This window comes from Cryobacterium sp. TMT1-62 (genome assembly GCF_004403145.1).
In the GTDB taxonomy this organism is placed as follows: Bacteria; Actinomycetota; Actinomycetes; order Actinomycetales; family Microbacteriaceae; genus Cryobacterium; species Cryobacterium sandaracinum.
Window position 1 is genome coordinate 1 of the sequence record NZ_SOGZ01000022.1, and the last position, 111,543, is coordinate 111,543.

A 111,543-nucleotide genomic window follows, 5' to 3' on the forward strand; every position below is an offset into this window, starting at 1 on the left:
CGCGCGCAGTGGCTCGCGGGGATCTACCGTCTGGCGCCGCTGCGGGCGGCCGCGCACCGGCTCGGCGCCGACGCCCACGGCGCCAGCATGCGCGGACTGCTGGCCCCGCTCGAGCTGCGGGGCGTCCGCGACCAGAACGGCGAGGGGAGCGACGTGGACACATGGCAGGATGTGGAGAGGAGTTCCGCACTGCTGACCAGCACCCCACCGTGGAGCAATCCGACCGCGGAGCAATCCGACCGCGGAGCAATCCGATGAGGAGTGATACCCAATGAGCGCCTCGACCCCGCTTCCCCCTGAGGCTCTCGACGAGTGGCTGGTGGCCCTCGCCGCCGCACTCGGCCTGGATCCGGCCGACATCCCCGTGGGCACGCTGCTCGACGTGGCCCGCGACGTGGCCCACAACGTGGCCCGGCCCGCCGCCCCGCTGAGCACGTTCCTGGTCGGTCTGGCCGCCGCCCGGAACGGCGGCACACCCACCGCCATCGAGGCCGCCAGTGCGCTGGCCACCCGGCTCGCCCTCACCTGGCCGCCGGACCAGCCGGAGGTGACACGCTGATGGCGACCATCCGTTTCTTCGCCGCGGCAGCCGAATCCGCCGCCGCCGACGCGGCCGCGATCGATGCCGCCACCATCGGCGACTTGCGCGCCCAGCTCACCAGCCTCTACGGCGACGAGTTCGAGCGCATCCTCGGCCGGTGCTCCCTGCTCGTGAACGGCACGCGGGCGACGGATGACACGGTGCCGCTCTCCGGGAGCGACACCGTCGACGTGCTGCCGCCCTTCGCCGGCGGCTGACGCCCGCCGATTTCGGTTCTGTACGACCGAATCATTTTTCACGGCGTTCACGCGTTGTCGCATTTCCGCTGTACCGCGAGGGTGGAAGCTACGCGGGCCTGGTGCCCGGCAGCAACCAGCCGAGGAAGTCCATGTCAGTCGCAACGTCCCCGCAGTTCGCCTCGAAACTCAAACCGGATCTGTCCAACTGGGACCCGGAGAATGACGAGACCTGGGATCCGGGGCTCGCCTGGCGCACCCTGTGGATCACCACCTTCAGCCTGACTCTGAGCTTCGCGGCCTGGTACCTCGTCAGCGCGATCGCCCCGCGTCTGAACGACATCGGCTACTCCCTCGCACCCAGCCAGCTGTACTGGCTCGTCGCCCTCCCCGGGCTCGCCGGCGGCCTGCTGCGCCTGGTCTTCATGTTCCTGCCGCCGATGATGGGCACCCGCAACCTCGTCGCCATGTCGTCGGCCCTGCTCATGATCCCGATGCTCGGCTGGACCCTCGCCGCCCGGGACACGTCGACGCCGTACTGGGTGCTGCTCTCCCTGGCGTTCGCGGCCGGCATCGGCGGCGGAACCTTCTCCGGTTTCATGGCATCGACCAGCTACTTCTTCCCCAAACGCCTCGCCGGTACGGCTCTGGGCCTGCAGGCAGGCCTCGGCAACTTCGGCATCGGCCTGATGCAGCTGATCCTGCCCTGGGTCGTCGGATTCGGTCTGCTCGGCACCGCCGCCCTCACCCCCCAGAGCAGTGCCGACGGTGACCTCGTCTGGCTGCACAACGGTGGGCTGGTGCTCATCCCCTGGGCTCTGCTTGCCATCGTCCTGGCGGTGATGTACCTGCGCCGGGTGCCGATCACGGCGAACTTCCGCCAGCAGATGGACATCTTCCAGGTCAAGCACACCTGGATCATGACCGCCATCTACCTGATGAGCTTCGGCGCCTACAGTGGCCTCGCCGCCCAGATGGGCCTGATCATCCTCAACGTCTACGGCGACTTCCCGGATGCCCCGAACCCGCTGGCCTTCGCATTCATCGGCCCCGTCCTCGGCGCCCTGGTGCGGGGGGCGAGCGGCCCGTTCTGCGACAGGTGGGGCGGCGCGATCTTCACGTTCATCGGTGGCCTCGGCATGGTGGCGGGAACTGCCCTCACCGCCTTCTTCCTCACGCCGACCAGCGTGGACGAGTTCTGGGGCTTCCTCACCGGCATGTTGATCATCTTCTTCTTCGCCGGGCTGGCCAACGCCGGCACGTTCAAGCAGATGCCGATGATCTTCCCGAAGCGTCAGGCCGGCGGAGCCATCGCCTGGACCTCCGCCATCGCGGCCTTCGGACCGTTCGTCGTGGGCATCTCGCTCACCATGATCAGCCCGACCGCGTTCTTCGCCGGCTGCGCCGTGTTCTGCGTGTTCTGCACCTGGCTCGCCTGGTTCTACTACGCCCGAAAGGGTGCTCCCTTCCCCAGCTGATCGATCTGCCGGAGCGGAGTACGATCCCCGCATGGAACAGCTGCACTTCACGATTCGGATCGACGCTCCGGTACACGCCGTCTGGAGCACGATGCTGGACGCGTCGACCTACCGGGACTGGACCCGGGCGTTCCATGAGGGTTCCCACTACGTCGGAAGCTGGGCGGAGGGCAGCACGATCCGCTTCCTTGCCCCCGGCGAGGATGCTTCCCACAGCGGGCTGGTGGCCACGGTCGTCGAAAACCGGCTGGACGAGTTCATCTCCCTGGAAATCCACGGTGCTGTCTCCCGGGGCATCGACGACACCACGAGCGCTCACGCGCGGCGGTTCGCGGGCGCGCACGAGGACTACTCCTTCAGCGAGTCCGACGGGGTGACCACACTCGTGGTGGCCGTCGACACCGACGAGGAATTCACGGCCATGTTCGCTGCGGATTGGCCCCGCGCCCTGGCGCGGCTCGCGGAGCTCGCCGAGGAACGGGCCGCCACCGCCGACTAGCTGCCCGAATCCTGCCAGCCGTGGGCGATGAAGGGGTCGGACTGGGAGTTCCGCGCCCCGAACGGAGCGGAGCGGGTGGTCGACGCCCGATCCGCACCAGCGCTGCTGCCCATCCGGCTGGGGCTGTGGCCAACTCAGGAGATCCGTCCGGCCGGGCCGAACATCCACACTGGTTCCGCACTGATCCGTGGCGGCCGGTGCATGCCGGCAACGGATGTCCTGAGTTGGCCACACACACACACACACACACACACACACACACACNCACACACACACACACACACACACGCTCGCGCGACCGGGCCTAACCCGCGGAAGAGTCAGGGGAGCCAGAATCTCCGCCGAGTGGACCCGCGAGGTTGCCGCCGGCGTGGGCGCCGACAGCTCCGTGACCGACTGAGTTCAGGCCGGCTCAGTCGTCGTCTTCGCCCCCGGCGGGCGCCGGTGCTCCCCCGGCCTCGGACCAGACGGCCGCCGCCCCGCTGTGACCGATGCGCACGGCCTGCACGATGGTTCCCATGGCGGCGCCCAGCGCGGCCACGGCCAGCACGATGGCCACCCACTTCGGGGTGCGGGCGACGGATGTCCGGCCGCCGACCTCCCGGTAGTTCCACCAGAGCAGAACGGCAGCGACCACGACCAGGGCGGCAACCCAGGGCAGCAGCCCGTCGGCCAGCTCGGAATGGGTCTCGACCAGCGCGGTCTCGGTGACCCGCTCTCTCAGCGCCTCCCCGGATTCGCGCGCCAGCGGCACGAGAACGAGTGCGGCCAATGCGAGGATCAGCGGCAGGAACTTCGCCCACCGGCGAAACCGGGGCCAGAGGGCCGCGACGACGACGACGAGGGCGCCGTGGGAACGACGACCGCGGTCGCGTGCACCACGAGGGGGTGCACAGGCAAACCGAAGATGGTGTCGAGCAGCGCATCGAACATGTGTCTCCTTCTGGGGCATCCTCAGGCACGAAATTGGACCCACACCGGCAATGCTAGGCACCGGAGCGGAACCCCGCCATACAGCGCAGGCTTCGCTTACCAGCCCGAGTGCGGCGGGATCAAGACGCCCTCGATCGCCTGCAGGCGGCCTGGCGTGCGCGCGGGCTAGCCCTTCGGGCAGCCCAGGTGCCGGCGGCCTGCATCATCCGTTACCCCTGCGCGACCCGCTCCCCCGGCTGCATATGGCGGCTGCGGGTCGCGCACCGGCGTCGACGTCCCTGGGATCTTCGGCTAGCGGCGGCCGCCCACCTTTTCGCGGGTGTCCCTCGGTAGTTCGCTCTTCTCCCAGCCACGGCGGGCCTTCTGGGAGCCCGCACCGCGGTGGCCGTCCCGCGAGCGGTAGACGATGTAGGGACGCACGAAGTAGCCGAGCGGCGCCGAGAATACATGTACCAGTCGGGTGAAGGGCCACAGCAGGAAGAGCATCGTGGCGGAGAGCACGTGCAGTTGGAAGAAGAACGGCACGTCGCTCATCAGCGCCGGGTCCGGCTGAAAGGCGTACAGGCTGCGGATCCACGGCGAGATCGACCCACGGTAGTCGTAGCCGGCGCCGAGCACCTGGTAGAGCACGGTCGCCGTCGTGCCGAAGGCGATGGTGCCGGCGAGGAACAGGTACATGACCTTGTCCATCACGGTCGTGACCAGCTTGACCCGGGCGACCAGGCGGCGACGGATCAGCAGGATGGCGAGGCCGGCGATGGTCAGCACCGCGGCGACGCTGCCCAGCCAGGTGGCCCCGAGGTGGTAGATGTGCTCGGTGACGCCGAAGAACTCGAGCCACGGTTTGGGGATGAAGAGTCCGACAATGTGACCGCCGAAGACCATCAGGATGCCGTAGTGGAACATGGGCGAGCCCCAGCGGAGCCACTTGTTCTCGTAGGTCTGGCTCGACCGTGAGGTCCAGCCGAACTGGTCGAACCGGTAGCGCAGAAGGTGGCCGACGATGAAGACCCCGGCGGCGGCATAGGGGAACGCCACCCAAAGCAGAATGTCGAGCGGATTCATACCCGTACTTCCTCGCTGTTCGCGCCGGACGGCGAGAACGGTTTGAGATTGCCCAGGAAGGTCATGCCGACCGTCTCGGTCGGCGGACCCTCGTTCACCAGGTTGAGGTAACGCTGACGCGTCTCCTCGTCGATCTTCGGGAGAGACAGGGAGACCGCCTCCACAATGTGCGCGTAGGGGCTCGGCACGGCCTCGAGTGCCATGCGGAGCACCTCAATCCCGTCGCGGTGCGCGGCGAGCAGTTCTTGGGCGATCGGCGAGTCGCTCCGCGCGGAGAATTCGAGCACCATCGGCAGGTAGTCGGGCAGTTCGTCGGCGGCGACCTCCCAGCCCGCGGCACGGTAGGCCTCGACGAAGCGCACGAGCGCCATGCCGCGGCGACGGGTGTCCCCCGCCGCAAAGTAGCTCAGGTACGGGCAGCACTTGCGCTTGAGGTCGAAAGTGGCCGTGAAGTGGATCTCCAACTCCTGCTGCGTCATCGCATCCGCTTTCGTCAGGAACGCCTCGAAGGCGTGGCGGAGCGGATCCGGCAGCAACGCCACCGACGCGGCGACAGCACCGAAACGGGCCCGTCGCTCCTGGCTGGGGTAATCCAGCAGAATTGATGCCGCCATGTGCGCCATCCGGCCGTCCTCCACGGACAGAGGCAGCGCCGTGACCTTGCGGGTCGGGAGCTTCGGCAGCCTCATGCGGGACTCCCGGAGGCCTTCGGCGGGAACATGCCCTCCGGCACGCCGCCGCCGGTCCAGTTGAGCAGGTTGACCCGGCCGGGCGTGGTGGGCTTCGTGCGTTCGGAGCCCTTGCCGACCATCTCGTTGTAGTTGTCGACGGTCGCGTTCAGCGGCATCCCGGGGGTCTTGCCATAGGGGCCGGCCGCCGTGGCGACGCTGGGGCCACCCATACCGGGGCCGCCGTCGGTGTCGAGCGAGCAGGCGAGTTCCTCAAGCTCACGCGCCGTCTCGACGTGCGCCTTGGGGATGACGTAGCGATCCTCGTATTTGGCGATGGCCAGCAGGCGGTACATGGCCTCGATCTCGGGACCGGTCATGCCGACCGCTTCCGGGATCGACTCGTCGCGGTCGCGGCCCAGGTTGATGTCGCGCATGTACGACCTCATGGCGGCGAGCTTCCGCAGCGAGGACTCGACGGGAACGACGTCTCCGGCCGAGAACAGCCCGGCGAGGTATTCCACCGGGATGCGGAGCTTGTCGATGGCGGCGAACAGGGTGCGGGCATCCTCACCGTCGTTGTTGGTGGTCGAGATGACGTCGACCACCGGGGACAGCGGAGGGATGTACCAGACCATCGGCATGGTGCGGTACTCCGGATGCAGCGGCAGAGCCACCTTGTACTCGGAGATGAGCTTGTAGATCGGGCTGTTCTGGGCCGCGAGGATCCAGTCGTCCTCCATGCCTTCGGCCTTCGCCGCGGCGATGACCTCAGGGTCGAACGGGTCGAGGAAGCAGGCGCGCTGGGCATCCAGCAGGTCGTGCTCGTTCTCGACCGAGGCCTGCGCGAGGACCGCGTCGGCGTCGTAGAGCATCAGGCCGAGGTAACGCAGCCGGCCGACGCAGGTCTCCGAGCAGATCGTGGGCTTGCCCTGCTCGATCAACGGGTAGCAGAGCGTGCACTTCTCGGCCTTACCCGTCTTGTGGTTGAAGTAGACCTTCTTGTACGGGCAGGCGGAGACGCACATGCGCCAGCCGCGGCATCCGTCTTCGTCGACGAGGACGATACCGTCCTCCTCGCGCTTGTACATGGCGCCCGAGGGGCAGGCCGCGACGCAGGCGGGGTTCAGGCAGTGCTCGCAGATGCGCGGCAGGTAGAACATGAAGGTGTTCTCGAACTCCATCTTCACGTGCTCGCTCATGGTGGCGAGGATGGGGTCGTCTGCCGCGGTCTCCTGCGAGCCGCCGAGGTCGTCGTCCCAGTTGCCGGACCACTTGATGTCCATGTTCTGGCCGGTGAGCAGCGACTTGGGCCGGGCGACGGGGCTTTCCGTGCTCAGCGGAGCCTTGGTCAGCATGTCGTAGTCGTAGGTCCACGGCTCGTAGTAGTCGTCGATCACCGGGAGGTCGGGGTTGTTGAAGATGGTGGCGAGGCGCTTGATGCGGCCACCGGAGCGCAGTTTCAGGCGTCCGCGCTTGTTGCGCTGCCAGCCGCCCTTCCACTTGTCCTGGTCTTCGTAGCGGCGCGGGTAGCCGACGCCGGGCTTGGTCTCCACGTTGTTGAACCAGACGTATTCGACGCCGGTGCGGTTGGTCCACACCTGCTTACAGGTGACCGAACAGGTGTGGCACCCGATGCACTTGTCGAGATTCATGATCATCGACATCTGAGCCATTACGCGCATTTAGTACTCAACCTCCTGGCTGCGTCGACGGATCACGGTGACCTCATCGCGTTGGTTCCCGGTCGGGCCGAGGTAATTGAAAGCGAAGGACAGCTGGGCGTAGCCACCGATCAGGTGACTCGGTTTCAGCAGGATCCGGGTGAGCGAGTTGTTCGTGCCACCGCGCATGCCGCTCGTCTCGGCGATCGGCACGTTGATGGTGCGGTCCTTCGCGTGGTACATGTACACGGTGCCCTCGGGCATCCGGTGCGAGACGACCGCACGGGCCACGACGACGCCGTTGCGGTTGTAGGACTCGATCCACTCGTTGTCGCGCACGCCGATCTTGTCGGCGTCCTGCGGTGACATCCAGATGGTGGGCCCGCCGCGGGACAGCGACAGCATCATCAGGTTGTCCTGGTACTCGGAGTGGATCGACCACTTGGAGTGCGGGGTGAGGTAGCGCACGGCCACCTCGGCCCGGCCCTTCGAGCCGGTCGCGCCGGTGGACGAGGTCGACCCGACGATGGAATCATCGAACAGGCGGTGCATGTCCAGCGGCGGCCGGAAGATCGGCATGGTCTCCCCCAGCTCGATCATCCAGTCGTGGTCGAGGTAGAAGTGTTGCCTCCCGGTGAGGGTGTGCCAGGGCTTGAGGTGCTCCACGTTGATCGTGAACGCGCTGTAGCGTCGGCCGCCGTGCTCGCTGCCGGACCATTCCGGGGAGGTGAGTACCGGGACCGGGGCACCCTGCACATCCGGGTAGGAGAAGCGACGGCCCTCGTTGTCGCTGGCCAGGTGCGCCAACTTCTGGCCGGTGCGCTCCTCCATCCTGCGGAAGCCTTGCGTACCGAGCCGTCCGTTGGTGGTGCCGGAGAGCGCGAGCACCATTTCGCAGGCCTGGATGGCGGTCTTCAGCTGCGGCCGTCCGGCGGCGGGGCCGCTCTCGACGAGCCCGTTCTTCTTCGCCAGGTAGGCCACCTCGACGTCGGGGTTGAACTTGACGCCCTTGGTCATCATGCCGAGCTTCTCGGTCAGCGGGCCGAGGGCACCGAGCCGCGCGGCGAAGGCCGGGTAGTCGCGTTCGACCACGACCAGTTTGGGCATGGTCACGCCGGGCACCAGCACCTGGTCGTATTCGACGATGCCGTGCGGGGCGCTCATCGCATCCGGGGTGTCGTGCAGCAGCGGAACGGCGACCAGGTCCTTCCGCACCCCGAGGTGTTCCACGGACATCTCGGAGATCTTCTCCGCGAGGATGTGGAAGATGTCGAAGTCGGTCTTCGCCTGCCACGGCGGGGCGATCGCCGGGTTGAACGAGTGGATGAAGGGGTGCATGTCGGTGGTCGACAGGTCATTCTTCTCGTACCAGGTGGCCGGCGGCAGCACCACGTCGCTGAAGATGGTGGTGCTCGTCATGCGGAAGTCGCTGGTGACCATCAGGTCAAGCTTGCCCTCGGGGGCGGTCTCGTGCCACTTCATGGTCTTCGGGCGCTTCTCGGGCGGCGATTCGGGGGCGCGAACGGCGTTCTTGGTGCCCAGCAGGTGCTTCAGGAAGTACTCGTTGCCCTTGCCCGACGAGCCGATCACGTTGGCCCGCCAGACGTCGAGGATGCGCGGGAAGTTCTCCGGCGCATCCGGGTCCTCGATGGCGTACTCGAGGGTGCCGTCGCCGAGGGACTCGACCACGTACTGGGCCGGGTCGACGCCCGCCCGGACCGCGTCGTCGACGAGGTCGAGCGAGTTGCGGTTGAAGGTGGGGTAGCCGGGCATCCAGCCGCGCTTGGTCGACTCGACCAGGCAGTCCGCGGTGGTGCGGCCGGCGAAGGTGCCTGCGCCGAGCGGGCTGGACAGGGTGTCGGCGGCGAGGCCGTCGTAGCGCCACTGGTCGGTGGCGAGGTAGAAGAAGCCCGTGCCGATCATCTGGCGGGGCGGGCGCACCCAGTCCAGGCCGAACGCGTACTGGCCGTAGCCGGTGAGCGGGCGCACCTTCTCCTGGCCGACGTAGTGAGCCCAGCCGCCACCGTTGACGCCCTGGCAGCCGGTCATGGTGGTCAGTGCCAGGAAGGCCCGGTAGATGGTGTCGGAATGGAACCAGTGGTTGGTTCCGGCACCCATCAGGATCATCGAGCGTCCATTGGAGTCTTCGGCGTTCTGCGCGAACTCGCGACCGATGCGTTCGGCGGCCTGCATCGGCACCGAGGTGATGCCCTCCTGCCAGGCAGGGGTACCGGGTGAGGTGGCGTCGTCGTAGCCGGTCGGCCAGACACCGGGCAGGCCTGGCCGGCCGACGCCGTACTGCGCGAGCAGTAGGTCGAACACGGTGGTGACCAGCTGGCCGGCCACCATCCGCACGGGGACGCCGCGACGGATGATGCCCGCACCGCCCGCGTGCTGCTCTCCGATCTCGTCGGTCTCCGGAGCAACGTCGAACCGGGGCATGTCGATGGCGACGGACGCCTGGTCGTAGTCGGGCGCGTCGGCGATGGACAGGAGCGGGTCGACACCCTCGAGGTCGAGGTTCCACTTGCCGACGTCGGTCTCGGAGAAACGGTGCCCGATCGAACCGTTGGGCACGACGACCTCGCCGTCGTGGCCCAGAAGCACCGGCTTGAACGCGGCGCTGGCGACCGTCGGGGCCAGGCCGGGCAGGGCATCCGCGGTCACGAACTTGCCGGGCACGTACGCGTCGCCGCGCCTGGTGAGGCTGATCAGGTAGGCGGAGTCGCTGTAACGCTTCATGTAGTCGACGAAGCGGGGCGTGCGGCGGTCGACCAGGAATTCCTTGAGCACGACGTGGCCCATGGCCAGCGCGAGCGCGCCGTCGGTGCCGGGGTGCACGGCCAGCCACTCGTCGGCGAACTTGGAGTTGTCGGCGTAGTCGGGCGAGACGGTGATGACCTTCTGGCCCTTGTAGCGGGCCTCGACCATGAAGTGCGCGTCGGGCGTGCGGGTGACCGGCACATTGGAGCCCCACATGATCAGGTAGGAGGAGTTCCACCAGTCTGCCGATTCCGGCACGTCGGTCTGGTCGCCGAACACCTGCGGGGACGCCACGGGCAGGTCGGCGTACCAGTCGTAGAACGAGAGCATGGTGCCACCGAGCATGGAGATGAACCGGTTGCCCACCCCCTGCGAGACGATCGACATGGCGGGGATCGGCGAGAAGCCGGCGATGCGGTCGGGGCCGTACTTCTTGATGGTGTGCACGTGGGCGGCGGCGACGATCTCGGACGCCTCGTCCCAGCTGGTGCGCACCAGGCCGCCCTTGCCGCGGGCGCTCTTGTAGGCGCGGGCGCTCTCGGGGTCGCCGGTGACCTCGGCCCAGGCGAGCACCGGGTCGCCGGTGCGGGCCTTCGCCGCACGGAACAGGTCGAGCAGCACGCCGCGCACGTAGGGGTACTTGACCCGGGTCGGCGAGTAGGTGTACCAGCTGAAGGCGGCGCCGCGGGGGCAGCCGCGGGGCTCGTATTCGGGCGAGTCGGGGCCGACGGAGGGATAGTCGGTCTGCTGGGTCTCCCAGGTGATGATGCCGTCCTTGACGTACACCTTCCAGGAGCAGGAGCCGGTGCAGTTCACACCGTGGGTGGACCGCACCTCTTTGTCGTGGGTCCAGCGGTCGCGGTAGAACGAGTCGGCGTCGCGGCCGCCCGTAAGGAACACGGAACGCAGGTCGGGTGAGGCCTTGCCTCGACGCAGGAACCGCCCGAGCTTCAGGATCGTGTCGTCGATGGGGCCGTCGATGCCGGGCTTGGCCGGCCGGGTCTTAGCCGGCTTCGAGAAAGCCGAATTCTTGAGTGTTTTCACAACGTACCCCTTGCACTGCCCGGGGTCACCATGGTCGGCAACCACCCTCGGACTCCAGTCTCAGGGGTGGCGAAATTCGCTACAAGCCGGAAACGCCGTGATAAATGATTGCCGGCTTGAGCCGTTCCGGGGCGGTGGGTGCGGCGCCTGTTTCGACACCTGGGTCGGCGTCGGAACGGTGCAGGTCGAGGGTGCAGGTGTTCAGTTCGACCAGCGGGTGCAGCGCGTCGGCGCTCAGGGGTCCCTCGGTCCTTTCGAGCAGGGTTTTCAGCAGCCCGAAGTGCACCCGGCAGACCTCGGGGTGCGCCTTGACCATCTCGCTGTACGGGCATTCGTGCAGGTGCACTCGGTTGCCGTCGGCACCGTCGATCTCGAGCCGCGCGTCGAAGCCGGACTCGTCGAGGTGGTCGTCGAGGGCGTCCAGCTGCCGCTGCAGCGGCGAGTGGATGACGGCCTCGACCCGCAGCATCCGTCGCACCTGGTCACCGTGGCGATCGGCGGCTTCGGCCTTCGCGGCCCGGATGGAGCCGTCGACGTGGTTCGGGCCGGCGGCGGCGCTGTACAACATCCGAGGCCGGCCCTTGGAGTCTTTATTTTCCGGGTGACAGGTGACGAAACCGTCCCCGATCAGGCGCTGCAGGTGCTCCCGGGCCGTGTTGTGGTGCAGACCGGTGGCCTCGGCCAGGTCGCCCACCGTCATCGTTCCGCGCTGCTGCAGGAAGTACAGAAGCTGAATCCTGCTGAAGGACGCGAGCGTGCGGTAGCTCGACGAGGGGGAGGACGGCGTCACCTCCTAATCATCTCCTTATTTTCTGAATTCTCTGACTTTTTCGGGGACTGGACATGCAATTCGGACGAAATCCGACGCCGTACTCTGCGTTCCGCGCGCTGCCCGGACCGGCGCAGCAGGCGCATCGCATTCACAATCACGATCAGTACGGATGCCTCATGCACGAGCATGCCGCCGAACATCGTCACGCCGCCGAACAGCACACCGGCCAGCAACAGCACCACCGTGACCAGCGCGAGGGCCACGTTCTGGTGCATGACGCGCACCGTGCGGCGGGCCAGGTCGATGGCGGCGGGGAGCATCAGCAGGTTGTCACCCATCAGCGCGATGTCGGCGGTCTCGACCGCGACGGCCGAACCGGCCGCCGCCATCGCGATGCCGATGTCCGCCGTGGCGAGGGCCGGGGCGTCGTTGACGCCGTCTCCCACCATCGCCACGACGTGGCCGTCCCGCCGGAGCCCGGTGACGACGTCGAGCTTGTCCTCCGGCAGCAGCGACGACCGGATCTCGTCGATGCCGACGTGGGCACCCACGGCCTGCGCCACGAGCGGCCCGTCGCCGGTGAGCATGACGACCCGAACAATCCCCGCCGCGTGCAGCGCGTCCACCATGTCGGCGGCGTCGGGACGCACCTCGTCGGCCACGGCGAGGACACCGGCGACGACGCCGTCGAGCACGACGATCAGCGGCGTGCGCCCGTGGGCGGCGAGTTTCTCGGCCAGCGTCGTGGCGGCATCCGTGCCCGCGATCCGGTGGGCGCGGAGCAGGGCCGGATTGCCGATCAGCACGGTGCGGCCGGCCACCGCGGCGACGATGCCCTGCCCGGGCACCGACGTGATGTGTTCCGGCAGGCCGGTCACCTGGGCGCCCTGCGCGGCTTCGCGTGCGGCCTCCCGCGCGGCGGCCTGCACGATCGCTCCGGCCAGCGGATGCTCGGAGCCGGCCTCCGCCCGTGAAGCCCAGTCGAGCACCTCGGCACGGGTCAGGGCGGGGTTCAGCACCACGACATCCGTCAGGACCGGACGGCCCCGGGTGAGGGTGCCCGTCTTGTCGACCGCGACGACCGTGATCTTCGCGGCGGTCTCGAGGAACTCGCCGCCCTTGATCAGGATTCCGAGCTGCGCGGCGCGGCCGATCCCGGCGACGATCGCGACCGGGATGGAGATGACCAGGGCGCCGGGACACCCGATCACGAGCAGGGTCAGCGCCAGGAATACGTCGCCGGTCACCACGCCGACGATGATCGCGAGCACCAGGATGCCGGGGGTGTACCAGGCCGAGAACCGGTCCATGAAGACCTGGGTCGGGGCCGTGGCCTCCTGCGCCTCCTCGACCCGGTGCACGATGTGGGCCAGGGTGGTAGCCGCGCCGACCTCGGTGGCCAGCACCTGCAAGAAGCCGCCGGTCGAGACCGTGCCGGCGAAGACGCGGTCGCCGGCGCGCTTCTCGGCCGGGGAGGACTCGCCCGTGATGGAGGCCTCGTCGATCGTGCCCGTGCCCTGCTGCACGGTGCCGTCGACGGGCACTCGCGCGCCGTTCTTGACCAGGACGGTCTCCCCGGTCCGCACGGACCCGGCCAGGACCTCGAGCTGCTCGCCGTTCCGCAGCACGAGGGCGACGTCCGGGGCCAGGGCCACGAGCGCGGTCAGGGCGGAGCGGGTGCGGTTGAGGGTGGCCGATTCGAGGGCATGCCCGATCGCGAACAGGAAGGTCACGGCGGCGGCCTCCCAGTATTCGCCGAGCACGATGGCGCCGACGGAGGCGACCGTGACAAGCAGGTCGATGCCCACGACCCGGGCGAGCAGCGCTCGCCCGGCGGTCCGCATGATCGGGAACCCGGCCACGACCGCGGCCGCCACCATCGCCGCGTCGGAGACAAGCGGCGGCACCGGCAGGAGGCCGAGCAGCCAGGCGGCGCCGATCAACGCGCCGGAAATGAGGGGAATCAGGTGGCGGCGCACGATGGTCATGTCACCCCCCTGTCCGCCGGTCAGAACGCGGCCAGGCGGGCGGTGTAGCCGGCCTTGCCGACGGCGGCGATGAGGGCATCCGTGCTGACGACGGCCGGGTCGTGGTCGATCTCGATCCGGGCGGTGGCGAAGAACACGGTCACGGCGCTGACTCCGGCGAGGCGGCCGATCTGCTTCTCGATCTTGGCGACACAGGACGGGCAGGAAAAGCCGTCGGCCCGCAGGATGGTGTGGACGGTGGCCGGGGTGGATGTCGGGGTGGATGTCGGAGTGGATGTCGGAGTGGATGTTGTGGTGGGGATGATTGTGGTCATGACTGCGACGTTACGAACCCGAGGCGGCGGCAACCATGACGGCCGTCACTTTGCCGCAACCAGACCGGAACGGTCGAGCACGGCGGTCCACCGTCGTCCGGAATCGATCAGCCCGTCCCGGCGCAGGCCGCTCATGGCGCGGGACACCGACTCGGCGCTCGTGCCGGTCATGGCGGCCAGGTCGGCGCGGGTCAGAGGCAGCTGGATCAGGGTGGTACCGGCGCCGTCCCCCGGCACGCCGAAGGTGTCGGCGAGGCGCAGCAGGGTCGCTGCCACCCGCGTTGTGACGGTAACGGAGGCCTGCTCGGCCTCCCTCGACCGCGCCCGATGAAGGCGGTCGACGACGACATCCAGCACGCGCAGCGCCACCGGCGGATGCGCGAGCAACATCTGCCGGAAGGCGCCGGATTCGAGGCGCAGGGCGCAGGTGGTCACGAGGGCAACGGCCGTCTCGGGGTACCGACCCGCGTCCAGCGCGGTCAGGCTTCCCAGCACCGCTCCCGGGCCGAGGAAGTCGAGGCTCGTGAACTGCCCGGTCGAGGTCGATCGGAACACCTTCGCCTGGCCGGCCGCGAGTACAAACACGTGCTCGGACGGCTCGCCGGCGGTGAACAGCGTGTCTCCGGGACCCCAGGCGAGCGACAGCATCCGTTCGGCCAGGTCGGCGAGCTCGCCGGCCGACAGGTCCTGGAAGATCGGGATCTGGCCGAGAATGCTGTTCCGCATGGCGGAGGAGCACGGATGCGGCCGCGCACAGGTGCTGCGCAGCGGTGTGCGCCGGGCCACGCTCACGGCTTCGTCTCCGGGATCTCGAGGTGGGCGAGGCAGACGCCCGGGCGGGCGAACGGCTCGAGGGTGACGCCGACTCCGGGTGTGTGCAGGCGCTCGAGGGCGCCCTCCATCAGGCCGCGGTGCACCGCGCACACGACGTCGCTGTGCTCCTTGGCCACATCGAGGAACGGGCAGCGGTGCAGCTCGATCACGACGTCGACCGGAGCGGCGGCGCCGCCGAAAGCGACGTCATCGGCAGCACCGGCATCCCCGAGGCGCGGCTCGAAGCCGACCTCGTCAAGGATCTGAACGATACGCCCGACCGATGCTCCGTGGGCCGCCCCCGACTGCGCGTCGGAGAGTCCGGTATCCGTCTCGGCCATCTCCCTGCCCCAGCGCCGCCCGGCCTCCGCGGCCGCGGCCGCGCCTGCCCCCGAGGAAACATCCCTGCCCAGGCCGCCGGCCAGGAGACCGGCAAGAAGCCGGTAGGACTCGGCGGGGACCTCGGCGGCGGGTGACGTGGCGCGAAAGAAAAGCCGGGGCCGCCCGGGACGCACGCGCGCCTCGACGGTCTCGGCAACCAGGCCCACCTCGACCAGCCGGTCGAGGTGGGACCGAACCGTGTTCGCGTGCAGCCCCACCGCTTGGGCGATGGCCGGCACATCCATCGCCGCGTCGGCATCGCGCAGGAGTTCGAGAATGGCGACCCGACTGATGCCGGAGAGCACGCGGTGGGTGCGGGCGTCAAGGGGTTCGATAGGCACCAGACTAGTTTTCCCTATATCTATGGTAAAAACAACTGAGGGCCGAAATTCGGCGCTGAGCTAGGACTTGCCCCATGACCGACACGCACGTGCGCCCCATCCGGGTGCTGCACCACGACACCGCCGAACGGCCCTTCATCGTCATCTGGGAGGTGACGCGCGCCTGTCAACTGGTCTGCACCCACTGCCGGGCCGACGCCATCCGCACTCGCAATCCGTTCGAGCTGAGCACGGACCAGGGTCGCAAATTGTTGGACGACCTCGCCGCCTTCGGCACACCGCGCCCGCTGGTCGTGCTCACCGGCGGGGACCCGTTCGAGCGCCCCGACCTGCCGGAGCTCGTCGCCCACGGTACCAGCCTCGGCCTGAGCATGGCCCTCTCCCCCTCGGTCACCCCGCGCCTCACCCGTGAGGTCCTGGTCGAGCTCCACGACGCCGGGGCCAAGGCGGTCTCGCTCTCGCTGGACGGCGCCTCAGCGGCCACCCACGACGCCTTCCGCGGTGTCGACGGCGTCTTCGACGACACCATGATCGCCGCCCGAATGGTGCGCGAGGTCGGCTACCGGCTGCAGATCAACACGACCGTCACCCGCGACACCGTGCACGAGCTGCCCGGCATCCTGAAGACCGTCCTCGATCTCGGCACCACCCTGTGGAGTGTCTTCTTCCTCGTGCCCACCGGCCGCGGCAAGCTCCTGAACGCTCTGACCGCGGCCGAGGAGGAGGAGGTACTGCACTGGCTGCACGACGTCTCCGACCTGGTCGCCATCAAGACCACCGAGGCACCCCACTACCGACGCATCGCGCTTCAGCGGGCCGGCGTGGACGACGGGGTTGACCTCGACACCGCGTTCCCAGTCGGCCCACTGAGAGCCTCGCTGCGGGAGGCCACGGAGCGGTTGCTCACCGGTGACGAGCCGAGGCGGCGGCGTCCGCGGGCCCCCCTCGACGTCAATTCCGGGCGCGGGTTCGCCTTCGTCGACCATGTCGGTCTCGTTTACCCCAGCGGGTTCCTGCCCGTGTCCGTGGGGTCGGTGCACAAGCAGCCCTTCTCCGAGATCTACCGGGAGGCGCAGCTGCTCCAGGAGCTGCGCACCCCGGATCTCTTCGGCGGCCGGTGTGGTCACTGCGAATTTCGCACGGTCTGCGGCGGCTCCCGCTCGCACGCCTACGCGGTGACCGGGGACCCGCTCGCCGAGGACCCCAGCTGCGGCTACCAGCCCAGCACCGACTGAGCAGCCCGGAACGCTGATCGGTTTACAGCAGCTCACCGCACGCAGAAGCGCCCGGCCGAGTAATCGGCCGGGCGCTTCTGCGTGCGGTGGTGCGCGGCAGGTCAGTCCAGGTGGTGCCCGCCCTTGACCCAGCGCAGGGCGCCAAGAATACCGATGGCCACGCCGAACATCCCGACGATCATGCCCACGAAGAGCCAGACGAAGAGCGGTTCCAGGCCGCCGACCGTCTGGTCGACTCCGACGATCGTGCCGCCGAGGAACCCAGCGATGGGTGCGATGATGCCGGCGAAGGCTCCGATCAGCATCAGACGGATGCTGAGGGCGCGGTCGCGTGAAACGATGTCGGCCATTAGGAAGAAACCTCCGTTGTCTGTGCTGCGGCAGCCGCAACGGCGGTCGCAACGGCGGCGGCGAAGGCCGCGGCGGCCCCCGCCGGGTCCGGCAGGGGAACCGTGTCCGCACCGGGGGGCGCGGCGCTCGGCTGGGCCACCTGCTGGGTGACCTTGCCGTTGAGGAACGGACCGAGAATGTCCATCGGAAGCGGGAAGACCACAGTCGATTTCTGGTCGGCGCCCAGCTCGAGCAGGGTCTGCAGGTAGCGCAGCTGAAGCGACGCGGGATTGCGGCTCAGGATTTCCGCCGCCTGGCCCAGCTCCTCCGACGCCTGCAGTTCACCGTGGGCGTTGATGATCTTCGCCCGGCGGTCCCGCTCGGCTTCGGCTTCACGGGCCATGGCACGCTGCATCGCCTGCGGAATCTCGACATCCTTGATTTCGACGACCTTCACCTGCACGCCCCAGGGTTCGGTTTGCGCATTGATGTTGCGGGCGAGGTCTTCGTTCAGGTCGGCCCGGTGGGCGAGCAGGGTGTCGAGGTCGGCGCGGCCCACGACCGAGCGCAGCGTTGTTTGCGACATCTGGGAGGTGGCGATGGCGTGGTTCTCGACCGCCATCACCGAACGGACCGGGTCGGTGACCTGGAATAGGACGACGGCGTTGACCCGGGCCGGAACGTTGTCCTTGGTGATGACGTCCTGCGGCGGGATCGTGAGGGTCACGATCCGGAGGTCGACCCGCACCATCTTGTCCAGTCCGGGGAACACCATCTGCACACCCGGGTCCCGCACCGGGCCCAGCCGGCCGAATCGGAACGCCACGCCGCGCTCGTATTCCTGCAGCACCTTGAAGGAAGCTGCCAGCCAGACGAGCAGCAGCGCCACCACGATCAGGGCCGCGATCTGCCAGGCCATCACGAGTTGCCCCTCCGGCTCCAGCCCACGGCGGGGCCGGAACGACCCGGGTCGGCCTCCGTCTCCAGTTCAGCCCAACGGGCTGAGAATGAGGCGCTCACTGTGTTTCCTTTCATCGTTTCCGGATCGGCGTCGGTTTGCTCCGACGCCCGGGCGCTCGCGTACGGTTCGATTTGAACCGGCCGCGGGCCCGTTTTTCTGATGCTGCCGTAGCCGCTGCGCCGCTGCGCCTCGACCGCCGCCGTGGCGGCGCGGGCCGCGACGCTTTCGTCGAGCCCTACGACCTTGAGATGCTCGGGAAAGCGAGCGGGCGTGCGACGCAGGTGCGACCACAACGGCCAACTGCCGGCGGCGATGACGGCCGAGGCTGACCCCAGGATCAGCAATTCCACGCCCGTGCGGTTCTGGAACATGGACGCCAGCGGCCAGATGAGCCCGAGCACGACGACGGAGCAGGCGATCCCGCGATGGAACCGTTCTGCCTCCGAACTGGGCCAGGGGTCGATGTTTCGCGCGAGCTGCCGGCCCGCATCCGAGGTGGTGCAGGTGTCCTTGACCGGGCAGGGGTTGCAGACCGTGGGGCTGGCCTGGTATCGCGTCACCCGGTTATCCGGATCGAAGGAGATCGGCCAGAGCCACTGGTCCTCCTGGCACTTCCAGGCGTCGTGGTTTTCGTGGTACTCGAACCCGCTCGAACTCATGGCGGTGGTTTTCGCCCCGGTGCGTCTCGCCAGGAGGTCCAGCACGTGTGCTACGGCCAGCAGGAAGCCGCCGTAGACAAGCGCGAACCAGACCTCCGGATTGATGGACGCCATCACACGCCGCCGCCCGGGCGGTCCCCACCGAGCTCTCCGGTGCCGGTGGAGCGGTAGTCCGAGGAATATCCGGATGTCGGCTCCGCGCCGCCGGTGACCGTCGCGCCGGTGGGGACCGCCTCGACGAACAAAGCCTCCATCGGCACGTCGTGGGTGGTTGCCTTGATGCGGTAGCGAACCCCGAGCCAGGTGATCCAGACGAACGGCATCACGCCTCCGACGATGAAGACGATGTCACCGGGCATCCGCAGCCATTCGAGAACGGCGTTGCCGGGCTCGTTGATGAAGTTGAGGCTGCGGGCTTCGAAGTAACCGTCGTTGATGGAGTGCCAGAGCTGAATGACGCCGAGCGGCAGCAACGTTGCGAACGTCATCCAGGCCAGGCCGATGTTGAGGCACCAGAACGAGATCTTGGCGAGCTTGTCCGGCCAGCGCTCGGCCGGGATCAGGTAGCGCAGGGCGAAGAGCGACAGACCGACGCCCATCATTCCGTACACGCCCATCATCGCCGCGTGGGCGTGGTTGGCCGTCAGCGCGGTACCGATCTCGTAGTACGAGACGATCGGCAGGTTGATCAGGAATCCGAAGACGCCGGCACCCAGGAAGTTCCAGAAGCCGACCGCGACAAGGAACATCACGGCCCAGCGGTGCGGGAACGGAGCCGAACTGCGCGACTCCTGCCGGGCACCGAGTTGGAGGAAGCTCCAGGCCTCGATCGTCAGGAAGGTCAACGGGATGACTTCCAGGGCGGAGAAGAAGGCTCCCAGCGCCATGTGCTCGACGGGGGTTCCGGAGAAGTACAGGTGGTGCATGGTGCCGAGGATGCCACCGGCGGAATACAGGATGACGTCGAGCAGGATGATCTGCATCGCGATCTTGCGGTGCACAACCCCGAGCATGACGAAGATGTAGGCCACCATCACGGTCGTGAACAGTTCCAGGAAGTCCTCAACCCAGAGGTGCACCACCCAGAAGCGCCAGAACTCGGCGACGCTCAGGTGAACCTCGGTGCCGGCGAGCATTCCGACGGCGTAGAACGCGGGGATCGCGAGACCGGCGTAGAAGAAGAGCCACGGCAGGTTGAAGCGGTGCTCAGACTTCAGACGCGCCCGGATGCCGCGGTAGATGATCGCGATCCAGAGGAAGAGTCCGACGACGAGCATGCCCTGCCACACCTTGGGCAGGTCGATGTACTCCCACTGCATGTCCCAGAACGGCGAGCCCTTCGCGGCCTCGACGCCGAAGATGCTCAAGGCTTCACCCACGAACGATCCGACGATAACCAGGGCGAGGGCGCCGAGCAAGCCGTAGGCCAACCAGTGCTGACGTTTGGGTTCACGCCCGGAGATATACGGGGCGAGGAAGATGCCTGCGGCCAGGAACGAAGTGGCCGTCCACAACAGCGAGAGCTGCACATGCCAGGTTCGGGCGAGGTTGAACGGCAGCAGCTGAGCCAGGTCGACCCCGAAGAAGCTCGACAGGTCGACCCGGTAGTGCTCGATGGCGGCACCCAGGAAGGCCTGGGCCAGGAACATCAAAGCCACCACGAAGAAGAACCAGGCCGTGGCGGTCTGGGCTGGTGTCACCGCCACCTCCCCCGGCTGTCGGAAGGACAGTGCCGGGGTTTCTTCCCCGTGCTGCCAGCCCATCCTCTTGCTCCACCGGCCGTAGAGGCCGAAGAGGGCGCCGAGGGCGACCATCAGGGCCACGAGCGAGAGGCCGCTCCACACGATGATGTCGGCGGTCGGAACGTTATCCACGAGCGGCTCGGCCGGCCAGTTGTTCGTGTACGAGTAGTTGTGACCGGGCCGCTCAGCAGAGGCTGCCCAGGACGTCCAGGCGAAGAAGGCGGTCAGGTCGTGGATGTCCGCCGAGTCCGTGATGGCATTCGGGATCAGACCGTATTGGGTGGTCGGGGAACCGAAGAAATCGGCGTAGTGCTGCTTGAGCGTGTCGAAGGCCTCGATCTGCAGATCGGTGAATTCGAGGTCGCCGGTGGCCTTGTCGTAGCGGTTGGTCCGCATCATCTCGACGAGGGCACCCTGTGGGTCCTGCACACCGGACGCGGTCAAAGCCTCGAGCACCTCGGTCGAGGAGCGCCGCAGGTAGTCGGCCGTATAGTCCGGTCCGAGGTAGCCGCCGTGACCCAGGATCGAGCCATACTGCTGCAGGCCGCGCCGCACGAAGGTCTGCTGGCCCGCGGTGATGTCGGCCGTCGTGAAGACAACCTCACCCTGCGAGTCGACGACCTGCTTGGGCTGGGGCATCGAGTCCGTATAGGTCCTCAAGGCCAGGAAGCCCATCACGGCGAAACCGAAGACCATTACCAGGGCTACGCCCTGCAACCATCCTTTGGAAACCATCAACTCCGATCGCAGTTTTCCTGCACCGGCTCTCAATCGGACCACGGTGGGCCCCTTTCCATGTTGCGTGATTCAAGGGCGCGGAAGCAGGTGCTGCCACCTGTCACGGTTCCTCCCCCGGATAGGTCACGCGGGGTGGTTGAAAGCTACCACAGGATTAAAAGTATGAGTGACATTTCTAATCACTTCACCAAACTCGCAGTGTCGATATTCCACAATAAAAACCCTGTCCAACGGTGTAATACCCTCACACAGCAGACTGAGGCGACGGGCCGCCCATTTCTTCCACCTGACCGGCGACACGCCGCACACAATCATTTTTGGGGAAACTCGGACAAAGATCACGGACTGACCAGGACGACGCCGCGGGCGCCTTTCTCGGCATCAGACATGATGTGGCTGACGAAGGGGTAGCTGCCGGCCTCCGGGAAGGTCAACTCGACGAAGCCACCCTGGGCCACGGCCAGGTCGAGCACCTGGGAGCCGCCCGTGCCGGTGCTGCCGCCATCACGCAGCAGGTAGTCGCCCTCCTTGAAAACGGTGTCGAACTGGCCGCCCACGACGTGGAAGGAGCTGCCCACGTTGGGGCCCGCGTCCAGCACCCAGATGCGCACCTTCTCGCCAGCCTTCGCCGTCAGCGGGCGGGCACCGTACTGGTTGGCGATGCCGTTGAAGACCACCAGGTCGGGGAACTGCGCCGCCACCTTGTCGGCGTCGGCCTCCCCGCCCTGCGCACCGAGGTAGAGCTCGGACTGCACCAGGACGTATTCCCGATCGACCGCTGAAAGCCCGGGTGGATCAATGATCACGGCGCCGAACATGCCGTTCGCCATGTGCACCGACATGGGCATCGTGCCGCAGTGGTAGAGCCAGATCCCCGAGCGGGTCGCGGTGAAACGATAGGTCAGGCTCTCCCCCGGATTGATGCTGCGCATGGGCCGATCGGGTGCGAGGGCACCCGCGTGGAAGTCGATGGAGTGCTCGATCGACCCGTCGTTGACGAAGGTGATGTCGAAGACGTCGCCGACCTTGCCGTGCAGGGTCGGGCCGGGGGCTGTGCCGTTGAACGTCCACAGGGTCTGGGTGACGCCGGGAGACACCTCGGTCTCCACGTCTTCCACCCGCATGGTCAACGTGTGCACGGTCTCCGCCTCCGCCGCCCCCAGCGCCGGGTCGCGGGCGACGAAATCGGCGTCGGGCTCACGCATCAAATCGAGATCGTCTGCCGCGCTGGACGCGCCGCCGGCGGGCGCAGAGCCGTGGTCCATCGCTGGGGAGTCGTCGCCGGACTGAGGCTCGGCTCCGACGGCCACGACCGTGAGCACCATGCCCAGGACCTTGTGGCCGGCGATGGAGCACCAGCCCTCGACGTCGGCGCCCACGATGCCGGCGTCGACCTGCCGGCTGGTGCCGGGAGCGACGGAACCGGAGACCACGCCGGTGGCGAGCACGAGGTTGTGCACCATCTCGTCGTCGTTGGTCAGGTTGATCACCAGGGTGTCGCCGACGGGCACCTCGACGGTGTCCGGGCTGAAGCGCGTGTTCTTCATGACGACGTCGACCGTGGTCGTGTGGCCGGTCGACACCCCGTCGGCGGATGCCCCGCCGCTCGCGATTCCGGCGGCGGCCGGGTCCATGGCGATCCCCAGGGATACGGCCAGAAGCAGGGCGCCGACGGCCGTGATGGTCGCACCTGTGCGGCGCGGCGGGGTCGCGGCAATCTGCGGGGCGGGCGGGGCCGTCGCATCCGTCGCCTGGCGGAGCCGGCGGTTCTGCCGCAGCGCCCGCGGCATCAGGACCAGGAAGGAGGCGAGCGTGCCGACGACGAGCAGCGAGACCGTGACCTTCACCAGGCTGGGCACCGGCATCAGATAGAGGACCAGGCCGACGTTGACGACGATGACCCGGAACAGGGCACCACGATCGAGCAGGGCGGCCGTGGCCTTCGAGACCGAGGGTCCGCCGCCGAGCACGACCGGCACCAGGTAGCTGAGGGCTCCGAGCAGGATCTGCGCGGCGAAACCGACCGCGAACACGGGCACGAGCTGCCCGAGCCGGTCGGTCGCGGCTACCCAGCTCGGTGCGAACGTCACGATCAGGCCGAACCCGAGCACGCAGGCGAAGAACCAGGTGAGGGCGGCACCGATGCTCCAACCGGCGAAGGTGACGGCCGGGGACTGCCTGGCCAGGCGCAGGGCCTCAACCAGCACCAGGCCGAGGCTGACCAGGTAGAGCAGAACACCCGCGGCGGCGACCAGGCGCTGGTCGATCAGCAGGCCGATCCCGAGCACCGCGAGGCCGGCCAGGAACAGAGGCAGGGTTCCGCGGGCCGAGGCGCGCGTCGTCTGCACCCGGGCGTGCAGCACAGTCGGCCAGAGCAGGGCCACCGTGCTAATCACGGTCAGGCCGACCCAGCCGAGCAGGTTGAACCCGATATGGGCGATGTACATCCGCTCCGCGGACTCACCATCGATATCGGTTCGGGCCATCAGCACGCCCAGGGTCACACCGATGGCCAACGCGATTCCGGCCGCAATGTAGTAGCGCACGAGCGGTGCGAACCGTCCCGGCAGCGCTCCCCGCGACTGCCGGAACAGCAGCAGGGCGTGGGCGAGGGCATTCGTGCCGACCAGGATGCCGCCGGCAAGCACGACCGGCCACCAGCCGCCGACAATGCCGGTGATCACGAGCACCGCTCCGAGGGTGTGCGCGCCGAGCCTCGCCCCGAGCGAGACGCGGCCGCCGGGGGCCGGATGCCGGAGCAGGGTGTCGGCGAAGTGCTGGCTCCAGACCAGGATCGCGGTGCTCACGGCGCCCAGGAACAGGAGGTGCACCATGAGCCACGGCGCGACAGGGATGAAGCGGTGGATGAGTACGGCGATGAGAGTGAGAAGGAGCCACGCCGGAGTCAGAAGCCCGGTGATGAGGTGCCACAGTCGACGGTTCATGGTGTGACTTTCAGTTTGGTGTTTGGCTGGCGCCGCGGCACGCCGCGCACCACCGAGATCACGGCCAGCAGCACGAACAGGAGCACGGCCACGATGTTGGCCACGCCGCCCCACTGCACCAGTGCCGGCAGGTCGCGCGCGTCACCGAGCAGGATGCGCACCAGCAGGGAGACATGCAGCAGCAGCACCGGCAGGTAGAGCACCGGCCGGTACGGCAGCGGCCGGCGCAGCACGGCCGGCAGGATGGTCGGGGCGTGCGCCATGATCATCGACATCACGAACCCGAGGAAGACGGCGTGCAGCACGGCGTCATAGCCGGGACCGGAGAAGCTCGGGCCGACGATGATCCAGCTGGCGCCCACCACGAGCAGCCAGCCGTAGCCGGCCAGCAGGCACGCGGCCATGTACCGGGGCAGGCCGGTGCTGCGGATGAGCCGGGTCGCCACGTCGTGCCGGAACAGCCAGGCGACGAGACCGAGCAGCCCGAGCCCGAGAACCGGATAGCCTACCCCGGGCCAGACGAGAGCGACGACCGTGCCGAGGGTCAGGAACAGGCCGGCGGCCAGCATCCGCATTTCGGCCCGGTGGTCGACGGAGGGCGAGATGCGCGCGAGTTCGAGCCGCTCACCGGCGATCGTGAGCACCAGGTAGAGCGTCATCGCGGGCACCAGGACAGGCACGGGCACGCCGCCGAGCCACAGCACGGTTGCCGTGAGACCGAGCAGGGCACCGAGTGCCTGCACCGCGGCGGACGTCGACGGCTGCCGGAGCCAGATCGCCCGGTAGATGGCCAGCAACACGGCCGACCCGGCCACGAGGGCAAGCTGGCCGACCACCAGGGGAAGCGGCGACACGAGTGACAGGCCGCCGAGGCCCAGCAGCCCCGGCGACAGGTAGGCCCAGTTCCGGCGCACGGCGACGGCCCGCTCGAGCACGACGACGGTGCCCACGAACCCGAAGACCATCAGGGGTCCGTGCACATCCGCCAGGCGTGCGGTCACGACCGGCGCCGGGAAACCCAACAGGAGCAGCGCACCGTCGAGCCCGGCCAGCAGAGAGAGGCCGCCGAGCAGCAGAAACGCCAGTCGCCCGTTGCCGTGCACGGTGGTGTCGAATCTCGGGAGACTAGGCGGCGCGGGTGAAGCGGATGCGCCAAGCGTCCGGGCCACGCTCCACGTACGACACGGTGAACGCTCCCGGGCGTGCCTGCTCGAGCTGCGCCAGCAGGGGCAGCGGGTCGTGCGGGGCGATCAGGTCCAGCGAGAAGCCGAGCTGGATGGCCTCCAGGGCGCCGAAAATGGCCGCGTGGCGAACCGCGTGCGGGATGGTGCGACCGTCGAGCACAATGGTCTCGGCGTCGTCATGGTTGCAGTTGCAGGTGTGTGCGCTGCTCAGGGTGATGGGTTCGGCGGTCATAGGATGAATCCTCCTCGGTGGAACGACCGAGCCGGCCGCTAATAAACAGGATACACGTCCGGTTAATTATTCCAGAATCAGACCAGGTCGGATCACGTCAGGTCACGTCGGGTCCGGTCAGGTCAGGCCCACCCAGGCGGTGGACCCGTCGACCTCGTACTGCTTCTTCCAGATCGGCACCTCGAGCTTGACGGTCTCCACCAGGCGTTCGCAGGCTTCGAATGCGACGGCGCGGTGGGCGCTTGCCGCGGCCGCGACCAGGGCCAGGTCACCGACGTCGAGGTGGCCGATGCGGTGGCTGACCGACAGGTTCACCTGCGGGTACTCGCGGGAGTACCGGGCGACGATCTCGGACAGGATGCGACCGGCATCCGGATGCGCGCTGTAATCGAGGCCGGTCACCTGCCCGGCGGCGTCGGGGTCGTGGTCGCGCACCTGGCCGATGAAGGTCACGACGGCCCCGCAGGATCCGGTCGACACGGCAGCAACGTGCGCGGCCAGGTCGAGCGGCGCCGTGGCCACCTGGTTGACGGCACCCTCGCCAGGGTTCGCGTCGTTCTCATTCACGCCGCTTCGGTCAGTCGTTCCTGCTGAATTCACACATTCAGATTACGCGCGGAAGCGGAACGAGAAACGTACTCCACTGTTCCCGGAGCATCGAGGGCTAAAAAGATCTGAGGCCGAGGCCCGCTGAGCAGCCTCGGAGTCCCGTTCGGCACCTCTCGCGGGTCGTATTCTCGTGGTGGCTGCCAGGGGTCTCGAGCTGATCCACCGCACACGCTGCCTGGCCTGCCTGTCCACGGGCTCTTGCGACCTCGACCGAGGGTCATCCCCGTTCTGCGGCGCCCGGCGGGCCCGGCGAGCGACACCACCGAACGGTTACGGCCCACTCAGCTAACCGACGATCTCTGCCACAGTCGGGCAGGCCGCCTCGGCAGCCAGTTCGGTTCGGGTCTGCGCAACCGTCCAGGGCAGCGCAACCGACGGTTCGTTCCCGCGTCCAGCCGGCGCCTCGGCGATGATGGCGGCCAGCTGACGGGCCAGTGTCAGGGCGAACTGGTCACCCGCGCTCGAGTTGTTCAGCATGACCACCACGGTCATGGTCTGGTCCGGATCCGCCAGGGTCGCCGAGATGAATCCGGGGATCGATCCGGTGCGCCCGCGGAGGGGCCCGACCTGCTCCGCGCCGAGGCCGTAGCGCTGCCACGACGGCGTCGTCACGTCTTCGTTCACGGTGTCCCACTGGGCGCTCGCCGACGACTCGGACAAGAGACCACCCGCGGCGAGAGCGCCTGCCCAGGTCCTCATGTCGGCCAGCGTCGAAACGACACCGCCCGCCACGCCGCTCATCGAATTGGAGAGCAGGGTGTTGTCGGTGATGGCCGTGCACACCGGACCGTCGGCGCCCACCGCGGCGGCGTAGCCGTGCGAGTGTGGTGCGGGGAGGTCCACATCGCCGGCGTGAGGATATGAGGTGTCGTGCAGACCGAGCGGATGGAAGATGTACTCATCGTAGAGCGCCGCCCACTGCCGGCCCGTGGCCCGCTCGAGCGCCATCCCGAGCAGCACAATTCCGGTGTTTGAGGGACCCCACACGCTGCCCGGAGCACCGGTTCGGGGCGTGGCCAGCCCCTGGGAGACGAGTTCCATCGCCGGCCAGGTGCGCAGGGGGTTGTGCACGAACTCCCCGGCCAGAACGGGACTGTAGGACCCAAGCCCCGAAGTGCCCTGGCAGAGCTGGCCGAGCGTCACGCCCGCCACACCGACGAGGCGGGGCAGGTAGGTGGAGACCGGGTCGTCGAGCGTCACGGTTCCCTCGTCGACCAACCGGAGCAGCACCGTGCAGGTCATGGCCGTGGTGTTGGTGCCGATGCGGAAGTGCATCCCGCCGGTCATCGGGGCGGAACCGCCGATTTCCGTCGTGCCGTGCGCGACGGTCCATTCGCCGGCGGCGGACCAGACCCCGACCAGAGCGCCGGAGGAACCCGATAGCGCCATCGCCTCGCCCACGGCCGCGTCCAGCTGCCCGGCGATGTCCGCCGCGATCGGCGTGCTGTTCTGGTCGACGCTGTTCCGGCCCGCGGTGCAGCCGCTCAGCACGACGGCTGCGGCGACGCCGAGTGCGAGCAGCGCACGACGACGGGTGGTGGGCTTGGTGATGGCATCCCCCAATGCTCTCCACCAGCTTGCCCTATCGGGGCCCGGGCGCCTAACCCGTGCGCGAGACAGGCTCCCTACACCCGCTCGAAGATGGCGGCGAGCCCCTGGCCGCTGGCGTTTCCGGCGGTGACGGCGGCGTCGGCGTCCGTCTCCAGCAGGATCGGGCGGAGGCCGGCCAGAGCCGTCAGGCTGCTGTCGACCCGCGGAGTTTCGTCGGCGGAGTTTCGTCGGCGGAGACCACGACCGGGCCCGTGCGGCCCGGCACCGTGACCGGCACGATCTCGTCGTCGAACCGGCCCTCGGCCACGGCGACGCATGCCCGCGCCTGCGACCGGAGAGCCAGGTCGTCCTGTTCGGTGCGGCCCATGCCGTACTCGCGGCGCAGATTCTCGGCGGTTTCGAGCATGCCGCCGGGTACCGGGTAGCGGCGCCGCCGCCCACACCGAAGCGGGAGTCGACGGTGTGGAACGGGGCCTGGCTCATCGATTCGACCCCGCCGGCGACGACGACGTCGCTGACACCGGTCTGCACCTGCATGGCCGCGTCGAGGATGGCCTGTAGCCCTGAGCCGCATCGCCGGTCCACCTGCACGCCGCCGACCGTCACGGGCAGGCCGGCGTTCAGTGCGGCGACGCGCGCCACGGAGGCGGCCTCCACGGTGGGATAGCCCTGGCCGAGGATCACGTCGTCGACCACGGCCCCGTCGATTCCGGTGCGTTCGATCAGCGCCGTGATCACGGCCGCGTCAGGTTGGCCGGCGCGACCGCCCTGAAGACGCCGCCGAACCGGCCGATCGGGGTGCGTAGCGGTTCGTAGATGACGACGTCTCTCACGATGCGGCCACCGTGTTCGGAGCGGAGAGGAGCGTGTGGATGACGGTCGGCGTCCCCGGCACGAGCAGCGGCACCTCGGTGGCGGCCTGCACCTCGGCCACGGTGAGTCCCGGCGCGATCTCGCGCAGCAGAAGACCCTCCGGCGTCACGTCGATCACGGCCAGGTCGGTGATGATGCGGGTCACGACGCGCTTGCCGGTCAGCGGCAGGCCGCACTCGTTCACAATCTTGAAGTCGCCGTTCTTCGCAGTGTGCTCCATCACGACGATCACGGTGTCGGCGCCGTGCACGAGATCCATCGCACCGCCCATACCCTTGATCATCTTGCCGGGCACGGCCCAGTTGGCGATGTCGCCGGTGGCGGAGACCTGCATCGCGCCAAGCACGGCCACATCGATCATTCCGCCGCGGATCATGCCGAAGCTCTGCGCGGAGTCGAAGTAGCTGGCACCGGGGTTGACCGTGATGGTCTCCTTGCCGGCGTTGATCAGCTTCGGGTCCTCCTCGCCCTCCCACGGGTACGGTCCCACCCCGAGCACCCCGTTCTCGGAATGCAGGATGACTTCCACCCCCTCCGGCAGGAAGTTGGGGATCAGCGTGGGCAGCCCGATCCCGAGGTTGACATAGCTGTCGGGGGTGAGCTCCTGCGCGGCGCGCGCGGCCATTTCATTGCGGGTCAACGGCATGATCAGCTGTCCTTTGCGACGGATGCGACGGATGCGACGGGCCGCGGCCGGGTGGTGGTCTTCTCGATCGGCAGGTCGGCGGACTCGGCGCCGGAGAGCGCCACGATGCGGTGCACGTAGATACCGGCGAGGTGGATGGCATCCGGATCGAGCTCCCCCGGCTCGACCAGCTCGTCGACCTCGGCGATGGTGATGCGGCCGGCCATGCCGGCGACCGGGTTGAAATTGCGGGCCGACTTCTCGAACACGAGGTTGCCGTGCCGGTCGCCCTTCGCCGCGCGAACGAGGGCGAAGTCGGTGACGATGGCCTCCTCGAGCACGTACTCCTTCTCCCCACCGCGGAGCGACGCGAAGGTGCGGGTCTCCTTGGGCGGCGACGACACCGTCACCGACCCATCCGGCCCGTAGCGCCAGGGCAGCCCGCCCTCGGCGACCATGGTGCCGACGCCGCTGGCGGTGTAGAAGGCGGGGATTCCGCTGCCCCCGGCCCGGAGCCGCTCGGCCAGGGTGCCCTGCGGGGTCAGTTCCACCTCGATGTCACCGCCGAGATAGCGGCGGGCGAAGTCCTTGTTCTCGCCGATGTAGGAGGCGATCACCCGACTGATCCGCCCTTCCCGCAGCAGTTCGCCGAGCCCCCAGCCGTCGACGCCGCAGTTGTTGGATGCGACCCGGAGGTCGGTGCTGCCCTGGGCCAGGAGCGCCCGGATCAGCAGGATCGGGACGCCGACCAGGCCGAAGCCGCCGACGGCGAGAGAGGCCCCATCCGGGATGTCGGCGACGGCAGCCGCGGCGGAGGAGTACGTCTTGTCCATGGAGTGGTCCTTCAGCTTCAGTTCGTGGTGCCGATGTCGATCGTCTTGAAGGTATCGCGTGCCACCGCCAGAGCGGAATTCGCCGCCGGCACCCCCCGCGTAGATCGCGGTGTGCAGGATGGCCTCGCTGATCTCCGCGCGGGTCAGCCCATGGGTCAGGGCCGCGCCCACGTGCATGCCCAGTTCATGTTCGTGGCCGCCGGTCACCAGGCAGGCCAGGGTCAGGAAGCTGCGGGTGCGCCGATCGCGGCCGGGCCTGGTCCAGATCTCCCCCCAGGCATAGCGGGTGATGAAGTCCTGGAAATCCGCCGTCTGCGGGGTGGTGCAGGGCCAGTTCGAGTCCGACAGCGCCGCCGAACGACACCCCGGCGTAGTGGAAGGCTCCCCCGCCGACCAAGTCGACCAGGGTGATCACAACGTCGGCGACCTCAGCGACGGTAACCGGTTGCCGGGCGGCGGGGCTGAGGCCGGTGCCGGCGTGACCGTGCCGCGGATAATGGGCTGGGTCATAGTGAGGTCCCCTTGCTCGCGGTGGATTCGAGGTACCGGGCGAGCACCCGGTCGATTCCGGCGTCCGTCTGCCTGAGGCTGAGGTCGTCATCGAACGCGGACCAGGCCCGCGATCGGAGCTCCTCGGGATGTCCCCGGCGGTGATCAGGGCGGAGAGCACCACCCGCAGCGGGCGGTTGGTGCGGTAGCACTCCTCCGACGCGCGCTGCACGAGGGCGAACGCGGCGGCCTTGCCGAGGACCTCCGCGAGCAGGGTGGTCACCCGTTCGCTGAACACCAGGCCGTCGGTGAAGTCGAGGTTGCTGCGCATCCGTTCCAGGTCCACGTCGAGCCGGGCCGGCGCGCCACGGGGACCGTCACCGACGCCGAATTCGACGCCAACAAGGCGGAGCAGCTCGCCCGCTTCTGAGTCGCTGCGGAGTCGCTTCCGAACGATCTGAGTCTGTGCCGGTAGCGTGGGGTCCATGCTCGAGCTCATGGATGACCGGCCGGACATTCTGCTGCGCCGCGACGGGCGGCTCGCCCAGATCATCCTGAACCGCCCGGCGGCACTGAACGCCCTGACCCACGCGATGATCCGACGGATGTCCGCGGTGCTGACCGACTGGGCCGTCGACGGTCAGGTCGAGACCGTTCTGCTGACCGGTAGCGGCGACCGGGGCCTCTGCGCCGGGGGCGACATCGTGGCGATCTACCGCAGTGCGGACGCGGGCGCGGACGATCGAGCGGACGCTGACGCCGAGGCCGCCCGGTTCTTCGCCGACGAGTACCATCTGAACGCGCAGATCCACCGGTTCGCCAAACCGTACCTGGCCGTGATGGACGGCGTCGTGCTCGGCGGCGGGGTCGGCGTCTCCGGCCATGCGAACACCCGGATCGTGACCGAGCGCACGCGGCTGGGGATGCCGGAGACCGCGATCGGCTTCGTACCCGACGTCGGCGGAAGCTGGCTGTTGTCCCATGCCCCCGGTGAGCTCGGCACCCACCTCGCCCTGACCGCCGCCCTGGTCTCCGGGTCCGACGCCATCGCACTGGGCCTGGCCGACCACTTCGTGCCGAGCGACCGGCTCCCTGCCCTGGTCCGCACCCTGGCCGAGACCGACGCGGCCGAGGCGGTGCGCGCCCTGGCCGAGACTCCCCCGCCCTCCGTCCTCCTCGCCCAGCGGCACTGGATCGACGAGTGCTACGCGTCCGATGACGTGGGCGAGATCGTCGCCGCCCTGCGGCGTTCCCCGGTGGAAGCCGCCCGCGACGCCGCCGCCCTCATCCTCACGAGGTCGCCGACCGCACTCGCGGTCACCCTGGCCTCGCTGCGCCGGGCCCGGCGGCTCCCGAGCCTCGACGAGGCGCTCGATCAGGAGTACCGGGTGACGCTCCGTTTCCTGCAGCGGAGCGAGCTGCAGGAGGGCATCCGGGCCCAGGTGATCGACAAGGACCGCAGCCCCCGGTGGTCGCCGGCCGGCCTCGGCGAGGTGACGGAGGCATCCGTCGCCGCGTTCTTCGCGCCGCTCGGCGAGCAGGAGCTGGGGCTCGGAATGGGGCCCGGGCTGGGCGAGGTGCCCTACGTCGACGCCGACCTGATCTTCGTCACCGATCTGCTCACCCCGGGTGAGCGCGCGCGGCTGGCCGCGGCGCGATCGTTCTATCAGGCCGAGGTGCGCCCTCTCGCCGTGGACTACTGGAACCGCGCCGCGTTCCCGTTCGAGCTGCTGCCCCGCCTCGCCGCGCAGAACCTCGCCGCGACCGGTGCTGCCGCGACCAGCCATCTGCTCACCGGGCTGCTGCAGATGGAGCTGACCCGGGCCGACACCTCGATCTCCACGTTCTACGGCGTGCACCACGAGCTGTTCGCCGCCGCCATCGACGAGCTCGGCTCACCCGAGCAGCGGGAACGTCTGCTGCCGGGCCTCCTGGCCCTGGATAAGATCGGGGCCTTCGCCCTGACGGAACCGGAACACGGCTCGGACATCTCCCGCATGATGGAGACCACGGCCACCCGCAGCGGCGACGAGTGGGTGCTCAACGGCACCAAACGCTGGATCGGCAACGGCGCCATGGCCGACTACGTGCTGGTCTGGGCCCGGGACACCGCGGACGGGCAGATCAAGGGATTCATCGTCGAGACGGAGCGGCCCGGGTTCACGGCCACCCCGATCGAGAACAAGATCGCGGTGCGGATCGTGCAGAACGCCGACATCACCCTCACGGAGGTGCGGATCCCGTACACGAACTGGCTGCCGGGCAGCCGGAGCTTTCAGGACACGAACGTGCTGCTCCGGAACTCGCGGATCTGGGTGTCGTGGCAGGCGGTCGGCCAGCAGCTCGCCGCCTTCGACGTGGCCCGCGCCTATGCGCTGGAGCGGCGCCAGTTCGGCATGCCCATCGCATCCTTCCAGCTGGTGCAGGAGCAGCTCTCCCGCATGATCGGCAACGCCACCTTGTCGCTGTCGCTGATGGTGCAGATGGCGCGACTGCAGGAGAGCGGGCGGCTCACGATGGACCAGGCGGCCCTCGCGAAGGCGACCTGCACGACCCGGATGCGCGAAACGGTGGCCCTGGGCCGCGGTCTGCTCGGCGGCAACGGCATCAGCACCCGGTACGAGATGGCCAAGATCTTCGCCGACGCCGAGGCGATCTACTCCTACGAGGGCAGCTACGAGATCAACGCGCTGTTGGTCGGCCGGGCCGTGACCGGCATCTCCGCCTTCAGCTGATCACCGCTCGCCCGAACGAATTCGACGGAGATTCTGCCCGAATCGGCCCTGAAAACTCCGAAAAGGCAGTTGTGAACGAGAATCTCCGTCGAATTGGTTCAACACCGAACCTGGCGCGCATCGGCTAGGGTGTCGCGCCGGCCGCCCCGAGCGGCGGGGCAGGCGGGGCCGATTCAACCGGCGCGACCGGAACTGGCGGCGTGGGAGCGTTCCAGGCCTTGATGACGGCCCAGCCCACGGCGGCGATCGGCACCGAGATGACCGCGCCGACGATGCCGCCCAGGATCGTGCCGGCCGTCAGTGCCAGCAGGATCACCAGGCCGTGCAGGCGCAGTGACTTGCCGAGCACCACCGGGGACAGGAAGTTGCCCTCGAGCTGGTTGACTGCGACCACGATCGTGACCACGATGATGGCGGTGGTCAGGTCGTTCGTGACGAGGGCCACCAGTGCGGCCAGGATGCCGGCGGCCGTCGCCCCGACGATGGGGATGAACGCGCCGACGAAGACGATGACGGCGAGCGGCAGCGCCAGCGGAACCTGCAGGATCCACAGTCCGATCCCGATGAACAGGGCGTCGACGAACGCGACGATCGCCGTGCCGCGCACGTAGTTGCCGAATACCTCGACGCTGCTCACGCCGACGCGTACGGCCCGCTCGTGCCGCTTGCCGGCGAGCGGCTGGATGAGGAAGCTCCAAATGCGGGGGCCGTCCTTCAGGAAATAGAAGAGCACGACGAGGCCGAGCACCACGCCGGCCACGATCTCGGCGGCCACGGAGACCCCGACCAGGGCCCCGGACCCGAACTGGCTGCTGGTGGCGAAGTCGATGACCGATTCGCGCACCGAATCGATCTGAGCGGAATCGATCGGCAGCGTGCCGCTGGTGAGCAGTTCCTGCAGGCTGTCGAGCCCCTCGCTGGCCGAGGTGAAGAGGGTGTCCCACTCGCCGCGGATGCCGAACACCACGAGGGTGACGACGCCACCGAAGACCGCGACGCTCAAGATCAGGGTGATCGCCGCAGCAAGGGATTCGTTCGCCCCGCGGGCCAGCAGGAACCGCATGAAGGGGCGCAGCGCCGACGCCACGATCAGGGCGATCAGGAGCGGGGTGAAGACCAGCTTGAGCTGCGTGATCCCGTAGATGGCCACCACCAGCAGGGCGAGGACCAGCAGGGCCTGACCGGAGCGGATGGCGGCCCGGCCGAGATAGTCCGTCCAGGACGAAGTGGGCGTGGTCATGGGGATCTCCAAACGAGGCGAACGACGGCTGAGCCACCAAGCCTAGCCAGACTGCCGGTAGCGCGTGTCGGCCGTGTGACGTACACTCCCTACATCGAACATTTGTTCTATCTATCACCCGTCGACCTGCCCGCCAGAGGAGTACACACATGTTCGCACACCTCCACGTCGCGAGCGCCTACTCCACGCACTTCGGGGTCACACTCCCCCAGGCGCTGGTGGAGCAGACGCAGGCGCAGAACGGCTCCTTCCTGGCCCTCACCGACCGGGACGGTCTCTACGGCGCGGTCAAGCACGTGCGCGCCTGCGCGGCCGCGGGTATCCGGCCGGGGCTGGGCGCCGACCTCGCGGTGCACGACGACGACGGGCATCCGTTGGGCCGGATCGTGGTGCTCGCCCATGGTGATATGAACGGTCGTGGCTATGCGGCCCTCTGCCGCGCGGTCAGCGCCGCCCACAACAGCGCCGCGCACAGCGCGTCGGGGCGCCCCAGCATCGCCCGCTCGCACCTCGCCGAGCTGGCCGGACTGCGCTGCCTCACCGTGCTGCTCGGCCCTACCTCCGATGTGGGCCAATCGGTCGAGCGCCGCGACACCGACGCGGCCGGCGCCTGCCTCACCGCGTGGCTGCGCGCCCTGCCGCCGCAGTCGGTGGTGGGTGAAATCGTCTGCCATCTGGCGGCGCCGGGGACTCCCGGCAGCGTGACGCCGGCCACCCGCATGCTCGCCCTCTTCGAGCACGCCGCGCTGCCCGCCGTGCTCACCAACGCCGTGCGCTACGGCACCCCCGACGAGGCCGTCACCGCCGACCTGGCCGACGCGGCCCGCACCCTGACGGCGCTGGCGAACCTGGAGCAGCTGCAGACCAACGGCCAGGCCTGGCTGAAACCCGAAGTCGCCATGAGGCAGGTGGCGCGCATGGTCGTCGACGCCGGGCTGCACGACGACGGCGCCGTCGACCGACTGTTCCGCGACACCGAGCAGCTTGCCGAGCGGTGCAGCCTCGACCCGGACTCCGACATCGGCCTGGGTCGCCCGCGCATGCCGGAGGCACGCATCATCGGCGTCAGCGGCGACCCGCTGACCGAGCTGCACGCCCGGGCCCGGGCCGGCATCGACGACCGCTACCCCGTCACGTCGCCGGCGGGCCGGTCGCTGGCGGATGCTGCGCACGCACGTCTCGTGCATGAGCTGAAGACGGTGGAGCACCTCGGTTTCGCCGGCTACTTCCTCACCGTCGCCCGGGTGGCGGACATCATCCGGGAGATGGGCATCCGCATCCAGGCGCGCGGGTCCGGGGTGGGCTCGGTGCTCAACTACGCCCTGCACACCTCCTCCGTCGAGCCCATCTCCAACGGGCTGCTCTGGGAGCGATTCCTCTCCCCCGAGCGGCAGACCCTGCCCGACATCGACCTCGACGTCGAGTCCGCCAGAAGGCACGACGTCTATCGCACGCTCTTCGACACCTTCGGCAGCGATCGGGTGTCGCTGATGTCCATGACGAACGCCTACCGCGGCCGCGGGGCCGTGCGCGACGCCGGCCTGGCCCTCGGCATGAATCACGAGCAGGTGGCCGCGGTGGCCAAGCAGATGTGGCGCTTCAACGCGCGCGACTTCCGCCGCGCCCTGGCCGAGAAGCCCGAGCTCGAGCCGTTGGCCGCCGAGGTGCGCGCCTCCTCGCAGCTCGACCTGCTGGTCGACCTGACCGCCAAACTCGACCGGCTTCCCCGGCACATCTCCGTGCACCCCTGCGGCGTCATCCTCTCCGACGCCTCCCTGCTCGACCGCACCCCGGTGCAGGCGTCCGGCATGGGGCTGCCCATGTCCCAGTTCGACAAGCACGACATGGACCCGATGGGCCTGATCAAGCTGGACATCCTCGGTGTGCGCATGCAGTCGGCCATGGCCCACGCCGTCGAGGAACATCACCGATTGTCGGGCGAGACCATTGACCTCGACCGAATCCCACTGAACGACCCGGACACCTTCGAACTGATCCGCTCCACTCGCACCCTCGGCATCTTCCAGATCGAATCTCCCGGCCAGATGGAGCTGGTCGGCAAGCTGCAGCCCGAGGTGTTCAACGACCTCACCGTGGAGATCTCCCTGTTCCGGCCCGGGCCGATGCAGAACAACATGCCCCTGAAATACCTTCAGGCCCGGCATGGGGAGGTGATGCCCGACTACATCCACCCTCGGTTCGAGCCGTTCCTCCGGGAGACCCAGGGTGTGGTGATCTTCCACGAGCAGGTGATGCGACTGTTCGACGAACTCACCGGCTGCGGGCTCGGCCGAGCGGATGTCTTCCGCCGCCACCTTGGCAAACCGGAGCAGCTTGCCCGGATCGAGGAGTACGTGCGGATGCGTGCCCTCGAGCGCGGGTTCACCCCCGCCGTGATCGACCGCGCCTGGAGGGTGCTCGCCGGGTTCGGTAGTTTCGGTTTCGCCAAGGCGCACGGGGCGGCGTTCGCCCTGCCCACCTACCAGTCCGCCTGGCTCAAGACCCACCACCCCGCGGTGTTCCTGGCCGGACTCCTCACCCACGCCCCCGGTATGTGGCCGAAAGACCTGATCGTGGCCGAGGCTCGGCTGCTCGGCGTGCCGGTACTGGGCCTGGACGTGCAACACAGCGCCCTCGACTACCGGGTGGAGCAGATCGACGGCGAGCAGTCCGACGGCGGCCGGCGCGGCATCCGTCTCGCCCTGCCGGAACTCTCCGGCTGCACGGCCGCCGAACGCGCCCGCATCGTGCGCCACCAGCCGTTCACCTCGCTGCAGGACTTCCGGGACCGGGTGCGCCCGCGGCGCAGCACGTTCGAGGCGCTCGCCCGGGTGGGAGCGCTCGACAGCTTCATCGGGTACGACCGCACCCGTCGGCACGAGCTGCTCGCCCACATCCAGTCTCTCCGCGGCACAGCGGTCACCATCCACGACGACCAGCTCGCCTTCGACGTGCCTCTGCCGGTGCTCGAATACGAGGGGTCCCGGTTCAACGCGGTGACCTCGCTCGAGCTGCGCGGCCGCAGCCAGACCGACCTCGAACTCAGGGATCTGGGCCTGGCGGTGTCCGGGCACCAGATGGCCCGGTTCTACCCGCTGTTCACGGAGCTGGGCGTTACGCCGGCCTCCGAGCTGATCAACCTGCCCGGCGGCACCGAGGTGCTCCTGGCCGGGGTGCGCCGAGCCACGAACACGCCGCCGATGCGAAACGGGCGCCGGGTGGTCTTCGTCAGCCTCGACGACGGCACCGGACCGGTCTCGAACGTCGTGTTCTTCCACGACGCCCAGGAGCGCATCGGCGGCCCGGTGTTCCACACCGGCCAACTGCTGGTGCGCGGCCGCACCCGTCGGTCCGGCGCGAAGGGCGTCTCCGTCACGGGCGAGAACCTGTGGGATCTCACGGATGTCGCCCGCCGGGTCAAGCTGCGTCACGCGGGCGAGGCGGCCGCCCGGAACGCCGACCGCGCCCACGACCTGGCCGACGAACTGGCCGAGGACCTGGCGGCCATGGCGACCACGAATGTGCACCATCTATGGCCCCGACGCACCGCCTGACCCGCGCTTACACTGGTGTCCATGACCGAGAAACAGCGCTACGACGTGCTTCGTCAGTACGCCGACTTCGAACTGCGTCACTATCCCCGCACCGTGCAGGTGCAGGTGGAGGTGGCCGGGGACTTCTCCGCGGCCGGCAACCGCGGCTTCGGGCCGCTCTTCCAATACATCAGCGGCAACAACCAGACCTCGACACGCCTCGCGATGACCGCGCCCGTGATCCAGGAGACCACGACCCCGCAGAGCCACACCGTCAGCTTCGTCCTCCCCGACGGGATGCCGCCCGCGGAGGTGCCCGTGCCCCGCGACGCGCAGGTCAGCACGAAGGAGGTCCCCGAGCGCACGGTCGCCGCCCGCCGCTTCAACGGCGGCTGGAGCGAGGAAAGGATCGCGCAGAACGGCACCCTCCTCGTCGACGCGGTGAGCCGCGAGGGTCTCCTGCTCGCAGGCCGACCCTATTTCGCCCGCTTCGACCCACCCTGGAAGCCGGGCTTCCTCAGGCACAACGAAGCGCTCATCGCCGTCACCGTCACCGGTTCCGGTTTCGGAATCTCCTAGTCGTCGGAATTGTCCGTCGAGCTGCCGTGTTGTCGGTCATCACCCGACGCGTCGCGTAGACCATGCCCGCGAAGGCACCGGCCATGGTCAGCGGAGCCACCTCATTCGTTCCGATCACGGCCGCCGCGGTCTGCACGAGCGGGCTGCCGTCGGCGCGATGCACTCCGAAAGCCGCGGCCGTCTGAAGGATGCCGCACAGGTCCAGTTTCTTCGCCATCCCGATGAAGCCCGTATTGATCGAGCCGAGGGTGGATTCGAGCGCGCTGGAGTTTCCGCCGCTCTCCCCGGCGTCGTTTCTCGGGTTCCAGATCTGAAAATCATAGTTCTGCGGCCCCCGACAACTGTCGTTGAACGTGCCCTGGATGGCCGGTTGAACCGGTGTGGCCACGGCAGCCTGGAATTCCGCTGCGGTGATCTTCTCGTGCTCGACCATCTCGCGCAGGATGTAGTCCCGGCGTGCCTTGTTGACTGGGTAGCCGTTGGTCTCACTGCCGGGATTGTCGAGGCGGAACTTGGCCGGGTTGTCCACGATCTCCACCAGGCTTGCGGCCTGCGGCAGGGTGAGCTCTGCGGCCGTCGTGCCGAAGTAGTAGTTCGCCGCGGCCTCGTTGCCGTAGACGGTGCCGCCGAAACCGGTGATGTTGAGGTACTGGCGCAGGATGTCGTTCTGGGGGAATTTCTTCTCCGCCCCGATTGCGAGGCGCATTTTCTTGATCTCGCGGGCGGGGGTGGCGGCGATGACGGCATCCCGGGCGTAGGGGCTGATCTCGTCCCAGTCGACCTCGATGCGGTTCTGATCGTAGAAAGAGGCCAGCAGCACGGAGGTGCCGTCGTTCTGGGCGGCGTAGGTGTTGCTCTTCTGGGAAAGCGGTTCGATGTCCGGGTAGCCCGGCAGACTCTCGAACACGGTGATCGAAACCACGAGGCCCAGCCCTCCGATGAGCAGAAATGCGAGTCCGCCACCGAGCCCGCAAATGCCGATCAGTCGAACCACTCCGGCTTTTCTGCGGTTGGCAGGAGGCATCCTCTGGCTTACTGCGCAGAAAAGGCGTGGCACCGCTAGAGATGCCACGCCTCGTCTGGTTCGAGTGTGATTCGCGTCTAGAAGACCGTCAAGCCCCGCGCCTCGAACTGGGCCCTCACCCGCACCAGCAGTGCCTCATCCGGAGGATGAGAGCCGTGCAGCGGGTATGGAATGTTCAGCCGGTCCCATTTGTCCTCCCCCATCTGGTGGAAGGGCAGAACCTCGACGCGCTGCACGTTCGGCCAGCGCGACACGATCTCGGCGACGGCGTCGACGTTGTCGACGGCGTCGGTCAGACCCGGGACGAGAACGAAACGCGCCCAGACGGGAATGTTCCGCTCGCTCAGGCGGTCACCGAATGCGATCGTCGGAGCGAGGTCTCGGCCGGTCACCTCTTTATACGTCTCGGGGATGCCGGACTTGACGTCGAGCAGCACGAGGTCGAGGTTGTCCAGCAGCGTGTCCGACGCGCTCTTGCCCAAAAACCCGGAGGTGTCCAGGGTGGTGTGCACGCCGAGCTTGTGGCACTCCTCGAAGAGTCGAGTCACAAAGGCAGGCTGCATGAGCGGTTCGCCACCGGAGATGGTCAGCCCTCCGCCGGTCGAGTCGAAGACGCCCTTATAGCGCTTGACCCTGGCGACGAGGTCGTCCAGCGTGGTGAGCAACCCATCCTTCATCTTCCAGGTGTCCGGGTTGTGGCAGTACTGGCAGCGCAGCAGACACCCGGAAAGGAAGAGTGTCATTCGCGTGCCGGGACCGTCAACGGCGGTGACCAGTTCCCACGAGTGGACACTGGCGACCGATCCGTTGTGAATCGCCTCCATTTCGAGGTGGTGGAGTTCAGCCAGTTCGGCTTGTTCACTGCTCACGGATGAACCGTCCACCAGGGCGATCGCCGCGCCGGCGCTGGGCAGACCGAGGTTTACTGCTGGCATTGTCTCGTCCTACTCAGCGTCGCCGCGTTGATATCAGTGATCAGTGCGAGTGGAACGTGCGGCTGATGACATCCATCTGCTGCTCGCGGGTCAGGCGGACGAAGTTCACCGCGTAGCCGGACACGCGAATCGTCAGCTGCGGGTAGTTCTCCGGGTGCGCCATGGCGTCTTCGAGAGTGTCGCGGTTGAGCACGTTCACGTTGATGTGGTAACCGGTTGCCGACGTGAACGCGTCGATGAGGCCGACCAGGCTGGTGATCTGCTCTTCCTTGGTGTGGCCGAGACCACTGGGAACCACCGTGTTGGTCAGCGAGATGCCGTCCTGCGCTTCACTGTAGGGGAGCTTGGCGACGCTGAGCGCCGACGCGAGCATCCCGTGGGTGTCGCGGCCGTTCATCGGGTTGGCACCCGGAGCGAACGACTCGCCCTTGCGGCGACCATCCGGCGTGTTGCCGGTGGCCTTGCCGTAGACCACGTTGGACGTGATCGTCAGGATCGACTGGGTGTGGATGGCGTCGCGGTAGGTCGGGTGCTTGCGGATCATTTTCATGAACCGCTCCATCACGTCGACGGCGATGGTGTCGACGCGGTCGTCATCGTTGCCGAACTGGGGGAACTCGCCCTCGATCGTGTAGTCGACGACCAGGCCGGTCTCGTCGCGCACCGGGCGGACCGTGGCGTACTTGATGGCCGACAGGGAGTCGGCGACCACACTCAGGCCGGCGATTCCGCAAGCCATCGTGCGGATGATCTCCTTGTCGTGCAGCGCCATTTCGAGACGCTCGTAGGCATACTTGTCGTGCATGTAGTGAATACAGTTTAAAGCCGTGACGTAGGTCTCGGCGAGCCACTCGAGCGTTTCCAGGTAGGCCGGGAAGACGGTGTCGTAGGAAAGCACCTCGTCGGCGTTCGGCGTGGTGGCCGGGGCAACCTGCTTGCCGGACACCTCGTCTTTTCCACCGTTGATCGAGTACAGCAACGCCTTGACGGCGTTGACGCGTGCACCGAAGAACTGCATCTGCTTGCCGACGCGCATGGGAGAGACGCAGCAGGCGATCGCGGCGTCGTCACCCATCTCGGCGCGGATGATCTCGTCGGACTCGAACTGGATGGCCGAGGTGTCGATCGACACCTGCGCACAGAAACGCTTGAAGCCCTCGGGCAGGGCGTCGCTCCAGAGAACGGTGAGGTTCGGCTCGGGCGCTGCGCCGATGTTGTAAAGCGTCTGCAGGAAACGGAACGTGGTCTTGGTGACGAGCGGGCGGCCGTCTTCACCGATGCCGGCGAGCGACTCGGTGACCCAGGTCGGGTCGCCGGCGAAAATCTCGTCGTATTCGGGGGTGCGCAGGAAGCGCACGATGCGCAGCTTGATGACGAGGTCGTCGATCAGCTCCTGGGCGCCCTCTTCGGTCAGGGTGCCGGCGACGAGTTCGCGCTCGATGTAGGTGTCGAGGAAGGCCGCGTTGCGGCCGAACGACATTGCAGCACCGTTTTGTTCCTTGACGGCGCCGAGGTAGGCGAAGTAGAGCCATTGCACGGCTTCGCGCGCGGTGGTGGCCGGCTTGGAGATGTCGGAGCCGTAGGAGGCCGCCATCTGGATGAGTTCCTTGAGGGCCCGGATCTGCTCCGAGTTTTCCTCGCGGGCGCGAATGATGTCCTCGGTCGAGGGCTCCATGTCGAGCTCGGCGCGGTCGTTCTTCTTGCCCGAGATGAGGGCATCGACGCCGTAGAGGGCGACACGGCGGTAGTCGCCGATGATACGGCCGCGGCCGTAGGCGTCGGGCAGTCCGGTGATCAGGTGGCTGTTTCGTGCACGACGGACCCCGGGAGGGTAGACGTCGAAGACGGCGGTGTTGTGGGTCTTGCGGTAATCGGTAAAGACTTTTTCAAGTTCGGGAGACACGGGGTAGCCGTAGGTCTCGAGCGAGGTGGCAACCATGCGCCACCCGCCGAAAGGCATAATGGCACGCTTGAGCGGAGCATCCGTCTGCAGTCCGACGATTACCTCGTTTGCCTGGTCGATGTAGCCCGGAGCGTGGGCCGTAATGGACGACGGCGTGGTGGCGTCGACGTCGTAGACGCCTTTACGGCGTTCCTCGGGGAACATCTCGGACAGCTTGGCCCAGATCCCCGTGGTGCGTGCGGTCGCTCCGACAAGGAAGCTCGAGTCGCCCAGGTAGGGGGTGTAATTGCGCTGGATGAAGTCGCGCAGATCGATCGAATCCTGCCAGGGGCCGGAGGCGAAGTCAGTCCGACCGGCATCATCCGTTCCGCTGCGAACACCTTCAGTGATTGTCATGTAGATTGCTCTCCTCGTGGGATCGAGACACCCTCCGCGAAAGTGTCTCTCCCGCAGTCGGGCCGAGAGAGCAGGACCACGAGGCTCCGGCTAATGCAACGATGCACCGTGTGACTTGCCCTCTTTTCCAACACTACTCCCGTCAGACCCACCCGAACGCGAAATTTATAAGATTGCATCCATTGATGCATTTATAGATAGGTGCATGTGTGACTAAGGTTGAGGCATGAGCTTCCTCCCGATGTCCCGCGGAGCCGCCAGGCCCCCCGCCGCGGCCCCCTCCGCCGTCGACCGGATCTACACGAGCGTCGCCGACGCCATCATCTCCGGCACCTTGGCCGCAAGCTCGCTGATCACCGAGGGCGAAATTGCCGAGGCCCTCTCCACCAGCCGCACCCCCGTGCGGGAGGCCTTCCTCGAACTCCAGGCTCACGGGCTCCTGACGCTCTTCCCCAAGAAGGGCGCGGTCGTCACAGCCCTGGGCGACACGGAGACGGCCGAGCTGCTACAGGTGCGCGTCATGCTGGAGAACACGGCGGTGACCCTGCTCAGCGAGCGGCCGGACGACATCCCGGGCGTCGACGCCGAGTTGCAGGACCTTATTCGGGTCCAGTCCGACGCCGCCCTGGCCGGCGACCTGCTCACGTTCGCCCGGGCCGACCACCGGTTCCATGCCCGCATCGTCGACGAGACGCATAACCGGGTCATCGACGGGATCTACACCCGGCTCGGCCCCAGGCTTGAGCGCCTCGTGCACCGGGCAGCCCTGCGCGACCCGCGCAACCTCGACCGTCTGGTGGCCGAACACCGAATCCTTGCCCACCACCTGCGCGGCGGCGACACCCTCGCCTACGAGGTCGCTCTGCGCCAGCACGTCGAAGACGGTCATCACGCGCAGCTGGCGCCCTGAGCGTCCCCCACCTTCCCGCACCTGCTTTTCAGAAAAGACCCATGACTTTCCGCCGTACCGTTCCCGCCTGGCAGCTCGCCGCTCCTGCCCTGTTCGTCATGGCTTGGGGTGGGAACCACTTCACGCCCCTCCTGCACATGTACGAATCGCTCGGCCACTATTCCGTCGTCATGACCGACCTCTTCCTCGGCTTCTACGTGGTGGGCCTGGTCCCCGGGCTGCTGCTCGCCGGCGCACTCTCGGACCGCTACGGGCGCAAACCCTTGACCCTGGCAGGCGTCGTCCTGGGAATTCTCGCCAGCATCCTGCTGGGTCTGGGATTCTCAAGCGGGATCATGCTCTCCGCCGGGCGCCTGCTGGCGGGGCTGAGCGTCGCCGTGGCGATGGCGGTGGGAACCGCGTGGCTCAAGGAACTGTCCAGCCCGCCGTTCGACAACCAGGCCGGCCGCACGGCAGGGGCACGGCGGCCTTCACTCACCCTCACGGTCGGGTTCGGGCTCGGGGCCGGGGTGGCCGGAGTGCTCGCGCAGTGGGGGCCGATGCCGACCCTCTCCCCTTATGTCGTGCACATCGTGCTTAGCCTGCTTGTGCTCCCCCGCCTGCTGAGGGCCCCGGAGACCGTGCCGCGCTACCGGGCACACCGGCCCTTCTGGCAGGACCTGGCGGTTCCGCTGGCCGGACACCGCCGCTTCGTGCGCGTGATCATTCCGTCAGCTCCCTGGGTCTTCGGCGCCGCCGGCATCGCCTACGCGATCATGCCCACTCTGGTCCAGGACCAACTCGGCAGCCTCAACCTCGCCTACGCGACCCTGCTCACGGTTGTGACCCTCGGCACCGGCGCGCTCGCGCAACCGCAGGTGGCTCGGATCAACCGGGTCACCGATGGGCGTGCACTCATGGTCGGGATGTCCGTGATGCTGCTGGGAGTGGGTCTCAGCGTGGTCACGGCGATCGTGCTGTCCCCGGTGCTCGCGTTCCTCACGGCCGTCGTGCTCGGCGCCGCCTACGGTGTGAGCATCGTGGCCGGGCTCGTGGAGATCCAGAAGATCTCCACGGCGGCCGACCTGGCGGGTATCACCGGGGTCTACTACAGCCTCACCTACATCGGCTTCCTGCTGCCGGTCGCCTTCGCCTGGCTCAATGCCGTGGCCGGTTACCCGGTGCTTCTGAGCATTCTGTTCGTGGTCTGCGCGCTCTGCCTGGCCCTGGTGGCGAACGGGATGCGCCGGCGCGTCACCGAGTAGGCGGCACCTGGATTATCGTCATCCCATGCCCTATTCGCTCCGCCATCTCCTTCCCGCCGACGCCGCACCGGTGCTCGGACTCAACAACGCCGCTGTGCCTGCCGTCAACGCCCATGACGAGGCGAGCCTCTCCGCCCTGCTCGCGGCCAGCAGCCACGCCCTCGCGGTCGTGCACGACGACGCGCCGGGAGAGGTGCTCGGCTTCGCCGTGCTGTTCGGGGCCGACGCCGACTACGCGAGCGAGAACTACCGATGGTTCTCCGCCCGGTCGGAGTCCTTCCTCTACGTGGACCGCATCGTGGTGTCGGACCAGGCCCGCAACCAGGGTCTCGGCGCCCTGCTCTACACCGCGATTTTCGCGGCGGCCCGCGCGGCCGAGGTCGGCCAGGTCTTCTGCGAAGTGAACATCGCACCTCCGAACCCTCGGTCGCTGGCGTTCCACTCCCGGCTCGGCTTCGAGCCGATCGGCGAGCAGTCGACGAAGGGTGGCACCGTCGTGGTGTCCCTGCTGTCGGCTCCCGTCGGCGCGGGCGTACGCTGAGGCCATGACTGTCGACGGTCGCGCAATCCCACTTCCGGATTACCTCAACCACTGGGTGGCGACGCAGCGATGGTTCGCCGACAAGGGCCGTGTGCCGAGACTGGTCAGCATCGGGCGCTGGGTGCTTCCGAGCGAGGAAGCCGAGGTGGACATCCGCACTGAGCTCGTCTTCGATGCCGCAGCCCCGACCCGCACCCTCTACCAGTTGCCCCTGACCCAGCGGACCACTCCCCTCCCCGCAGGCGGGCAGGGCCTCATCGTCACCCTCGCCGACGGCAGCGCGGTCTACGACGGCACCGCCGACCCGGCCTACGGGCGCGCTCTGCTGGGTTTCATCCTGCGCCAGGCCTCCTCACCTGAGCCCGAAAACCTCGGCGTGCGGGCTCGCGGCGAACTCCACTCGAGCGCAGATCCCGCCGAACGGCCGGCCCGGGTTGTCGCCGGCCGCCTGCTGCGCGGAGAACAGTCGAACACCTCGATCATCCTGGACTGCGTCGACGCCGCCGGGCGCCCGGCTCGTCCCGTCATCTGCAAGGTGTTCCGGATGCTGCATCCCGGCGAGAATCCGGACGTGTCCGTGCAATCGGCCCTGGCCCGGGCCGGCTCACACTTCGTGCCGGAACCGGTGGGCTGCGTGGTCGGCGAGTGGACCGAGCCGGAGCAACCGCGGGTCACCCTCACGGGCCATCTCGTCTTCGCCCAGGAGTTCCTGCCGGGCGCCCCGGATGCCTGGCGGGCCGCCCTGGCCTCGGCCGGGGCCGGGGAGGACTTCAGCGAACAGGCGCGGGCGCTGGGCGTGGCGACGGCAGCCGTGCACGCCGACCTGGCCGCCGTGATGCCCACTCACGACGCCACCCCCGCGGTCATCGCCGCCGAACTTGGCCGGATGCGCGAGCGCTACCGCAGCGCCGCCGCCGAGGTGCCCGCCCTGACCGGCTACGATACGGCCGTCGAGGCGATCTTCGAGCGGGCGGAGAGGGCTTGCTGGCCCCGGCTGCAGCGCATCCACGGCGATTTCCACCTCGGCCAGGCCCTCGAGGTCCCCGGCCGCGGCTGGGTGCTGGTGGATTTCGAGGGCGAACCGCTGCGCCCCCTCGACGATCGCACCCAGCCGGATGTGCCGTTGAAGGACATCGCCGGGATGCTGCGGTCCTTCTCCTATGTGGCCGGCACGGTGGAGCGGTCCTCGCCCGGCGACCAGACGGCGTCGGCCGAAGCGTGGGCCGCGGCGTGCCAGCACGCGTTCCTCGACGGCTACACGCTGCGATCCGGCCAGAGCCTGGCCGGTCAGGAGCCCCTGCTCGACGCGTTCGAGCTGGACAAGGCCCTCTACGAGGCCGTCTACGAGACCCGCAACCGACCCTCCTGGCTGCCGATCCCGCTCGCGGCCATCCGCGGCCTCGTCCTGGAGGTCTCCGCCGGATTGCCGTGAGCGGCCGGAACGGCCGGTCAGCGCTTGAGCTCGGGGAATTGGTCGTCGCGCCACTCACCGGGGAGCCGGGTGTTCTCGGCGGCCGCGGCATCCTCGCGCATGCGCAGTTCCACCCGGCGGATCTTGCCGGAACTGGTCTTGGGCAGCTCGTAGAACTCGACCCGCCGCACCCGCATGTACGGGGGCAGACCGGTGCGGGCGTGGCGCAGCACCGAGAGCGCCGTTTCGCCGTTGGACTCCCAGCCCGCCGCCAGGGCGATGTAGGCCTTGGCGATGTTCAGCCGGGTGTCGTCGGGCGCGGGCACGACGGCCGCCTCGGCCACGGCCGGGTGCTCCAGCAGCACGCTCTCGACCTCGAACGGGGAGACCTTGTAGTCGGAGGACTTGAAGATGTCGTCGGTGCGGCCGATGAACGTGATGTAGCCTTCGGCGTCGCGGCTGGCGACATCACCGGTGTGGAAGTAACCGTCCCGCACGGCCTCCCGCGTGCGTTCGGGATCCCCGTGGTAGCCGGCCATCAGGTTGACCGCGGTGCGGGACAGGTCGAGGCAGATCTCGCCCTCGTCGCTCTCCTCACCGGTGATGGGATCGAGCAGCGTGATCGCAACGCCCGGCAGGGGCATCCCCATCGAACCGGGCAGAAGTGCGGAACCCGGGGCGTTGCCCACGATCGCCGTGGTCTCGGTCTGGCCGTAGCCATCCCGGATGGTGAGTCCCCAGGAACGCTGGATCTGGTGGATGACCTCCGGGTTGAGCGGCTCGCCGGCCGAGATGATCTCGCGCAGGCCTACCGGCTTGGCGCCGACGTCGGATTGGATCAGCATGCGCCACACGGTCGGCGGGGCGCAGAAGGTGGTCACTTTCGCGCGGTGCAGCTGGTCGGCGAGGGCGAACGGGTCGAACCGGGCGTAGTTGTAGACGAAGACGGTGGCCTCGGCGATCCACGGGGCGAAGAAGCTGCTCCAGGCGTGCTTGCCCCAGCCGGGCGAGCTGATGGCCAGGTGCACGTCGTCCGGGCGGAGTCCGATCCAGTACATGGTGGTCAGGTGCCCCACGGGATAGGACGTCTGGGTGTGCACCACCATCTTCGGCTTGCTGGTGGTGCCCGAGGTGAAGTAGATCAGGGACGCGTCGTCGGAGGACACGACCACGGCGGGCTTCTCGGCCGCGACGAGCGCGGCATCCGCGTAGTCGGCCCAGCCGGGGGTGGCCGCACCGACGCAGACGCGCGAGAAGTCGCCGGGCACCGCGTCGAACTTGGCGGCGTCGCCGGCGTTGGCGATGACGTGCTGCACACCGCCGCGCAGAACCCGGTCGGCCAGGTCGCCGGTCGCAAGCACCGTGGACGTGGGCAGGATGACCGCGCCCACTTTCATGATGGCGAGCATCAGCTCCCAGAGCTCGACCTGGTTGCCCAGCATCAGCATGACGTGGTCGCCGTGCCCGACGCCCCGGGAGATCAGCCAGGTGGCCACCTGGTCGGAGCGCGCCGACATCTCACTGAAGGTCACCGTCAGTTCGCGGCCATCTTCCTCCACGATCCACAGGGCGGTCTTGTCGTTGCCAGCGGCGATGACGTCGAACCAGTCGACGGCCCAGTTGAAGTTCGCCCCCACATCCGGCCACTCGAACTCGGCCTGGGCGCGCGCATGATCGTCTCGCAGCTGCAGAAGGTGGTCGCGCGCGCCTCGAAGGGCGGTAGTGCTCTGGGGGGTGGTCATCCGTCCCATCTTCCTCGGTTCAAATGCCCAAAACGGAATACGACACCCGGCCGCGGGGCCGGCAGGTCCCGCAGGTTCCGCAGCTCGGCGCCGTTCGGGCCGACAGCGCGAAGATCTTCCTCGGCGTGATGAAGCGCTTCAGGGAGTGGCGCGGATCGCGTCCACCAGGGCGGCGAAGCGGGCGTTGCCGGGCAGGTCGTCGATGAGCACGGACTTTCCGTCGGGGCCGGCCAGCGGGATGCGCCAGTTCGGGTACTCGTTCGAGGTCCCGGGCTGGTTCTGGGTCCGGCGCTCGCCGACCGCATCCACCAGAGCCACGCCAAGGAGCGACGAGGGCGTCATCGCGGTGTACGCGTAGAGCGCCTCAACCGTCTCCTGCACGGTCGGGGCTGGCTCGGTGCCGAGCGGCGGCAGCAGGCCGCGTTCGCGAAGCGCGGCCAGCATGGCGGACTGCTCGGCAAGGTCCGCGGTGCGCTCTTCCTCGACCGATCGCCCGAGCAGACCGAGCGATTCGCGCAGGGCCACGTGGTCGCCGGCGAGATAGCCGGCCGTCGGAGGCAGATCGTGGGTGTTCACACTGGTCAGGCAGGCCTGGCGGTACCGTTCGGGGGCCAGCGGCACGCCGTTGTCTCGTTCGAACCAGAGGATCGAGGTTCCGAAGATGCCGCGTTCGGCGAGGTAGTCGCGCACCCAGGGCTCGAAGACGCCGAGGTCTTCGCCGATCACCACGGCGCCGGCGCGCTGGGCCTCGAGGGCCAGGATGCCGATGAGTGCCTCGTGGTCGTAGTGCACGTAGGTGCCCTCTCCCGGTCCGGCGCCGACCGGGATCCACCACAGGCGGAACAGACCCAGAATGTGGTCCACCCGGATGCCGCCGGCGTGGTGCAGGATGCTGCGGAGCATGTCCCGGTAGGCGACGTAGCCCGACTCGGCCAGCCGGCCGGGGTGCCACGGCGGCTGCGACCAGTTCTGGCCCTGCTGGTTGAACATGTCCGGCGGGGCGCCCACGGTCATGCCCGGGGCGAGAACGCCCTGCAGGGTCCAGGCGTCGGACCCGGTGAACTGCACCCCGACCGCGAGGTCGTGCACGATGCCGATGGCCATCCCGGCATCCGTCGCCGCGCGTTGAGCGGTCTCCAACTGCTGGTCGCAGAGCCACTGGAGCCAGCTGTGGAATTCTATGCGGTCCGCGAGCTGCTTCCGGTGCTCGGCGGCGAAGGGACCGCGGGGGCCGCGCGGCTCGATCGACCATTCCGGCGCATCCGCCGGGAACAACTCGGCCAGGGCGCACCAGAGCGCGAAGTCGACCAGACCCTGACCCTGCTCGGCGCAGAATTCCTCGAACCGGTGGGCACGGGAGGGGCTCGGCCGCACCTTGTGCACGGCTTCCAGCGCGGTCAGTTTGGCGGCATAGGCGCAGTCGCGGTCGAGGTGGTCCGCCTCCAGGTTGGCCGAGTGCTGCCGGTCAGCGAGGGACTCGACAACGGCTCGTGCCGCCGGGGCGAGGTAGGCGTATTCGGGCACGTCCTCGACCCGAATGTACAGCGGGTGGAAAAAGCGCCGGCTCGACGGCAGGTAGGGGGAGGGCTCGACCGGCGGGGCGGGCTCGGACGCGTGCAGCGGATTGACCAGGACGAAGTCGGCTCCGTACTGGGAGCCGGAGATGGCGGCCAGGTCGGCAAGGTCGGCGAAGTCGCCGATCCCCCAGCTCCGGGAGGAGCGCGCCGAGTAGAGCTGGGCCATCAAACCCCAGTCGCGATGCCCGGCCAGGTTGCGGGTGGTCTCGAGCCGGGGCGGGGTCACGACGAGGCCGCAGCGCGCCGTGTGGTCTCCGCTCTCTGCGTGCAGGGTATGCCAGCCCAGAGGCAGGCCGGCCGGAATTTGGAACATCGCCCGGCTCGTCGGCCGACCGTCGACGGTGCGGGGTTTCTCCCAGAGCCCGGTCTGCAACACCTCGTGCCGGGTGCCGTCCTCGGCGACGATCCAGACGAGGGCCGTCGAACCTGCGCCGGCGTGCACGGGCACCTCGGCCTCGCCGCCCGCGCGGAGCACCACGACGGGAGGCAGGAGCCGGCGCCAGGGCGCGAGGCTCTGCTCGGTCAGGGCCGCATCAACCTCGGCAGGCGTGCCGGCGGGAACGCCGAGGGCACCCAGGACCTTACGCAGGGTGCCGAAGTCGACCGCCCGTGAAGCACCGTCCCAGCCGGTGAAAGAGGTGTCAACCCCGAGTGATCGTGCCAGTTCCAGCAGCGCCGCCGCAGAACGGTCGGTTGGTTCGAGTTCCATGGGACCACTCTAGATCCGGGACCGGTTCCGGACCCGCGCCGGACCCCGCCGGCTCTACCTGCCGAAGCGCGAGACGAAGGCCTTCATCAGCTTGGCCGGCTCGGTGACGATGGATGCGTCGATCGCCGCGATGACGTCGTCCAGGGCGTCGGGATCGAAGTAGCCGGACTCGCGGTAGATGCGGATGCGGGTCAGGATGCCGGCATTGGTCAGTTCCGGATGGAATTGCGTCGCGTAGACGTTGTTGCCGACCCGGAACGCCTGCACGGGACAGTTCTGCCCGGTCGCCAGCAGGACGGCGCCGGGCGGCAGCTCTGAACAGGCCTCCTTGTGCCCGACGAAAGCCTGGAAGGTGGGCACGAGCGCGGCGAACAGCTGGTCGGCTGCGCCTGCCTCGGTGAGGGAGATCCAGGTCGGCCCGGCCTCCTCGGACCAGGTGCGGTCCAGCCTGCCGCTCAGATGGCTGGTGAGCAGTCCGACACCGTAGCAGGCACCGAGGAAGGGGAAGTCCCGGGCCAGCACCTGGTCGAGGAGGGCGGCCAACTCGGCCTCGACGCGGCGTTGCACGGACGACTTGATCTCGGCGGAATCGCTCGCGTTGAAGGGGCTGCCGCCCACGATGATGCCCGAGTATCCGTTCAGGTCGATCGGCGGCATCGGCGCAGCCTCGAGCCGCACCCGGTGGAGCTGGTCGGGTTCCAGATCGCCGGCCGCGAGGAAGCCGGCGTACTCGTCATCGGCGGCTTCGTCCTCAGAACGGGTGGCGAGCAGCAGGAAGGGCTTCACAGCATCATCGTAGTGGCGGGCCTCGGTAGACGCGGCTCCGGCTTCGACCTGGCTGTGAGCGCGTCGAAGACCTGGTCTCCCCCTGCACCAGGAGCTGCTGCATCTGCGCGGCGTCGAATGCGAACCCCCCACCACCGACCTATGCGGGTGCGCCGGCGATGTTGACCATCCAGCTCACGCCGAATCTATCGACGCACATGCCGAAGCTGTCGCCCCACGGCGACGGCTCGAGCGGCATGACGACGGTGCCCCCGGCCGCGAGCTTGTCCCAGTAGCCGCGCAGCACCGGTTCGTCGTCGCCGCTGAGCGACACGGAATAGTTGGTGCCCGGACGGTACTCCATCCGGTTCGGAGTGTCGGAAGCCATCAGCACCAGGCCGTCGTCGGTGGTCAGCATGGCGTGCATAATCTTGTCCTGCTCAGCCTTGTCGTCGCTCGCCTCGAACTCGGCGAACGTGCTCAGCGTCAGCTCGCCGCCGAACACCGTCCGGTAGAACTCCATCGCTTCCCGGGTCGTATCCCGGAACCCCAGGTAGGGATTGAGTTGGGTCGTCATGGTGGAGCCTCTTTCTGTCATGGGGCGAATGCTCCGATTATCGGCTCAACCCCGCGCCAGCACGAGGCGTGCGGGGAAGTCTCCTACGCTGGAACCATGGACTCCCCCAGGGCCGCCCTGCTGCGGCCGATTCTCACCCTCACCATCAACCCCGCTCTCGACGTGAGCACGTCAACCGAGCACGTGGTCAGCGAGCACAAGATGCGCTGCGGCCGGTCCCGCCTCGACCCGGGCGGCGGCGGCGTGAACGTGGCTCGGGTAGTGCAACGTCTCGGCGGGCAGGCCCTGGCCGTGTACACCGCGGGCGGCCCTACCGGGGAGGCCTTCCGCCAGCTGATCGAAGCCGAACGCATCCCGACCATCGCGGTGCCGATCCATGGCAGCACCCGCGAGAGCTTCACCGTCGACGAGACTGGCACCGGCAAGCAGTTCCGTTTCGTGCTGGAAGGCCCCGAGCTCAGTGAAACCGAGTGGCGGGCCTGTCTCGCGGTCGTCGGAGAGTCGATTCCGGTCGGCGGCTATTTGGTCGCCAGCGGCAGCCTGCCGCCGGGAGTCCCGGATGATTTCTACGCCCGGGTCACCCGTCTGGCGCACGGGCACGACGCCCGCTGCATCGTGGACACGTCCGGTCCCGCTCTCGCGGCCGCGCTCGACGAGGGGGTCTACCTGGTCAAACCGAGCGGGCGTGAGCTGGGAGAGCTCGTCGGCGCAACCCTCGACACCGAACAGAGCAAGATCGACGCGGCCGCCGAGCTCGTCGCCCGCGGGTCCGCGGAAGTCGTCGCGCTGACGCTCGGCGGAGCGGGAGCCGTGCTCGCCTCGGCGAGCGGGATCATCCGTCTGGGGGTGCCGCAGGTCACGGTGCAGAGCACCGTCGGGGCCGGCGACAGCTTTCTCGGTGCGTTCGTGCTGCGGATCGCGCAGGGGTTCCCGGTGGACCGGGCGTTCCGGGCCGCCGTCGCCGCCGGCAGCGCCACCGCGATGACACCGGCCACGGAACTCTGCCACCGGGTCGATGTGGAACGCCTGGAGGCCGAACTGGTGGCACTAACGTGAAGCTCACCGACATTGACCCGCCCAGCCGTAGCTTTTCCCGGTGGCTCACCGACGAAGAGGTGGGGCAGGTGCTCGCCTCCAGCCGCGGCTGGAGGCTTGCGCCGGACGGCGGCGTGATGGCCGGCAAGATTCGCAAGACCCGGATCGCGCCGTCTCTGACCGCGCTCGGCGCCACCGCGGCCGCCGAGCGTTGGATCAGCCGCGCGGCGGCGCCCGGCAGGGACGGCAGCGGTCCGACGCACATCATGTGGGGTATCTTCAACGCCCGAACGGACGCCGAGATCGCGGCTAAAGTCGATTCATGACCGCTGACCCTGCCACCGGCACCCGCACCCCCCGCACCTCGATCCCCCGCTTGATCGGCCGATTGGCTCTGGGGGCATTCCTGCTCTTCGCCGGGATCAGCCACCTCGCCTGGAACCGCGAGGCGTTCCTCGCCCAGGTGCCCACCTGGTTGCCGCTCGAGGGTGATTTCGTCGTGGTTGCGTCGGGCCTGGTCGAGATCGCTCTGGGCCTGTCGCTGCTGCTGCTGGCCAGGCGCAAGGTGCAGGTGGGTTGGGTCGTGGCCCTGTTCTTCCTGGCAATCTTCCCCGGCAACATCTCCCAGTTCGTCACGGCCACCGATTCGTTCGGCCTGGATTCGGACCTGTCCCGTGGCATCCGCCTGCTCTTCCAGCCGGTGCTCGTGGCGTGGGCGCTGTGGTCGACCGGTGCGTGGCGCGCCTGGCGGGCACGCCGTGCAGCATAAGTGATACCCCATGGGGTATGTTGGGCGGACGAGTTCAACGAAAGGGTTCAACGGATGTGCCGTCAAGTCACGTGTAAGAAGTGTGGAAAAACGACCTGGGCCGGGTGCGGCCAGCACGTCGACCAGGTGATGCGAGGCGTTCCGGGTGCACAGCGGTGCCGCGGACACGAGAAAGACGCCCCGACCCCCGGCTTCTTCGCGCGGCTCTTCACCCGCAACTGAGTCCGGAGTCAGTAGTCGCTGGCGGACAGGTCGGACGCGGCGTCGTGCTTGAGCTTCAAAAGGGCGAGGTCGATGTGCAGAAACACCTCGGTGCGGGCCTCCCGCCGTGCCTCGTAATCGGGGTCATGCCAGTCGATGTTCAGCCTGATCAGGCGTGACGACACCGCGTCACTGACCTCGTCGCTGGCGGCCCGCTGGGCCCGCCGCACGAGACGCGCGACCTTGTCGTCGTCGGCGGCCACGGCCTCGAGGGCCTCGGCGAGCTTCTCATGCACGCGTCGGCGCAGTTTGAGCTGAATGATGTCGTGGTGCTGGTCTTCCGTGAGATCGGAGGTCCACCGTGACCTGGTCAGCTCTGTGCGCAGGTCCTTGACCCGGCGGGCGTACTGCTCGTTCTGCCGGGTGAGCAGGTGCAGCTCGTGCCGGGCGGTCGCCGCGTAGCGTTCCGGATCGTAGTCGGCGTGATCACCGAGAGCGCCCACGATGATGTCGTTCTTCACCGCCATTCGGACGGCGGAAAGCGCGATCTTGAGCCCCTCGTCGACGATCACCTTAATTGCGGCCACGCTACAAAATCTTACTGTGCAGGCCTGCCGAAATCAGGGCTCCCCCTGTCGCGGTAGGGTCCTGCGCGGAGCTTAATGCGAGCGCACCGGCGACGAGAGCGGCGTGATGTAGGAGAACCCGGTGCTGTTGTTCTTGGTCATCGAGAGCACCAGCTCCATGTGCGGCTCAAGCGCGGTGACCTTGTCGAGCGGGGAACCGATGATGAGCTGGAAGCCCAGCCCCTTCCACGCCGACACGGCACGGCCGGCGAACTCGGAGTCCGATTTCACGAAGCCCTCATCGAGGAAGACCGGCGCGAAACGCGGGCGGGTGCGACTCTCGTCGCCGAGCTGGAACCGCAGGGCGGCTCCCACGACGAACGCCACCAGTTCCTGGGACTCGCCACCGCTCTTGCCGCCGAGCGACGAGTAGGTGCTGACTTCCACGCCCTCCGGGGTGGTGCGCACGGCGGTGATCTCCACGTGCCGGCGCACGTCGAGCAGCAGATCGCGCTGGGATTCCTGGCGCGGACCGTCGGCGGACTTGCGGATCAGGTTCATGAACGCCTGCAACCGGGTGAACCGGCTTTCGGTCTGCTCGTCGGTGAAGGCATCCGTGGATCCGGAGGACAGCACCTTGAGTTCCGTGCGAAACGCGGTGGCGTCATCGCGGTGGAGGCGACGCAACGCGATCTTGAGGCGGTCGCGCCCGGCTCCGAACGGCAGTGTGGTGAGGATCTCGTTGATGGGACGGAGACGATCTTCGATTTCCTCGATGGAGGAGGTGAATGCCCCGACCAGGGGAACCAGGTCCTGGCCGCTCCAGAGCGCGAGGCGGCGCTTCCACTCCTGGCGCCGATCGTGCAAGCCGAGTGTGTAGACGGCGTCAAGGATGTCCCGGTAGCTCGGGTAGGAATCGAGCGAGACGCCGATGTTCGGGTCGGGCCAGCGGCTCTGAAAGGTCTCGAAGATGCCGATCAGGGTGTTGCGGGCGCCCGCGGCGCTGTCCCGGTCCTGACTGGACTGCTCGGTGAGGCGCTCGCGCAGCCGCCTGATGGCCCCGTCGAACGCGTCGAGGTCGTGCTGGTCGGCGACAGCCGCGAACTGGGCGTCGAGGTGGGTGGCGTGTTCCTCCGACAGGGACAGCGCGGCTTCCGGATCACCGTCGATGCGGTCGAGGCGGCTGCTCACCGCATCCTGCCGGTCCACGAAGCGGCCCTGCTCGGCGACGAGGGCCTGCAGGGCAACCTCCGTGGCGTGCTTCAGCTTCTGGGCTGTTTCCAGTTCGGCGGCCAGACGCTCTTCCTCGTCTTTCAGGGCGCGCAGCACGTCACTGTCGGCGAGCACGCGCTCGCGCTCGGCCCGCTTGTCAGTGATGCGGACATCCGCGGCTTGCACGTCGATGGCCGGCCAGGCCGCGTCGACGATGAACTGGTGTGCGGCCCTGCGGGCCCGGAGGTCGGCGAGGCTCGCCCCGTGCGCAAAGGCTTCACGCGCCAGGCTGTCGGCCTCCAGCCGCAGGCGGGCCAGCTCCTCGTCGATGTCGTGCAGGCGGGTGCGGCTGGAGAAGCCGATGATCGACTTCTGGTCGCTGTTCCAGCCATGGGCGCCGCGGGAACCGTTGCGGGTCTGCCCACTCGGGGTGACCCTCGGGCCGTCCCCGACGAGGTCGGCGGCCGTGGCGACGCACTCCGCGTCGAGGTTCGCGGCCTGTACCCGGTCCCGCACCCAGCCACTGAAGGGCGAGTCCTTGAAGACGAGCTTTCCCGACACGAAGCGCGGGTCACCGTCGATCTGCTCGTGCGAGCGCAGCGGCACCCCGTCGAAGTGGATGCGCACGGGGATGCGGAGCGGGTCGATGGCCAGGCTGAGCGCGCGCAGACGAGTCTCGTCGACGAGCAGGACGCGCACGACGGAGGCCAAGGTGACCTCGGCCGCCTGGCGCCAGGCGTCCTCGCCGGGGGCCAGATCGATCAGTTCGGCGACAAAGGGCAGCTCCTCGGCGGGGATGCCCGACGCCTCGGCGATCAGCAGGCGTGCGCTGTGCAGGTGCTGGGGAACCAGACTCGCCCGCCCGGACAGGAACTGGTGCTCCTGCCCCAGGGTGCGGAGGTTCTCCTCGACCGGATAGGCCGTGCGTTGCAGCGCGCTTCTCTTGTTCTCGAGGTCGATTTCGGCAGTGGGAAAGCCGGACAGGAACCCGTCGGCCGCGGCGCGGGCCCGATCGAAGTCGTCGCCGGAGTCGATGGAGAGGCCGAGAGGCCGGATGCGCTCGTCGAACTTGGAGCGCTCGGCGGCCACGTCGTCGCGTTTGTCGGTGAGCTGGCCAAGCTCGTTCTGCAGGCTGACGAGCACGTCGCCGCCGTTGTCACGCTGCTGGCGCTGCAGGTCGGCGACACGCGCTTTCAACGCGGTCTCGGCATCCCGGGCCGTCGTGGAGCGAAGCTGGGTGTCGCGCCGCTGCACCCGGTTGACGTCGGCGGCTTCCTCGAGCAGGCTCTGCTCCGTGCGGAGCTGCCACAGCACGAACGGCGTGTCGCCGGAGCGGTGCACGCCGAAGGTGTCGATCAGGTCGGCCTTATCGGTCGCCGTCTCGTAGACGCGGTGCAGGACGGGCAGGCGTTCCAGCACCTTGGCCTTCTGCGCCTCGGCGACCATGGCGCCGTAGGACCGTTCGAGGTCTTCGAAGTGGGCAACGGCCTTGTCGGCGGCCCCGTAGGTGGACGGTTCCTCAAGCACCATCGACTTGTAGAGCCCGTCGACCGTCTTGACCTGCTGGCCGGCCTGGATGCGTGCGAGCAGCCTGAGCGCCTTGCCGCCCTCGCCGTTGGCGCCGATGCCCAGGCGGGTGTACAGGGTCTGGGCGAACGCCGCATAGGTGTCGAAGACATCCAGTTCGGGGAACCGGGATTTGAGGGCGCGCTTGTCGAACCGGGACTCGGTCACGTCGGCCAGGTCGCGCAGGTCGAGGTATCCGTCGATCGTGGCCATCTTCATGGTGATGTCGGCGAACCGGGTGGCGCCACGGGGCACGAAGTAGGCCCGTAACACTGTGAAACGGCGCTGGTTGTCGTCGATGAAGGTCATCGACACGGCACCCCAGGTGGACTCGTGGGCACCGCGGAGCACCTGGTCCTGCAGCTCCCCCGTGCCGGCCTCCCGGTTGGCGTCGGTCTTGCCCTTGAGGTAGGTCATCAGGCTGCGCTGGTCGGCGCTGCGCGCCCGCCCGGAGCCGGCGTCGTTGGAGGCGCCGTTGAAGGGGGTGTCCGACGGCATCATCAGGGCGAGGTAGGCGTCGAGCAGGCTGCTCTTGCCGGTTCCGGACGCGCCGGACACCAGGGTGGCGCTGGGCGCGAACGCAACCTCGTGGTGGCCCTGAAAGCCGCCCCAGTTCACCATCTGGAACGACTCGGCGCGCCACTGCGTGGTGCCTTCGGTGAGGCCGTCGACATAGAAGAGCGGGGAATCGTTCATGACAGGGCCTCCGGCAGGGCTTCGGACAGGAGAGGCAGATCGTCAAGATCGGTGGCATCCGGGCCGGGATCAGCGTTCTGGGTGACCAGCCACTCCAGCAGTTCGCTCAGCCGTTCCACCGGCAGCAGCACCTCGATCACGGCGGAGATGCGGAATCGGTCGGGGTCGCTGGTCTTCAGCAGCACCCGCGCCTTCGCGAGGCTGTCGACGGCGGCCGTGGCCTTTCGGGCGTCGCCCCACCGGTCGGTGGCGTGTTCGGGCCGGAAATGGCCGACGTTCTCCACCAGGTTGTCGCGGTCCACGATAACGATGTCGTGGCCGTTGGCACGCTCGCTGCGGAACCGCTGCCGCAGCAGCACGAGCAGAATGGTCTCCTCCCGCGTGTAGGACACGTCGTGCAGCAGGGTCGGGAACCGGTCTCCGCCCTCGGCGACCGCCTGCCGTTTGAATGCCACCTCGTAGTGCAGGTCGACGTGCAGATCGAGGAACATGTCGTTCAGGCGCGATTTGAGCAGGCTCTGGGAGCGCAGCAGCGTCTGCCATTCGGCCGGCTGCAGCGCGGCGGAGATGTAGCGGTGCTTCAGCAGCAGCACCAGGGTGCGACGCTGCTCCACGGTGAGTCCTCCCTCGTCGCCCTCGAAAAGGGAAAAGCTGGGCATATCGATGTCGGGGTGCTCGGCGGTGGGCTCGTCAGTCATTGTCGGATCCGTAGTTCAGGGCGGACAGCGCCGCAGTTTCGTCGTCGCTGAGCATGATTCGGGGCACCTCGAAGCTGCGGGTGGAGCCGTCGGGTCGCACGGTTTCGAATCGTTCGAGCGTCTGGGACCGGCTGACCGCATCGATCTGGGTGGCGATCTGAAGCATCCCCAGAATCTCGACCGGGCGGCGCAGGGTGACGTCGAGATCGTTGAAGGCGTCACCGACGGATGCGGCGTCGCCGTGGTTGAAGGCCGTCACGATCGCGTCGCGCAGCTCCCCCAGCAGCGGGCCGCCCTGCGTGCGCATCTCGTCGAGACTCGGTGGCGGCGGGGCGTCGTCGGAGACATCCTGCAGCTCGGGCGGCGCGCGGTGGGCGCCCGGGTCGTAGAAGCGTTCGCGGAGGTGCGGGGCGTCGAGGGTTCCCGGCATGAGTTCGGCGGTGACCGTGGAGCGGGGCCCGGCGGTCTGCATCCAGGTCGCGAGTTCCTTGTTGATCTCGCGCAGCAGGCGTTCGAGTTCGCGGTCCTTGACCACGTCGTGGTTGACGATGTGCTCGCGCAGGGTGGTCGTCAGCCCGTTGCGCTGGGTGAGCACGTCGTCGATGCCCTTGCGGATCAGGCGCACGGTGCCCATGAAGCTGCGGCGGTCGGTGGCGCTGAGTTCGAGGGCGAACGGATGCAGCAGGATCGTCTCCAGGTCGTCCCCCAGCTCCCGCAGCAGGTCGTCGTTGCGCAGCAGGGTGAAGGCCCCCTCGAAGGCGCGACCTTCCGGGGTCGAGGTCATCAGGGCATCCGTTTTGGCGAGGTACTCGTCGAGTACCTCGCTGATCGGGCGTTCCTCACCGCGGAAATCGTTGACGATCTGCCGGTGCATGGCGGCGACGGATTCCTCGACGCGTTTGAAATCGCTGGGCAGCTGGCCGATCAGGTCGACCAGGTCGGCGTAGCCCTCACGCATCTGCTCGTTCGAGACGGGCGCGATCTCGCCGCCGGCTGCGAGGCGGTCGCGCTCGGCGGCGTTCTCGGCGATCGCCCGGTCGAGGCGACGGATGCGCTCCTCCCGATCAGGGTTGGCCTGCGTGGCGCGGTGACGCACCGTGTCGACGATCGTGGTGAGACGGGATTCGCTGATCAAAGCCCGATCGCGGGACAGACTCTCGACCAGGAGCAGCGCCTCGAGTGCGTGCGAGGTGAGCGAGTAGTGTTCTTCGTCGCCCTCCCCCGTTTCGCGGTAGAGCCACTGGTCGTTCATCCACTGCACGCAGAGGGCCCGACCGGTCTTGCCCGGCACATCGCTGCCGACCGAGCGCAGGTCGGCAAGGTAGGCGTCGACCTGAATGTGCAGCAGATCGGCCCGCACGCTGCGCCGGTCGCGGCTGAAGGAGGACTTGAACACGAAGAGCACGAACGGCGCCCACTTGCGGTCCAGCAGGCGCAGGGTGGGTTTGTCGAAGGCTTCGCGCACCCGCGCCAGTTCACCCGCAAGCTCGCTCATATAGAAGTTCCTTCCCGGGCCTCCTCAAGGGTAACGGTCCTCGCGTGCGGGCCGACACGCGGGCAGGCGCTCGTGGCGCGTGTGAGACTGTCAGGACAAGCTGAAGGAGCGACACGTGACCGACCCGCGCGCGAATATGGAGGGCAACAACCTGCTCAATCTCGGTGCGCCCCACCTGGACTGGTCGAAGACGCCCGGCCGGGTGCCGGGTTTCTGGATGTCGGTCGTCAGCGTCGTCCTCGCGGTGCTGCTGCCGTTTCCCGCGCTGTTCGTTGCCCTGATCGGGCTTTCCCTTTCATTGCGGGCTTTCAGTGTGATCCCGGCCGGCGCCCGAGGGCGAGGGCTGGTGCTCGCGTCGCTGGCCCTGTCGGGAGTCGCGATTCTGGCTGTCGTCGTGCGGCTGGTTCTGGTCTTCGTCTAGCCGTCGTGTTTCAGCCGTCGTGTTTCAGCCGTCGTGTTCCAGCCGTCGTTTTCCAGCCGTCGTGTTCCAGCCGACGTGTTCCTCTCCGCGTCCTGAACGAATTCGACGGAGAATCTGGCCGAAATGTCTCAAAACCCGGCCGAAAAGCACTTGTGCTCCAAAATCTCCGTCGAATTGGTTCACCACGTCACGGCTTCAGCCGGCCCATCCCGGGGAGGAAGCGGCCGGCGCGGGCGCCGTAAGCGGCGTAGTCCGGGTGCTCGGCGACGAGCATCCGCTCTTCCCAGCGTGCCTTGCCCGCCAGCAGCAGAACGAGGGCGAGCCAGGCTACGAGATGCCAGACCGATGCACCGAGCAGCACGAGCCCAAGGCCGCAGATCATCAGACCGGTGTAGATGGGGCTGCGCACAAGACCGTAGACACCAGTGGTGACCAGAGGCGCGTGTTCCCGCGGAATCGGGCTCGCGGTGAGGGCCGGTCCGAGGCCGAGCATGCCGAGCACGGCGAAGACCGCGCCGGCGACAGCAAGCACGATCGCGCCAAAGACAACGGCGAGGTGCACCGGCCACAGTGTGCCGTGGGGCAGGAGGGCCAGGGCCAGGAGCAGCAGGAACTGGGCCGACACCAGGGCAATTGCGAGCGCACGCTTCATGGCTTGAGGCTACGCCCTGACCTGCCTCGGCTTGCACGTATTCGCGACCCCGGAGGAGATCGCGGATGTCACGAACACTGCGGCCGTTACGATCCCGGCCAGCTTCTTGTCCTCCTCGTAGCCGGCCAATGCCCAGCCGCCCTTGTCGGTCTGGGCTCCCGCGAGCACGAGAGGGAGCTTCAGCAGACATTGTGACCCTGGACGCCGGCCCTAGAAGGGCGGTGGGTCGTCGACGGCGCCCGGAGGCTCGAAGGGTATTGCCGGATCGGACCTGTAGTGGAGACCGCTGGGCGCGGTCCAGTGGAGCTCGCCGCGCGGCGACTGGGTCACCGTCCAGTTGGTTTGGGTCTTCAACCGGTGGTCGGGCGCGCAGAGGCTGGCGAGGTTGTCGTACCGAGTGATGCCGTCTTCTTGCCATTCGTGGCTGTGGTCCATCTCGGCGCGGGCCGCCGGTCGGTTGCAGCCGGCGAATCGACAGGTTTCGTCTCGAATCACAAGGAGCCGCCGGAGGTCCTTCGGCACCCGGTACTGATCTCGGCCGACCGACAGCATCACGCCGGTCTCGGGATGGACCAGGATGCGAGTAAAGCTCGGCGCTCCGGCCGCCAGTTCCCGGGCCGTCTCGGGGTCGATCGGCCCGCACCCCTCAAGGTGACCCGGCTCGTCGCTGCGGCCGAGGAGGGTGAGCACCGGCACCGTCACGTTCACGGTGGCGCGGATGCCCCGGCCGAGCCCCGCGGGGGTGACGCCGTCGACCACCAGTGCCGCGAAGGCATCCGCTCGGAGCTGGGCCAGGGTGCGGTGCTCGTCGGGGCCCTGCAGACTGGCCGCCATGTCGTTGACTCGGTGGAAAATCGCCTGGGCAACCGGCAGCTGCTGGTAGCTGTGCAGCCACCCCATGCCGTCTGCGGCCGGCTCGAACATGAGGGTGCGGTCGGCCTGGCTCTTGCTGCGGCGCACGGTAATCGACTCCGGATGCGACTTCTCCCGCAGGCGGCGGGCCGTGCGGTCGAACTGGGGCACGGTGAGCCGTTTCGCCTGGGGCAGCATCTCGGCCTCGAAGGCGGCGCGGGCCGCCGTCGGAAGAGAATTGGCGTGCTCGATCAGGACCCGCACGTGCGCGTAACTGATCTGGCCGGCCGCGAGGGCATTGCGGCTGGCGGTGAACGTGCCGGTGAGCGCCTCGCTCTGCGCCATCAGATTGGAGGCCGAAGCCTGGGAGATGTGCAACGCACAGGCGAGTTCGGAGATCGCGGTGCGGTAGGCGATCTCAAGGGCGTTCCACCGGGAACCGGCCACGCCGGCCGAAACCGAACCGCTGTCGACCGCGCTGTCGGCCGCGCTGTCGGCAGGCGGCGTGAGCCCCTGTTCGACGGCCTCGGCCCGAGCCGTCCGGCGGGCGCGATCACGTTCGACGGCAAGCTCATTGGACAGGCACCAGGCCCGCACCTCGTCGACCGCCTCGGCCCGCGCCGCCGACGCCGCGGCGAGCAGTCGGTCGGCGGCCGCGGCCGCGGAGACCAGCTCGGCCAGGACACTCATTCTGCGATCGAGGGAAGCCGCATCACCGGACGTTTCGGCCGTCACGACGCCGAGCGCGCCGCCGTCGTCAAGCTCTTCGATGTCGAAGTTCTCGATGTCGCTGAGATCGGCCAGGTTTTCCATACCCTGATTTTAGCACTGATGGAATCTCAGTTCTAGAAATACGCAGAAAATCTACATGACTTTTCGAAGATGTTGACCATCAGTACCAGCCCGAGGCCACCGACTTGTACCACGCTCCACAGGGATCGCCGTAGCGCTCCGCGATGTAGTTCAGACCCCAGGAGATCTGGGTGGCCGGGTTGGTCGCCCAGTCGGCGCCGGCCGAGGCCATCTTGCTGCCGGGCAGGGCCTGCGGGATGCCGGTGGCACCGCTCGAGGCGTTGTAGGCGTTGACGTTCCAGCCGGACTCCTTGTTCCAGAGACTGACCAGGCATCCGAGCTGGTCGGCGCCCCAGCCGTACTTGGACGCCATCATGTCCCGGGCGATCGCCTGGGCTCCGCTGGGGTTCGTGGGGGCGGCGGGGCGGGGCGGTGCCGGGGCGGGCGCGACCGGCTTGGGTGCTGCCGGCTTCGGAGCCGCCGCCTGGGCATCCGCGGCAGCCTGGGTATCCGCGGCAGCCTGAGCAGCTGCGGCGGCCTGAGCAGCTGCGGCAGCCTGACCAGCAGCCGCGGCCTGCTCCGCGGCGATGCGATCGGCCTCGGCGGTCGAGGCCTTCACGACCTCGGCTTCGGCAGTGACCTGCTCCACAAGATCGAAAACTCGTTCGGGAGCCAGAAGCGAGTACTCGCTGAGCGAGGCGACGGTGCTCGAGAGCGCCGAGACATCCGTCTTGCCCTGGGCCGCCGCGATCACGCCGGTGGCACCGGCAAGGGCGGTGCGGGCGCTCGCGGAGGCGTGGGCCGGGACGACTCCGTCGAGACTGCCTGCCTGCTCGGGATGAGGGCCGGTGGCGGCTGCCAGAGCTGCGGTGGCAATGATGCGTTTCTTTTGCTCGTCCGCGGCAGCCTGCGACGCAGACTGGGCGGAGAATCCACTGCCCACGATGGCGCCAACGGCGATGACGGCGCCGGCCACGAGTAGGCGGCTTCGTCCACGCCGGCGACGCGTTTCCTGATGGCGGGTGAGTCCGACGTCGGTGCCGATCGCGGCTGCCGCACGGACCGGAGTGGCGTCTGATTCAGGGTTTGAACTGGGGAAAAGGACGGACAAAGGGGAAGACGAGTCTGAGTTTGGCATAACTTTCACTGGGCGAATCGCGCGCGGCTGCGCTCACGCTTCTTTTTCGACGTTCCTCGGTCGGGGACCCGGCCGGGCGAACCTTCAAGACTGCCCGGGATTTCTGGACATATCCTCATTTTTAGCTGGCAAAGCACTGGCAAAGCAGGGTGGCGGGATTGCCCAAAAGTCGACTTGGTGGGCCGAAATCCGGATGGTCGTGATGCAATGGTCCGTGATGTCACAACGCACCGCCCCACCGCACCGCTTCGTCTATTCGGCCGATGGAGTCAACCTGGCCACCTACGAATTCGGAGATTCGAGCGCCCCCACCGTGCTCGCCGTGCACGGCTTCGCCTCCAGCGCCGTCGCCAATTGGCACGTCACCGGCTGGACGCGCGATCTCATCCGCGCCGGCTTCCACCTGATCGCGATCGACCAGCGCGGGCACGGCCTGAGCGACAAGCCCCGCTCCCCCGCCGACTACACGATGGAGGCGTTGGTCGACGACGTGTTGCAGGTACTCGACGCCTACCTGCTCGACGAGGTCGCCTACGCGGGATACTCCCTCGGCGCCCGCGTGGGCTGGCAGGCCGCCCGCGAACTGGAGGGACGCATCTCGCGGGCCGTGCTCGGCGGCATACCCGACGGCGACCCCCTCAGACGCTTCAAGGTCATGGATGCCCGCGCTCATATCGAGCACGGCACCGAGGTCGCCGACCGCCTTACCGGGGCATACCTGACCATGGCCCGCGCGCTGCCCGGCAACGACCTCAAAGCCCTCGTGGCCCTCGTCGAGGGAATGCGCGGCGGCCCCCAACCCGGCGCCGACAACGCGCCGACTCAGCCCGTGCTCTTCGCCACCGGGACCAAAGACAGCATCCTCGAGGCCTCCAAGGTACTTGCCGCGGCCACGCCGAGCGGAGGATTCTTCGAGATCCCCGGGCGCAATCACTTCAACGCCCCGACGTCACGCGCGTTCCGGGAGGCGGCGATCGAGTTCTTCCGGAGCGGGAGCAGCAGCGGGAGGGTCGAGGTCCCCCTGCTCTGCTGATCTGCGCTCATCGGGGCAAAGACTTTCGATCGCGGCGTCGGCGTCGTCATCGGGCTTGTGGCTGGAGGTGCAGCGGCCCTCCTCTGGTTTGTTGGTTTGTCGTCGCCGCAGGAATTGCGATGCTCGAACGAGGAACGTCGAGCAAGGCCCGTCGGTCTTTGAACCAGCGCACCACTCCCCTCTCGGCGGGAATCGCGATGGCAAGAACGCGCGGAGTCTTCGCCGGCGCCGTGACCGTGACCGTTCTGGTGCCCGCGCACAACGAAGAGACATCGATCTTCGCGACACTGTCATCGCTGCTCGCCCAGTCGCACCGCCCGGAACGCGTCGTGGTCGTGGCGGATAACTGCACCGACGGGACCGTCGACATTGCCCGATCGCTGGGGGTGGAGATCTTCGAATCTCGCCGGAACACATTCAAGAAAGCCGGGGCGCTCAATCAAATCCTGAAGGTGCTCTTACCGGGCCAGGGCGACAACGACCTCATCATGGTCCTGGATGCCGACACACGTCTCGACGACGGCTTTCTGGAAGCCGCCGTTGGTCGCTTCACCAGCGATCGTGCGCTGATGGCGGTCGGTGGGTTGTTCTCCGGAGAGGAAGGTTTGGGGCTTCTCGGTCAGTTCCAGCGCAACGAGTACATTCGGTACTCCCGTGACAGTCGCCGTCGCCGGGGCCAGCGGGGATGTCTATGACACCGCCGCGCTCACGGAAGACAACGAACTCACCATTGCCCTGAAGTCGCTGGGAGCGCTCATCATCTCTCCCTCAAAGTGCACGGTGGTCACCGAGGTAATGCCAACCGTTCGCACTCTGTGGGTACAACGCCTGCGCTGGCAACGGGGCGCGTTGGAGAACATCGGGGCATGCGGCGTCTCACCCTTCACCTTCCGGTACTGGGCCCAGCAGTTGGGCCTGGGCTACAGCTTCATCGCGCTCAGCGCGTTCCTGCTGCTCATGCTTGTGACGCTTCTGGCGATCGATTCGTGGGTCTGGTTTCCGTTCGGGCTGGCCTCGGTCTTGTTTTCATCGCCGAACGTGTCGTGTCGGTCTGGGCGGGCGGTCTACGGGCACGCCTGCAGGCGCTCACGCTTTTCCCCGAGCTGATCTTCGATGTGTTCCTAGACCTCGTCTTTGTCAAGGGGATCATCGACATCACCCTGGGCCGGCAGGCACAGTGGGGCCATGTCATCCGCTCCGCACCCAACGACGAACTGCAAAGGGTGGCCTGATCCATCATGGTTGATGCTCTCCACGCCCTGGTTCCGGTCGGAATCCTCCTTCCGTCAACGGTGCTCCAATCGGACGAATTCGCCATCCTTGCGGCGTTCGTCGCCATCAATACGGTCATGTTCGCCGCACTCGCGGTCGCGAAGATCCTCCCGAAGCCACACCCCACGGATTGGTTTCGCGTACGCAACCGCCGGGCTTCAACCAGGAGCATCCATCCGGACGAATGCCTCTAGCGTCGAACGCCTGAGCCCTCAGGCGGCCGCGGCCGCCTGACTGGTGAACGCAGCACGACGGTCGAGGTGGATCCCGGCGAGCATGCACCGCACTGAGCCGCCGGCGAGTTCGATCGTGGGCACGTCAAGCGGCAGGATCGTGCAGCTCTGCTCGATGATCCGGCGCTGCTCGGCAGTCAGACTGCCGAGGGCGCGGCGGGAGAGCGCCAGCATTCGTCCGTTCCGTCCGTGCAGTTCGATCGCGTTGCCGGCGTAGTTGCGGATCTGATCGCGGTCGAGGGCGAGCACCTGCCGATCCTGCGCCGCCAGGCGCTCCACGACGTGGCTGCGCCGGGCCGGCGACTCGATCAGGTCGAGACCGACCAGGGCGAAGTCCGTGGCGATGCACATCATGACGTTGGTGTGGTAGATCGGCGTGCCGTTCTCGTCAGACGCGTCGAAGACGATGGGCTCGTAGCCGAAGTTGGTGCAGAACCGTTCGAGCGCGATCGGGTCGGCCCGCCGCGACCGGGCCACATAGGCGATGCGCGCCGCATGGTCGAGAACCATGGCGCCGGTTCCCTCGAGGAAGACGTCGTCGAGTTCGAGACCGGAGTAGTCGACGACATCCTGCACGCGGTAGCGCTGCTTGAGCATCTCGACGATGTCACCCCGGCGCTCGGTGCGCCGGTTCGGCGCGTGCATCGGATAGAGCGCCACGTGACCCCCGGCGTGGGTCGAGATCCAGTTGTTGGGGAACACGCTGTCGGGGCGGCCCGGCCCGTCGTCATCGAACAGGTGCACCGCGATGCCCTGCGCCTCCAGTGTGCCTGCTACCTGGGTCACCTCGGCGTAGGCGGCCTCGGCCACCAGGGCGGCGTCGTGCCCGGCGTCCCGTGACTGGAAAGCGTTGTCATGGGCCGTCTCGGGGTTCGGCGAGAAGAAATGTGGCCGGATGAGCACCACGGCCGATGGGGCCTGCACGGACACCGGGGTCAGACGAGGACGGGCGCGCCCGCGGTGACCAGACCGAAGAGGTCTTTCGGGTCATCGGGGTCGGCGACGAGGTCGATATCGGTGTAGAACGAGGTCTGGTCGACGGCATCCTGCAGGAAGCGGAGCGCCGAGAAGTCCTCGATGGCGAAGCCCACGGAGTCGAAGACCGTGATCTGCTCTGCCGAGGTGCGGCCGGCGGCCTCGCCGAGGAGCACCTGCCAGATCTCGGTGACCGGGAATTCGGGGTGCATCTGCTGGATTTCGCCCTCGATACGGGTCTGCGCGGTGAATTCCACGAAGACGTCGGCGCGGTGCAGGATGCCCGCGTCGAGCTCCGTTTTGCCCGGGCAGTCGCCGCCGATGGCGTTGATGTGCACGCCGGGGCCGACCATGGCGTCGGTGAGTACGGTGGCATTCGCCTTGTCCGCGGTGCAGGTCGTGATGATGTCGGCGCCGGTCACGGCATCCGTCGCCCCGGTGGCGACCATGATCTCGAAACCGAGCGGAGCCAGGTTGCGCACGAATTTGGCGATGGCATCGGGATCGGTGTCCCAGACGCGGAGCCGGTTGATGCCGAGGAGCCCACGGAAGGCGAGCGCCTGGAACTCCGACTGGGTGCCCGTGCCGATCATGGCCATGGTGTGGGCGTCGGGGCGGGCGAGCGCGCGCGCGACCATGGCCGAGGTCGCGGCGGTGCGGAAGGCCGTGAGCACGGTCATCTCGGACCAGAAGGTGGGGTAGCCGCTCTGCACGTCGGCGAGGACCCCGAACGCGGTGACGGTCTGCAGGCCCCGCGACGGGTTCGACGGATGACCGTTGACGTACTTGAAGCCGTAGGTGACGCCGTCGCTCGTGGGCATGAGTTCGATCACGCCGAGCGGTGAGTGGCTGGCCACGCGCGGCGCCTTGTCGAAGGTAGGCCAGCGGCGGAAGTCCCGTTCGAGGTACTCGACCATGTCGGTGAGGATGCGTTCCACACCCGTCGCGGCGGCCCAGCGGTTGATGTTTCCTACGTCTACAAAGCGCACCACGTGCGTCTCCCCTCGTTCAGGTTTACAACCATATGCATGGGCGATGTGCAGCCGCCATTTGATTATTGCCGCATTCTGTCCAGATGACTATGCATTGTGCGCTCAATATACATACACTATGTGCAATGTATCCCCTCGATGACCTCGACCGCCGCCTGCTCTCCGTCCTCCGCGTGAATGGCCGCGAGCCCGTGGCCAGCCTCGCCCGCGACCTCGGTGTCACCCGGTCCACGGTCAACAGCAGGCTCAAGAGGCTGACCGATTCGGGAACCGTCGTGGGTTTCGGCGTGCGGATCAGGGAGGACCGCGACCCGAACTCGATTCGGGCCATCACCCTGATCGAAGTGGAGGGGCGCGCAATCACGAAGGTGATCCACGCCCTTCGCGGCTTTCCGGAGGTGAAGGCCCTGCACTCGACCAACGGCGGTTGGGACCTCGTCGCCGAGCTGCGCACCGACACCCTGGCCGACTTCGACCGGCTGCTCGGGCAGGTGCGCTCGATCGAGGGCGTGCTCAACAGCGAGACCAGCCTGTTGCTCAGCTCGGTGTCGAGCGAGGAACTGCCGGGCACCCGCGGGTTGTCGCAGAACTGAGGCTGCCAGCACCTCCGCGCCTCACCCGCGCTACATTCATGCCGGCTTCTTGACGACGCGGCACTTCGATACTTCCCTGATGGTGCGTGGGCGCACGTTCGTTGACCGGATGCGGGAGGTGGAGGCAGGCTACCGGAAGGTGAGCCGGGAGCTGACGTTGTCGGACTGGAACAACGAGCCCCACAGCAAGACCGTGCTCGACGGCCTCGCGCGGCTGACCTCGGCGCTGCAGTAGCCTGCCTCCGGGGTGAGGCTAGTCGCGCGTGATCTTCCAGATGCCGTCGGCGAGGTCCTTGTCGGGGTGCTGCACCGTAGCGAACAGCTCCTTCGGGTTCTTGCCGAAGTAGATCCCGGTGGTCTCGGCGCCTTCATCCGTCAGCGAGGCGAAGAGCTCGACGCTGTCGGACGCTCCGTCGTGGTCTCGGTCCTTTTCGGCCCGGAAGATGTCGCTGAAGCTGTTGTCTTCCGTGATCCAGAGGGCGCCGTCGGGGCCCTCGGCAAGGTTGTCCGGGTTGTTGAACCCGCTGACCCCGGCGGCCTTGTCCTCGACCGGCACGTTCACGCCGGCCTCGACGAAGCTGCTGACGGTGAGCTTCGACAGGTCGATCGCGACCACACGCTCCTCGGAAGTGTTGGCCACGTAAAGGGTCTGGCCGATGATCTCGACGTCTTCCGGGCGACCGAATTCGGTGGCGCTCACCGCGTTGGCCGCGGCATCCGCGTCGACGCGCACCTGCGCCTGGTCGAGGGCCACCCATTCGAAGGCGCCGACCTTCTCGGTGAAGGTGGCCTGGTTCCACTTTTGCGCGGCATCCGTCAGCCCGGTGATCTTGAGGGCGTGCAGCCGTCCCTGGGAGAGGTCGCCGCGAACGGTCGGCACGAACTTGAAGATTGAGCCGCCGTTGAGTTCGTCGATGACGATGACGGAGCCGTCGGCCGTGACGTCGATGCCCTCGTGACGTTGCGCTCCGAGCTCGGTGCGCTCCTCGATACGCTCGACCGTGGTCGGGTCGTTCTTCGCGAAGAACAGTTCGAAGACCTTGCCGCCGGTGGTCTCTTCCGTGACGAGGAGGCTGCCCCAGGGGGTCCAGCGGATGCCATCGAGACGGTTCCAGTCCGCGCGCTGCGCGATGACGCTGACCGCACCGGTCTTCAGGTCGGTCACAGAGACGGCGCCGTTCGAGCCGACCTCGTAGGTGTTGTAGAGGAAGCGGCCGGCCTGGGCACCGGTCTCGTTCTGGGTGTTCATGTCATGCAGGTCGTCGACGCCGGGGTAGACGTCGAGCACGGTTTCGTCGTGCACGAGGGTCTGGGTGAAGCCCTCCGGTAGCAGGTACGGCTGGGTCCAGTCGGTGCTGCCCATGCCGTAGGCGGAACCGGCGAGAGGCACGAAATCGAACGGGCCGGTCGCGGCGAGCGCGGCAGGGGCGATGCCGACGACTGCGGTGGCAGTGGCGGTGGCGGTGAGGGCAAAGACAGCGATCTTTTTGCGCAAGGCGCGACTCCTTCATAGGGGGTAGGTACAACGCCATCGAATCTATGAGCCTCATGCTGACGCCCGGAGGTCTCCCGGTCTCCAGCCGGTGTCGGCCCGGTGAACACTCGGTGCCCCCGTCTCAGCGCGTGACAGGAACCAGACTTCACCCGCCGCTGGGTATTCTGGAGCACATGAAGCTGACAGCACTGGCCACCCTGACCCTGGTGGGGGCGCTGGCCTTGAGCGGATGCACCACCGGCGCGCCCGAGACCGACACCACCCCCGCCGCCTCCTCCGCCACCGCCGCTCCGGCCGACGGGGCCTGTGCCGGCGTGAGCGTCGTCGTCGACTTCGGCGCGCTCGACGCCCCTGAGATCACGGACTGCGTCGACACCGCCACCGCCACCGCCGGGACGATCACGGCCAGCACGGTTCTGGCGACCGCCGGTGTGGAAACCGAGGGCACCGTGGAGTGGGGCGACCAGGTGGTCTGCCGCGTGGGCGGCCGCCCGGCCGCCGACGAAACCATCAAGGTGGCCGGCGAAACCCCGTTCACCGAAACCTGCGCGTCCATGCCCGCCGCTGCCGCTTACTGGGCGCTCTGGGTCAAGCCCACCGCCGACGCGGAGTGGGAGTACGCCCAGGAGGGCCTCGGCAGCCTCGAGCTGGAACCGGGCCAGTCCGTCGGCCTCATCTTCACGACCGGCACCGAGACGCCCACCCCCGGAAGCTAATGCTGCGCTTCCGGTTTTCCCCCCTGCGCTCGGCGGCGCTGCTTGCCGGAGCGTTCGTGGGCATCCGGGTGCTCTACCGGGTGGCCTTCAGCGGGGCATCCGGCGGCGGCCTGTTGCTGCTCGACCTCCCGCGCCTGCCGCTCGATGGGCCGTTCAACCACATCGCGTTGTTCGGGCCCGTCACGACCGGAGGCCTCGGCAATGCCGCCCTGAGCGCGCTGCCCTTCGCTCTGGTGATCCTCGGGTTCGGAGTGCTCAACGCGCTCGTCGACGTGCGCCGCTTCTTCGCCCGGGGCGCTAACCGGGGCCCGCTGCGCGCCCTGTCGCGGTCGCTCGTGATCGCCTGGGCGACGTTCCCGGCACTGATCGACGCGGTGCGCCGGGTGCGCACGGCCAGTGCGTTGCGCGGCGAACGGTCGGCACCGGCCCTGCTGGTGCCGGTCTTCGAGCAGACCGTGGAACGGGCGCTCGGCCTGGCTGCGTCCATGGAGTCCCGCGGGTTCGCCGCCACGCGGGCGGCAGCCGGCGAGTGTGAGAAGCCGGTCGTGATGACGGATGCCGCACTCGGCTTCGAGGGTGAGCGGTGGCACCTCGAGGGACTCACCCTCGACCTCGCTCCCGGCACGCTGACCGTGATCGCCGGTTCGACCGGATCGGGAAAGACCAGCCTGCTGCACAGCATGAGCGGTCTCTTCCAGCACTTCGCCGAAGGCACCCAGCACGGTTCGATCGAGGTGGGCGGCGCCGACCGCGCCGCCACTCCCCCGCGCGAAACGGCCGGCTTCGTCGGACTTGTCACCCAGAACGTGCGGCTCTCCTTCGTGGCCGAAACCGTGCCGGACGAGATCGGCTTCGCCCTCGCGGTGCGCGGCATCGCACCGGTCCTCGTGGAGCAGCGGGTGCGCGACGTGGCCGAGCGGCTGGGGATCGAGCATCTGCTCGGCCGCGGCACCTCGGAGCTCTCGGCGGGCGAGGCCAGTCTCGTCGCCATCGGCGCCGCCCTGGTCAACCAGCCGATCCTGCTGCTCGTGGACGAACCTCTGGCCGATCTCGACACCCCGGCCCGGGAGCGCGTGGTGCAGGTGCTCGACCGCCTGGCCCACGAGACCCAGGTCTGCGTCGTGGTCGCCGAGCACAACACCCGGGAGTGGTCGAATTCGGCGGATGCCTGGCTCGAGCTCCGCGGTGCGCGCGTGCATGCGCTCGGCCCGGGCGAGCGGCCGAGTGCGCTGGTCGCGGCGGAGCAGGCGGCGGAGCAGGCAGCACAGCAGGGTCAGAGCACCCTGACCACCCCCGCCACCGGGCCTGCGGGGCCGCTCGCGAGTATCCGTCACCTCACGGTTCTGCACGGGAGCGAGCGGGCGGTCGACGATGTGTCGCTGGACCTCTACGCGGGCGACCTGGTGGCGCTCGAGGGTCGGAACGGCGCGGGCAAGAGCAGCCTGCTGCGCGCGATCGCCCTTTCGGCGACGCGAGGCAGCGTGCTCGTGGCCGGGCGGGACGTGGCGCAGCTGCGCCCCCGATACCGCCGCACGGCTGTGGCCCTGGTGCCGGAGAATTTCGACGATCTGCTCTTCGCCGTCACGGTGGCCGAGGAGTGCCGCCGGGCCGACCGCCGGCTGAAGCCCCCGGCCGGGAAGGGAACCGGGATCGGAACCGCGCTCCGGTTCGCGAACCTACTCGGGCTTGGCACCATGGCGGAGGCGGCGCACCTGATGCGGCGGCATCCGCGGGACCTCTCGGCCGGCGAACGCCTCTGCCTCGTGATGGCCATCCAGCTGGCCGCCGAGCCGCGGGTGCTGCTGGTGGACGAACCGACGCGCGGCCTCGATCCACAGGCCCGGGCGATCGTCGCCGCCGCGCTAGTGCGCGCCTCGAGTGACACGTCGGCGGTCCTGTTCGCCACCCACGACCGCGACTTCGCCCGGTCCCTGGCGACGAAGACGGTCATCATGGCCGCCGGCCTGCTCACCGAACCGGAACCGGTGCGGTCATGAGGCGCACCGGCTGGACGGGCTGGACCGCCTGGGTGCTCGGCGGCGGCAGTATCCTCGCGGCCGCCGGCTTCGCCTGGCCGTTCTTCGCCTCGGCGCTGCCGGAGAACGCCCAGTCGGCCGCGCCGGTCGTGGCCTTCGCGCTCGTGCCGGCCCTGATCGTGGCCCTCGCTCTCACCCTCGACGGGGAGATGTACACGGCCAAGACCGTGGCCCTGCTGGGGGTGCTCTCCGCGGTCGGCGCCGCCGTGCGCATCGCGGGCACCGGCGTCGGCGGCGTCGAGGCCGTGTTCATCCTGCTGATCCTGGCCGGTCGCGCCTACGGGGCCCGCTTCGGGTTCCTGCTCGGCCTGCTCACCATCGCGGTGTCCTCGGCCCTGTGGGGTGGGTTCGGCCCGTGGACCCCGTTCCAGATGTTCGCCTGCGGCTGGGTGGGAGCCGGGGCGGCGCTGCTGCCGCGCATCCGTTCCGCACATATCGGCGCGGCCCGCCTCGAGATCGCGATGCTCGTGGCCTACGGCATCGTGGCGTCCTACCTCTTCGGACTGGTGATGAACCTCTGGTTCTGGCCGTTCGCGGTGGGCTCGGGCACCGACATCTCCTATGCGGCCGACGCCACGCTCGGCGAGAACCTCGCCTCCTTCGCCCTGTACACGCTCGTGACGTCGACCCTCACCTGGGACACCGTGCGCGCCATCACCACCACGGTCGGGATCGTGCTGGTAGGCCCGGCCGCACTGGCCGCTCTCCGCCGAGCGAAGCTGGGCCGGCCAGGCAGGGCCGCCCGACCACCCCAGGCCGAACCGGCTACACCGGCTACACCGGCTACACCGGCTACACCGAGAAGTACTTCCCTTCCGGGTGGTGGAACACGAACGCATCCGTCGACTGCTCCGGGTGCAGCTGCAGCTCCTTAGACAGCACCACACCCATCCGCTCAGGCCTGAGTAGTTCGACGACCGTGCGGCGGTCCTCCATCTCGGGACAGGCCGGGTAGCCCAGCGAGAACCGGGTGCCGCGGTACTCGAGCTTGAACATGCCGGCCAGTTCGACCGGGTCTTCGGCACCCAGGCCGAGCTCCTCCCGCACCCGGGAGTGCCAGTATTCGGCCAGCGCCTCGGTGAGCTGCATGGTCAGCCCGTTGAGCTCCATGTAGTCGCGGTATCTGTTCTCGGCGAAGAGCTTTGCCGTGACCGTGTCGACGTTCGCTCCGGCCGTGACCAGTTGGAGGGCGACGACATCCGTCTGGCCGGATTCGCGTGGGCGAACGAAGTCCGCCAGGCACAGGTGCCGGTCGCGCCGCTGCCGGGGGAAAACGAATCGCAGGCGTTCGGAATCCACGGTGCCGCCGGAGCCGCCGTCGGGGGCGGGCAGGCCGGCGACCCCCAGCACGCCCGACGGGTCGTCGCCGTGGTGCAGCACGACGAGGTCGTTGCCCTCGCTTGAGGCCGGGAAGTAGCCGTAGGCGACGGAGGCGTCGAGTATGCCCTCGGCGAGGATGCGGTCGAGCCAGTAGCGCAGCCGGGGTCGGCCCTCGGTGTCCACCAGATGCTGGTAGCTCTTGCCGTCGTCGCCGCGGCTGGGCTTCAGACCCCACTTCCCCATGAACGTGGCCCGCTCGTCGAGGAACGTGGAGTACTCGGCCAGCGCGATCCCCTTGACGATGCGGGTGCCCCAGAACGGCGGAACGGGCACGGGGTTGTCGGCGACCACATCGGAGCGGGACGGCATGGCGTCCGGCTCCGTGACGGTGAGCAGACTGCGCTTGTGGATGCGCTTTTTGAGCGGCGGCAGACCCACGGATTCCGGGTCGGCGCCCCGCGCGACGGCGACCAGCGGCTCCATCACCGCCAACCCTTCGAAGGCATCCCGCGCGTGGCGCACCGTGCCGTCGAACAATTCGGCACGGTCCTCCTCGACGTAGGCCCGTCCTACAGCATGGTGCCCATGGCGCCGTCGGCGATGACGACCCGGACGTTCAACGCATCCAGCAGAGCCTGGGCCCGCATCGGTCGCACGGCGTCGGTGTGCAGGGCGTCGTGTGCACGGGCTTCGCTCATCGGCCCAGCTCGACCGGGCCGCCCGCCGCGCAGCTCCGTGTAACGCGCCGTGGCCTCGGGCACCGCAGGGGACGCGACTGCGTCAGGCCGGCGAGCCGCCGGCGATCTCGTAGGACCACAGCTCACTGCTGATGCCCATGGGCCGGGCCGGTGCTTCGCCCTCCGTCGGGGCGTCGCCGCGGTGACCCTGCGCGAAAGACGGCGAGGTCAGCCAAGCCTGGAAGGACTCCTCGTCGGCCCAGCGGGTGACGACCAGCCAGGTGCTGCGACCATCCGTCGGCTTGAGTAGTTCGAAACCCTCGAAACCCGGTCGGTCGTCGACCGCACCGGCTCGGGCGGCAAACCGGAGGGCCAGCTCGTCGCCGTTGTCGCCGGGCACCGTGATGGCGTTGATTTTGATGATCGTCATGGGGTTTCTCCCTCTCGTGGATGCACTGTTTATTCCTCCCATGCTGTCACCCTCGGCGGCAACGACCTCACCCTGCGGGCTCTCGCCAGGCCCGATGCCTATGCTGGTGTCACAATGCGACTCTTTCTGATCCGTCACGGCCAGACGCCCGCGAATGTGCTCGGCCAGCTCGACACCGCTCACCCTGGCCCTGGCCTGACCGAGCTCGGGTTCCGGCAGGCCTCAGTGATTCCGGATGCCCTGCGCCTCGAGTCAATCGACGCCATCTTCGCGTCGACGCTCGTACGCACCCGGCTCACGGCCGAGCCGCTGGCGACCGCGTTGCAGCTCGACGTTCAGGTGGCCACCGGGCTGCACGAGATCGAAGCTGGCGCGCTCGAGGGACTTAGCGACCGGGCATCCATTCGCACCTATTTTGAAACCGTGCTGACCTGGGTCACCGGGGACCTCGCGGCCAGGATGCCCGAAGGCCTGGACGGGAACAGCTTCTTCTCCCGGTTCGACGCCGATATCGCTTCTGCCGCCGCCGGTGCCGACACGGCGGCGGTGTTCAGCCACGGCGCGGCGATCCGCGTGTGGACCGCGGCCCGCGCCAGCAATGTGTCGCCCCTGTTCGCGGGCACGACCGACCTCGAGAACACGGGGATGGTCGAGTTGTCCGGCTCTCCCGAAGACGGTTGGACCCTCGTGTCGTGGGCCGGCCTCAGCGTGGGCTCACCGGGCGGACCGCAGCTGCTGTCGCTCAAGGTGCACTGAGTCCTCCGCCATTGGTTGTCTCGCGCGGTTGTGTCGCGCGGTTGTGTCGCGCGGTTGTGTCGCGCGATTGTGTCGCGCGGTTGAATTACGCCCGGAGGGCCAAACCAATTCGACGGAGATTTCAAGGAAAAATCCGGTTTTCGGGCTGTTTTGGGGCAATTTGGGCAGAATCTCCTTCGAATTCGTTCGGGACGAGACGCTACACCGGCCTGACCGACGCCCAGCGCCTGTCCATGATCGGCATCACGCCGATGATCGGGCTGAACGACACGGGAGAGGTCTGCTCGCTCACCGACACGACCAAGGTCGGCAAGTTCGCCAAGGCGAACGCGCTGAACTACCTCGGCTGGTGGGAAATGACCCGGGACCAGCCGTGCACCGGCGGGATCGCCGCGTACATGTGCTCCGGGGTGAGCAACCCGCAGTGGTCGTTCTCCCGGGCGTTCGTGGCGGCCACCAACTAGCCGCACGCCACTCAGCACCGAAAAGACGCATGCCCCTGCCCGGCCGGGTGGGGGCATCCGTTGCTTCATCGGCTGAAACGGCTACACGTGGTCGCGCCAGCTGTGCTGCGGTGCGTAGCCGAGCATCCGTCGGGCCTTGTCGATGGAGAGCAAGGTGTCGTTCTCGCCGACCTCCCGGAGTTCGACGCCGGGGAAGACCTCGGCGGCCAGCTCGGCGTTCGGCCGGCTCATCACCGTGTCGGCGGCGGCGATGATGAACGCCTCGAAGCCCGGCTTCGCGTTCTGCAATGACCGCAGCACGGCCTGGGCGCCGTCACGGCCGTCGATGTAGCCCCACAGGTTCCACTTGCGCAGGGTGGCGTCGGCGTCGAAGGCGGGGAAGGCCGCGTAGTCCTCCGGGTCCTTCACGTTGGAGAAGCGCAGAGCCGTGATGCTGAGTTCGGGATCCCAGCGGGTGAGCTGGATCGCCAGCTGCTCCTCGAGGTGCTTCACCAGCGAGTAGGTGCTTTCGGGCCGGGCCGGGTACTCCTCGTCTACGGGAATATAGGGCGGGTCGATGTCGAACGGGAGACCGAGCACAGTCTCGCTGGACGCGTAGACCAGCTTCTTGATGCCCGCCCGCCGGGCCGCCTGGAACACGTTGTAGGTGGAGAGGATGTTGTTGTGGAACGTGGCCACGTCGGGAACCAGGCCGGGAGCCGGGATCGCGCCCAGGTGCACGATGGCGTCGAACCCGCTATGCCGGTCATCGACACCGAGGACCGCGTCGACGACCTGGCCGTAGTCTGTGAGGTCCACGACCACCAGATCGTGGCTGCGGGCACCGTCGCGGTCGAGGTTCAGTACCTCGTGGCCCTCGGCGACGAGGTACGTCACGACGGTCCGGCCGAGCTTTCCGCTTCCACCAGTGACAACGATCTTCATGCGGGACTCCTTTGTGTGGGCGGTGCTGCGGATGCAGCGCTGCGGCATCCGTGCCGGGTCTCGGCAGCTAGGACGACACGAACAAGCGTACGACTGCACGGTGGGCGCGCTGTGCGTGCAATGCGCGTGCACTCCGCGTGCAACGCGCGTGCACTAGCCTCCAGACATGGAAACGTGGGACGTCATCGTGGTCGGTGCGGGCGTCTGCGGTCTGACCATCGCCCGGAACCTGCAGGAGCGCGGTCGTGCGGTCCTCCTCCTCGACAAGGGATCGCGGCCGGGCGGGCGGCTCGCGAGCCGCCCGCTCGGCGGCCGGTTATTGAACCCGTCCGTCGACACGGTTCACAGTCAGGACGCCGAGGTCACCCGCGAGATCACCCGCCGAACGGGAGCCCGGTTCGTGCCCGACACCGAGGGCTACGCGAAGTGGATGTTCGACGAGCCCGCGGGCGATATCGCCAAGCGGTGGGCGGGCGGCACGACGCTCCGGCGCACCTTCGTCACCCACCTCGCCGTGCAGGATTCCGGTCTTATCCACGTCGTGCCGCACAACTCGGGGGAACCGTTCGGAGGCCGGGCGGTGGTTCTCACAGCGCCGGTTCCACAGAACCTGCAGATGCTGCGCGGCAGCGGGATCGCTGTCGCGCCCGGCCTGCTCGAGGCTGCCTACGACAGGCGGGCCGTTCTGCTGTGCATCGTCGACGGCGCCGACGTCGTGAATGACGTCGTGGGCTGGTCCGCTCCCGACGGAGTCATCGAGACGATTAGAGTCAGGCACCGGGACGATGCCCGACAGGTGTGGCTCGAGGTCATTGCAAGCCCGCTCTGGAGCGAGGCGACCTGGGACGCGGACGCCACATTCTCGCAGGCGGAGCTGCTGGCCGAGCTGATCCGGCTGCTGCCCGGCGTGCGCGTTCTGGACTCAGCGTTGAAGCGCTGGCGGTATGCGAATGCTGTGGTGCCTGCAGATTCGGGGTCGGATTCCACGTTCTTCCGCAGCGCGGACCAGCCCGGCATCTTCGTGGCGGGAGACGGTTTCGGGCGGCTGCACGGGCATCCGTCGGGCATCTCTCGGGCCGTGCGCTCCGGACTGGACGTGGCCCGCGCGCTCGCCTAGCCCGTTTGAGCCCGGCGGTCGAGCTCGTCTTCCGGCGGTCGAGCCCGTCGAGACCCGGCGCGCCGTCGCTAACTTCGGAGATTTTGGCGACACGCCGCTCAGGCGCCAAGACCGGCGTTTACCAAAAAATCTTCGTATTAACGTGACGACGGATGCGGGTGGCAGACCCGGTGACGGATGCCCGAAGCAGGCCTGGTCGCTCCCCGCCGAGGCACTGGCCGGGTTCGAGCAGGCCCTGCTGGAGTCGGCCCCGCACCTGACGGTGTCGAACCTCGCCTAGAGCAGCACGCCCCACACCACGTGCGCGGCCAGCAGCGTGGTGCCGAGCGTGACGAGGGTGATCTGCACGATCTCCACTCGGTGCGGATGCGCCCATGCGCCGTGGGCTCGCCGGCCGAGCCAGGCGTTGGTCCAGACCAAGGCCGCCACCGCGAGCAGCGAGAGGGTGACGGTGCGCACGAAGAGTTCGGGCACGTCATGGAGAACCCCGGCGCCGACCTGGTAGAAGGCGATGATGCCCCACGGCACGATGCCGACCATGGCTCCGAAGACGAAGGACCGGAGCGAGCCGCCGGCCGGTTCACGCTCCTGCAGTGCGAGGAATAGCGCGGCACCCGCCGTGATGGCGTAGAGCGCCACCAGCGTGCCGACCTCCGTGACGCCGTTGAACTGGGCGATGAGGAACACCGTGACCGCGGAGACCTGCGAGTACTCGACCCAGCGCAGCGGATTGCGCGCGGCGGCCAGGCCGCGCCGGTAGCTGCCGGCGACCGTCGGGGTCACGGCGGCGAGACGTAGGAGCGCGGAGAAGGCGAGCAGGACGACGACGGCCACCCCGAGGTTCACGGCGGCCAGGTCGACGACCTGCGCTTCGGCCTGGGAACCCACCGGCCCGCCGGGGAAGCCGGCCGTGACCGGCAGCAGCACCGGGGCGCTCTGGGCCAGGACGACCACGGAGACCAGAACGGCCTGTGCGATCAGGAGGAGTGCGGCAGCGAGGTTGACGCTGCTCAGGCGGGTGGATCGGGCGTCCGTCACGGTGTTCTCCGATGCCGTCGTCATGCGCTCAGCGTAACGGCCGGGGTGCGCCGGCAGCCTCCGGAAACGCGAGAATGAAGGGGTGAGTGACGCCGGCAGCTTCGTAGACGCGACGCTGCAGGCCGCGGGGGATCCGTACCGGGCGGCGGCGGCGCAGGAGCGGCTGGGCAGCGACCTGCGGTTCTACGGTGCCTCGGTCGGCGCGGTGCGCGGAACGATCCGGGACGCCGGCCGCCGGTATCCCGGCCTGACGCACGACGACATCACAGCATTGAGTTCCGAGCTGTGGGCGGTGCCGGTGTTCGAGCGCCGTCTCGCGGCCGTCGTGCTGCTGCAATCGAATGTGCGGGTGCTGGACAACTCCGACCTGAGCCGGATCGAGGGATTTGTGCGAAGTGCCCGCCTGCGCGAGTTGGTCGACCCGCTCGCCGTCGACGTGGTGGGTCCGCTGGTGGAGCGGTTGGATGCGCCGGGCCGGGCCCGGGCAGACGGGGTGCTCAATCGCTGGGCCGGCGACGGCGATCCGTGGTTGCGCCGGGCCTACCTGCTCACGAGGCGTCGGCTCGAGCAGCACCTCTGATCAGTCTCAGAGCCCCGGCAGAACCTGCTCGCGCACCTGCTTGCGCAGGATCTTGCCGAGCATGGAGCGGGGCATGTCCTCGATCGTGACGATCCGGCGCGGGATCTTGTAGGCGGCGAGGTGCTCGCGGCAGTGCTCCCGCAGTGCATCCTCATCGAGCGGCACTCCGGGCTTCAGCTCGACTGCCGCGACGACCATTTCCCCGCCGCGTTCGAGAGCCTTGCCGACGACGGCCGCGTCGACGACATCCGCGTGCAGTCGCAGCACCGCCTCGACCTCCGAGGGCGAGACGTTGAAGCCGCCGGTGATGACGAGTTCCTTGGCGCGGTCCACGATCGTGGTGAAGCCGTCTGCGTCGACGGTCACGATGTCCCCCGTGCGCATCCAGCCGCCGGGGAGGAGGGCCTTCGCGGTCTCCTCGGGGTTGTTCCAGTAGCCCTGGAAAACCTGGGGGCCCTTCAGGAGCAGCTCGCCGGGCCGGCCCTGCACTACCTCCACGGTGGGGTCGTCCAGGTCGACCACCTTCATCAGCGTGGAGGGAAAGGGCACGCCGACCGTGCCGGGCCGGCGGGTGGGGTGGAACGGGTTGCCGAGGGCCACCGGCGACGTCTCCGTCATGCCATAGCCCTCCACCAGCAGCCCGCCCGACACCGATTCCCACAGTTCCACGACATGGTCGGGCAGGTTCATCGCACCCGAGATGCAGTACTTGCAGGAGCGCAGCGAGATTCCGCGCTCCTTCGCCACCACGGCCGTGCGCTCGTAGATCGGCGGCACCGCGCAATACACCGTGGCGGGCGACTTCTTCATGGCGTCGAGAATCAAGTTGGGGTCGAACTTGGGGAACAAGACGAGCAGACCTTGCTTACGGATGCCGTAGGTCAGGTAGAGGGTCATGCCGAACGCGTGGAACATCGGCAGGATCGCGTAGAAGACCTCCTTGCGGTACTCGGCCCCGTGCATCCATGCCTCGCCCTGCAGAGCGTTGGAGTACAGGTTGAAGTGGGTGAGCATGGCGCCCTTGGGCTGGCCCGTGGTGCCCGAGGTGTACTGGAGGGCCGCGAGGTCGTCGACCGACGGGCGCGGATGCGCGGGATCGATCGGGAGATGGCTGAGCAGTTCCTTCCACGGGATCGTGCCCGGCGCGGCAATCGTGAGGGCCTCGCGGGATTCGCGCAATTTCTTCACCGGCAGGTGCAGGGCGAGGCGCTTGAGGGTCGGGAACGCCAGGAGCAGGTTCACGGACACGATGTGGTCGATCTCGATGTCGCGCGGGAAGGCGCGAACGGAGGCCACGGACTTGTCCCAGGCGATCACGATGCGCGCCTGGTGGTCCTCGAACTGGTGGCGGAGTTCCCGCGAGGTGTACAGCGGATTGTGCTCGACCACCACGGCACCCAGGCGCAGCACCGCGTAGAAGGCGACGACGTGCTGGGGGCAGTTCGGCAGGATCAGGGCCACCCGGTCTCCCGCTCGCACCCCGAGGTGCCGCAGACCCTCCGCAACCCGGTCGACCTGGTCGCCGAGCTCGGTGTACGTCGTGCGGCGCCCGAAGAACTCGAGTGCGGGGTGGTCACCGGCCTCGGCCACGGCCCGCTCGAGCATCGCGACGAGCGACTCCGTGGGGAGCTCGATCTCGGCCGGGACGCCCGGCTGATAGTTCTTTACCCAGGGTTGCTGCTGCGTTGTCGACATGGTCTTATCCTCCCGCACGAACGGGGCGCACTCTCCGATGGATTACCGTTGTAGTATGCACACCCCTGACACGACCCCCACGCAGAGCGAGGCAGATACTGCCCGCGACACGAAAACCTTCGCCGACCTTGGGCTCAATGATTCGATGCTCAAGGCGCTCAAGGACGTCGGGTACGAAACTCCCTCCGCCATTCAGGCCGCCACCATCCCCCCGCTTCTCGCCGGGCGCGACGTCGTCGGCCTCGCCCAGACCGGAACCGGCAAGACTGCCGCGTTCGCGCTGCCGATTCTTTCGCGCCTCGACCTGGCGCAGAAGACCCCGCAGGCACTCGTGCTCTCCCCGACCCGTGAGCTTGCCCTACAGGTCTGTGAGGCATTCGAGAAGTACGCCGGTCATATGCGCGGCGTGCACGTGCTTCCCGTCTACGGCGGCCAGGGCTATGGCGTGCAGCTCTCCGCGCTGCGTCGTGGGGTGCACATCGTCGTCGGTACGCCCGGCCGCATCATGGACCACCTCGAAAAGGGCACGCTCGACCTGTCGCAGCTGAAGTACCTGGTACTCGACGAGGCCGATGAGATGCTCAAGATGGGCTTCGCCGAGGACGTCGAGACGATCCTCGCCGACACCCCGAACGACAAGCAGGTCGCCCTGTTCTCGGCGACCATGCCGCCGCAGATCAGGCGGATTTCCAAGAAGTACCTGAACGACCCTGAAGAGATCACGATCAAGAACAAGACCACGACCTCCGCGAACACGACCCAGCGCTACCTGATGGTGTCGTACCCGCAGAAGGTCGACGCGCTCACCCGCATCCTCGAAGTGGAGAACTTCGAGGGCATGATCGTCTTCACCCGCACCAAGAACGAGACCGAACTGCTCGCCGAGAAGCTGCGCGCGCGCGGCTACTCCGCCGCTGCCATCAACGGCGATGTGGCCCAAGTGCAGCGCGAGCGCACCGTCAACCAGCTCAAGTCCGGCAAGCTGGACATCCTGGTCGCAACGGATGTCGCCGCGCGCGGCCTCGACGTCGACCGCATCAGCCACGTCGTCAACTACGACATCCCGATCGACACCGAGTCGTACGTGCACCGCATCGGCCGCACCGGCCGAGCCGGCCGCAGCGGCGCAGCGATCAGCTTCGTCACGCCGCGCGAGCGACACCTGCTCAACGCCATCGAGCGGGCGACCCGCCAGCCGCTGACGCAGATGCAGCTGCCCAGCTTCGAAGACGTCAATGTCACCCGCCTGGCACGCTTCGACGACGCCATCACCGAGGCCCTCGGCCAGTCCGAACGGATCGGCGCCTTCCGCGACATCATCGGTCACTACGTCGCACATCACGACGTGCCCGAAGCGGATGTCGCGGCGGCCCTGGCGGTCGTCGCCCAGGGAGAGACTCCCCTGCTGCTCACCCAGGCGGATGCCCGCGCGCAGCGGCCCGAGCGTGCCGACCGCGGCGACCGGGCAGAGCGCGCCCGCGCCGACGCCGGTCGCGGCGACCGCCGTGACGAACGCGCAGAGCGCGGCGAACGCGTGGAGCGGGTGGAACGCCGCCCCCGCGACAACAACCGCGCGATGGCCTCGTACCGCATCGAGGTCGGCAAGCGCCACAAGGTGGAACCGCGCCAGATCGTCGGCGCTCTCGCCAACGAGGGTGGCCTGAGCCGCGAAGACTTCGGTCACATCCAGATCAACCCGGAATACTCGCTCGTCGAGCTGCCGGCCGACATGCCGGGCGACGTGCTGGGCCGACTGGAGAACACCCGCATCAGCGGCAAGCTCATCGAAATCCGTGCCGACGGCGGCGGACCGGTCCGTCGCGAGGGCCGCACCGAGCGCCCGCCGCGCCAGCCGCGCAGCTACTAGGCACCTGCCTCGGCAGGGCACGGGGTATGCGCGATCCGCTACCCTGCCGGGGGCTATCCAACTCTGGTGCAGAGTGCAATCGTCGTCGGCGAACCACATGGTTCCTGACGAAGGAGATTGACATGTTCACCAGTTCCGAGGCCTTCAGTTCGTTCTCCGTTGACGACATCGACAAGGCGAAACGCTTCTACGGTGAGACCCTCGGTCTCTCCGTCACGGAGGGCATGATGGGCAACCTCGAGGTTCGGCTCGGCAACGGCGCGCAGCTGTTCATTTACGTCAAGCCCGATCATGTGCCGGCGTCGTTCACCGTGCTCAACTTCATGACCGACGACGTCGAGAAGACGGTCGACGAGCTCAACGCCCGCGGCGTGACCACGAAGATCTACGGCGATGCGGATCTGGCCGACATGCCGCCCAACGACGAGAAGGGCATCATGCGCGACGAGGAGGACCGGGCCCAAATCGCCTGGTTCACGGACCCGGCCGCCAACGTGCTGGCCGTGGTCGCGGAATCCATGTAGCGGTGTACCCGGTGATCTGGAACGGGGAGACCAGCCAAAACATCATCGGCCGTTGGAGACCTTCGTCGGGAGCAGACCGGAACTCGGCGGTCTCAGCGCGCAGGAACGTGACCTCCTGAGCACCACGGTCTTCCGGGCAGTGGAGCGTCGGTGCGACTGTTGGGGGTTTGACTTCCTGTGGTTGCCGGTCGGCTCGACTCTCTGGCGCCCTGACGGTGTCAGCGGCTCCGCGTCGCCGGGAACAGCGGCTTGCAGGTCGTGCAGACCTCGCCGTCCTCACCGTTTACACTCCGATCGTCGACGGCACGGTGCTCGATGCCCAGACGCTCGAGCAGCGCCCACGCCAGCAGCGCGATCGCGGCGACGGCGACGACCGGGCGAACGGCGGCCGCGATAAGTGGCACGGCCTCCCGCAGTTCGGTGGTGAGATAAACCGCGATCAGGCCGAGCACGGGCCAGCGCACGTCACACCGGGTGGCTTCCCCGCCGATCGGGGCATCGAAGTAGCTGGCGACGACCAGGCCGATCAGCCCGGCCCCGACGACCGTGACCGCATAGGCCCAGACGGCACCGGGGAACATCAGTGATCCGCCGGCCACGGCAACGGAGCCCGAGGCGAGTGTCAGCGCGGTTAACGCCGCCGCCGCGATGCCGGCTGCGACCATCCGTCTTCGGCGAGGCCAGATGCGGAGGTCGGTGAACGTTCTAGAGATTCTCATGGTGTGGCTGATTCCTCGATTGTCAAAAGGGTTGATACCCCACGGGGTATTTTATACACATGTAGTCAGACCCGACAAGGCCAGATGATCTGCGCAAGACCATGAGCCGGCTCAAGCGCGCCCAGGGGCAACTCGTCGCGGTGATCGCCGCCGTCGAAGCAGGCACCGACTGCCGGGCGGTCGTCACCCAGCTCGCCGCCGTCTCCAGCGCCATCGACCGCGCCGGCTTCACGATCATCACCTCCGCGATGAAGGAGTGTCTCCCCGACCAGGGCGACACCGTTGACAAGAAGCCCCTCCACGTGGAGGAACTCGAGAAGCTGTTCCTAGCGCTGTCCTAGTCGACAAGCGCCACCACGGCCTGCACGGCCACATAGACCGCGACGATCAGAACCAGAACGGCGAATCCGCGTTTCAGCACAGTGTCGGACAGTCCGCGGGCGAGCCGGCCGGCGATCAGCGACGCAGCCATGGCCGTCACGGCGAACGCACCGGTCACGGCCCAGTCGATCTGCACGTCACCCAGGTGCGCGGTGAACCCGGCCAACGAGTTGATGACGATGATGACCAGCGAGGTTCCCACGGTCACGCTCATGGGCAGGCCGAGCACGAGGGTGAGCGCGGGCACGATGAGGAAGCCTCCACCGACTCCGAGCAGCCCGGTCAGGAAACCGACCACCGCGCCGGTGGCGAGCGCGCGGGGCAGGCAGCTGCGCCACCTGATCTCCCCGCCCGGGAGCGCACAGGGGCCGCCGCCAGGTCGGGGCGGCATGAACATGCGGATGCCGGCGATCACCATGATCACGGCGAAAATCAGCAACAGAACTCCCGGGTTAAGCAGCCGGTTGACCATGGTGCCCAGGTAGGCGGTCGCCACCCCGGCCGACCCGACGATGGTGGCCAGCCGCCAGTTGACGCCGCGACGCAGCCGCGGGAGCACGGCGACGGCGGAGGCCGCTCCGACAACGATCAGGGAGGTGGGGATCGCCTCCTCCAACGGCAGCCCGACCCCGTAGACGAGGGCCGGCACGGCGATGATCGCCCCGCCCCCACCGACCAGGCCCAGCAGGGACCCGACGATGAGCCCGAGGACGAGGGCCGTGATGATCACGGGCGCTGAGGCAGAACAGTGGGCAGCCGCTCAGCAGTCCACTCGAGCATTCCGCCCGTCATCGTATTCGCGTCGAATCCCGCGGCAGCCACGTAGTCGGCGGCGCTGGCGCTGCGACTCCCGCTGCGACAGCCCAGGATCACGGGTCGCTTCGGGTCCAGAGCTGCGGTGTTCTCCGGAATCGTACTGAGCGGAATGTGCCGGGCTCCGGCGATCATGCCGTCGAGAAGCTCAGGGGTTTCCCGCACTTCGACGATCTGCGCCTCGGCCAGGCGGCTGAAGACCTGCTGCGGGGTGAGTTCCACTATGAGTGCCTTTCCAGGGACAGATTGGGGCGGAATGGTGCCCACAGAACCAGGAGGACTCCGGTCAGCGCGACGACGCCGAACAGGACCGCTCCCAGAAGACGATGGGGAGCACCAGGGCCGCGTACCAAAACAGGCCCGGCGTGAGCACCCCGGGCAAAAACGGAGAGACTGATCGAGACGACAGTGTCGAGGCCAGAACCGAAGAGCACACCGATCGGCAGCATCTTCCAGGGACGGTCCACGAGCCGGGACTGCGCTTCTCGGCCGGGTGGATCGCCGTTCGCTTTCCCGGCATGGGGTTAGACGGTCAGCTCGGCCAGGGTGAGTCCGGCAGCCGTGGCCTCGTCGAAGTTCCCGTCGACGTGCACGACCTCACGGCCGGCGCGCTGCAGAAGGCTGGCGGCGACCCCGGCACGGTAGCCGGAACCGCAGTGCACCCAGATTGTGCCGGCCGGGATCTCCTCCATCCGGGAGAGCAACTCGTGCAGCGGAACATTCACCGCACCGAGCAGGTGGGAACCGGCGAACTCGTCGGCGCGACGGGTGTCCAGGAGGACATCCTGTTCGGCGCGGCCCTGCAGCATCCCGACCCAGCCCACACGCGGGTAGGTGGCGACCGGGGCATCCGGGGCCAGGGCGTGCGGCTCGGTGCCGATGGCGGCATCCGGCGAGTCGATGCCGATGCGCGACAGGTCACGGATGGCGTCCTCGACGTCTGCGCGGTCGCCGACCAGGGTGAGCTGCTCCTTCCAGGGCAGAACCCAGCCCAGGTAGGTGGTGAAGTTCGAGCCGTTGCCGTATTCGAAGCTCACGGCACCCTGCAGGTGGTTACTCGAGAACGCGACCCGGTTGCGCAGGTCGACGACCCACTCCCCCTCGGCCAGGCGCCGGGTGAGCTCGACGGCGTCGAGGGACTCGGGCACCTGCAGGTTCGGCGCGCCGGGACCCTGCGTATTCGCGGGGGCCATGTGCGCGTAGTAGGAGGGGTAGGCGCTGAGGTTGGTGATCAGGTCGCGCACGAAGTGCTCCTCATCGGAGTCGGTCAGGGCGTGGTTCGCCGTGAGCTGTTCGCCGATGGTGGATGCTCCGGCGCCGGTGGCCGGGCCGCTGGAGCAGAAGGAGCCGAACCCGTGGGTCGGGAAGAGCGCGGCGTCATGCTCGGCCTTGTGCACGAGCCGGCGCGCCGAGGCATACTGGTCGTGGGTGAGCGCGACCGTGTCGGTCGTGGCTACCAGGTCGGTGCGTCCGACCGAGCCGAACAGCAGGCTGCCGCCGGAGAAGACCGCCTCTTCGCTGCCGTCGCTGACAATGTAGGACACGTGGGTGTGGGTGTGCCCCGGCGTGGCCACCACGGTGACGGTCAGGCCGCCGACTGGGAAGACCTGGCCGTCGGTGACCGGCTCCCGCTCGAAAGTGACGGAGTCGGCGGCGTTGACCAGGTACTTCGCGCCGTGCACCCGGGCGAGCGCGAAGCCGCCGGTCACGTAGTCGTTGTGCAGGTGGGTCTCGGCGACGTGGGTGATGGTGACTCCGGCCTCGCGTGCCGCGCTCTCCACCCGGTCGGTGTCGCGCTGCGGGTCGATGACCAGCGCGACCGCGCCGTCGTGCACCAGGTAGCTGCGGTCTCCCAGCTGCGGGGTTTCGATAACGATAACGTCCATGGTTCGAAGTCCTCCAAGTCTTGCGTGCGTCGTGCTGACGTCTTGCCTGCGTTGTGCGTGCGATCGGATCGCACATTGGATACGATACCCCCAGGGGTATCTGAAAAGCAACCTGTCGGGCCGCTCCGGCGTCGCCCGACGCTTGACCGAAATACCCCATGGGGTATATTCTGGAATCATGGCAACCATTGACACCACCGAGAAAACCTTCGACCAGACCATCACCGACAACTCCATCGTGCTGGTGGACTTCTGGGCGGCCTGGTGCGGCCCGTGCCGCATGTTCGCGCCCACCTTCACCGCCGCGTCCGAGAAGCACCCCGACATCGTGTTCGCCAAGGTCGACACCGAGGCCGAGCAGAGCCTGGCCGCCGCCGCGGGCATCCGTTCGATCCCGACGCTGATGGCCTTCCGCGATAAAGTGCTGGTGTTCTCCCAGCCCGGCGCCCTGAACGCCTCCTCACTGGAAGAGGTCATCACCGCCGTGCGGAGCCTCGACATGGACGAGGTGCACGCCAGCATCGCGGCACGCCAGGCCGCCGACAAGGCGTCTGCCTGACCGGCCTCTCCGCCTTACCGACTCCCGGCGACGCCCCCCAGGCCGGCCAGTCGAACCCGAGCGGCATGGTCATGGGCACGCTGACCGAGGACCAGAAGTCAGAGCTCGCGGCGATGAGCGAAGAAGAGAAGCTCGCGTACGACCTGTACGCCGCATTCGACGCCCAATACGACCCGGCGCTCTCTACCCGCATCGCCAAGTCGGAATCCAAGCACCTGGATGCCGTGTGCACCCTCCTGGAGCGGTATGAGCTCACCGACCCGACCGTCGGACTGGAGGCCGACGAGTTCCTGACCGACGACACCCAGGACCTCTACGACACCCTCCTCGCCGAGGGCTCGGTCAGCGTGGACACCGCGATGGAGGCCGGACGCGCGGTCGAGGAGACCGACATCGCCGATCTGACCATCGCGGTCGAGGGCGTCACCGCCCCCGACGTGCTGAAGGTCTACGAGCGACTGCTGGCCGCTTTCGAAAGCACCTCGTCGCTTTCGGCGGCTAAGCACCGGCAACACCGCGAAGGGCACCCACGCTCGTAGGTGCCCTTCGCGGTGTTGTGGGTGGTGCCGGTGTTGCGGGCACTACGGGGTCGTGACGATCGGGAGACCGGTGGAGACGGTGGCGGCAGACATGGCGCCGGCATCCGTCACCGAGGTGAACCCGAGATCGGCCAGACGGGCCGCCGCGGCGGCCGAACGGCTGCCCGAGCGGCAGTACACGACGTAGTCGCCGTCGGTCGGCAACGCCGCAACCTGGCTGTCGAAGTCGGATGACTGCACATCGATGTTCAGCGCGTCTTCGAGGTGACCGGCGGCGTACTCCCCGGGGGTGCGCACGTCGATCACGACGGTGCCGGCCGCCATGGCGGACTCAGCCGCCGGGGCGACCGGAGCGGAGCACGCGGTGAGGCCGAACAGGGCGGCACCGGCCAGGACGAGTGCTGCGACGAGGTTCTTCATGCCTAGTTGCAGGTGCAGCGCTGAGCGGGCGGGATGTCGGCCATGACGCTGTCGACGTGCTCACCGCAACCGGTCCAGGTGATCTTGCCGCAACGGTTACAACGAATGGGGCTGCACATAGCTGACTCCTTCTCGATTCACTGAAAGTATCAGTATACCCCCTAGGGTATCCAGAGCGCCACCATCGGCCTCGGTCTCTTTCCCGACAGCCCTTGCCCCCAGACCACGGCCCGCCCGAACGAATTCGACGGAGATTTTCCGATTTTCGACCTGTGTGGGCCACAAACCGGGCTCCAGAGCCAAAATCTCCGTCGAATTCGTTAGGGGCGATGGGCGGGGTGCGAGTCGCGGGCGAGCTGAATGGCCAGTTCGCCGAGGGCGGTGATGGTGTGGTCCGGTGCCGCGAAGAAGCTGGGGTAGATCTCATCGGCGCGGTTCAGCCACGCAGTGCGGAGGCCTGCCTGCGCGGCCCCGTGGATGTCCCAGGGGTGCACGGCCACCAGGAGCAGGTCGCCCGGCTTCACTCCGCAGACATCCGCGGCGTAGTCGTAGGCGGCCCGAACCGGCTTCCAGGCCGGGGCGTCCTCCACCGTGAGCAGAGCCTCGAACTCCCCTCGGAGACCCGCGCGGGTCAGGAGGGACTCGGCCACCTGCGCGGATCCGTTGGAGAAGGTCACCAGGCGCAACCCTGCACTTTTCAGATCACGGATGCCGTCGGCAATGTCCGGATGCAGGCTCAACGTCTCGAAGCCGTCCATCACGTGGCGCACCGAGTCGTCGAGGCTACGGGTCAGGTCGACGTCGCGGAGGACCCCGCGCAGGATCTCGGATCCGATCATGGAGAATTGCGCGGTTCCTCCCGCGGCGGCGAGGGCGAAGCCGTCCCGCAGCAGCGAGGCGAACCAGACCCGGGCCAGGTGGGCCGGGGCTCCGATCTCCACGAACCGGGCGCTCAGCGGGGACATATCGGAGAGGGTTTCGTTGACGTCGAAAACGATTACTGAAGGTGTGCTGTTCATAGTGATTTCCTTTGATTGGTGCGGTTCTGCCGCCGTGCCTTTCCCGCGAGGAACACCCCAGCCACGGTCAGGGCTCAGGTGGTCCTCCTGTCAAAGCTTTCTTCCGCGCAACACCCTAGTCGCGCGGGGAGGGATCCACCGGGGTGGCCTCCCCTCCGATCCCACCTGGGTCGTCGATCTCGGCATATTCCCGGTCACGATCCGGCTCGCTCAGGGAATTCTTCTCAAACGAAGAAGAATCCCAAAAGTTCTGCCGGGAATCGTGAAGAAGACCGCTTGTTATTGCAGCAGTCTTCAATTAGCAGCCGATAACGGGCCGCCGGAAGCCGTCCAACGCTCTGCACAATTCAACGTCGAAGGAATGCACATGACCATCTATCAAGACGACACCCAGGCTGTCGAAGCTCTCAAGAACGCGGCCGGAAGCAGCTGGGACGCGATCAACCCTGAGTCGGTCGCCCGCATGCGTGCACAGAACCACTTCAAGACCGGCCTCGAAATCGCCCAGTACACCGCCGACATCATGCGCAAGGACATGGCGGAGTACGACGCGGACTCCTCCGTCTACACACAGTCCCTCGGAGTCTGGCACGGCTTCATCGGCCAGCAGAAGATGATCTCGATCAAGAAGCACCTGAAGACCACGAACAAGCGCTACCTGTACCTGTCCGGCTGGATGGTCGCTGCTCTGCGAAGCGACTTCGGCCCGCTGCCCGACCAGTCCATGCACGAGAAGACGGCCGTTCCCGCGCTGGTCGAGGAGCTCTACACCTTCCTCCGCCAGGCCGACGCCCGCGAGCTGGACCTGCTATTCACCGCCCTGGACGGGGCCCGTACCGCCGGCAACGACGCCAAGGCCGCGGACATCCAGGAACAGATCGACAACTACGAGACCCACGTCGTGCCGATCATCGCGGACATCGACGCCGGTTTCGGTAACCCCGAGGCGACGTACCTTCTGGCCAAGAAGATGATCGAGGCAGGCGCCTGCGCCATCCAGATCGAGAATCAGGTCTCGGACGAGAAGCAGTGCGGCCACCAGGACGGCAAGGTCACCGTTCCCCACGAGGACTTCATCGCGAAGATCAACGCCGTGCGGTACGCGTTCCTCGAGCTCGGCATCGACAACGGCATTATCGTCTCGCGCACCGACTCGCTCGGTGCCGGCCTGACGCAGAAGCTCGCCGTGACCTACCAGCCCGGGGACCTGGGCGACCAGTACAACTCCTTCCTCGACGTCGACGAGATCACCGAGGCCGAGTTGGGTAACGGGGATGTTGTCATCAAGCGCGACGGCAAGCTGCTGCGCCCCAAGCGCCTGGCAAGCAACCTGTTCCAGTTCCGTCAGGGAACCGGTGAGGCCCGTTGCGTTCTCGACAGCATCACCTCGCTGCAGAACGGCGCGGACCTGCTCTGGATTGAGACGGAGAAGCCGCACGTCGCCCAGATCGCCGGAATGATGAACGAGGTTCGCAAGGTCATCCCGAACGCCAAGTTGGTCTACAACAACAGCCCGTCGTTCAACTGGACGCTCAACTTCCGTCAGCAGGCGTACGACAACCTGCTCGCCGAGGGCAGGGACGTGTCGGCCTACGACCGCGCGAAGCTGATGAGCGTCGCCTACGACGAGACCGAGCTCGCTCAAATCGCCGACGAGAGCATCCGCACCTTCCAGCGCGACGGCTCGGCCGAGGCCGGCATCTTCCACCACCTCATCACTTTGCCGACCTACCACACGGCCGCGCTGTCCACCGATGACCTGGCCAAGGGCTACTTCGCCGACCAGGGCATGCTCGCCTACGTCAAGGGTGTGCAGCGTCGAGAGATCCGTGAGGGGATCGCCACGGTCAAGCACCAGAACATGTCCGGCTCCGACATCGGTGACAACCACAAGGAGTACTTCGCCGGCGAGGCCGCCCTGAAGGCCGGCGGCACCAACAACACGATGAACCAGTTCGAGGAACCGGCACTGAGCCACTAGCCCGAGTTCTGCAGAGGTCGCAATGAAGAAGCCCCAGTCGCAGAACTGGGGTTTCTTCGTTGGCCCTCCACCTTGGCCGGCAGGCTGAGGTTGTGCCAATCCTTGCCCGCAAAGGCTTCCACCTGCTCGTCGCCCTCTCGGGGCTGGCCAGACGCCTGCCGATGCCGATGCCGATGCCGATCGAGCGTCGGTCACCGAGGCCCCGTTCTTCGCCTCGAGCAACCACCTCACGACGCACGAGCCAAACCCGCGGCGAGCGGGGTCGGCGGCTTGCCGGTGAGGCACGCGAGGTCACCGGTGGTCTCACCGAGCAGGCCGTCACGGATGTCGGTGTCGAGCCCCACAACAAAGCCCACCAGGCCCGCGTCGAGTCCGAATCCCGTCAGCATGTCCGCGTGCGCGGCCGGGGTGAGGTTGCGGAAGGTGACGTCGCTCCCGATGAGGGTGCCGATGGTCGCCGCCAGCTCGTCGAAGTCTCAGGCGTGGTCGCCCGGGAGCCCGAGGTCTGACCGGCCAGTACGTCGTCCAGCAAGGCATCCGCATATTCGGGGCGGCTGGCCGTGTGCTCGGGAGCCAGCAACCGGGCGGAGGTCGTGGCCTTGGGGCACTCGTGTCGACACGGAGTTGGGCCACGCGCTCGCCATGCGACTCCTGCCGTTCTGGACTGGATCGCCGGCAACGCCGTGTAACACGTGCACGCGAAATCGCGGATCCCGAGTCAGAACGGCGCAGGCTCGTCGCGGTCCGCCTGCCGTACGGTCTTCTCCGGGGAGGGCAACTTCTCCGCCCGACGCATGCCCGAGAACGCGACCGCGACCGCGACCGCGACCGCCCAACGATGCTGGCGCGGCGTGGTTGCTGATGCAGGGTCATACGCAGCTCGCCCGACTATGCTGACCGCGGCGGCAGCGAGTTGCCAATGCGGAAACGGCGGTGACGGTGAAGCCTTCGGGGTTCGACCTGGATGCCCGGTTGCGGCGCTACCCGTGGGTGTCGCGGGCCATGAACGCGGAGGCCGTCTACGGCACTGTGCTGACCGCGGGTCTCATTTCCGCGTTCTCCCTGTACAACCCCGGCCTGCCGGCCCTCATCGCCCGTACCGTGGGAACCGTCCTGGTGTTCTGGGGCGCGCATGTGTACGCCGAGATCGTCGGCAATCGGGACCTGAGCTGGCGGGAGGCGGTCCGTGAGGCGCTGCAACGCTCAGCCGGGCTGTTATGGGCGCTCATCGTGCCGGTAGCCTGCCTGATCCTCGCCGCACTCCTCGGGTGGTCGATAGATGCGGCCGTAGACCTTTCACTGTGGGCTGCTGTGGTCACCCTCGCGGTGCTGGGTTGGTGGGCTGCCCGGCAACGGCAGGCCGGTTCACGCGCGAAGCTCGCCACCGCGGCGGGAACGGCGGGCATGGGCTTGGCACTGATCGCACTCAAGGCGCTCGTGCACTGAGCGGGGCGCGACCGCCGGCGACGGCGACGGCGCTCCGGTCAGGCGCTGTCGTCTTCAGCGAGAAGCCTGTCAATCTGCCCCATGGCCTGGCGCATACCCTCCTCCATACCCAGCTCGGAAATCTGTTGCATTTGCTCGAGGCTCGCAAACGTCGACACCGTGGTCATGCGGGTACGACCGTCGGCCTCCTCCAGAGTCACCACGGCCCGCACCGAGCCCATCTCGAGAATCGGGTCACCGTTCTCGTCGGCGAAGCCGTCCTCGAATTCCAACCGGCGCGGCGGCTGGATCAGCGTGGTCACCCACCAGCCGGGCCCCTTCTCGCCGTCCGGGCCGGTCATGTAGTAGTTCGACCGGCCGCCGGGCACGAAGTCGTGCCGCTCGAAGGTGGCCGGCCAGGTCGGCGGGCCCCACCAGCGCTCGAGCTGACGCGGGTCCTCCCAGAGCTGCCACACCCGCTCCGGGCTCGCGTCGAAATCCGCCACGAAGGTGAGCGTCAGCGCCTCGGTGTCGGTGTTCGAACTGATGACGGTCATGATTTCTCCTTCGGGGTTTTCGCTTTCTGGTCTCAGAACAGGATGTCGCTCATGTCTTCCGTGGTGAATACCCCGTGGGTATGAAGACAGGGACAGATCGACGGCACGGAGGGCACCTGGCCGTTCGAGAAGTGCACCGGCATGCCGTCGGGTGCGATGGGCAAGGTCGTGGCGGCGACCGGTCCGGCTCGAGCACCGGGCCTAAAAACCGACCACGCGCAAGCGCTGCGCGACCGCCGCCTCACCGTAGGGATAGTCGGAAACGACCGGTGAACTGAGTGCGCCTAACAGTTCCAGGTGCTCTGGGCTCAGTTGCACGTCGGCCGCGGACAGGTTTTCCGCGAGCTGCTTCACACTCCGCGCCCCGAGGATGACCGAGGTCACCGCCGGTTGCACCTCAAGCCAGGCAAGGGACACCTGCGCGCTCGTGGCACCGATCTCGGCTGCAACCTCAGCGACGGCGTCGATGATACGCCAGGTGCGTTCCTGCTTGTTGCGCGGACCCCAGGCTTCCATCCCGCGCGCGGGATCCTCACCGAGGCGCGTTGCTCCGGTGGGGTCCGTGTCGCGCCGGTACTTACCCGACAACCAGCCTCCGCCGAGGGGCGACCAAGGGAGAAGCCCCAGGCCCGCGTCGAGTGCGGCCGGCACGATCTCCGATTCGATTTCGCGCACGAGGAGGCTGTACTGCGGTTGCAGGGTGACCGGCGGCGTGAAACCGAGCGCCCGCGCCACGTACACGGCCTTCGTCAGCTGCCAACCCAGAAAGTTGGAGAAGCCGTAGTAGCCGATTTTCCCGCTCCGGATGGCGTCGTCGAGAAAGCGCAGGGTCTCCTCCAGCGGCGTCAACGCGTCCCAGGCGTGCAGTTGATATAGGTCGACGTGATCCGTGCCCAGCCGGCGCAGCGAATCGTCAAGTGCCCGGTTCAGATGCCGGCGGCTGGTTCCCCGATCGTTGGGGCCGGTGCCCATCGGAAACCTGCCCTTGGTCGCGAGAACGATCTGCTCACGCTCGGTCGGGTGCGAAGCCAGCCAGGACCCGATCATTTCCTCCGAGACCCCGGAGCTGTAGACATCCGCGGTGTCGACGAAGTTGCCGCCTGCCTCTACATATGTGTCCAGAAGTGTGTGTGCCATCTCCTGATCGGCCTCCGCGCCGAAAGTCATGGTGCCGAGGGCGTAGGTCGAAACGACCGCGCCGCTGTTGCCGAGTGAGCGATATTCCATGTGCGATTCCTGTTCTTTTTCGAGGCGGAGTGCCCGAGACCCTGCCATCAGTCTCACACGCTCGACTACGTCGATACCGCCCGTCCGTTGACCTGAGGGCCACCCCGGGCGACCCTGTTCGACACCCATCGATTCCATGCCTTCTTCACCACCAGCACCGTCGACACCGTCGCCGCCGACACAACCCACCGCACTCACGCCACGATAGCGCTCGTGAATGCCGACCTTAGAGCAGTTCCTTGGCGCACCTGCCCGAGCACTGGCCCTCGGAGAAACCCAGGACGGCCCTGTTCGACCAGAACTTTCGACCGCGACAACCCGACCCCACCTGACCAAGCAGCGGACACCGGCATCAACAGGAACACCAGCGGAACACCCCGGGCCGCGAGACCCGGACCGCATCCGCGCCTGAAACTCTCAAAGCCCCCCACAAAACCGATATCAGAATTCCCTCACAAGCCAGCCGGTGGACTCCGGCTAAGCAGCCGTGCTCGTCGGCCGTGCGGCGCGAGTCCTCACGGTCGAGCCAGTCTCCCAAAAGCTGTCTCTCGGTCGCGGTGAGCACGGTTGTGTCGGCTAAAGACGCTCGAAGCCGCACAGCAGCAGTGACCGCAGCGGACCCGACTGTCGGTCCGGCGTCGTTCAGGACAGATGCGAGTACCGCTTCACGAGTGCGATGGGATACCTGGAAGCTCGGAAACGTCGAGAATCCCGGCTTTGGCTGCGCGGTGGAGAGGACCGGCGAGAGTAGTTGCTGCCGCCACAGAAGCGGGAGTGGTTTGACCTGGCCGCGATCCGCTATACAGCGGGTGGCTGCACACCGGCCGCGCGGCTGACGGCACGCGTGGACACTCCATCACGCCCGACGTTGACAAGGAGGGTCGTCGCGGCAGCGATGGGCCGAGCGCGGGTCTTGCGCCCGGTGTGAGTCAATTCCTTTTGCCCATTCCGACGGTGACAGACGGCAGTTGGCGGCAGCCAGGGTCGTGATAATGTGCCAGTGGCATCAGTGTACGTAACTACTGAAATCTGAATCTCCCAGACCCAGCTGAAGGATCCCTGCATGGATTTTAGCAGACGTCATTTCTTGATCGGCTCCGGAGCGGTGTCATTACCCCTTGTCCTGTCAGGATGCGGTTTCGCGCCGCAGCAGTCAACCTCTACGGCCACGGGGTCAAAAACGTTGACATTCACTACGTGGGGCACAGACGCGGAGCTCGCAAGTTTCGCTCGCGCCATCGCGTCGTTCGAGGAGGCAAACGCGGGAACGAAGATCGAGCTGAACTCGGTTCCCTACGGACAGATGTTCACCAACATTGATGCCCAGCTGCAGGCGGGGAATCCGCCGGACATCTTCCGCGTGCCGTATTACACGTTTGGCAGTTACGCCGGTCGGGACCAGCTTTTGGACTTGAGCCCGTACCTGGAATCCGGATTTTCCGATCGCTTCACCGACGCGGCCTGGGCGGCCGTGCAGGGTAACGATAAGCCGTTCGGGGTGCCTCACCACACCGACACCTCAGTGATCCTGTACAACAAAGCCATTCTGGAACTGGCCGGGATCACGTCGGTTCCCACCTCTCTCGACAGCGCCTGGACGTGGGACGAGCTGTCCGAGGTCGCCGCGACCCTGCGTGCCGCCCAACCCGCAGAGGCCTACCCCATGGCCTACAACTGGCAGGGTAATGGCGTCACCCGCTGGCTTAGCCTGCTCTTCCAGGCGGACGGCCGGTTCCTGGACACGAACCTCACCGACCCTGCGATCGACTCGGCCGCAGGGTTGGCTGCCCTGGAATTCTCGTCAAGCTTTTTCACGAAGAACTTCGTCCCGCCGAACAACACCATCAAGTCGGCCACGTTCGCGAGCGACACCTGGTATTCGCAGACTTCGGCGATGGTTTGGTCCGGTGCGTTCGCTATCCCGGATGCCACGAACACACTCGACTTCGAGTGGGGCGCGACCTTCGCGCCACGTGGCAAGCGCGGTGGGGGCGACTTCGGGGGGAATGCGCTCGTCGCCACTGCGGGCACCGCCAACCCGGAGCTCGCCGCAGCCTTCCTTGACTTCGTCACGGGCGGCACGCAAATGCGCGACTTCTGCGAGACCGCCTCACTCCTGCCGACCCGGAAGGATCTCAGCGAATCGGGCATCGCTTTCGATGTACGTCCCGAGCTCGCCCCCATCTTCCTCAGCCAGGCTTCAACGGTGCGCGCCAAGGACTCAAGCCAGGTGGCGTCCCCCGACATGTCGAGAATCATCACCGTACTCCAGGACAACCTGGAATCGGCCTTCGCCGGTTCGACAAGTACCGCAGACACTCTGAAATCAATCGCAGAAGGGATCGCCCAAACCACGGGCAATTCGTGACAAAAGTCGCCGTCGAGCAGGACCGGGTCGCGGGCACCGTCGCGCCGTCGCTTACGCTTCCAAGGCGCCCGGGGCGTCGTAATGGTAAAACCGTGCGCGAGGCACTCGCGGGGTGGCTGTTTCTGACCCCGAACATGCTGCTGCTTTGCCTATTCGTGCTCGTCCCGCTCGTGTGGACCGTGGTGATCAGCTTTCAGGAGACCAACGGGTTCGGGGTCGGTGAATACGTCGGTGTCGCCAATTATGAGCGCCTTCTTGGCGATCCGCTCTTTTGGAGATCCACGGCGAACACCCTGCTGTTCACAATCATCGTGACGCCTCTGTCGATGGTCCTTGGCCTCGGCGCAGCCGTGCTATTCAACTCGATCCTTCCCGCCCGAGGCGTGTTCCGTTCCATTCTCATCATCCCGATGGCTATCTCGGGCGTCGCCACCGCACTGATCGGTGTACTCGTTTTCAACGAGAACAACGGCATCCTCGACAATTTGATCCGATTTATCGGACTTCCGAGCGTTAACTGGCAGTCCGGTGGATTCGCCGCGTTCGTGTCTGTTGTTCTCGTGACGTTGTGGTGGAGGGTCGGATTCAACATGCTCATCTACCTGGCGGGCCTTCAGAGCATCGGCCCCGAACTCTATGAAGCGGCCGAACTGGATGGGGCGGGTTTCTGGGTCCGATTCCGGAATGTGACAGTGCCCCTGCTTGGCCCGTCGTCATTCTTTCTGCTCATTCTGAACGTCATCTATTCCTTCCAAGTCTTCGACATCGTGTTCGTGATGACCGGCGGCGGCCCACAGAATGCCACATCCGTGCTTGTCACCTACGCCTATGACACGGGTTTCGTGACTCGCGACCAGGGTTACGCCGCCGCTATCGGTGTCGTGCTTCTTCTCGTAACCTTTATCTTCACTGCGGTACGGTGGCGAACCAGCCGCAGCCGGGACCTGGTCGAATAAGGACACAATCGTGACAACATCCACCCTCTCGCCAGCGCCGGCGACCCGCAGGCAGAAGACGACAAGATTAGGGGCGCCGCGCTCGCGCAGAGGCTCGCGACGGGGGCTCGTCGCCCGCATCGTTGCGGCGATCCTCATCAGCATCGTTGTGCTGTTCCCGCTGTACTGGATGCTTGTAGTCGCGTTCTCATCGCGGTCCGAGCTGCTGGGTGGCACACTGCGTCTCTGGCCGCGTACCCTGACAGTCGGAAACTTTGAGCGCGTCCTCGCAGGGTTCCCGATTGCCACATGGTTTAGCAATTCCATGGCGATCTCGATCACGGTGGCAGTTCTCACGGTGCTCGTCAACCTGTTAGGCGGGTATGCCCTGTCGCAGCTCAAGTTCCGCGGTTCGAACGTCGTTTTTCTCATCGCCCTGACAACGTTGATGATCCCCGTGCAGGTGATTATGGTGCCGCTGTTTCGGCTCGTAACGAACCTCGGGCTTTACGGCAGCTACTGGGCGGTCATCCTGCCCACGGCCGCGAGCGCTTTCGGGTTGTTCCTCGCACGCCAATTCATTCTCTCCATCCCGCGCGACCTGATCGAGGCGGCGCTCATCGACGGGGCTAGCCACTTTAGAGTGTTCACGAGTATAGTTTTGCCGCTCTCAAAGCCGCTGATCGCTGTGCTGTTCTTCATGACGCTGCTGCAGTCCTGGAATGATTTCGCCTGGCCACTTATCGCCCTCAAGCAGAACGAACTCTTCACCCTGCCGATCGGCCTGCTCTACTTGCAGGGCCAATTCGGGTCGGATTTCGGTGCAACGATGGCGTTCGCCCTTATCAACGTGGTGCCCATGGTGGTGCTGTTTCTGGTGTTCCAGCGCTTCTTCGTGCAGGGATTCGCGCGCAGCGGCATCAAATAGGTGTGGCTTGTGAATTCGTCAAGTATCCGACCCGATGTGGCCGGGCTGGGACCGGGTCGAGGCGGCGATCCGCCCGACGTTGCGCGCATCGATGAATGCTGTTCGTGGCCGACCACGATGACGTCAGCGCTTCGGGTCCGGCTGCGGCATCCGCACGTGTCGAGCCGACCATTGTTTTTGAGTCGAGCACGCTGGGTAAGCAAGCGTGGCCGCGGCATCCGCGGGCCAGCACCAACCTGGCTGATCACCGTTCCGCGCTCGAACTGGTGGGCGCTGGTCTGTTCAACCCGGAGAACCGGTGGCAACCTGTGAAGATCCACAACAAGGCGACGGAGGTGGACGCATGATCGTGTTGCTCTCGCTGTTCGTCAACGGTGGTCGAGCGAAAGTCGAACTCGCGGTCGCCCACGGAAAACGCGGGTTCGGCGGTCGCTGGGCGCTGCGTGAACGCCAGGACGACCACGAGGCGGCACGAGCAGTTTTCGCGTGCCGCAGACTCGGCGACTGAACGGCGTTCGCCTGGGTCTGCGATGGGTCTAGCCGATACGAATGAGTTTCTTGTTCACGAATTCGCTGGCACCGTAGCGTCCGAGTTCGCGACCGAAGCCGCTTCTTTTCACTCCGCCGAACGGTAGCTCCGCGCTGCCGGCGTTGACGAGGTTGACGTAGACCATGCCGGCCTCGATGCGGTCGGCAACCCGCAGTGCCTGCTCGGGATCGGTCGTGAACAGGTAGGAGCCGAGCCCGAACGGAGTGTCGTTCGCGAGGGCGATGGCTTCATCTTCTGAGCCTGCCCGGTAGACGAACGCTACGGGGCCGAAGAACTCCTCGTGGTATGTGTCGTTGTCTCGCGTGACATCGGTGAGCACGCCAGACGGGTAGAAGTTACCAGACCGTTTGCCAGTGCCCGCCAAGGTCGCTCCCTGTGCGACTGCACGCTCGACCTGCTCCGCGAGATGTTCGGCCGCGTCGAGGGACGAGAGGGGTCCGTAGTCTGCCCCGGGGACGGTCGGGTCGCTGGGAGAGCAAGCCAGGATGGCGGCGGTGAACTTCTCCATGAACTCATCGTAAAGTTCATCGATCACGATAAATCGCTTGGCGGCGTCGCAGGCCTGCCCGCCATTGCGGAGGCGACCGGCAACGGCGGCATCCACTGCGGCGGCCATGTCGTCGGTGCTCAGCAGAATGAACGGGTCTGATCCGCCCAGCTCCAGCACGACCTTCTTGAGGTGACGACCGGCCACCTCGGCAACGGCCGCGCCGGCGCCCTCCGAACCGGTGAGGGAGACGCCCTGCACCCGCGGGTCGGCGATGATCGTGGCGACCTGCTCGCTGTCCGCGTACACATTGGTATAGGCACCAGCCGGAAAGCCTGCGTCGTGAAAGATTTGCTCAATCGCCGCGGACGACTCCGGGCACTGCGACGCATGCTTGAGGATGATCGTGTTGCCTGTCATGAGGTTCGGTGCGGCGAAGCGCGCAACCTGGTAGTACGGGAAATTCCACGGCATGACACCGATCAGCACACCGAGCGATTTGGAACGCATGAACGCGGAACCCTCGCCGCTCAGCAGGGTGATTGGTTCGTCCTTCAGAAATTCCTGCGCGTTGTCGGCGTAGTACCGGTAGATGTCGGCGGCGTAGTCGACCTCGCCGAGCGCTTGATCGACGGGCTTGCCCATCTCGCGCACGATCATGGCCGCCAGCTTGTCACGGCGCTCCTCATGCAAATCGCCGACCCTGCGCAGGAGTGTGGCCCGCTCGTTGGTTGAAGAGCTGCGTGACCAGCCGCGGTGGGCCTCATCCGCCGATGCGATAACCTGCTCGATTTCATCAGCAGAAAGCTGGGCGTAAGTTTTGATGGTTTCGCCTGTGGCGGGGTTGACAACGGCATGGTGGCTCACGAGCCACCTCCTTTCACGGTCGGACTATGTTCCGGAAATTGGCACTGATACGAGCCAACCATGTTCGCGGGATTTGTCAAGGCGAATGAGGCCAGCGGAAGTTGCGGCGGCTCGTTTCGTCTCGGTGTGGTCTTCTTAGCCTGAATCCACGGGTCGACGTGGGATTTTGACGGCGCGATATACCAAGAATACCCAGCTGATCAGGTAGATAGAACTTGTCTAGAGTTTGAATTTACCAAACAGATGAGCATCTTGTAGATGCAAGCTACCCACACCGACCGCACCGTTTCTGCATCATTTACCGACCCGAATCTTGTGTCGTGCGCTGAGTTGGTCCCGATCATGAAATTGGCCGCCAGAGCGGGGCTGGCGACCCTGGCCGATCAGTGGCTGACCGTCCCCGCCGACAAGGGTGCCAACGCCGGCTTGAAAGTCACCTCACTGGTCGGAGGGATGGTCGCCGGCGCAGACTCGATCGACGACCTCGCGATTCTTCATCACGGCGGCATGCGGAAGGTCTTCACCAACTGATACGCGCCGTCGACGTCGGGGTCGTTCCTGCGCGAGTTCGCGTTCGGTCACGTCCGGCAGCTCGACGCCGTCGCCTCACGCTTCATGCGGGGCCTCGCGCCCGAAACCCCACTGCTCGTGCACGACACCGACGGCTACATCTTCCTCGACATTGACGACACCATCATCGAAGTCCACGGGTACCAGAAGGAAGGCTCCGGCTACAGGTACTCCGGCGTGCGCGGCCTCAACGTGTTGCTCGACGCGCTGAAAACTGACGTGTCAGTGCCGATCATCATCAGCGCCGATCATCATCGGTCAACGGCTCCGCCGCGGTGCGTGCTAGTCACAGCGCGGCGCCGCCCGTTTGATCCGTGATGCCCTCGCCACTACCAAACGGCTCCACGGAGCCGAAAAAACGCGCGCGCTCCTCCGCGCCGACTCTGCCTGCTACGGTCACGCCTCAATCAGTGCGGCCCTCACAGCCGGTGCCGACGTCTCCGTCACCGCCCGCGTGAACCCCGCCATCAAACGAGCGATCGGAACGATCCCCGACAACGCCTGGACAGCGATTGCGTACACCAACGCGATCTATGACAACAGCACGAAAACGTGGATCACGTAGCACCGAAGTCGCCGAGGTCCCGTTCACCGCGTTCACGTCCCGCAAGAAGGCTGAGAACATCACCGGACGCCTGGCTGCCTCGTGTTCGCGGGGCGTGACACGGCCGGCAAGGGCGGCACTACCAACGCACCACCGCGCAGGTGAGCCCCCGGGTCTTCCGAGTCGCGGCACTTGCCGTTCCCACTGAACGCGAGAAGTCCCAGCTGTACATCCAGCGTTACCTGGAGCATTTCCCCGCAGCCGGCGAGCTGGTCCTCTTCGACCGCAGCTGGAACAACCATGCGGGCGTGGAGCGGGTGATTGGTTTCTGCACTCCGGATCAGACCGAGCACTTCCTGCGGATGACGCCGCTGGGCGCTTTGGTATGTCGCGCATACCGACGACAAGAAGAGGGTTCGCCTCGACATCATCAGCCACCTCCTCAGCCTGGTGCCGTACGTGCCGTTCCCTGGGCTCGACGTCAGGCTCCCCCAGCGCCAGAAGCGCGGTGACTACCGGGGGCCGAAGCTGACGGTTCGACAGATTCCGACCCCGTTCATAGTCACGTCGCGATGCCCGTCGCGATGGGGAGCCGGTGATGCAAGCCACAACCGCAGCATCCACTGCCCCGGTGCCGGCCATCGCCTGAACCAGCTTTCCTGAACTAGCCTTGACCTGCACGGTCCAACGGCGGGTGGGGGTAGATGTGACATTGCTTGAAGGTGCGATCATCCTGATCGCCGGGCTGGCCGCGGGAGTCATCAACGTGGTCGCCGGCGCCGGAACACTCATCACCTTCCCCGTTCTCCTGGCGTTGGGCGTGCCGCCGATCACGGCGAACGTGTCCAATACCGTGGGTCTGATCCCTGCGTCCATTGCCGGCGCCCACGGCTACCGACGCGAGTTGCGGTCGCAGTGGCGCCCCGTAGCTGTGATGGCGATCTTCTCCGCCGTGGGCGGCATCGTCGGCGGTCTGCTCCTGCTCGCCCTGCCCGCACAGGCGTTCGCCGGCGTCGTGCCCTTCCTGCTGCTGCTGGCCGCGGTGCTCTCGGCGATCCAGCCTCGGGTGGCCGGCTTCGTGCGACGTAAGGCGCCGGCGGCACCCGCCGGCACACTGCTGACCAAAACGGATACGCGTCCCCTCACCCTCGGGCTCATTCTCGGGGTGCTCGCGACGGGCGTGTACGGCGGGTATTTCGGTGCCGCCCAGGGGGTCGTGCTGCTCGCACTGCTGGGCATACTCTGGTCCACCGACATACACCGGGCCAACGGGACCAAGAACGTGCTCGCCGGAGTCGCGAACATCGTTTCGGCGATCATCTTCATCTCCAGCGGGACCGTGGACTGGAGAATCGCTCTCCTCATCGGCATCGGCTCCGCGGCGGGCGGCTGGCTGGGTGCCCGTATCGGCCGCACGCTCTCCGCGCCGGTACTGCGCACCATCCTGGTCGTGGTCGCGGTGACCGCCGCAGTGGTGCTCTTCCTGAGCTAGGGGGCGGAGCCGCCCGGGCCCGGCGCCGAACCAATTCGACGGAGATTTTGAGGCAGCGCGCAGTTTTGGGCAGATTTGGAGCCGTTTCGGCCCAAATCTCCGTCGAATTCGTCAGGGAGACCGGATGCCGCAGTCTGGCGCGGGTGGGTGGCGCGCCACCGTCTGAGACGGGCGGCGCGCCACCGCGTGTCACCTGAGGATGCGAATGAGCTTCTTGTTGGCAAACTCCGCGATGCCGAAGCGTCCCAGTTCACGGCCGAAGCCAGATCTCTTCACTCCACCGAAGGGCAGCTCTGCTCCGTCGAGGAGCGAGCCGTTGATGAAGACCATCCCGGCGTCGATCTGGTCCGCCACCCGCAGGGCCTGTTCCGGGTCGGTGGTGAAGAGATACGAACCCAGGCCGTACGGGACGTCGTTGGCCACCTGCACGGCCTCGGCCTCGTTCGCCACGCGATAGACGGCGGCGACCGGGCCGAAGAACTCTTCCCGGTAAGCGTCACTCTGAGTGGACACGTCGGTCAGGACCGTCGGCGAGAAGAAGGCACCCATGCGGTTTCCCCGCGCGGTGACGGTTGCGCCCTGGGCTTCGGCGCGCTGGAGCTGTTCCTCGAGGCCCTCGGCGGCACCGAGGGAGGACAGCGGGCCGAGCGTGGTGTCCGGCGACGTGGGGTCTCCGGGAACGTTGCCGGTGATCTTCGCTGTGAAGCTCGCCAGGAAGGCGTCGTACAGGCCGTCGATCACGATGAAGCGCTTGGCCGCGTTGCAGGACTGGCCGGAGTTGTCGAGGCGAGCGTCGACGGCGGCGTCGACCGCTTCGTCCATATTGTCCGTGCTGAGCAGGATGAACGGGTCGGATCCGCCCAGTTCGAGCACGACCTTCTTGAGGTTGCGGCCGGCGACCTCCGCGACCGCCGCACCCGCGCCTTCAGAACCGGTCAGCGACACACCGCAGACACGGGGGTCCGGAATGATGATGTCGGAGATCTGAGCACTGGAGGCGTAGACGTTGCGGTATGCGCCGTCGGGGAAACCGGCATCCGTGAAGATCGCCTCGATCGCGGCAGCGGACTCGGGGCACTGCGAGGCGTGCTTGAGCAGGATTGTGTTGCCGAGAACCAGGTTCGGACCGGCGAAGCGGGCGACCTGGTAGTAGGGGAAGTTCCACGGCATGATCCCGACGAGCACTCCGAGGGAGGCGCTCCGAATGAACGCCGAGCCTTCACCACCGAGCAGCTCGATCGGTTCGTCGGCGAGGAAGGCCTCGCCGTGGGTCGCGTAGTACGAGTAGATATCGGCCGCGAAGTCGACCTCGCCGAGGGCCTGCGCGACGGGCTTGCCCATCTCGCGCACGATGAGCTCGGCCAGATGCTCACGCCGCTCGGTGTGCAGGTGCGCGACACGCTGCATCAGGGCCGCGCGCTCGGCGACCGACGTGCGGCGAGAGAACTCACTGTGCGCACGGTCTGCGGCTCCGATGGCCTCGGTCACCTCAGCATCGGTTGCCAGAGTAAAACTCGGTCCGCTGTCCCCGGTGGCGGGGTTCGTGACTGTGTACTTGTTCATATTTTCTCCCCAAGCTTGCTTCGTTGACGCCGATCAAGACGGGACCGCTGCTGCCGGAGCCGGTCGCGCCCGTGTCGTTACAGTCTGCCGCTGTCAGGGGTTTTGGCCAGCCATTTTGGTGAACTTTTTCGGCCTTCCGGGTCTGTCACCGGATTGCGTTCAACTGTCAGGCGGCACAACCCGTCGGCGTTTCAGTCGAGGCCGCGAGCGCAAAGCGCCGCGAGCTCGGCGCGGGGGTGCTCGGCGCGGGGGTGGTCAAGCACGTCGTGCACGCTACCAGCCGCCCTGCAGCACCTCGTCGAGTCGGTCGACGAAGAAGTCCGCGCTCTCCCGACTCAAGCACAGGGGCGGCTTGATCTTCAGCACGTTCTGCCTCTCCGAGGTGGGCTGCACGATCACGCCGAGCTCCAGCATCCGTTCGCAGATGGCGGCGGTCTCGCTGACCGCCGGCTCCAGGGTGTCCCGGTCGCGCACGAGTTCCACCCCCATGTACAGGCCCAGGCCGTGCACCATCCCGATCAACGGATGCCGTTCCGCGAGTTCTGCAAGCCGGCCTGCCAGGTGCCGGCCGACGGCATCCGCATTCTGCTGGAGGGATTCGTCCCGGATGACGTCGAGCACGGCCAGCCCCGCGACGCAGCTGACCGGACTGCCGCCGGCCGAGGAGAAGAAGTTGCCCTCCCTGGCCAGGGATTCGGCGATGTCCCGGCGGGTGAGCACCGCGCCGAGCGGGTATCCGTTGCCCATCGCCTTGGCCACCGTGAGGATGTCGGGCACGACGCCCTGCTGCTGCACGCCCCAGAAGTGGCTGCCCAGCCGGCCGTAGCCGACCTGCACCTCGTCGGCGATGCACAGCCCGCCGCGTGCACGGACCTGCTCGTAGACACGGGCGAGGTATCCCGCCGGGGGCACGACGCCGCCGGCATTGCCCAGCACGGGCTCGCAGATGAACGCGGCCAGGTCAGCCCCCGGGCCGTCCGGATCGGCCAACAGCCGGGCCAGGTCGGCCGCGTACTCCCCTGCCGCCCCGGCACCGCGATGCGTCCCGCGATAGGAGTTCGGAACATCCGCGATGTGCACCCAGTCGGGCCGGGAGGCCAAGGAGAAAGGGTTGTCGTAGGCCGAGGTCGACACCGCGTCGGAGGCCGACGTCCAGCCGTGGTAGCCCTCTCGTAAGGCGACGACGTTGCTGCGACCGGTGTGGATCCGGGCCAGGCGCAGGGCCAGGTCCACGGCCTCGCTGCCGCTGTTGACCAGAAGCACGGTGTCGAGGATGGGATCCGGTGATGTCGCCACGATGTGTTCGCAGAGGTCGGCCAACGCCGAGTAGAGGAACCGGGAGTTCGTGTTGAGCAACGCCAGCTGATCGCTCACGGCACGGGTGAACCGGGGGTGGCTGTGCCCGATCACGGCGACGTTGTTGACCATGTCAACGTAGGAGCGCCCGTGAGTGTCGATCAGCAGTTCCTGCCAGCCGCGTTCGATCTGCGGCGGCCGTTCGTAGTACTTCTCCTGCGCCGCGGCCATCATGGCACCGCGACGGGCCAGTTCGATCGCCGGGTCGACGACGGATGCCTGCGGCGCCAGCCCAAGCAGCCGCGCCGGGTCCGGTGCGAGGGTTGCCCACGCGGCGGCCCGGGAGGGCTGGGTGAAGTGCGGGACCGGCAGACCCGGGCGAGCGAGCTCCTGCACGGTCACCCGAGCAACCGGGCTCGCGACGCCCACGGGCTCCCCTGCGGCGATCGCGGCCCCCGGCACGAGGTTCGACACGATGCCGCCGATGCGCAGCCCGAAACCGGCCAGCGTCAGAACCAGAGTGTCGCCTCCGATCTCGGTGACCGAGGCAGCCGCGGGCGCGACGATCACCGAACCGGCAGGCAGGAAGACCTCGGTGAACAGCGCGAACGTGTCGGGTTCCCGGCGCGAGTGCGGCGGGGTTCGGGTGAGCCGGAACTGGCCGTAGGGGGCGACGGCGGCGCTGCGTCGGGCGAGGGCGGCCTGCGCGAGCCGCCACTCGGCATCCGTTGTCTGCCAGAGGCCGTCGGCCAGGGCCGGGCTGGTCACGGTGAAATCGAGCATTTCGTAGTCGCCGTCGGCGAGCGCGGGGATCATCGGCACGGTCGTCTGTTCGGGCACGGTCGTGTGTTCGGGCACGGTCGTGTGTTCGGCACCAGTGTGCGGCCGCCGACCGAGCGCCTGCCGGATGGCCGCGTCCGCTTCCTCCCAGCCGATCGCGCTGGCTGCGGCGAAGACCTGCCATTCGGCGTCCATCCGGTGCCTCGCGTAGTCGTTGTCCGCGTCGATCTGCACCTGCTGCTCGCCGCTGGCCACCAGCACCGCCCCGCGGAGCACGATCAGCGGCCAGAGCGCGGTGATCTCGGCCTCGGTCAGGGGAACGACCTCGTCGAAGGCGACGATCGCCTCGAGGGCCGCCAGCGGATTGTCCGGCATGTGGTGCAGAACGGATGCCGCCGTGACCGCCAGCTCCGCGACCAGCCACCCGGTGGCCAGATCGCCGAAGTCGATGACTCCCTCGGGCACGTGGTGGCCGTTCGGCAGCACCCGGCAGATTACGTTGTCGTCGGTGATGTCCCCGTGGATGGTCTGCAGCCGCAGCACGGAGGCCACAGCCGCCAGACGTGCGGCGGCGCTGTCGGCGATGGCACGGAGCTGATCCCTGGTCTCTTCCGCCGGCACCCAGCGCATCAGCAGGTCGATCACGGTCTTCGCGTTGCGCAGGTCCCACTGCAGCGTGCGGTCGAGGCCGTCCGCCGCGAAGTCACGCAGGTGCAGCGACGTGGTGCCCGAGAGCCGGCCGAGCGCCCGGACCACCGGCGGGGCCAGATAGCCCCGCGCCTCGAGCGACGGGCCCTCGAGGAAGGTGAGTAGCCGCACCGGGAGGAGGGCGGCATCCGTTGCGTGCCAGTGCTGGCGACTGAGGCCGTTCAGCCCCCGCACGGGCTGCGGCACGCGCATGCCGCGCTCGGTTAGGAACACCATCACCGCGTCCTGCGCGGCCAGCTCGGCGGCTGAGAAGGCCGGGTTGTCGACCTTGAGCACGTAGCGCTGCGTCGCTCCCCCCGCAGAGTCACCGGCGGAGTCACCCGCGGAGTCACCGGTGGCGGCACTGGTGGCGGCACCGGTGGCGGTGATCAAAAAGTTGCGGTCCTGCTGGCTGCCGAGCTCGCGGGCCGTGCCGGTGATCCCGAAGAGCGAGGACGCCATCGATTCGGCGTCGGCCGCGGTGATATCCGGGCGCACGAGCCCTTGGCCGCTGAAGAAATCAAAACCAGGCACGTCGACGCTCCTCGCAGATAGTGCAATGAATCCTGCCAGTTTGGCACCAGGGCCGCTCGTTCTGTGCGCCCAACGCTCAGTTCGCGCGCAACTCGGAGCCCGGCGGGCAGAGATGACATCATCGAGAGAGACAACGTCGTCGTCACAGACCAAGGGACGCGAGCGAACACTCGTGGATTCCGGGAACGAACAACGACCGAAAGCCGCCGCAGTGAACCACTTAGCAGAGCCCTCCGACATCCGACTCATCGTTTCAGACATGGATGGCACTCTTCTCGACGACGACGGCAACGTGCCCGACGCGTTCTGGCCGCTCCTCGACGACCTCCATCGGGCCGGGATCCTGTTCGTGCCGGCCAGCGGACGCCAGTATCAGACACTGCACGGCATCTTCGGCGAGCACGACGGACTCATCTACATCGCGGAAAACGGAACCAACGTGGTGCAGGACGGCATCAGCATCGACGTCGAACCCGTCATGTCCGAGATCATCGCCCCCATCGTGGACTGGGTGCGCGGCACCGCCGCCACGGGTGCCGACCTGGGGCTCGTCGTCTGCGGCGCCCGGAGCGCCTACATCGAGCGCAGCGACGAGCGCTTCGTCGACCAGGTTCGCCGGTACTACGCAGCGGTCGAGGTCGTAGCGGATGTGCATGCGGCCGCCCTCGACGATGTCATCTTGAAACTGGCGATCTACGACCCTGCCCGCGCCGAACAGCGAAGCGGACCGGCCTTGCGCGGCCTGGGGCTGCCCGCGGAGGTCGTGGTCTCGGGCGAGAACTGGGTCGATGTGATGCGCCAGGGAGCGAACAAGGGTCGAGCGTTGGAACGGCTCCAGCAGCAGCTCGGCATCAGCCGGGCCCAGACGATGGCGTTCGGCGACTACCTCAACGACGCCGAGATGCTCGATGCCGCCGGGCACTCCTATGCCATGGCCAACGGCCACCCGAGCATCCTGGCGCGCGCCGCGAACATCGCGCCGTCGAGCTCGGAGGCCGGCGTGGTCAGCAGCATCCTCGCCGCCCTACCGCACCTGCAAAGTGCGCACGTGACCGCCTGATCGCCCGGTAGCTCCCTGCCGCGCCTCCGTCCCGAACGAATTCGACGGAGATTTTGCCCATAGCGGGCCCGAACACGACGGAATGGCTGTTTTCGACGAGAATCTCGGCTCTCCTGCTTCATCTGTGGGTGTTGCGGAGCGCCTTAACGGCCGCACGCCGCTTCCTGTCTAGGTTTCTGACTGTCTAGGAACAGAAACT

At 67.5% G+C, this 111,543-nt stretch carries 104 protein-coding genes and 7 pseudogenes; 49 read left to right on the plus strand and 62 right to left on the minus strand.

The genetic code is table 11. The features are described 5' to 3' along the window. From E3T34_RS15725 to E3T34_RS04950, 5 genes and pseudogenes are all read left to right on the plus strand, one after another. Nucleotides 1–258: pseudogene (locus E3T34_RS15725) on the plus strand (hypothetical protein); the annotation flags it as partial. Between the two features lie 13 nt (nt 259–271). Continuing rightward, nucleotides 272–559, plus strand: a complete 288-nt coding sequence (locus E3T34_RS04935; protein ID WP_104101339.1) for a DUF6457 domain-containing protein — start codon at nt 272–274, stop codon at nt 557–559. Then, nucleotides 559–798 (plus strand): MoaD/ThiS family protein, encoded by a 240-nt coding sequence (locus E3T34_RS04940; RefSeq protein ID WP_104101341.1) that lies wholly within the window; start codon nt 559–561, stop codon nt 796–798. Before E3T34_RS04935 ends, E3T34_RS04940 begins: the two co-directional genes overlap by 1 nt. A gap of 131 nt (nt 799–929) precedes the next feature. Continuing rightward, nucleotides 930–2,255, plus strand: a complete 1,326-nt coding sequence (locus tag E3T34_RS04945) for an MFS transporter (protein ID WP_134342346.1) — start codon at nt 930–932, stop codon at nt 2,253–2,255. A gap of 31 nt (nt 2,256–2,286) precedes the next feature. Then, complete coding sequence (locus E3T34_RS04950; RefSeq protein WP_134342347.1) at nt 2,287–2,754, plus strand: SRPBCC domain-containing protein; 468 nt, start codon at nt 2,287–2,289, stop codon at nt 2,752–2,754. A gap of 412 nt (nt 2,755–3,166) precedes the next feature. Here the strand turns inward: E3T34_RS04950 and E3T34_RS15730 are convergent, their stop codons facing one another. The 11 genes from E3T34_RS15730 to E3T34_RS05005 all read right to left on the minus strand — a co-directional run bounded on the left by E3T34_RS15730 (nt 3,167) and on the right by E3T34_RS05005 (nt 15,500). Further along, a complete protein-coding gene (locus E3T34_RS15730; protein WP_134419425.1) occupies nt 3,167–3,526 on the minus strand; it encodes a hypothetical protein in 360 nt (119 codons plus the stop codon). Between the two features lie 8 nt (nt 3,527–3,534). Further along, entirely contained in the window at nt 3,535–3,687 is a 153-nt protein-coding gene (locus tag E3T34_RS15735; protein WP_158250273.1) for a hypothetical protein, read from the minus strand. Between the two features lie 291 nt (nt 3,688–3,978). Next, the gene (gene narI, locus E3T34_RS04965; protein ID WP_104194627.1) at nt 3,979–4,752 is read right to left on the minus strand and encodes a respiratory nitrate reductase subunit gamma; all 774 of its coding nucleotides are present in this window, start codon (nt 4,750–4,752) and stop codon (nt 3,979–3,981) included. After that, nucleotides 4,749–5,441 carry a nitrate reductase molybdenum cofactor assembly chaperone gene (narJ, locus tag E3T34_RS04970; protein ID WP_134342348.1) on the minus strand — a complete coding sequence of 231 codons (693 nt, stop codon included), beginning with the start codon at nt 5,439–5,441 and terminating at the stop codon, nt 4,749–4,751. Before narJ ends, narI begins: the two co-directional genes overlap by 4 nt. Next, a complete protein-coding gene (narH, locus tag E3T34_RS04975; protein ID WP_104101357.1) occupies nt 5,438–7,105 on the minus strand; it encodes a nitrate reductase subunit beta in 1,668 nt (555 codons plus the stop codon). The genes narJ and narH overlap by 4 nt, the downstream gene beginning before the upstream one ends. Then, nucleotides 7,106–10,891, minus strand: a complete 3,786-nt coding sequence (locus E3T34_RS04980) for a nitrate reductase subunit alpha (protein ID WP_134342349.1) — start codon at nt 10,889–10,891, stop codon at nt 7,106–7,108. A gap of 79 nt (nt 10,892–10,970) precedes the next feature. Continuing rightward, the gene (locus tag E3T34_RS04985) at nt 10,971–11,681 is read right to left on the minus strand and encodes a metalloregulator ArsR/SmtB family transcription factor (RefSeq protein WP_134342350.1); all 711 of its coding nucleotides are present in this window, start codon (nt 11,679–11,681) and stop codon (nt 10,971–10,973) included. Then, nucleotides 11,678–13,651 (minus strand): cation-translocating P-type ATPase, encoded by a 1,974-nt coding sequence (locus E3T34_RS04990; RefSeq protein ID WP_134342351.1) that lies wholly within the window; start codon nt 13,649–13,651, stop codon nt 11,678–11,680. Before E3T34_RS04990 ends, E3T34_RS04985 begins: the two co-directional genes overlap by 4 nt. A 20-nt stretch (nt 13,652–13,671) precedes the next feature. Next, nucleotides 13,672–13,965, minus strand: a complete 294-nt coding sequence (locus E3T34_RS04995) for a heavy-metal-associated domain-containing protein (RefSeq protein ID WP_134342352.1) — start codon at nt 13,963–13,965, stop codon at nt 13,672–13,674. 45 nt (nt 13,966–14,010) lie between these two features. Then, complete coding sequence (locus E3T34_RS05000; protein ID WP_104101694.1) at nt 14,011–14,691, minus strand: Crp/Fnr family transcriptional regulator; 681 nt, start codon at nt 14,689–14,691, stop codon at nt 14,011–14,013. A 62-nt stretch (nt 14,692–14,753) separates the two neighbouring features. Continuing rightward, nucleotides 14,754–15,500 carry a metalloregulator ArsR/SmtB family transcription factor gene (locus E3T34_RS05005; RefSeq protein ID WP_134342353.1) on the minus strand — a complete coding sequence of 249 codons (747 nt, stop codon included), beginning with the start codon at nt 15,498–15,500 and terminating at the stop codon, nt 14,754–14,756. A 74-nt stretch (nt 15,501–15,574) separates the two neighbouring features. Here E3T34_RS05005 and E3T34_RS05010 point away from each other — a divergent pair, with 74 nt between their 5' ends. Next, nucleotides 15,575–16,735, plus strand: a complete 1,161-nt coding sequence (locus tag E3T34_RS05010; protein WP_104101370.1) for a TIGR04053 family radical SAM/SPASM domain-containing protein — start codon at nt 15,575–15,577, stop codon at nt 16,733–16,735. Nucleotides 16,736–16,836: 101 nt separating this feature from the next. On the opposite strand, the gene E3T34_RS05015 is transcribed toward E3T34_RS05010, so the two are convergent. The 14 genes and pseudogenes from E3T34_RS05015 to E3T34_RS16905 form a co-directional block, all read right to left on the minus strand. After that, a complete protein-coding gene (locus tag E3T34_RS05015) occupies nt 16,837–17,085 on the minus strand; it encodes a hypothetical protein (RefSeq protein ID WP_134342354.1) in 249 nt (82 codons plus the stop codon). Continuing rightward, on the minus strand, nt 17,085–17,984 hold the full coding sequence (locus E3T34_RS05020; protein WP_104101375.1) for a slipin family protein: 900 nt from the start codon (nt 17,982–17,984) through the stop codon (nt 17,085–17,087). Before E3T34_RS05020 ends, E3T34_RS05015 begins: the two co-directional genes overlap by 1 nt. Then, complete coding sequence (locus tag E3T34_RS05025; protein ID WP_174720207.1) at nt 17,984–18,799, minus strand: hypothetical protein; 816 nt, start codon at nt 18,797–18,799, stop codon at nt 17,984–17,986. Before E3T34_RS05025 ends, E3T34_RS05020 begins: the two co-directional genes overlap by 1 nt. Then, complete coding sequence (locus E3T34_RS05030; RefSeq protein ID WP_104101377.1) at nt 18,799–21,162, minus strand: nitric-oxide reductase large subunit; 2,364 nt, start codon at nt 21,160–21,162, stop codon at nt 18,799–18,801. Before E3T34_RS05030 ends, E3T34_RS05025 begins: the two co-directional genes overlap by 1 nt. A gap of 341 nt (nt 21,163–21,503) precedes the next feature. Then, on the minus strand, nt 21,504–24,110 hold the full coding sequence (locus E3T34_RS05035; protein ID WP_134342355.1) for a multicopper oxidase domain-containing protein: 2,607 nt from the start codon (nt 24,108–24,110) through the stop codon (nt 21,504–21,506). Then, nucleotides 24,107–25,213 carry a hypothetical protein gene (locus tag E3T34_RS05040; protein ID WP_233191430.1) on the minus strand — a complete coding sequence of 369 codons (1,107 nt, stop codon included), beginning with the start codon at nt 25,211–25,213 and terminating at the stop codon, nt 24,107–24,109. The genes E3T34_RS05035 and E3T34_RS05040 overlap by 4 nt, the downstream gene beginning before the upstream one ends. A gap of 22 nt (nt 25,214–25,235) precedes the next feature. Continuing rightward, nucleotides 25,236–25,526 carry a DUF2249 domain-containing protein gene (locus E3T34_RS05045; RefSeq protein ID WP_104101381.1) on the minus strand — a complete coding sequence of 97 codons (291 nt, stop codon included), beginning with the start codon at nt 25,524–25,526 and terminating at the stop codon, nt 25,236–25,238. Nucleotides 25,527–25,643: 117 nt separating this feature from the next. Beyond that, the gene (locus E3T34_RS05050; RefSeq protein ID WP_104101383.1) at nt 25,644–26,093 is read right to left on the minus strand and encodes a molybdenum cofactor biosynthesis protein MoaE; all 450 of its coding nucleotides are present in this window, start codon (nt 26,091–26,093) and stop codon (nt 25,644–25,646) included. A 327-nt stretch (nt 26,094–26,420) separates the two neighbouring features. Continuing rightward, nucleotides 26,421–27,698 carry a serine hydrolase gene (locus E3T34_RS05055; RefSeq protein WP_134342356.1) on the minus strand — a complete coding sequence of 426 codons (1,278 nt, stop codon included), beginning with the start codon at nt 27,696–27,698 and terminating at the stop codon, nt 26,421–26,423. Nucleotides 27,699–27,870: 172 nt separating this feature from the next. Continuing rightward, complete coding sequence (locus E3T34_RS16685; protein ID WP_255570916.1) at nt 27,871–28,092, minus strand: hypothetical protein; 222 nt, start codon at nt 28,090–28,092, stop codon at nt 27,871–27,873. A 95-nt stretch (nt 28,093–28,187) separates the two neighbouring features. Next, nucleotides 28,188–28,424 (minus strand): annotated as a pseudogene (locus E3T34_RS16900) (acetyl-CoA C-acyltransferase); the annotation flags it as partial. Nucleotides 28,425–28,515: 91 nt separating this feature from the next. Further along, complete coding sequence (locus tag E3T34_RS05065; protein WP_134342357.1) at nt 28,516–29,205, minus strand: CoA transferase subunit B; 690 nt, start codon at nt 29,203–29,205, stop codon at nt 28,516–28,518. Nucleotides 29,206–29,207: 2 nt separating this feature from the next. After that, nucleotides 29,208–30,017, minus strand: coding sequence for a CoA transferase subunit A (locus E3T34_RS05070; RefSeq protein WP_166785838.1), 810 nt, complete (start codon nt 30,015–30,017; stop codon nt 29,208–29,210). A gap of 147 nt (nt 30,018–30,164) precedes the next feature. Continuing rightward, nucleotides 30,165–30,365 (minus strand): annotated as a pseudogene (locus E3T34_RS16905) (carboxymuconolactone decarboxylase family protein); the annotation flags it as partial. A 638-nt stretch (nt 30,366–31,003) separates the two neighbouring features. Between E3T34_RS16905 and E3T34_RS16045 the strand changes: the two are divergent. Both E3T34_RS16045 and E3T34_RS16050 read left to right on the plus strand, forming a co-directional pair. Then, nucleotides 31,004–32,044 (plus strand): annotated as a pseudogene (locus E3T34_RS16045) (enoyl-CoA hydratase/isomerase family protein); the annotation flags it as partial. An 18-nt stretch (nt 32,045–32,062) separates the two neighbouring features. Further along, entirely contained in the window at nt 32,063–33,241 is a 1,179-nt protein-coding gene (locus tag E3T34_RS16050; RefSeq protein WP_134342409.1) for an acyl-CoA dehydrogenase family protein, read from the plus strand. Nucleotides 33,242–33,365: 124 nt separating this feature from the next. On the opposite strand, the gene E3T34_RS05090 is transcribed toward E3T34_RS16050, so the two are convergent. Further along, entirely contained in the window at nt 33,366–34,481 is a 1,116-nt protein-coding gene (locus tag E3T34_RS05090; protein WP_134342360.1) for an AI-2E family transporter, read from the minus strand. A 149-nt stretch (nt 34,482–34,630) separates the two neighbouring features. Between E3T34_RS05090 and E3T34_RS05095 the strand changes: the two genes are divergently transcribed. Then, nucleotides 34,631–38,035 (plus strand): DNA polymerase III subunit alpha, encoded by a 3,405-nt coding sequence (locus tag E3T34_RS05095; protein WP_104101400.1) that lies wholly within the window; start codon nt 34,631–34,633, stop codon nt 38,033–38,035. Between the two features lie 21 nt (nt 38,036–38,056). Further along, nucleotides 38,057–38,593: a heme-binding protein gene (locus E3T34_RS05100; RefSeq protein ID WP_134342361.1), complete on the plus strand. Its 537-nt coding sequence runs from the start codon at nt 38,057–38,059 to the stop codon at nt 38,591–38,593. Here the strand turns inward: E3T34_RS05100 and E3T34_RS05105 are convergent. The 3 genes from E3T34_RS05105 to pflB form a co-directional block, all read right to left on the minus strand. Then, nucleotides 38,565–39,587 carry a transglycosylase domain-containing protein gene (locus tag E3T34_RS05105; RefSeq protein ID WP_166785835.1) on the minus strand — a complete coding sequence of 341 codons (1,023 nt, stop codon included), beginning with the start codon at nt 39,585–39,587 and terminating at the stop codon, nt 38,565–38,567. The two genes, E3T34_RS05100 and E3T34_RS05105, sit on opposite strands and share 29 nt — an antisense overlap. Before the next feature lie 107 nt (nt 39,588–39,694). Then, nucleotides 39,695–40,552: a pyruvate formate-lyase-activating protein gene (gene pflA, locus E3T34_RS05110; protein WP_104101408.1), complete on the minus strand. Its 858-nt coding sequence runs from the start codon at nt 40,550–40,552 to the stop codon at nt 39,695–39,697. Between the two features lie 40 nt (nt 40,553–40,592). Continuing rightward, nucleotides 40,593–42,851, minus strand: coding sequence for a formate C-acetyltransferase (gene pflB / locus E3T34_RS05115; protein WP_134342363.1), 2,259 nt, complete (start codon nt 42,849–42,851; stop codon nt 40,593–40,595). A 226-nt stretch (nt 42,852–43,077) separates the two neighbouring features. Between pflB and E3T34_RS05120 the strand changes: the two genes are divergently transcribed. The 4 genes from E3T34_RS05120 to E3T34_RS05135 are packed head-to-tail and all read left to right on the plus strand — an operon-like array spanning nt 43,078 to nt 46,978. Further along, a complete protein-coding gene (locus E3T34_RS05120) occupies nt 43,078–43,761 on the plus strand; it encodes a GntR family transcriptional regulator (protein ID WP_134342364.1) in 684 nt (227 codons plus the stop codon). Between the two features lie 41 nt (nt 43,762–43,802). After that, entirely contained in the window at nt 43,803–45,005 is a 1,203-nt protein-coding gene (locus E3T34_RS05125; protein WP_104101416.1) for an MFS transporter, read from the plus strand. 25 nt (nt 45,006–45,030) lie between these two features. Next, nucleotides 45,031–45,546: a GNAT family N-acetyltransferase gene (locus tag E3T34_RS05130; protein ID WP_134342365.1), complete on the plus strand. Its 516-nt coding sequence runs from the start codon at nt 45,031–45,033 to the stop codon at nt 45,544–45,546. A gap of 4 nt (nt 45,547–45,550) precedes the next feature. Further along, entirely contained in the window at nt 45,551–46,978 is a 1,428-nt protein-coding gene (locus E3T34_RS05135; protein ID WP_134342366.1) for a phosphotransferase, read from the plus strand. Between the two features lie 17 nt (nt 46,979–46,995). Here the strand turns inward: E3T34_RS05135 and E3T34_RS05140 are convergent, their stop codons facing one another. The 4 genes from E3T34_RS05140 to E3T34_RS05155 form a co-directional block, all read right to left on the minus strand. After that, on the minus strand, nt 46,996–48,699 hold the full coding sequence (locus tag E3T34_RS05140) for an AMP-binding protein (RefSeq protein ID WP_134342367.1): 1,704 nt from the start codon (nt 48,697–48,699) through the stop codon (nt 46,996–46,998). A 138-nt stretch (nt 48,700–48,837) separates the two neighbouring features. Further along, a complete protein-coding gene (gene malQ, locus E3T34_RS05145) occupies nt 48,838–50,985 on the minus strand; it encodes a 4-alpha-glucanotransferase (protein WP_134342368.1) in 2,148 nt (715 codons plus the stop codon). 54 nt (nt 50,986–51,039) lie between these two features. After that, nucleotides 51,040–51,771 carry a glutamine amidotransferase gene (locus tag E3T34_RS05150; RefSeq protein ID WP_104101427.1) on the minus strand — a complete coding sequence of 244 codons (732 nt, stop codon included), beginning with the start codon at nt 51,769–51,771 and terminating at the stop codon, nt 51,040–51,042. 139 nt (nt 51,772–51,910) lie between these two features. Then, nucleotides 51,911–52,327: a VOC family protein gene (locus tag E3T34_RS05155; RefSeq protein ID WP_104101430.1), complete on the minus strand. Its 417-nt coding sequence runs from the start codon at nt 52,325–52,327 to the stop codon at nt 51,911–51,913. A gap of 96 nt (nt 52,328–52,423) precedes the next feature. Between E3T34_RS05155 and E3T34_RS05160 the strand changes: the two genes are divergently transcribed. From E3T34_RS05160 to E3T34_RS05170, 3 genes are read left to right on the plus strand one after another with little or no spacing between them, the layout of a single operon-like run. Beyond that, complete coding sequence (locus tag E3T34_RS05160; protein ID WP_174843123.1) at nt 52,424–53,383, plus strand: 1-phosphofructokinase family hexose kinase; 960 nt, start codon at nt 52,424–52,426, stop codon at nt 53,381–53,383. Further along, a complete protein-coding gene (locus E3T34_RS05165) occupies nt 53,380–53,688 on the plus strand; it encodes a hypothetical protein (protein ID WP_104101432.1) in 309 nt (102 codons plus the stop codon). The genes E3T34_RS05160 and E3T34_RS05165 overlap by 4 nt, the downstream gene beginning before the upstream one ends. Beyond that, nucleotides 53,685–54,131 (plus strand): hypothetical protein, encoded by a 447-nt coding sequence (locus E3T34_RS05170; protein WP_134342369.1) that lies wholly within the window; start codon nt 53,685–53,687, stop codon nt 54,129–54,131. Before E3T34_RS05165 ends, E3T34_RS05170 begins: the two co-directional genes overlap by 4 nt. Nucleotides 54,132–54,361: 230 nt before the next feature. Here E3T34_RS05170 and E3T34_RS05175 read toward each other — a convergent pair whose 3' ends face one another. From E3T34_RS05175 to E3T34_RS05190, 4 genes are all read right to left on the minus strand, one after another. Further along, nucleotides 54,362–54,919 (minus strand): hypothetical protein, encoded by a 558-nt coding sequence (locus E3T34_RS05175; RefSeq protein WP_134342370.1) that lies wholly within the window; start codon nt 54,917–54,919, stop codon nt 54,362–54,364. A gap of 72 nt (nt 54,920–54,991) precedes the next feature. Further along, on the minus strand, nt 54,992–58,372 hold the full coding sequence (locus tag E3T34_RS05180) for an ATP-binding protein (protein ID WP_134342371.1): 3,381 nt from the start codon (nt 58,370–58,372) through the stop codon (nt 54,992–54,994). After that, nucleotides 58,369–59,070 (minus strand): DUF4194 domain-containing protein, encoded by a 702-nt coding sequence (locus E3T34_RS05185; RefSeq protein WP_104101444.1) that lies wholly within the window; start codon nt 59,068–59,070, stop codon nt 58,369–58,371. The genes E3T34_RS05180 and E3T34_RS05185 overlap by 4 nt, the downstream gene beginning before the upstream one ends. Next, nucleotides 59,063–60,565 (minus strand): DUF3375 domain-containing protein, encoded by a 1,503-nt coding sequence (locus tag E3T34_RS05190; RefSeq protein WP_104101447.1) that lies wholly within the window; start codon nt 60,563–60,565, stop codon nt 59,063–59,065. The genes E3T34_RS05185 and E3T34_RS05190 overlap by 8 nt, the downstream gene beginning before the upstream one ends. 115 nt (nt 60,566–60,680) lie before the next feature. Between E3T34_RS05190 and E3T34_RS05195 the strand changes: the two genes are divergently transcribed. Next, complete coding sequence (locus tag E3T34_RS05195) at nt 60,681–60,986, plus strand: hypothetical protein (protein ID WP_134342372.1); 306 nt, start codon at nt 60,681–60,683, stop codon at nt 60,984–60,986. A 187-nt stretch (nt 60,987–61,173) separates the two neighbouring features. Here the strand turns inward: E3T34_RS05195 and E3T34_RS05200 are convergent, their stop codons facing one another. From E3T34_RS05200 to E3T34_RS05210, 4 genes are all read right to left on the minus strand, one after another. Continuing rightward, nucleotides 61,174–61,638 (minus strand): isoprenylcysteine carboxylmethyltransferase family protein, encoded by a 465-nt coding sequence (locus E3T34_RS05200; protein ID WP_134342373.1) that lies wholly within the window; start codon nt 61,636–61,638, stop codon nt 61,174–61,176. A gap of 9 nt (nt 61,639–61,647) precedes the next feature. Further along, on the minus strand, nt 61,648–61,806 hold the full coding sequence (locus E3T34_RS15750; protein ID WP_166784718.1) for a hypothetical protein: 159 nt from the start codon (nt 61,804–61,806) through the stop codon (nt 61,648–61,650). Between the two features lie 42 nt (nt 61,807–61,848). Next, nucleotides 61,849–63,303 (minus strand): HNH endonuclease signature motif containing protein, encoded by a 1,455-nt coding sequence (locus E3T34_RS05205; RefSeq protein WP_134342374.1) that lies wholly within the window; start codon nt 63,301–63,303, stop codon nt 61,849–61,851. Between the two features lie 79 nt (nt 63,304–63,382). Further along, nucleotides 63,383–64,258, minus strand: coding sequence for a transglycosylase SLT domain-containing protein (locus E3T34_RS05210; RefSeq protein WP_241977342.1), 876 nt, complete (start codon nt 64,256–64,258; stop codon nt 63,383–63,385). 379 nt (nt 64,259–64,637) lie between these two features. On the opposite strand from E3T34_RS05210, the gene E3T34_RS05215 reads away from it, so the two are divergent. The 4 genes from E3T34_RS05215 to E3T34_RS05225 all read left to right on the plus strand — a co-directional run bounded on the left by E3T34_RS05215 (nt 64,638) and on the right by E3T34_RS05225 (nt 66,919). After that, the gene (locus tag E3T34_RS05215; RefSeq protein ID WP_241976840.1) at nt 64,638–65,453 is read left to right on the plus strand and encodes an alpha/beta fold hydrolase; all 816 of its coding nucleotides are present in this window, start codon (nt 64,638–64,640) and stop codon (nt 65,451–65,453) included. A gap of 119 nt (nt 65,454–65,572) precedes the next feature. Then, the gene (locus E3T34_RS16395) at nt 65,573–66,148 is read left to right on the plus strand and encodes a glycosyltransferase family 2 protein (RefSeq protein WP_241976839.1); all 576 of its coding nucleotides are present in this window, start codon (nt 65,573–65,575) and stop codon (nt 66,146–66,148) included. Further along, complete coding sequence (locus tag E3T34_RS16400; RefSeq protein ID WP_241972982.1) at nt 66,108–66,560, plus strand: glycosyltransferase family 2 protein; 453 nt, start codon at nt 66,108–66,110, stop codon at nt 66,558–66,560. The genes E3T34_RS16395 and E3T34_RS16400 overlap by 41 nt, the downstream gene beginning before the upstream one ends. A gap of 131 nt (nt 66,561–66,691) precedes the next feature. Continuing rightward, the gene (locus E3T34_RS05225) at nt 66,692–66,919 is read left to right on the plus strand and encodes a hypothetical protein (RefSeq protein WP_134342376.1); all 228 of its coding nucleotides are present in this window, start codon (nt 66,692–66,694) and stop codon (nt 66,917–66,919) included. Nucleotides 66,920–66,937: 18 nt separating this feature from the next. Here the strand turns inward: E3T34_RS05225 and ctlX are convergent, their stop codons facing one another. Continuing rightward, the gene (ctlX, locus tag E3T34_RS05230) at nt 66,938–67,888 is read right to left on the minus strand and encodes a citrulline utilization hydrolase CtlX (RefSeq protein WP_198411465.1); all 951 of its coding nucleotides are present in this window, start codon (nt 67,886–67,888) and stop codon (nt 66,938–66,940) included. Nucleotides 67,889–67,893: 5 nt separating this feature from the next. After that, nucleotides 67,894–68,925, minus strand: coding sequence for an ornithine cyclodeaminase (locus tag E3T34_RS05235; protein ID WP_104171237.1), 1,032 nt, complete (start codon nt 68,923–68,925; stop codon nt 67,894–67,896). A gap of 125 nt (nt 68,926–69,050) precedes the next feature. Here E3T34_RS05235 and E3T34_RS05240 point away from each other — a divergent pair, with 125 nt between their 5' ends. Both E3T34_RS05240 and E3T34_RS05245 read left to right on the plus strand, forming a co-directional pair. After that, entirely contained in the window at nt 69,051–69,518 is a 468-nt protein-coding gene (locus E3T34_RS05240; RefSeq protein ID WP_134342377.1) for an Lrp/AsnC family transcriptional regulator, read from the plus strand. Between the two features lie 49 nt (nt 69,519–69,567). After that, entirely contained in the window at nt 69,568–69,753 is a 186-nt protein-coding gene (locus E3T34_RS05245; protein ID WP_134342378.1) for a hypothetical protein, read from the plus strand. Between the two features lie 18 nt (nt 69,754–69,771). Here E3T34_RS05245 and E3T34_RS05250 read toward each other — a convergent pair whose 3' ends face one another. Beyond that, nucleotides 69,772–71,013, minus strand: a complete 1,242-nt coding sequence (locus E3T34_RS05250; protein WP_233191436.1) for an alkaline phosphatase PhoX — start codon at nt 71,011–71,013, stop codon at nt 69,772–69,774. A gap of 173 nt (nt 71,014–71,186) precedes the next feature. Here E3T34_RS05250 and E3T34_RS05255 point away from each other — a divergent pair, with 173 nt between their 5' ends. From E3T34_RS05255 to E3T34_RS16405, 3 genes are read left to right on the plus strand one after another with little or no spacing between them, the layout of a single operon-like run. Continuing rightward, nucleotides 71,187–71,729: a hypothetical protein gene (locus tag E3T34_RS05255; protein WP_134342379.1), complete on the plus strand. Its 543-nt coding sequence runs from the start codon at nt 71,187–71,189 to the stop codon at nt 71,727–71,729. Next, nucleotides 71,729–73,726, plus strand: a complete 1,998-nt coding sequence (locus E3T34_RS05260; protein WP_241977343.1) for an ATP-binding cassette domain-containing protein — start codon at nt 71,729–71,731, stop codon at nt 73,724–73,726. The genes E3T34_RS05255 and E3T34_RS05260 overlap by 1 nt, the downstream gene beginning before the upstream one ends. After that, nucleotides 73,723–74,640 carry an ECF transporter S component gene (locus tag E3T34_RS16405; protein WP_241977344.1) on the plus strand — a complete coding sequence of 306 codons (918 nt, stop codon included), beginning with the start codon at nt 73,723–73,725 and terminating at the stop codon, nt 74,638–74,640. The genes E3T34_RS05260 and E3T34_RS16405 overlap by 4 nt, the downstream gene beginning before the upstream one ends. Here E3T34_RS16405 and E3T34_RS05265 read toward each other — a convergent pair. The 3 genes and pseudogenes from E3T34_RS05265 to E3T34_RS05270 all read right to left on the minus strand — a co-directional run. Further along, nucleotides 74,558–75,670: pseudogene (locus tag E3T34_RS05265) on the minus strand (vitamin B12 dependent-methionine synthase activation domain-containing protein); the annotation flags it as partial. The gene E3T34_RS16405 and the pseudogene E3T34_RS05265 sit on opposite strands and share 83 nt — an antisense overlap. Next, nucleotides 75,655–75,783: a hypothetical protein gene (locus E3T34_RS16690; protein ID WP_255570918.1), complete on the minus strand. Its 129-nt coding sequence runs from the start codon at nt 75,781–75,783 to the stop codon at nt 75,655–75,657. The gene E3T34_RS16690 and the pseudogene E3T34_RS05265, both read right to left, overlap by 16 nt. An 82-nt stretch (nt 75,784–75,865) precedes the next feature. Further along, nucleotides 75,866–76,192, minus strand: a complete 327-nt coding sequence (locus E3T34_RS05270) for an antibiotic biosynthesis monooxygenase (RefSeq protein ID WP_134342381.1) — start codon at nt 76,190–76,192, stop codon at nt 75,866–75,868. Between the two features lie 114 nt (nt 76,193–76,306). Here E3T34_RS05270 and E3T34_RS05275 point away from each other — a divergent pair, with 114 nt between their 5' ends. Continuing rightward, complete coding sequence (locus E3T34_RS05275) at nt 76,307–76,948, plus strand: histidine phosphatase family protein (protein WP_134342382.1); 642 nt, start codon at nt 76,307–76,309, stop codon at nt 76,946–76,948. Between the two features lie 233 nt (nt 76,949–77,181). After that, nucleotides 77,182–77,412, plus strand: a complete 231-nt coding sequence (locus tag E3T34_RS05280) for a hypothetical protein (protein ID WP_134342383.1) — start codon at nt 77,182–77,184, stop codon at nt 77,410–77,412. Between the two features lie 81 nt (nt 77,413–77,493). On the opposite strand, the gene E3T34_RS05285 is transcribed toward E3T34_RS05280, so the two are convergent. Then, nucleotides 77,494–78,336, minus strand: coding sequence for an NAD(P)-dependent oxidoreductase (locus tag E3T34_RS05285; protein WP_134342384.1), 843 nt, complete (start codon nt 78,334–78,336; stop codon nt 77,494–77,496). Nucleotides 78,337–78,502: 166 nt separating this feature from the next. On the opposite strand from E3T34_RS05285, the gene E3T34_RS05290 reads away from it, so the two are divergent. Both E3T34_RS05290 and E3T34_RS15755 read left to right on the plus strand, forming a co-directional pair. Continuing rightward, complete coding sequence (locus E3T34_RS05290; protein ID WP_134342385.1) at nt 78,503–79,453, plus strand: FAD-dependent oxidoreductase; 951 nt, start codon at nt 78,503–78,505, stop codon at nt 79,451–79,453. A 142-nt stretch (nt 79,454–79,595) separates the two neighbouring features. Then, nucleotides 79,596–79,733, plus strand: a complete 138-nt coding sequence (locus tag E3T34_RS15755; RefSeq protein WP_158250276.1) for a hypothetical protein — start codon at nt 79,596–79,598, stop codon at nt 79,731–79,733. On the opposite strand, the gene heR is transcribed toward E3T34_RS15755, so the two are convergent. Continuing rightward, a complete protein-coding gene (gene heR / locus E3T34_RS05295) occupies nt 79,730–80,515 on the minus strand; it encodes a heliorhodopsin HeR (protein ID WP_134342386.1) in 786 nt (261 codons plus the stop codon). The two genes, E3T34_RS15755 and heR, sit on opposite strands and share 4 nt — an antisense overlap. A gap of 58 nt (nt 80,516–80,573) precedes the next feature. Between heR and E3T34_RS05300 the strand changes: the two genes are divergently transcribed. Next, a complete protein-coding gene (locus E3T34_RS05300) occupies nt 80,574–81,071 on the plus strand; it encodes a DNA alkylation repair protein (protein WP_134342387.1) in 498 nt (165 codons plus the stop codon). Between the two features lie 6 nt (nt 81,072–81,077). Here E3T34_RS05300 and E3T34_RS05305 read toward each other — a convergent pair whose 3' ends face one another. Beyond that, the gene (locus E3T34_RS05305) at nt 81,078–82,766 is read right to left on the minus strand and encodes a long-chain-fatty-acid--CoA ligase (RefSeq protein WP_134342388.1); all 1,689 of its coding nucleotides are present in this window, start codon (nt 82,764–82,766) and stop codon (nt 81,078–81,080) included. A 55-nt stretch (nt 82,767–82,821) separates the two neighbouring features. Between E3T34_RS05305 and E3T34_RS05310 the strand changes: the two genes are divergently transcribed. Both E3T34_RS05310 and E3T34_RS05315 read left to right on the plus strand, forming a co-directional pair. After that, the gene (locus E3T34_RS05310; RefSeq protein ID WP_104101489.1) at nt 82,822–84,633 is read left to right on the plus strand and encodes a DEAD/DEAH box helicase; all 1,812 of its coding nucleotides are present in this window, start codon (nt 82,822–82,824) and stop codon (nt 84,631–84,633) included. A gap of 122 nt (nt 84,634–84,755) precedes the next feature. Then, a complete protein-coding gene (locus E3T34_RS05315) occupies nt 84,756–85,157 on the plus strand; it encodes a VOC family protein (protein ID WP_104101492.1) in 402 nt (133 codons plus the stop codon). A 218-nt stretch (nt 85,158–85,375) separates the two neighbouring features. Here E3T34_RS05315 and E3T34_RS05320 read toward each other — a convergent pair whose 3' ends face one another. Beyond that, nucleotides 85,376–85,876 (minus strand): hypothetical protein, encoded by a 501-nt coding sequence (locus E3T34_RS05320; RefSeq protein ID WP_134342389.1) that lies wholly within the window; start codon nt 85,874–85,876, stop codon nt 85,376–85,378. A 101-nt stretch (nt 85,877–85,977) separates the two neighbouring features. Between E3T34_RS05320 and E3T34_RS05325 the strand changes: the two genes are divergently transcribed. After that, nucleotides 85,978–86,217: a metal-sensitive transcriptional regulator gene (locus E3T34_RS05325; protein WP_134342390.1), complete on the plus strand. Its 240-nt coding sequence runs from the start codon at nt 85,978–85,980 to the stop codon at nt 86,215–86,217. Here E3T34_RS05325 and E3T34_RS05330 read toward each other — a convergent pair. From E3T34_RS05330 to E3T34_RS05340, 3 genes are all read right to left on the minus strand, one after another. Next, on the minus strand, nt 86,214–86,987 hold the full coding sequence (locus tag E3T34_RS05330) for a sulfite exporter TauE/SafE family protein (protein WP_370327256.1): 774 nt from the start codon (nt 86,985–86,987) through the stop codon (nt 86,214–86,216). The genes E3T34_RS05325 and E3T34_RS05330 overlap by 4 nt on opposite strands. Beyond that, nucleotides 86,984–87,292, minus strand: a complete 309-nt coding sequence (locus E3T34_RS05335; RefSeq protein ID WP_134342391.1) for a rhodanese-like domain-containing protein — start codon at nt 87,290–87,292, stop codon at nt 86,984–86,986. The genes E3T34_RS05330 and E3T34_RS05335 overlap by 4 nt, the downstream gene beginning before the upstream one ends. Before the next feature lie 302 nt (nt 87,293–87,594). Then, complete coding sequence (locus tag E3T34_RS05340; protein ID WP_134342392.1) at nt 87,595–88,956, minus strand: rhodanese-like domain-containing protein; 1,362 nt, start codon at nt 88,954–88,956, stop codon at nt 87,595–87,597. A gap of 178 nt (nt 88,957–89,134) precedes the next feature. Here E3T34_RS05340 and trxA point away from each other — a divergent pair, with 178 nt between their 5' ends. After that, complete coding sequence (gene trxA / locus E3T34_RS05345; RefSeq protein WP_104101506.1) at nt 89,135–89,515, plus strand: thioredoxin; 381 nt, start codon at nt 89,135–89,137, stop codon at nt 89,513–89,515. A 71-nt stretch (nt 89,516–89,586) separates the two neighbouring features. Beyond that, nucleotides 89,587–90,054 (plus strand): DUF2202 domain-containing protein, encoded by a 468-nt coding sequence (locus E3T34_RS05350; protein WP_166785836.1) that lies wholly within the window; start codon nt 89,587–89,589, stop codon nt 90,052–90,054. A 42-nt stretch (nt 90,055–90,096) separates the two neighbouring features. On the opposite strand, the gene E3T34_RS05355 is transcribed toward E3T34_RS05350, so the two are convergent. After that, on the minus strand, nt 90,097–90,474 hold the full coding sequence (locus tag E3T34_RS05355; RefSeq protein ID WP_104101511.1) for a rhodanese-like domain-containing protein: 378 nt from the start codon (nt 90,472–90,474) through the stop codon (nt 90,097–90,099). Between the two features lie 320 nt (nt 90,475–90,794). Beyond that, on the minus strand, nt 90,795–91,493 hold the full coding sequence (locus E3T34_RS05360; protein WP_134342394.1) for a haloacid dehalogenase type II: 699 nt from the start codon (nt 91,491–91,493) through the stop codon (nt 90,795–90,797). Between the two features lie 367 nt (nt 91,494–91,860). Here E3T34_RS05360 and E3T34_RS05365 point away from each other — a divergent pair, with 367 nt between their 5' ends. After that, entirely contained in the window at nt 91,861–93,474 is a 1,614-nt protein-coding gene (locus E3T34_RS05365; protein ID WP_134342395.1) for an isocitrate lyase, read from the plus strand. A 227-nt stretch (nt 93,475–93,701) separates the two neighbouring features. On the opposite strand, the gene E3T34_RS15760 is transcribed toward E3T34_RS05365, so the two are convergent. Continuing rightward, nucleotides 93,702–93,863: a hypothetical protein gene (locus tag E3T34_RS15760; RefSeq protein WP_158250278.1), complete on the minus strand. Its 162-nt coding sequence runs from the start codon at nt 93,861–93,863 to the stop codon at nt 93,702–93,704. A gap of 544 nt (nt 93,864–94,407) precedes the next feature. Between E3T34_RS15760 and E3T34_RS05370 the strand changes: the two genes are divergently transcribed. Continuing rightward, nucleotides 94,408–94,920, plus strand: a complete 513-nt coding sequence (locus E3T34_RS05370) for a hypothetical protein (RefSeq protein ID WP_134342396.1) — start codon at nt 94,408–94,410, stop codon at nt 94,918–94,920. A 38-nt stretch (nt 94,921–94,958) separates the two neighbouring features. On the opposite strand, the gene E3T34_RS05375 is transcribed toward E3T34_RS05370, so the two are convergent. Together E3T34_RS05375 and E3T34_RS05380 are read right to left on the minus strand one after the other, a co-directional pair. Continuing rightward, the gene (locus E3T34_RS05375) at nt 94,959–95,456 is read right to left on the minus strand and encodes an SRPBCC domain-containing protein (protein WP_134342397.1); all 498 of its coding nucleotides are present in this window, start codon (nt 95,454–95,456) and stop codon (nt 94,959–94,961) included. A gap of 201 nt (nt 95,457–95,657) precedes the next feature. After that, nucleotides 95,658–96,683 carry an aldo/keto reductase gene (locus E3T34_RS05380; protein ID WP_104101524.1) on the minus strand — a complete coding sequence of 342 codons (1,026 nt, stop codon included), beginning with the start codon at nt 96,681–96,683 and terminating at the stop codon, nt 95,658–95,660. 105 nt (nt 96,684–96,788) lie between these two features. Between E3T34_RS05380 and E3T34_RS16910 the strand changes: the two are divergent. From E3T34_RS16910 to E3T34_RS15765, 6 genes and pseudogenes are all read left to right on the plus strand, one after another. Continuing rightward, nucleotides 96,789–96,937 (plus strand): annotated as a pseudogene (locus E3T34_RS16910) (IS1380 family transposase); the annotation flags it as partial. A 929-nt stretch (nt 96,938–97,866) separates the two neighbouring features. Beyond that, nucleotides 97,867–99,051 (plus strand): sugar ABC transporter substrate-binding protein, encoded by a 1,185-nt coding sequence (locus E3T34_RS05390; protein ID WP_241976834.1) that lies wholly within the window; start codon nt 97,867–97,869, stop codon nt 99,049–99,051. Continuing rightward, a complete protein-coding gene (locus E3T34_RS05395; protein ID WP_233191439.1) occupies nt 99,048–100,007 on the plus strand; it encodes a carbohydrate ABC transporter permease in 960 nt (319 codons plus the stop codon). Before E3T34_RS05390 ends, E3T34_RS05395 begins: the two co-directional genes overlap by 4 nt. Nucleotides 100,008–100,017: 10 nt before the next feature. After that, nucleotides 100,018–100,914, plus strand: coding sequence for a carbohydrate ABC transporter permease (locus E3T34_RS05400; protein WP_241972976.1), 897 nt, complete (start codon nt 100,018–100,020; stop codon nt 100,912–100,914). A 95-nt stretch (nt 100,915–101,009) separates the two neighbouring features. Further along, on the plus strand, nt 101,010–101,261 hold the full coding sequence (locus E3T34_RS05405) for a hypothetical protein (RefSeq protein WP_134342399.1): 252 nt from the start codon (nt 101,010–101,012) through the stop codon (nt 101,259–101,261). Continuing rightward, nucleotides 101,258–101,422: an SsrA-binding protein gene (locus tag E3T34_RS15765; protein WP_166785837.1), complete on the plus strand. Its 165-nt coding sequence runs from the start codon at nt 101,258–101,260 to the stop codon at nt 101,420–101,422. The genes E3T34_RS05405 and E3T34_RS15765 overlap by 4 nt, the downstream gene beginning before the upstream one ends. 28 nt (nt 101,423–101,450) lie before the next feature. Here the strand turns inward: E3T34_RS15765 and E3T34_RS05410 are convergent, their stop codons facing one another. Further along, nucleotides 101,451–102,818, minus strand: a complete 1,368-nt coding sequence (locus E3T34_RS05410; protein WP_134342400.1) for an NAD-dependent succinate-semialdehyde dehydrogenase — start codon at nt 102,816–102,818, stop codon at nt 101,451–101,453. Between the two features lie 258 nt (nt 102,819–103,076). Here E3T34_RS05410 and E3T34_RS16410 point away from each other — a divergent pair. The 3 genes and pseudogenes from E3T34_RS16410 to E3T34_RS05435 form a co-directional block, all read left to right on the plus strand. After that, a pseudogene (locus tag E3T34_RS16410) lies at nt 103,077–104,026 on the plus strand (IS1380 family transposase); the annotation flags it as partial. 67 nt (nt 104,027–104,093) lie between these two features. Beyond that, the gene (locus E3T34_RS16415; RefSeq protein ID WP_241977345.1) at nt 104,094–104,444 is read left to right on the plus strand and encodes a hypothetical protein; all 351 of its coding nucleotides are present in this window, start codon (nt 104,094–104,096) and stop codon (nt 104,442–104,444) included. Nucleotides 104,445–104,638: 194 nt separating this feature from the next. After that, nucleotides 104,639–105,424 carry a sulfite exporter TauE/SafE family protein gene (locus tag E3T34_RS05435; protein ID WP_134342404.1) on the plus strand — a complete coding sequence of 262 codons (786 nt, stop codon included), beginning with the start codon at nt 104,639–104,641 and terminating at the stop codon, nt 105,422–105,424. A gap of 189 nt (nt 105,425–105,613) precedes the next feature. Here E3T34_RS05435 and E3T34_RS05440 read toward each other — a convergent pair whose 3' ends face one another. Beyond that, nucleotides 105,614–106,987: an NAD-dependent succinate-semialdehyde dehydrogenase gene (locus E3T34_RS05440; protein WP_134342405.1), complete on the minus strand. Its 1,374-nt coding sequence runs from the start codon at nt 106,985–106,987 to the stop codon at nt 105,614–105,616. A gap of 273 nt (nt 106,988–107,260) precedes the next feature. After that, nucleotides 107,261–110,284 carry an aminotransferase gene (locus E3T34_RS05445; protein ID WP_198412263.1) on the minus strand — a complete coding sequence of 1,008 codons (3,024 nt, stop codon included), beginning with the start codon at nt 110,282–110,284 and terminating at the stop codon, nt 107,261–107,263. A 211-nt stretch (nt 110,285–110,495) separates the two neighbouring features. Between E3T34_RS05445 and E3T34_RS05450 the strand changes: the two genes are divergently transcribed. After that, complete coding sequence (locus tag E3T34_RS05450) at nt 110,496–111,344, plus strand: Cof-type HAD-IIB family hydrolase (RefSeq protein ID WP_255409035.1); 849 nt, start codon at nt 110,496–110,498, stop codon at nt 111,342–111,344. The last annotated feature ends 199 nt before the right edge of the window (nt 111,345–111,543 follow it).

Bases quoted from the DNA above. Each gene is read 5' to 3' on its own strand.
- E3T34_RS04935 (WP_104101339.1), top strand. From the start codon at position 272: ATGAGCGCCTCGACCCCGCTTCCCCCTGAGGCTCTCGACGAGTGGCTG.
- E3T34_RS04940 (WP_104101341.1), top strand. From the start codon at position 559: ATGGCGACCATCCGTTTCTTCGCCGCGGCAGCCGAATCCGCCGCCGCC.
- E3T34_RS04945 (WP_134342346.1), top strand. From the start codon at position 930: ATGTCAGTCGCAACGTCCCCGCAGTTCGCCTCGAAACTCAAACCGGAT.
- E3T34_RS04950 (WP_134342347.1), top strand. From the start codon at position 2,287: ATGGAACAGCTGCACTTCACGATTCGGATCGACGCTCCGGTACACGCC.
- E3T34_RS15735 (WP_158250273.1), bottom strand. From the start codon at position 3,687: ATGTTCGATGCGCTGCTCGACACCATCTTCGGTTTGCCTGTGCACCCC.
- narI (WP_104194627.1), bottom strand. From the start codon at position 4,752: ATGAATCCGCTCGACATTCTGCTTTGGGTGGCGTTCCCCTATGCCGCC.
- narJ (WP_134342348.1), bottom strand. From the start codon at position 5,441: ATGAGGCTGCCGAAGCTCCCGACCCGCAAGGTCACGGCGCTGCCTCTG.
- narH (WP_104101357.1), bottom strand. From the start codon at position 7,105: ATGCGCGTAATGGCTCAGATGTCGATGATCATGAATCTCGACAAGTGC.
- E3T34_RS04990 (WP_134342351.1), bottom strand. From the start codon at position 13,651: ATGACCATCGTGCGCCGCCACCTGATTCCCCTCATTTCCGGCGCGTTG.
- E3T34_RS04995 (WP_134342352.1), bottom strand. From the start codon at position 13,965: ATGACCACAATCATCCCCACCACAACATCCACTCCGACATCCACTCCG.
- E3T34_RS05000 (WP_104101694.1), bottom strand. From the start codon at position 14,691: ATGCGGAACAGCATTCTCGGCCAGATCCCGATCTTCCAGGACCTGTCG.
- E3T34_RS05010 (WP_104101370.1), top strand. From the start codon at position 15,575: ATGACCGACACGCACGTGCGCCCCATCCGGGTGCTGCACCACGACACC.
- E3T34_RS05015 (WP_134342354.1), bottom strand. From the start codon at position 17,085: ATGGCCGACATCGTTTCACGCGACCGCGCCCTCAGCATCCGTCTGATG.
- E3T34_RS05020 (WP_104101375.1), bottom strand. From the start codon at position 17,984: ATGGCCTGGCAGATCGCGGCCCTGATCGTGGTGGCGCTGCTGCTCGTC.
- E3T34_RS05025 (WP_174720207.1), bottom strand. From the start codon at position 18,799: ATGGCGTCCATCAATCCGGAGGTCTGGTTCGCGCTTGTCTACGGCGGC.
- E3T34_RS05030 (WP_104101377.1), bottom strand. From the start codon at position 21,162: ATGGTTTCCAAAGGATGGTTGCAGGGCGTAGCCCTGGTAATGGTCTTC.
- E3T34_RS05035 (WP_134342355.1), bottom strand. From the start codon at position 24,110: ATGAACCGTCGACTGTGGCACCTCATCACCGGGCTTCTGACTCCGGCG.
- E3T34_RS05045 (WP_104101381.1), bottom strand. From the start codon at position 25,526: ATGACCGCCGAACCCATCACCCTGAGCAGCGCACACACCTGCAACTGC.
- E3T34_RS16685 (WP_255570916.1), bottom strand. From the start codon at position 28,092: ATGCTCGAAACCGCCGAGAATCTGCGCCGCGAGTACGGCATGGGCCGC.
- E3T34_RS05065 (WP_134342357.1), bottom strand. From the start codon at position 29,205: ATGCCGTTGACCCGCAATGAAATGGCCGCGCGCGCCGCGCAGGAGCTC.
- E3T34_RS05070 (WP_166785838.1), bottom strand. From the start codon at position 30,017: ATGGACAAGACGTACTCCTCCGCCGCGGCTGCCGTCGCCGACATCCCG.
- E3T34_RS16050 (WP_134342409.1), top strand. From the start codon at position 32,063: ATGGGGCCCGGGCTGGGCGAGGTGCCCTACGTCGACGCCGACCTGATC.
- E3T34_RS05090 (WP_134342360.1), bottom strand. From the start codon at position 34,481: ATGACCACGCCCACTTCGTCCTGGACGGACTATCTCGGCCGGGCCGCC.
- E3T34_RS05095 (WP_104101400.1), top strand. From the start codon at position 34,631: ATGTTCGCACACCTCCACGTCGCGAGCGCCTACTCCACGCACTTCGGG.
- E3T34_RS05100 (WP_134342361.1), top strand. From the start codon at position 38,057: ATGACCGAGAAACAGCGCTACGACGTGCTTCGTCAGTACGCCGACTTC.
- pflA (WP_104101408.1), bottom strand. From the start codon at position 40,552: ATGCCAGCAGTAAACCTCGGTCTGCCCAGCGCCGGCGCGGCGATCGCC.
- pflB (WP_134342363.1), bottom strand. From the start codon at position 42,851: ATGACAATCACTGAAGGTGTTCGCAGCGGAACGGATGATGCCGGTCGG.
- E3T34_RS05120 (WP_134342364.1), top strand. From the start codon at position 43,078: ATGAGCTTCCTCCCGATGTCCCGCGGAGCCGCCAGGCCCCCCGCCGCG.
- E3T34_RS05125 (WP_104101416.1), top strand. From the start codon at position 43,803: ATGACTTTCCGCCGTACCGTTCCCGCCTGGCAGCTCGCCGCTCCTGCC.
- E3T34_RS05130 (WP_134342365.1), top strand. From the start codon at position 45,031: ATGCCCTATTCGCTCCGCCATCTCCTTCCCGCCGACGCCGCACCGGTG.
- E3T34_RS05135 (WP_134342366.1), top strand. From the start codon at position 45,551: ATGACTGTCGACGGTCGCGCAATCCCACTTCCGGATTACCTCAACCAC.
- E3T34_RS05140 (WP_134342367.1), bottom strand. From the start codon at position 48,699: ATGACCACCCCCCAGAGCACTACCGCCCTTCGAGGCGCGCGCGACCAC.
- malQ (WP_134342368.1), bottom strand. From the start codon at position 50,985: ATGGAACTCGAACCAACCGACCGTTCTGCGGCGGCGCTGCTGGAACTG.
- E3T34_RS05155 (WP_104101430.1), bottom strand. From the start codon at position 52,327: ATGACGACCCAACTCAATCCCTACCTGGGGTTCCGGGATACGACCCGG.
- E3T34_RS05160 (WP_174843123.1), top strand. From the start codon at position 52,424: ATGGACTCCCCCAGGGCCGCCCTGCTGCGGCCGATTCTCACCCTCACC.
- E3T34_RS05170 (WP_134342369.1), top strand. From the start codon at position 53,685: ATGACCGCTGACCCTGCCACCGGCACCCGCACCCCCCGCACCTCGATC.
- E3T34_RS05180 (WP_134342371.1), bottom strand. From the start codon at position 58,372: ATGAACGATTCCCCGCTCTTCTATGTCGACGGCCTCACCGAAGGCACC.
- E3T34_RS05185 (WP_104101444.1), bottom strand. From the start codon at position 59,070: ATGACTGACGAGCCCACCGCCGAGCACCCCGACATCGATATGCCCAGC.
- E3T34_RS05190 (WP_104101447.1), bottom strand. From the start codon at position 60,565: ATGAGCGAGCTTGCGGGTGAACTGGCGCGGGTGCGCGAAGCCTTCGAC.
- E3T34_RS05200 (WP_134342373.1), bottom strand. From the start codon at position 61,638: ATGAAGCGTGCGCTCGCAATTGCCCTGGTGTCGGCCCAGTTCCTGCTG.
- E3T34_RS05205 (WP_134342374.1), bottom strand. From the start codon at position 63,303: ATGGAAAACCTGGCCGATCTCAGCGACATCGAGAACTTCGACATCGAA.
- E3T34_RS05215 (WP_241976840.1), top strand. From the start codon at position 64,638: ATGTCACAACGCACCGCCCCACCGCACCGCTTCGTCTATTCGGCCGAT.
- E3T34_RS16395 (WP_241976839.1), top strand. From the start codon at position 65,573: ATGCTCGAACGAGGAACGTCGAGCAAGGCCCGTCGGTCTTTGAACCAG.
- E3T34_RS05225 (WP_134342376.1), top strand. From the start codon at position 66,692: ATGGTTGATGCTCTCCACGCCCTGGTTCCGGTCGGAATCCTCCTTCCG.
- E3T34_RS05240 (WP_134342377.1), top strand. From the start codon at position 69,051: ATGTATCCCCTCGATGACCTCGACCGCCGCCTGCTCTCCGTCCTCCGC.
- E3T34_RS05255 (WP_134342379.1), top strand. From the start codon at position 71,187: ATGAAGCTGACAGCACTGGCCACCCTGACCCTGGTGGGGGCGCTGGCC.
- E3T34_RS05260 (WP_241977343.1), top strand. From the start codon at position 71,729: ATGCTGCGCTTCCGGTTTTCCCCCCTGCGCTCGGCGGCGCTGCTTGCC.
- E3T34_RS16405 (WP_241977344.1), top strand. From the start codon at position 73,723: ATGAGGCGCACCGGCTGGACGGGCTGGACCGCCTGGGTGCTCGGCGGC.
- E3T34_RS16690 (WP_255570918.1), bottom strand. From the start codon at position 75,783: ATGAGCGAAGCCCGTGCACACGACGCCCTGCACACCGACGCCGTGCGA.
- E3T34_RS05270 (WP_134342381.1), bottom strand. From the start codon at position 76,192: ATGACGATCATCAAAATCAACGCCATCACGGTGCCCGGCGACAACGGC.
- E3T34_RS05275 (WP_134342382.1), top strand. From the start codon at position 76,307: ATGCGACTCTTTCTGATCCGTCACGGCCAGACGCCCGCGAATGTGCTC.
- E3T34_RS05280 (WP_134342383.1), top strand. From the start codon at position 77,182: ATGATCGGCATCACGCCGATGATCGGGCTGAACGACACGGGAGAGGTC.
- E3T34_RS05285 (WP_134342384.1), bottom strand. From the start codon at position 78,336: ATGAAGATCGTTGTCACTGGTGGAAGCGGAAAGCTCGGCCGGACCGTC.
- E3T34_RS05290 (WP_134342385.1), top strand. From the start codon at position 78,503: ATGGAAACGTGGGACGTCATCGTGGTCGGTGCGGGCGTCTGCGGTCTG.
- heR (WP_134342386.1), bottom strand. From the start codon at position 80,515: ATGACGACGGCATCGGAGAACACCGTGACGGACGCCCGATCCACCCGC.
- E3T34_RS05305 (WP_134342388.1), bottom strand. From the start codon at position 82,766: ATGTCGACAACGCAGCAGCAACCCTGGGTAAAGAACTATCAGCCGGGC.
- E3T34_RS05310 (WP_104101489.1), top strand. From the start codon at position 82,822: ATGCACACCCCTGACACGACCCCCACGCAGAGCGAGGCAGATACTGCC.
- E3T34_RS05315 (WP_104101492.1), top strand. From the start codon at position 84,756: ATGTTCACCAGTTCCGAGGCCTTCAGTTCGTTCTCCGTTGACGACATC.
- E3T34_RS05320 (WP_134342389.1), bottom strand. From the start codon at position 85,876: ATGAGAATCTCTAGAACGTTCACCGACCTCCGCATCTGGCCTCGCCGA.
- E3T34_RS05325 (WP_134342390.1), top strand. From the start codon at position 85,978: ATGAGCCGGCTCAAGCGCGCCCAGGGGCAACTCGTCGCGGTGATCGCC.
- E3T34_RS05340 (WP_134342392.1), bottom strand. From the start codon at position 88,956: ATGGACGTTATCGTTATCGAAACCCCGCAGCTGGGAGACCGCAGCTAC.
- trxA (WP_104101506.1), top strand. From the start codon at position 89,135: ATGGCAACCATTGACACCACCGAGAAAACCTTCGACCAGACCATCACC.
- E3T34_RS05350 (WP_166785836.1), top strand. From the start codon at position 89,587: ATGGGCACGCTGACCGAGGACCAGAAGTCAGAGCTCGCGGCGATGAGC.
- E3T34_RS05355 (WP_104101511.1), bottom strand. From the start codon at position 90,474: ATGAAGAACCTCGTCGCAGCACTCGTCCTGGCCGGTGCCGCCCTGTTC.
- E3T34_RS05360 (WP_134342394.1), bottom strand. From the start codon at position 91,493: ATGAACAGCACACCTTCAGTAATCGTTTTCGACGTCAACGAAACCCTC.
- E3T34_RS05365 (WP_134342395.1), top strand. From the start codon at position 91,861: ATGACCATCTATCAAGACGACACCCAGGCTGTCGAAGCTCTCAAGAAC.
- E3T34_RS15760 (WP_158250278.1), bottom strand. From the start codon at position 93,863: ATGCTGACGGGATTCGGACTCGACGCGGGCCTGGTGGGCTTTGTTGTG.
- E3T34_RS05375 (WP_134342397.1), bottom strand. From the start codon at position 95,456: ATGACCGTCATCAGTTCGAACACCGACACCGAGGCGCTGACGCTCACC.
- E3T34_RS05380 (WP_104101524.1), bottom strand. From the start codon at position 96,683: ATGGAATATCGCTCACTCGGCAACAGCGGCGCGGTCGTTTCGACCTAC.
- E3T34_RS05405 (WP_134342399.1), top strand. From the start codon at position 101,010: ATGCTGTTCGTGGCCGACCACGATGACGTCAGCGCTTCGGGTCCGGCT.
- E3T34_RS15765 (WP_166785837.1), top strand. From the start codon at position 101,258: ATGATCGTGTTGCTCTCGCTGTTCGTCAACGGTGGTCGAGCGAAAGTC.
- E3T34_RS05440 (WP_134342405.1), bottom strand. From the start codon at position 106,987: ATGAACAAGTACACAGTCACGAACCCCGCCACCGGGGACAGCGGACCG.